The sequence below is a fragment of the Kluyvera sp. 1366 genome (assembly GCF_054823405.1).
In genome coordinates this window covers 225,679-339,095 of sequence record NZ_JBTRDW010000007.1, presented here as the reverse complement: position 1 = coordinate 339,095, position 113,417 = coordinate 225,679, and the positions used below count along the sequence as shown (strand labels likewise).

98 protein-coding genes, 1 tRNA gene and 2 pseudogenes (1 of these 101 running past the window's edge) are annotated in these 113,417 nt (G+C 55.4%); 39 read left to right on the top strand and 62 right to left on the bottom strand.

The window, feature by feature from the left end; genetic code table 11:
* Positions 1-126: 126 nt before the first annotated feature.
* Positions 127-2,277: an ornithine decarboxylase gene (locus ACVLVH_RS17900; RefSeq protein ID WP_498949937.1), complete on the bottom strand. Its 2,151-nt coding sequence runs from the start codon at positions 2,275-2,277 to the stop codon at positions 127-129.
* A 303-nt stretch (positions 2,278-2,580) separates the two neighbouring features.
* Between ACVLVH_RS17900 and acuI the strand changes: the two genes are divergently transcribed.
* A complete protein-coding gene (gene acuI, locus ACVLVH_RS17895) occupies positions 2,581-3,564 on the top strand; it encodes an acrylyl-CoA reductase (NADPH) (protein WP_312464995.1) in 984 nt (327 codons plus the stop codon).
* A gap of 72 nt (positions 3,565-3,636) precedes the next feature.
* On the opposite strand, the gene ACVLVH_RS17890 is transcribed toward acuI, so the two are convergent.
* The 5 genes from ACVLVH_RS17890 to ACVLVH_RS17870 form a co-directional block, all read right to left on the bottom strand.
* Positions 3,637-4,416 carry a heme ABC transporter ATP-binding protein gene (locus ACVLVH_RS17890; RefSeq protein WP_498949936.1) on the bottom strand — a complete coding sequence of 260 codons (780 nt, stop codon included), beginning with the start codon at positions 4,414-4,416 and terminating at the stop codon, positions 3,637-3,639.
* The gene (locus tag ACVLVH_RS17885) at positions 4,409-5,410 is read right to left on the bottom strand and encodes a FecCD family ABC transporter permease (RefSeq protein ID WP_498949935.1); all 1,002 of its coding nucleotides are present in this window, start codon (positions 5,408-5,410) and stop codon (positions 4,409-4,411) included. Before ACVLVH_RS17885 ends, ACVLVH_RS17890 begins: the two co-directional genes overlap by 8 nt.
* Before the next feature lie 95 nt (positions 5,411-5,505).
* Positions 5,506-6,348: a heme/hemin ABC transporter substrate-binding protein gene (locus ACVLVH_RS17880; protein ID WP_137386433.1), complete on the bottom strand. Its 843-nt coding sequence runs from the start codon at positions 6,346-6,348 to the stop codon at positions 5,506-5,508.
* A complete protein-coding gene (locus ACVLVH_RS17875; protein ID WP_498949934.1) occupies positions 6,345-7,367 on the bottom strand; it encodes a hemin-degrading factor in 1,023 nt (340 codons plus the stop codon). Before ACVLVH_RS17875 ends, ACVLVH_RS17880 begins: the two co-directional genes overlap by 4 nt.
* A 48-nt stretch (positions 7,368-7,415) precedes the next feature.
* Positions 7,416-9,749 (bottom strand): TonB-dependent receptor domain-containing protein, encoded by a 2,334-nt coding sequence (locus tag ACVLVH_RS17870; RefSeq protein WP_498949933.1) that lies wholly within the window; start codon positions 9,747-9,749, stop codon positions 7,416-7,418.
* A 220-nt stretch (positions 9,750-9,969) separates the two neighbouring features.
* Here ACVLVH_RS17870 and ACVLVH_RS17865 point away from each other — a divergent pair, with 220 nt between their 5' ends.
* Positions 9,970-10,257: an Rdx family protein gene (locus tag ACVLVH_RS17865; RefSeq protein ID WP_192412075.1), complete on the top strand. Its 288-nt coding sequence runs from the start codon at positions 9,970-9,972 to the stop codon at positions 10,255-10,257.
* A gap of 69 nt (positions 10,258-10,326) precedes the next feature.
* On the opposite strand, the gene ACVLVH_RS17860 is transcribed toward ACVLVH_RS17865, so the two are convergent.
* From ACVLVH_RS17860 to ACVLVH_RS17850, 3 genes are all read right to left on the bottom strand, one after another.
* On the bottom strand, positions 10,327-10,866 hold the full coding sequence (locus ACVLVH_RS17860; protein WP_192412076.1) for a PadR family transcriptional regulator: 540 nt from the start codon (positions 10,864-10,866) through the stop codon (positions 10,327-10,329).
* 89 nt (positions 10,867-10,955) lie between these two features.
* Positions 10,956-11,738 carry a siderophore-interacting protein gene (locus ACVLVH_RS17855; protein WP_192412077.1) on the bottom strand — a complete coding sequence of 261 codons (783 nt, stop codon included), beginning with the start codon at positions 11,736-11,738 and terminating at the stop codon, positions 10,956-10,958.
* Positions 11,739-12,012: 274 nt separating this feature from the next.
* Positions 12,013-12,156: a hypothetical protein gene (locus ACVLVH_RS17850; RefSeq protein WP_162129952.1), complete on the bottom strand. Its 144-nt coding sequence runs from the start codon at positions 12,154-12,156 to the stop codon at positions 12,013-12,015.
* Between ACVLVH_RS17850 and ACVLVH_RS17845 the strand changes: the two genes are divergently transcribed.
* Positions 12,157-12,213: an SEC-C metal-binding domain-containing protein gene (locus ACVLVH_RS17845; protein ID WP_137386906.1), complete on the top strand. Its 57-nt coding sequence runs from the start codon at positions 12,157-12,159 to the stop codon at positions 12,211-12,213.
* 195 nt (positions 12,214-12,408) lie between these two features.
* Here the strand turns inward: ACVLVH_RS17845 and ACVLVH_RS17840 are convergent, their stop codons facing one another.
* From ACVLVH_RS17840 to ACVLVH_RS17825, 4 genes are all read right to left on the bottom strand, one after another.
* Positions 12,409-13,275, bottom strand: coding sequence for a helix-turn-helix domain-containing protein (locus tag ACVLVH_RS17840; protein ID WP_192412078.1), 867 nt, complete (start codon positions 13,273-13,275; stop codon positions 12,409-12,411).
* Positions 13,276-13,497: 222 nt separating this feature from the next.
* Positions 13,498-13,665, bottom strand: a complete 168-nt coding sequence (locus tag ACVLVH_RS17835) for a DUF2474 domain-containing protein (protein WP_101761885.1) — start codon at positions 13,663-13,665, stop codon at positions 13,498-13,500.
* Between the two features lies 1 nt (position 13,666).
* Entirely contained in the window at positions 13,667-14,671 is a 1,005-nt protein-coding gene (gene cydB / locus ACVLVH_RS17830) for a cytochrome d ubiquinol oxidase subunit II (RefSeq protein WP_064738586.1), read from the bottom strand.
* A 1-nt stretch (position 14,672) separates the two neighbouring features.
* Complete coding sequence (locus tag ACVLVH_RS17825) at positions 14,673-16,094, bottom strand: cytochrome ubiquinol oxidase subunit I (RefSeq protein WP_101761884.1); 1,422 nt, start codon at positions 16,092-16,094, stop codon at positions 14,673-14,675.
* Positions 16,095-16,659: 565 nt separating this feature from the next.
* Here ACVLVH_RS17825 and yghX point away from each other — a divergent pair.
* Complete coding sequence (gene yghX, locus ACVLVH_RS17820) at positions 16,660-17,550, top strand: YghX family hydrolase (protein WP_137386438.1); 891 nt, start codon at positions 16,660-16,662, stop codon at positions 17,548-17,550.
* A 33-nt stretch (positions 17,551-17,583) separates the two neighbouring features.
* Here the strand turns inward: yghX and ACVLVH_RS17815 are convergent, their stop codons facing one another.
* Positions 17,584-17,946, bottom strand: coding sequence for a winged helix-turn-helix transcriptional regulator (locus ACVLVH_RS17815; RefSeq protein WP_192412079.1), 363 nt, complete (start codon positions 17,944-17,946; stop codon positions 17,584-17,586).
* A gap of 97 nt (positions 17,947-18,043) precedes the next feature.
* Here ACVLVH_RS17815 and ACVLVH_RS17810 point away from each other — a divergent pair, with 97 nt between their 5' ends.
* Together ACVLVH_RS17810 and treF are read left to right on the top strand one after the other, a co-directional pair.
* Positions 18,044-18,898, top strand: a complete 855-nt coding sequence (locus ACVLVH_RS17810; RefSeq protein WP_192412080.1) for an SDR family oxidoreductase — start codon at positions 18,044-18,046, stop codon at positions 18,896-18,898.
* A gap of 413 nt (positions 18,899-19,311) precedes the next feature.
* Positions 19,312-20,970 carry an alpha,alpha-trehalase TreF gene (gene treF / locus ACVLVH_RS17805; RefSeq protein WP_052026007.1) on the top strand — a complete coding sequence of 553 codons (1,659 nt, stop codon included), beginning with the start codon at positions 19,312-19,314 and terminating at the stop codon, positions 20,968-20,970.
* 174 nt (positions 20,971-21,144) lie between these two features.
* Here treF and ACVLVH_RS17800 read toward each other — a convergent pair whose 3' ends face one another.
* Positions 21,145-22,092: a sensor domain-containing diguanylate cyclase gene (locus ACVLVH_RS17800; protein WP_192236376.1), complete on the bottom strand. Its 948-nt coding sequence runs from the start codon at positions 22,090-22,092 to the stop codon at positions 21,145-21,147.
* A gap of 350 nt (positions 22,093-22,442) precedes the next feature.
* On the opposite strand from ACVLVH_RS17800, the gene ACVLVH_RS17795 reads away from it, so the two are divergent.
* The 4 genes from ACVLVH_RS17795 (at position 22,443) to ACVLVH_RS17780 (ending at position 28,163) form a co-directional block, all read left to right on the top strand.
* Positions 22,443-25,667 (top strand): transporter substrate-binding domain-containing protein, encoded by a 3,225-nt coding sequence (locus ACVLVH_RS17795; RefSeq protein WP_225614413.1) that lies wholly within the window; start codon positions 22,443-22,445, stop codon positions 25,665-25,667.
* Positions 25,664-26,368, top strand: a complete 705-nt coding sequence (locus ACVLVH_RS17790) for a response regulator (protein ID WP_137386443.1) — start codon at positions 25,664-25,666, stop codon at positions 26,366-26,368. The genes ACVLVH_RS17795 and ACVLVH_RS17790 overlap by 4 nt, the downstream gene beginning before the upstream one ends.
* Before the next feature lie 118 nt (positions 26,369-26,486).
* Entirely contained in the window at positions 26,487-27,551 is a 1,065-nt protein-coding gene (uxuA, locus tag ACVLVH_RS17785) for a mannonate dehydratase (RefSeq protein WP_192412082.1), read from the top strand.
* Between the two features lie 198 nt (positions 27,552-27,749).
* Positions 27,750-28,163 carry an ester cyclase gene (locus tag ACVLVH_RS17780; RefSeq protein WP_137386445.1) on the top strand — a complete coding sequence of 138 codons (414 nt, stop codon included), beginning with the start codon at positions 27,750-27,752 and terminating at the stop codon, positions 28,161-28,163.
* On the opposite strand, the gene ACVLVH_RS17775 is transcribed toward ACVLVH_RS17780, so the two are convergent.
* The 11 genes from ACVLVH_RS17775 to ACVLVH_RS17725 all read right to left on the bottom strand — a co-directional run bounded on the left by ACVLVH_RS17775 (position 28,146) and on the right by ACVLVH_RS17725 (position 37,651).
* The gene (locus ACVLVH_RS17775) at positions 28,146-28,568 is read right to left on the bottom strand and encodes a MarR family winged helix-turn-helix transcriptional regulator (RefSeq protein ID WP_192412083.1); all 423 of its coding nucleotides are present in this window, start codon (positions 28,566-28,568) and stop codon (positions 28,146-28,148) included. The two genes, ACVLVH_RS17780 and ACVLVH_RS17775, sit on opposite strands and share 18 nt — an antisense overlap.
* Before the next feature lie 191 nt (positions 28,569-28,759).
* Positions 28,760-30,022, bottom strand: coding sequence for a beta-ketoacyl-ACP synthase II (gene fabF, locus ACVLVH_RS17770; RefSeq protein WP_192412084.1), 1,263 nt, complete (start codon positions 30,020-30,022; stop codon positions 28,760-28,762).
* Positions 30,023-30,064: 42 nt separating this feature from the next.
* Entirely contained in the window at positions 30,065-30,610 is a 546-nt protein-coding gene (locus ACVLVH_RS17765) for a winged helix-turn-helix transcriptional regulator (RefSeq protein WP_101761873.1), read from the bottom strand.
* A gap of 172 nt (positions 30,611-30,782) precedes the next feature.
* The gene (locus ACVLVH_RS17760; protein WP_192412085.1) at positions 30,783-31,475 is read right to left on the bottom strand and encodes an amino acid ABC transporter permease; all 693 of its coding nucleotides are present in this window, start codon (positions 31,473-31,475) and stop codon (positions 30,783-30,785) included.
* Positions 31,476-31,490: 15 nt separating this feature from the next.
* The gene (locus tag ACVLVH_RS17755; RefSeq protein WP_154155525.1) at positions 31,491-32,177 is read right to left on the bottom strand and encodes an amino acid ABC transporter permease; all 687 of its coding nucleotides are present in this window, start codon (positions 32,175-32,177) and stop codon (positions 31,491-31,493) included.
* Positions 32,178-32,259: 82 nt separating this feature from the next.
* A complete protein-coding gene (locus tag ACVLVH_RS17750; RefSeq protein ID WP_101761871.1) occupies positions 32,260-33,075 on the bottom strand; it encodes a transporter substrate-binding domain-containing protein in 816 nt (271 codons plus the stop codon).
* A 20-nt stretch (positions 33,076-33,095) separates the two neighbouring features.
* Positions 33,096-33,833, bottom strand: a complete 738-nt coding sequence (locus tag ACVLVH_RS17745) for an amino acid ABC transporter ATP-binding protein (protein ID WP_101761870.1) — start codon at positions 33,831-33,833, stop codon at positions 33,096-33,098.
* A 10-nt stretch (positions 33,834-33,843) separates the two neighbouring features.
* Positions 33,844-34,410, bottom strand: coding sequence for a peroxidase-related enzyme (locus ACVLVH_RS17740; protein WP_192412086.1), 567 nt, complete (start codon positions 34,408-34,410; stop codon positions 33,844-33,846).
* Entirely contained in the window at positions 34,407-34,889 is a 483-nt protein-coding gene (locus ACVLVH_RS17735; protein ID WP_192412087.1) for a CMD domain-containing protein, read from the bottom strand. Before ACVLVH_RS17735 ends, ACVLVH_RS17740 begins: the two co-directional genes overlap by 4 nt.
* Positions 34,886-36,340 carry an NAD(P)-binding domain-containing protein gene (locus ACVLVH_RS17730; RefSeq protein ID WP_192412088.1) on the bottom strand — a complete coding sequence of 485 codons (1,455 nt, stop codon included), beginning with the start codon at positions 36,338-36,340 and terminating at the stop codon, positions 34,886-34,888. Before ACVLVH_RS17730 ends, ACVLVH_RS17735 begins: the two co-directional genes overlap by 4 nt.
* 351 nt (positions 36,341-36,691) lie before the next feature.
* Complete coding sequence (locus tag ACVLVH_RS17725; protein ID WP_192236355.1) at positions 36,692-37,651, bottom strand: LysR family transcriptional regulator; 960 nt, start codon at positions 37,649-37,651, stop codon at positions 36,692-36,694.
* Between the two features lie 361 nt (positions 37,652-38,012).
* On the opposite strand from ACVLVH_RS17725, the gene ACVLVH_RS17720 reads away from it, so the two are divergent.
* Entirely contained in the window at positions 38,013-39,821 is a 1,809-nt protein-coding gene (locus ACVLVH_RS17720) for an ATP-dependent nuclease (protein ID WP_498949931.1), read from the top strand.
* The gene (locus ACVLVH_RS17715) at positions 39,814-40,860 is read left to right on the top strand and encodes a DNA cytosine methyltransferase (protein ID WP_192412090.1); all 1,047 of its coding nucleotides are present in this window, start codon (positions 39,814-39,816) and stop codon (positions 40,858-40,860) included. Before ACVLVH_RS17720 ends, ACVLVH_RS17715 begins: the two co-directional genes overlap by 8 nt.
* A 176-nt stretch (positions 40,861-41,036) precedes the next feature.
* Here the strand turns inward: ACVLVH_RS17715 and ACVLVH_RS17710 are convergent, their stop codons facing one another.
* Positions 41,037-41,945, bottom strand: coding sequence for a LysR family transcriptional regulator (locus tag ACVLVH_RS17710; protein ID WP_192412091.1), 909 nt, complete (start codon positions 41,943-41,945; stop codon positions 41,037-41,039).
* Positions 41,946-42,075: 130 nt separating this feature from the next.
* Here ACVLVH_RS17710 and ACVLVH_RS17705 point away from each other — a divergent pair, with 130 nt between their 5' ends.
* From ACVLVH_RS17705 to ACVLVH_RS17675, 7 genes are all read left to right on the top strand, one after another.
* Positions 42,076-43,386, top strand: coding sequence for an MFS transporter (locus ACVLVH_RS17705; RefSeq protein ID WP_101761864.1), 1,311 nt, complete (start codon positions 42,076-42,078; stop codon positions 43,384-43,386).
* A gap of 18 nt (positions 43,387-43,404) precedes the next feature.
* Positions 43,405-44,493, top strand: coding sequence for a tartrate dehydrogenase (locus ACVLVH_RS17700; protein ID WP_192412092.1), 1,089 nt, complete (start codon positions 43,405-43,407; stop codon positions 44,491-44,493).
* 161 nt (positions 44,494-44,654) lie between these two features.
* Complete coding sequence (locus ACVLVH_RS17695) at positions 44,655-46,061, top strand: MFS transporter (protein ID WP_192412093.1); 1,407 nt, start codon at positions 44,655-44,657, stop codon at positions 46,059-46,061.
* A 415-nt stretch (positions 46,062-46,476) separates the two neighbouring features.
* Positions 46,477-46,659, top strand: a complete 183-nt coding sequence (locus ACVLVH_RS17690) for a con-10 family general stress protein (protein ID WP_110867269.1) — start codon at positions 46,477-46,479, stop codon at positions 46,657-46,659.
* A 58-nt stretch (positions 46,660-46,717) separates the two neighbouring features.
* Positions 46,718-47,230, top strand: a complete 513-nt coding sequence (locus ACVLVH_RS17685; RefSeq protein ID WP_137386456.1) for a ferritin-like domain-containing protein — start codon at positions 46,718-46,720, stop codon at positions 47,228-47,230.
* Between the two features lie 129 nt (positions 47,231-47,359).
* The gene (locus tag ACVLVH_RS17680; protein ID WP_192236345.1) at positions 47,360-47,977 is read left to right on the top strand and encodes a glutathione S-transferase family protein; all 618 of its coding nucleotides are present in this window, start codon (positions 47,360-47,362) and stop codon (positions 47,975-47,977) included.
* 10 nt (positions 47,978-47,987) lie between these two features.
* Positions 47,988-50,030, top strand: coding sequence for a 2Fe-2S iron-sulfur cluster-binding protein (locus ACVLVH_RS17675; RefSeq protein ID WP_192412094.1), 2,043 nt, complete (start codon positions 47,988-47,990; stop codon positions 50,028-50,030).
* Positions 50,031-50,036: 6 nt separating this feature from the next.
* Here ACVLVH_RS17675 and ACVLVH_RS17670 read toward each other — a convergent pair whose 3' ends face one another.
* Positions 50,037-50,495, bottom strand: a complete 459-nt coding sequence (locus tag ACVLVH_RS17670; RefSeq protein ID WP_192412095.1) for a GNAT family N-acetyltransferase — start codon at positions 50,493-50,495, stop codon at positions 50,037-50,039.
* A gap of 360 nt (positions 50,496-50,855) precedes the next feature.
* On the opposite strand from ACVLVH_RS17670, the pseudogene ACVLVH_RS17665 reads away from it, so the two are divergent.
* From ACVLVH_RS17665 to ACVLVH_RS17655, 3 genes and pseudogenes are all read left to right on the top strand, one after another.
* A pseudogene (locus ACVLVH_RS17665) lies at positions 50,856-51,375 on the top strand (DUF2778 domain-containing protein).
* Positions 51,353-51,616, top strand: a complete 264-nt coding sequence (locus ACVLVH_RS17660) for a hypothetical protein (RefSeq protein WP_192412096.1) — start codon at positions 51,353-51,355, stop codon at positions 51,614-51,616. The pseudogene ACVLVH_RS17665 and the gene ACVLVH_RS17660 overlap by 23 nt, the downstream one beginning before the upstream one ends.
* Position 51,617: 1 nt before the next feature.
* Complete coding sequence (locus ACVLVH_RS17655; protein WP_192412097.1) at positions 51,618-52,109, top strand: Hcp family type VI secretion system effector; 492 nt, start codon at positions 51,618-51,620, stop codon at positions 52,107-52,109.
* Positions 52,110-52,240: 131 nt separating this feature from the next.
* Here the strand turns inward: ACVLVH_RS17655 and ACVLVH_RS17650 are convergent.
* Positions 52,241-52,316, bottom strand: a tRNA-Phe gene (locus ACVLVH_RS17650).
* Positions 52,317-52,509: 193 nt separating this feature from the next.
* On the opposite strand from ACVLVH_RS17650, the gene ACVLVH_RS17645 reads away from it, so the two are divergent.
* Positions 52,510-53,832, top strand: coding sequence for a methyl-accepting chemotaxis protein (locus ACVLVH_RS17645; RefSeq protein WP_110867273.1), 1,323 nt, complete (start codon positions 52,510-52,512; stop codon positions 53,830-53,832).
* A gap of 74 nt (positions 53,833-53,906) precedes the next feature.
* Here ACVLVH_RS17645 and mrdA read toward each other — a convergent pair whose 3' ends face one another.
* From mrdA to ACVLVH_RS17590, 11 genes are all read right to left on the bottom strand, one after another.
* Positions 53,907-55,781, bottom strand: a complete 1,875-nt coding sequence (gene mrdA / locus ACVLVH_RS17640; protein WP_192412098.1) for a penicillin-binding protein 2 — start codon at positions 55,779-55,781, stop codon at positions 53,907-53,909.
* A gap of 206 nt (positions 55,782-55,987) precedes the next feature.
* Positions 55,988-56,701, bottom strand: a complete 714-nt coding sequence (gene deoD / locus ACVLVH_RS17635; protein WP_008103284.1) for a purine-nucleoside phosphorylase — start codon at positions 56,699-56,701, stop codon at positions 55,988-55,990.
* Between the two features lie 33 nt (positions 56,702-56,734).
* Positions 56,735-57,958, bottom strand: coding sequence for a phosphopentomutase (gene deoB, locus ACVLVH_RS17630; protein ID WP_101761829.1), 1,224 nt, complete (start codon positions 57,956-57,958; stop codon positions 56,735-56,737).
* Between the two features lie 94 nt (positions 57,959-58,052).
* A complete protein-coding gene (gene deoA / locus ACVLVH_RS17625; protein ID WP_192412099.1) occupies positions 58,053-59,375 on the bottom strand; it encodes a thymidine phosphorylase in 1,323 nt (440 codons plus the stop codon).
* A gap of 64 nt (positions 59,376-59,439) precedes the next feature.
* A complete protein-coding gene (gene deoC, locus ACVLVH_RS17620; protein WP_192412100.1) occupies positions 59,440-60,219 on the bottom strand; it encodes a deoxyribose-phosphate aldolase in 780 nt (259 codons plus the stop codon).
* 291 nt (positions 60,220-60,510) lie between these two features.
* Positions 60,511-61,290: a TatD family hydrolase gene (locus ACVLVH_RS17615; RefSeq protein ID WP_192412101.1), complete on the bottom strand. Its 780-nt coding sequence runs from the start codon at positions 61,288-61,290 to the stop codon at positions 60,511-60,513.
* Entirely contained in the window at positions 61,287-62,339 is a 1,053-nt protein-coding gene (locus ACVLVH_RS17610; RefSeq protein WP_110867276.1) for a patatin-like phospholipase family protein, read from the bottom strand. The genes ACVLVH_RS17615 and ACVLVH_RS17610 overlap by 4 nt, the downstream gene beginning before the upstream one ends.
* Before the next feature lie 179 nt (positions 62,340-62,518).
* Positions 62,519-62,680, bottom strand: a complete 162-nt coding sequence (locus ACVLVH_RS17605) for a DUF1328 domain-containing protein (protein ID WP_007893192.1) — start codon at positions 62,678-62,680, stop codon at positions 62,519-62,521.
* Between the two features lie 93 nt (positions 62,681-62,773).
* Positions 62,774-63,388 (bottom strand): molecular chaperone OsmY, encoded by a 615-nt coding sequence (osmY, locus tag ACVLVH_RS17600; protein ID WP_101761824.1) that lies wholly within the window; start codon positions 63,386-63,388, stop codon positions 62,774-62,776.
* Positions 63,389-63,649: 261 nt separating this feature from the next.
* Complete coding sequence (gene prfC, locus ACVLVH_RS17595) at positions 63,650-65,239, bottom strand: peptide chain release factor 3 (protein ID WP_192412102.1); 1,590 nt, start codon at positions 65,237-65,239, stop codon at positions 63,650-63,652.
* A 238-nt stretch (positions 65,240-65,477) separates the two neighbouring features.
* Positions 65,478-66,581 carry an amidohydrolase gene (locus ACVLVH_RS17590; RefSeq protein ID WP_192412103.1) on the bottom strand — a complete coding sequence of 368 codons (1,104 nt, stop codon included), beginning with the start codon at positions 66,579-66,581 and terminating at the stop codon, positions 65,478-65,480.
* A 238-nt stretch (positions 66,582-66,819) separates the two neighbouring features.
* On the opposite strand from ACVLVH_RS17590, the gene ftnA reads away from it, so the two are divergent.
* Positions 66,820-67,326: a non-heme ferritin gene (ftnA, locus tag ACVLVH_RS17585; RefSeq protein WP_101761821.1), complete on the top strand. Its 507-nt coding sequence runs from the start codon at positions 66,820-66,822 to the stop codon at positions 67,324-67,326.
* Between the two features lie 61 nt (positions 67,327-67,387).
* Here ftnA and ACVLVH_RS17580 read toward each other — a convergent pair whose 3' ends face one another.
* The 5 genes from ACVLVH_RS17580 to olsF form a co-directional block, all read right to left on the bottom strand.
* Entirely contained in the window at positions 67,388-70,231 is a 2,844-nt protein-coding gene (locus ACVLVH_RS17580; RefSeq protein ID WP_192412104.1) for a bifunctional diguanylate cyclase/phosphodiesterase, read from the bottom strand.
* A 200-nt stretch (positions 70,232-70,431) separates the two neighbouring features.
* On the bottom strand, positions 70,432-72,168 hold the full coding sequence (locus ACVLVH_RS17575) for an ABC transporter permease (RefSeq protein WP_192412105.1): 1,737 nt from the start codon (positions 72,166-72,168) through the stop codon (positions 70,432-70,434).
* Between the two features lie 2 nt (positions 72,169-72,170).
* Positions 72,171-73,160, bottom strand: a complete 990-nt coding sequence (locus tag ACVLVH_RS17570; RefSeq protein ID WP_192412106.1) for an ABC transporter substrate-binding protein — start codon at positions 73,158-73,160, stop codon at positions 72,171-72,173.
* 25 nt (positions 73,161-73,185) lie between these two features.
* Positions 73,186-74,253, bottom strand: coding sequence for an ABC transporter ATP-binding protein (locus ACVLVH_RS17565; RefSeq protein ID WP_192412107.1), 1,068 nt, complete (start codon positions 74,251-74,253; stop codon positions 73,186-73,188).
* Positions 74,254-74,819: 566 nt separating this feature from the next.
* The gene (gene olsF / locus ACVLVH_RS17560; protein ID WP_101761816.1) at positions 74,820-76,520 is read right to left on the bottom strand and encodes a bifunctional ornithine lipid synthase OlsF; all 1,701 of its coding nucleotides are present in this window, start codon (positions 76,518-76,520) and stop codon (positions 74,820-74,822) included.
* Between the two features lie 275 nt (positions 76,521-76,795).
* On the opposite strand from olsF, the gene ACVLVH_RS17555 reads away from it, so the two are divergent.
* On the top strand, positions 76,796-77,416 hold the full coding sequence (locus ACVLVH_RS17555) for a response regulator (RefSeq protein ID WP_101761815.1): 621 nt from the start codon (positions 76,796-76,798) through the stop codon (positions 77,414-77,416).
* A 35-nt stretch (positions 77,417-77,451) separates the two neighbouring features.
* On the opposite strand, the gene ACVLVH_RS17550 is transcribed toward ACVLVH_RS17555, so the two are convergent.
* The 6 genes from ACVLVH_RS17550 to ACVLVH_RS17525 form a co-directional block, all read right to left on the bottom strand.
* On the bottom strand, positions 77,452-78,156 hold the full coding sequence (locus ACVLVH_RS17550; protein WP_101761814.1) for a proteasome-type protease: 705 nt from the start codon (positions 78,154-78,156) through the stop codon (positions 77,452-77,454).
* Between the two features lie 17 nt (positions 78,157-78,173).
* Complete coding sequence (locus ACVLVH_RS17545) at positions 78,174-78,974, bottom strand: transglutaminase family protein (RefSeq protein ID WP_101761813.1); 801 nt, start codon at positions 78,972-78,974, stop codon at positions 78,174-78,176.
* Positions 78,971-79,900, bottom strand: coding sequence for an alpha-E domain-containing protein (locus tag ACVLVH_RS17540; RefSeq protein ID WP_101761812.1), 930 nt, complete (start codon positions 79,898-79,900; stop codon positions 78,971-78,973). Before ACVLVH_RS17540 ends, ACVLVH_RS17545 begins: the two co-directional genes overlap by 4 nt.
* A complete protein-coding gene (locus ACVLVH_RS17535; protein WP_498949916.1) occupies positions 79,894-81,333 on the bottom strand; it encodes a circularly permuted type 2 ATP-grasp protein in 1,440 nt (479 codons plus the stop codon). Before ACVLVH_RS17535 ends, ACVLVH_RS17540 begins: the two co-directional genes overlap by 7 nt.
* Positions 81,334-81,443: 110 nt before the next feature.
* On the bottom strand, positions 81,444-82,058 hold the full coding sequence (locus tag ACVLVH_RS17530) for a cupin domain-containing protein (RefSeq protein ID WP_498949915.1): 615 nt from the start codon (positions 82,056-82,058) through the stop codon (positions 81,444-81,446).
* 279 nt (positions 82,059-82,337) lie between these two features.
* Entirely contained in the window at positions 82,338-83,252 is a 915-nt protein-coding gene (locus tag ACVLVH_RS17525) for a flagellar motor protein MotB (RefSeq protein WP_192412110.1), read from the bottom strand.
* On the opposite strand from ACVLVH_RS17525, the pseudogene ACVLVH_RS17520 reads away from it, so the two are divergent.
* Positions 83,224-84,939: pseudogene (locus ACVLVH_RS17520) on the top strand (flagellar biosynthesis protein FlhA); the annotation flags it as partial. The gene ACVLVH_RS17525 and the pseudogene ACVLVH_RS17520 overlap by 29 nt on opposite strands.
* Before the next feature lie 229 nt (positions 84,940-85,168).
* Here the strand turns inward: ACVLVH_RS17520 and ACVLVH_RS17515 are convergent.
* Positions 85,169-85,606 carry an endonuclease domain-containing protein gene (locus ACVLVH_RS17515; protein ID WP_498949913.1) on the bottom strand — a complete coding sequence of 146 codons (438 nt, stop codon included), beginning with the start codon at positions 85,604-85,606 and terminating at the stop codon, positions 85,169-85,171.
* 71 nt (positions 85,607-85,677) lie between these two features.
* On the opposite strand from ACVLVH_RS17515, the gene ACVLVH_RS17510 reads away from it, so the two are divergent.
* On the top strand, positions 85,678-86,160 hold the full coding sequence (locus ACVLVH_RS17510) for a YlaC family protein (protein WP_176971763.1): 483 nt from the start codon (positions 85,678-85,680) through the stop codon (positions 86,158-86,160).
* On the opposite strand, the gene ACVLVH_RS17505 is transcribed toward ACVLVH_RS17510, so the two are convergent.
* The 3 genes from ACVLVH_RS17505 to ACVLVH_RS17495 form a co-directional block, all read right to left on the bottom strand.
* Positions 86,157-87,569 carry an aminotransferase-like domain-containing protein gene (locus tag ACVLVH_RS17505; RefSeq protein WP_280172076.1) on the bottom strand — a complete coding sequence of 471 codons (1,413 nt, stop codon included), beginning with the start codon at positions 87,567-87,569 and terminating at the stop codon, positions 86,157-86,159. The genes ACVLVH_RS17510 and ACVLVH_RS17505 overlap by 4 nt on opposite strands.
* Positions 87,570-87,723: 154 nt before the next feature.
* A complete protein-coding gene (locus tag ACVLVH_RS17500; RefSeq protein WP_192412112.1) occupies positions 87,724-89,814 on the bottom strand; it encodes a putative bifunctional diguanylate cyclase/phosphodiesterase in 2,091 nt (696 codons plus the stop codon).
* Positions 89,815-89,972: 158 nt separating this feature from the next.
* Positions 89,973-92,075 (bottom strand): putative bifunctional diguanylate cyclase/phosphodiesterase, encoded by a 2,103-nt coding sequence (locus tag ACVLVH_RS17495; protein WP_312464165.1) that lies wholly within the window; start codon positions 92,073-92,075, stop codon positions 89,973-89,975.
* A 548-nt stretch (positions 92,076-92,623) separates the two neighbouring features.
* On the opposite strand from ACVLVH_RS17495, the gene ACVLVH_RS17490 reads away from it, so the two are divergent.
* Genes ACVLVH_RS17490 through ACVLVH_RS17470 form a run of 5 tightly spaced genes read left to right on the top strand, consistent with a single transcriptional unit; the run spans position 92,624 to position 97,846 of the window.
* A complete protein-coding gene (locus ACVLVH_RS17490) occupies positions 92,624-93,193 on the top strand; it encodes a spore coat protein U domain-containing protein (RefSeq protein WP_498949909.1) in 570 nt (189 codons plus the stop codon).
* A gap of 23 nt (positions 93,194-93,216) precedes the next feature.
* Positions 93,217-93,726 carry a Csu type fimbrial protein gene (locus ACVLVH_RS17485; protein ID WP_192412114.1) on the top strand — a complete coding sequence of 170 codons (510 nt, stop codon included), beginning with the start codon at positions 93,217-93,219 and terminating at the stop codon, positions 93,724-93,726.
* Between the two features lie 24 nt (positions 93,727-93,750).
* Positions 93,751-94,449: a fimbrial biogenesis chaperone gene (locus tag ACVLVH_RS17480; protein ID WP_498949940.1), complete on the top strand. Its 699-nt coding sequence runs from the start codon at positions 93,751-93,753 to the stop codon at positions 94,447-94,449.
* Positions 94,449-96,884: a fimbria/pilus outer membrane usher protein gene (locus ACVLVH_RS17475; protein WP_498949907.1), complete on the top strand. Its 2,436-nt coding sequence runs from the start codon at positions 94,449-94,451 to the stop codon at positions 96,882-96,884. The genes ACVLVH_RS17480 and ACVLVH_RS17475 overlap by 1 nt, the downstream gene beginning before the upstream one ends.
* Positions 96,881-97,846, top strand: a complete 966-nt coding sequence (locus tag ACVLVH_RS17470; RefSeq protein ID WP_312464163.1) for a Csu type fimbrial protein — start codon at positions 96,881-96,883, stop codon at positions 97,844-97,846. The genes ACVLVH_RS17475 and ACVLVH_RS17470 overlap by 4 nt, the downstream gene beginning before the upstream one ends.
* Before the next feature lie 81 nt (positions 97,847-97,927).
* Here the strand turns inward: ACVLVH_RS17470 and ACVLVH_RS17465 are convergent, their stop codons facing one another.
* From ACVLVH_RS17465 to exbB, 3 genes are all read right to left on the bottom strand, one after another.
* Positions 97,928-99,274, bottom strand: a complete 1,347-nt coding sequence (locus ACVLVH_RS17465) for an MFS transporter (protein WP_110867293.1) — start codon at positions 99,272-99,274, stop codon at positions 97,928-97,930.
* A 181-nt stretch (positions 99,275-99,455) separates the two neighbouring features.
* The gene (gene exbD, locus ACVLVH_RS17460) at positions 99,456-99,878 is read right to left on the bottom strand and encodes a TonB system transport protein ExbD (RefSeq protein ID WP_008103349.1); all 423 of its coding nucleotides are present in this window, start codon (positions 99,876-99,878) and stop codon (positions 99,456-99,458) included.
* A gap of 5 nt (positions 99,879-99,883) precedes the next feature.
* The gene (exbB, locus tag ACVLVH_RS17455; protein ID WP_192236537.1) at positions 99,884-100,612 is read right to left on the bottom strand and encodes a tol-pal system-associated acyl-CoA thioesterase; all 729 of its coding nucleotides are present in this window, start codon (positions 100,610-100,612) and stop codon (positions 99,884-99,886) included.
* Positions 100,613-100,872: 260 nt separating this feature from the next.
* Here exbB and metC point away from each other — a divergent pair, with 260 nt between their 5' ends.
* Positions 100,873-102,063: a cystathionine beta-lyase gene (metC, locus tag ACVLVH_RS17450; protein WP_498949904.1), complete on the top strand. Its 1,191-nt coding sequence runs from the start codon at positions 100,873-100,875 to the stop codon at positions 102,061-102,063.
* A gap of 98 nt (positions 102,064-102,161) precedes the next feature.
* Positions 102,162-102,824 (top strand): DedA family protein, encoded by a 663-nt coding sequence (locus ACVLVH_RS17445; RefSeq protein WP_101761796.1) that lies wholly within the window; start codon positions 102,162-102,164, stop codon positions 102,822-102,824.
* Here ACVLVH_RS17445 and ACVLVH_RS17440 read toward each other — a convergent pair whose 3' ends face one another.
* On the bottom strand, positions 102,825-103,736 hold the full coding sequence (locus ACVLVH_RS17440) for an AraC family transcriptional regulator (RefSeq protein ID WP_137386539.1): 912 nt from the start codon (positions 103,734-103,736) through the stop codon (positions 102,825-102,827). It abuts the gene before it with no gap.
* A gap of 205 nt (positions 103,737-103,941) precedes the next feature.
* On the opposite strand from ACVLVH_RS17440, the gene dkgA reads away from it, so the two are divergent.
* The gene (gene dkgA, locus ACVLVH_RS17435; RefSeq protein ID WP_498949901.1) at positions 103,942-104,769 is read left to right on the top strand and encodes a 2,5-didehydrogluconate reductase DkgA; all 828 of its coding nucleotides are present in this window, start codon (positions 103,942-103,944) and stop codon (positions 104,767-104,769) included.
* Between the two features lie 173 nt (positions 104,770-104,942).
* Here the strand turns inward: dkgA and ftsP are convergent, their stop codons facing one another.
* The 3 genes from ftsP to parC form a co-directional block, all read right to left on the bottom strand.
* Positions 104,943-106,370 (bottom strand): cell division protein FtsP, encoded by a 1,428-nt coding sequence (gene ftsP / locus ACVLVH_RS17430; RefSeq protein WP_101763013.1) that lies wholly within the window; start codon positions 106,368-106,370, stop codon positions 104,943-104,945.
* 119 nt (positions 106,371-106,489) lie between these two features.
* Entirely contained in the window at positions 106,490-107,227 is a 738-nt protein-coding gene (locus ACVLVH_RS17425) for a 1-acylglycerol-3-phosphate O-acyltransferase (protein ID WP_101763012.1), read from the bottom strand.
* Positions 107,228-107,268: 41 nt separating this feature from the next.
* A complete protein-coding gene (parC, locus tag ACVLVH_RS17420; RefSeq protein ID WP_137386541.1) occupies positions 107,269-109,539 on the bottom strand; it encodes a DNA topoisomerase IV subunit A in 2,271 nt (756 codons plus the stop codon).
* Positions 109,540-109,946: 407 nt separating this feature from the next.
* Here parC and ACVLVH_RS17415 point away from each other — a divergent pair, with 407 nt between their 5' ends.
* The 4 genes in view from ACVLVH_RS17415 to ACVLVH_RS17400 are tightly spaced (at most 24 nt apart) and all read left to right on the top strand, a layout consistent with a single transcriptional unit that may run on beyond the window.
* Entirely contained in the window at positions 109,947-111,509 is a 1,563-nt protein-coding gene (locus ACVLVH_RS17415) for a BglG family transcription antiterminator (RefSeq protein ID WP_101763010.1), read from the top strand.
* A gap of 17 nt (positions 111,510-111,526) precedes the next feature.
* Complete coding sequence (locus ACVLVH_RS17410) at positions 111,527-111,997, top strand: PTS sugar transporter subunit IIA (RefSeq protein WP_061720482.1); 471 nt, start codon at positions 111,527-111,529, stop codon at positions 111,995-111,997.
* 24 nt (positions 111,998-112,021) lie between these two features.
* Complete coding sequence (locus tag ACVLVH_RS17405; RefSeq protein WP_101763009.1) at positions 112,022-112,336, top strand: PTS fructose transporter subunit IIB; 315 nt, start codon at positions 112,022-112,024, stop codon at positions 112,334-112,336.
* A gap of 11 nt (positions 112,337-112,347) precedes the next feature.
* A protein-coding gene (locus tag ACVLVH_RS17400; RefSeq protein WP_101763008.1) for a PTS fructose transporter subunit IIC crosses the window boundary here: on the top strand, positions 112,348-113,417 show its 5' portion. It continues 22 nt past the right edge of the window; 1,070 of the gene's 1,092 nt are visible here — the first part of the coding sequence; it begins with the start codon at positions 112,348-112,350; its stop codon lies beyond the right edge, outside the window.

Here is a 113,417-nt window from a genome sequence, read left to right as displayed (position 1 = left end):
ACCTGAAGAAAAAGTCGATCACCATGGGTAAAGGATGTTAAAAAGTGTTCACCATGTCCCCGAACACCTGTCTACCATGTCCCCGGACTGTACAGCGGGTGAGGGTTAGGGTGAGGGCAAGTGCAATCAGCTCACCATCATATTCGCCACCAGATGCTTACGCCCGTGCTCATCTTCTTCGGTGTAAACCCCTTGCAGCTCTGGCGAGAAGCCCGGCAGCAGATTGATGCCCTCTTCCAGCGCGAGGAAATAGCGCTGTACCGCGCCGCCCCACACTTCGCCTGGCACCACGCACAACACGCCGGGCGGATATGGCAACGCGCCTTCGGCCGCTATGCGCCCTTCAGCATCGGCAATCTTTACCAGCTCCACTTCGCCACGAATATAAGCCTGATGTGCATCCTGCGGATTCACTTGCACCGGCGGGAAGCAGGCTGAACGGAACATCGCTTTCTGCAGATCCTTAACGTCAAAACTGACGTAGAGATCGTGCATCTCCTGACACAAGCGGCGCAGCGTGTAGCCTTTGTAACGCTCAATATTCTTGCGATACACGCTCGGCAGCACTTCCGCCAGCAGCGTATCCTCGCGCACGTGCTGCTCAAACTGCACCAGCATCGCCACCAGATGCGCCATCTTCTCAGGCGTTTCTGCTGGCGTCAGCAGGAACAGAATCGAGTTGAGGTCGCACTTCTCCGGCACGATGCCGTTCTCGCGCAGATAGTTGGCCAGAATGGTCGCTGGAATGCCGAAGCTGGTGTACTCACCGCTGGCGGCATCAATCCCCGTGGTGGTGAGCAGCAGCTTGCAGGGATCCACCAGATACTGCTCCTGCGCATAGCCTTCAAAACCGTGCCACTTTGCGCCCGGCTCAAGGCTGAAGTATGCCGGATCGATGGCGATGGCTTCCGTTTCCGCAGCTTGCCACAGCTTGCCGTGCACTTTCTCCGGCAGGAACGGCTGAATCATTTCGCAACGTTCAAGAATCGCTTTACGCGCATCAATGCCGATGGTGACGCACTCGTGCCACATGCTGCGTCCGGCCTCGCCTTTATGCATGCGGGCGTTGATATCCAGCGCGGCAAACAGCGGATAGAACGGGCTGGTTGAGGCGTGCAGCATAAACGCATTGTTGAGGCGTTTGTGCGGACAGAAACGCTGCTGCCCACGGATGTGATTGTCTTTCTTATGGATTTGCGACGTCTGTGAGAAACCGGCCAGCTGCTTGTGTACCGACTGCGTGACAAAAATGCCCGGATCGTTCTCGTTCAACTCCAGCGTCAGCGGCGAACAGCCGGCCATCAGCGGAATAAACTGCTCGTAGCCAACCCACGCCGAATCAAACAGGATGTAATCGCACAGATGTCCGATGCGATCGACCACCTGACGCGCGTTGTACACCGTGCCGTCGTAAGTGCCGAGCTGAATAATCGCCAGGCGGAATGGACGTTGATCGTTGGCACGATCGGGCGCCACTTTGGCAATTTGATCACGCAGATAAGCATCGTCAAAACAGTGCGCATCAATGCCGCCGATAAAGCCAAACGGATTACGCGCCGCTTCCAGATACACCGGCGTGGCGCCCGCCTGAATCAGTGCGCCATGATGGTTGGATTTGTGATTGTTGCGGTCAAACAGCACCAGATCGCCGCGCGTCAGCAGCGCATTGGTGACCACTTTATTGGCGCTGGAGGTGCCGTTAAGCACGAAGTAGGTTTTGTCGGCGTTAAACACTTTCGCCGCGAACTTCTGCGCATCTTTGGCTGAGCCTTCGTGGATCAGCAGATCGCCGAGCTTGACGTCGGCGTTGCACATATCCGAACGGAAGACGTTCTCGCCGTAGAACTCATAGAACTGACGTCCCGCCGGATGTTTGCGGAAGAAGGCACCACCCTGATGTCCCGGGCAGGCAAACGTGCTGTTCTGCATATCGACGTAGCGCGTGAGCGTGTCGAAAAATGGCGGCAGCAACTCGGCTTCATACGCCTGCGCGGCGTCCTCCAGCGCGTCCCACTCTTCTGGCGCGCCGTTGATTTCGCCAGTGACGCCCGGCAGCTTCAGCACTTCTTCATCGAACGCATTGGCGACAAACACCGGCAGATTAAAGCCGACCTTGCGCAATAGCGTCAGCACGCCACTGCGCGTGTCCGACAAGGTGATCACGACCGCAGCGACATCGGTAAAGTCGGTATTGTCCAGCGTCACCACGTCGCGCGCAGTGTTAAGACTAAGGGTTGGCGCTACAGCAACGCTGGCAGCAATTTTCAATGGGTTCATAACACAAATCCCTGAGAGAGGATGAGTGGGTGCCGATGGCACAGCAATGAGGAGGTTTCCTCGGCGAAGTCAATCTGGGAGTTGAACACTAACTGGGGCGCAATCATGTCATCTTTTTTTTGCCGGAACAACCGCTGCGCTGGCCCCTCACCCCAGCCCTCTCCCACAAGCGGGCGAGGGCGCCGTCCGAGCGAGAGTTAAGGTATGCTGGATCAGTTCCCTGCCCCACCTGTGGGAGAGGGTTAGGGTGAGGGCAAAAAAGGAGTACTATACCCCCACTTTCCTCAACCAGCCGGAGGCTGCATGTTCAAGGCATTGGTCATTGAAAATGATGAACAGGGATATCGCACATCCCTGAAAGATCTGTCAGAAAAACAACTGCCCGATCAGGATGTCACCCTCGAAGTAAGCTACTCCACGCTCAACTACAAAGACGCGCTCGCCATCTGCAACAAAGGCCCGATTGTGCGGCAATTCCCGATGGTGCCGGGCATCGACTTTGTTGGTCGGGTGATCAGCAGCCGCCATGCCGAATGGCAGCAGGACGATGTGGCGCTGCTCACCGGCTGGGGCGTAGGCGAAAAGCATTGGGGCGGACTGGCGCAGAAAGCCAGCGTCTCGGGCGACTGGCTGGTAAAAGTGCCGGCCGCACTCAGCCCGCTACAAACCATGGCAATTGGCACCGCGGGCTTCACCGCCATGTTGTGCGTGCTGGCGCTGGAAAAACAGGGCATCACGCCGCAGCACGGCCCGGTTTTAGTCACTGGCGCGAGTGGCGGCGTTGGCAGCTTTGCCGTTAGCCTATTGGCACGTCTCGGCTATGAGGTTATTGCTTCCAGCGGTCGCGCCAGCGACAGCGATTACCTGATTAACACGCTGGGCGCGACGTCGATTATTGATCGCGCAGAGCTGAGCGAGCCGGGCAAACCGCTGGCGAAAGAGCGCTGGGCGGCGGCGATTGATAGCGTCGGCAGCCACACGCTGGCCAATGTGTTAGCGGGCATCAAGCGCGATGGCGTGGTGGCGGCGTGCGGCATGGCGCAAGGTTTGGATTTGCCGACCAGCGTCGCGCCGTTCATCCTGCGCGGCGTGGTGCTGGCGGGCGTGGATAGCGTGATGTGTGCAAAACCGCTGCGGCAGCAGGCGTGGCAGCGCCTGGCGGAACTGGTGGATGGCGACCTGTTGCAGCAGTTAACCAAAGTGATTCCGCTGAGCGAAGCGCGCGAAGGTGCCGAGCAGCTGCTGGCCGGTAAAGTACGCGGCAGACTGATCGTCGATTGCAGATAATCGCACATCACGTAGCGGCGCAATTTATGGCGCGTCTTTTCACAGAGCGCGATAAATCGCGCCGCTACGGTTTCAGGCTCGCAGTTGAATCCGCGGCCTGCCCTTCTCATCCTGCATCACCACATCCAACTCCGCCTGATACCAGCGCGTCAGCGTGTGTTCGGTCATCACCTCATTGGGTGCGCCTTCCGCCACCAGCTTGCCCTGATGCAGCAACAGCACGCGATCCGACCACAGCGACGCGAGGTTAAGATCGTGCAGCACGGTGCAAACGCTGAAGCGTCCGTTGCGCGTCAGGCGATGCAGCAAACGCAAACTGTGCTGCTGCCAGAACAGATCCAGCGCGGAAGTGGGTTCGTCGAGAAACAGCCAGCCGCGCGGGCCATCATCGTGCCACAGCTGAGCCAGCACGCGCGCCAGCTGCACGCGCTGCTGTTCACCACCGGAAAGCGATCGATAATCGCGCTGTGCCAGCTCAAGGCTGCCGGTAATGTGCATCACCTCGTCAATCACCGCCCTGGATTGAGCGCGCGGCCAGGGCGCGCGGCCCATCGCCACCACATCGGCGGCGGGCAGCGGAAAACTCACGCTATTTTGCTGACGCATCACCGCGCGGCGCTGCGCCAGCGGTTCGCGCGGCCAACTGTTTAGCGGACGATCGCCGAGCCAGCACTCGCCCGCTTGCGGCGTGAGAAAGCCGGTCAGCAAGCGCAGCAGCGTGGATTTCCCCGCGCCGTTGGGGCCGATCAGCGCGATCATTTCGCCAGGCTGCAAAGTCAGGGAAACGTCGTCGATCAACGCGCGTGAGCCGTGGCTAAATCGCAACCCGCGCGCCTGCATGCAGTCACTCATTCATCCCCCTTTGCTCACGCAGAATCAGCCAGAGAAACCACGGGCCGCCCAGTAGGCTGGTTAACAGGCCAACCGGCATTTCCGCTGGCACCACCACGGTGCGCGCCAGCGTATCGGCCAGCAGCAGCAAAATCGCGCCCGCCAGCGCCGAACCGGGCAGCATCCAGCGATGATCGCTGCCGTGACAGAAACGCATCAGGTGCGGCACCACTAAACCGACAAAGCCGATAATGCCACTCACCGCCACGGCGGTGCCAACCAGCAACGCGCTCAGCACCAGCAGCTGACGCTGCGTACGCTTAACGTCGATGCCCATGTAATGTGCATCCTCTTCGCCGAGTTGCAGCAAATTGAGACGACGCGCGCGCAGCTGAATCGCTATCAGCGCCGGCAGAATCAGCACCGCGCACACCGCCAGGCTCGGCCACTGCGCCGCGCTCAAACTGCCCATGCCCCACAACGCCAACTGGCGCAACTGCTGATCGTTACTCAGCCACGACAGCACGCCGACCGCCGCACCGCATAAGGCGTTGATGGCGATCCCGACCAGCAGCAAGCGCGACAAATTGCCCAGCGCCATACGGCTAAAGCTGAAGATCAGCAGCGTCACCACCAAACTACCCATAAAGGCGGCGAGTGTTGGCAGCCACAGCGCCAGCAGCGGCGGCAAGCCGAGCGGGATAACGATCGATATCGCCACCGCTAAACCCGCTCCGCTGCTAATGCCTAGCAAACCGGGATCGGCCAGCGGATTGCGAAACAATCCCTGCATCACCGCGCCGGATACCGCCAGCGCCATGCCGAGCAGCACCGCCAGCAGCACGCGCGGCAGGCGGATGTTGATCCAGATTTGCCACGCCATATCGCTGAGCGGCGCACGCAACAAAGTGCGCATTGAAAGCGGCATCGCGCCGAAGTTGGCCGCCATCAGCATTAATATCAGCGTGCTGATGGCCATCAAACCGAGCCAGCGCATCACGGATGTATTCGCCATATTTTTCCCCTAAATAATTCAAGGTGCAGGAAGGCAGCAAGTGTTCGAATCCCCAGGAGCTTACACAAGTAAGTGACTGGGGTGAGAACACGCAGCTAACGCGCCTGCGGCTTGAAGTATGACGGGGAAGCCGCTTCGGCTGCGTGGCGCAGTTTGATAATCGCGCCCGGCGTATCAAGGCCAAAGCTCAGCAGCGCCATCTCATCCACCACCAGCAACGCGCGATGCTGACCGGCTGGCGTCAGTGCCAAACCTGGCAGCGACCACACTTTCTCTTCGCCGCCCAGCGTACGCAGGCCATCTTCACCCACCACGATCAAATCCGGTGCCGCCGCAATCACACCTTCCTGCGACAGCTGCTGATAGTGCGGCACCGCCGCCATCGCATTGATCAGACCCGCGCTGCGAATCGCGCCGTCCGCGCCAGTTTGTGCGCCCGCCGCCTGAGTGCGCATACCGCCGTGCGCCATGATAAACAGCACTTTGATCGGCAACGGTTTTTGTGGGATCTGCGCGCGCTGCTTGTTGACCTTCTCGATCAGCGCGTTGGCTTCCTCTTCACGATGCAGCGCCTTGCCGATGGTAGCGATTTTTTCCGCGATGGCGTCGAGGCTGTTTTTGCCGGTGACATCCACCACTTTTACGCCAGCTTGCGCCACTTGCTGCAGCACCAGCGACGGTTTTGCCAGCTCGCTGCTTAGCACCAGCGTCGGTTTCAGCGCCAGAATCCCTTCGGCATTCAACTGCCGCATATAACCGACATTCGGCAGCTTGTTGGCCTGCGCCGGATGCTGACTGGTGCTGTCACGCGCTACCAGATCCTGCTGCGCATCCAAGGCATAGATAATTTGCGTGACGTCACCGCCAATCGAGATCACCCGCTCGGCCGCAACAGCGGGCAGCGCCAGCGCAGTCAGCAGCAACAGAAGTTTTCTCATGCTGATGCCTCCAGCGACATCACCTGCTCGCGCCAGCGCGCCTGCTCCGGCGTGCCTTCGCTGCGCTGACCATACAGCTGCGCGATCTGCGTGCCGTCGGCGGCAAACAGTTCCAGGCTGGTGACGAAGCCATCGCCGCTCGGTTTGCGCGTCACCCAGCTTTCGCTGATGTGATCCGCCATCAAATGCAGCGTGAAGGTGGGATTGAAGATGTTGATCCAGTTATCCATCGGCATCAGCTTCTGCACTGCGCCGGTGAAGATCTGCGTGCAGCCACGGTTGCCGATAAAAATCATGATTTCATTGCCATCCTGCTGCGCCAGATCCAGCAGCTGCGCCAGCGAGTCATTACTCACCTGACGCGCCAGATCGTCCGCCACCGCGCGGAACGCCTGCGGGCGCGAGATGTTGTGGCGCTTCAGCAGACCAAAGAACTGATGCACATCGGTGATGGCGCGCCATTCGGCTTCCACTTTGCTGGCATCAACCGTACTGCTGTATTGCGGCGCACTGGCGGGCTGCGGATCTAGCGCCGCTGCGTTCTCCAGCACAAACGCCGCAATCAGCGCATCCCACGCGGCGAAATCGGTGTTGTCGGTGGTGTAGATTTTCAGCACCGCATCAGCGTGGCGATCAAAAATCTGGATGCTTTGACGTTCACCGTGGGCGCTCTGCTCACGCAGGAAGAACGCGCTGTGCCACTGATGCGGGAACAGACGCTGATCGAGCGCGCGCGGGTTGAGAATCAGTCCGGCGTGTTCGCCGAGGTGCAGGTTTTCATATTTGCCCACCTGCTCGTGAACCGCATATGCATTGCGGGTGATGCTTTTGGTTTCACCTACCGCCGCCAGTGCTGCCAGCAGCGCAGGGAAATCGGCTTTTAACGCCTTTGCATCCTGGCCGACACGCGCTTCACACAGCTGCGCTTCGCCAATGCCCATCAGCGCGGCGAGATCGCGCGCGTACTTTTTCGGATGCTCGCCTTTCAGCGCCAGATAGTGATCGTAACGTGAGTTCATTGCCTTGCTCCATGAAAATGCCCTGCGCTGCCGCAGGGCGAAAAGGGATTAGAAATCGACGTTCACACCCAACTGGAAGGTGCGGCCTGGCATCACCGCCAGGTTGATGTCGTTGCGTTCCTGGGCGTTGCTGCTGGTCAGCGTGCGGCTGCTGGTGTAATCCCAGTATTTGCGATCGGTAATGTTGTAGATACCGCCGCTCAGCTTGACGTTTTTCGTCGCCTGCCAGTAAGCCGTTGCATCCACCATGCCGTAACCCGGCACGCGCATATATTCCGTGGTGGAATCAGTGATCGCCGTGCCGGTGTTGGTGTAGCTTTCGCGGTTGGTCGCCGTGGCCTGCTTGCCTTTCACGAAGGTGGCGGTCAGCGCTGCGCCGTAGCCGCGCGCTTTGTCATCCCACGCCAGGCCAACAATCGCTTTCAATGGCGCGACGCTATCGAGATCGATGTACTTGTCACCGGCGTAGCTGGACTTGGATTTACCTTCGTTATAGCCCAGCGCAAAGGTGCTGCTCAGGCCATCGACCTGCGGGAACCAGGTGCCGTAATTCACTTTGGTGGATATCTCAGCACCATAAATGTAGGCCTTATCGCGGTTTTCAGCCTGATAGCTGGTGTAGATGTTGCTCGGAACGTTGACGAACATCTCCGGATTGGTGGCGCGGCGATAGCGGGTGTAGGCGATGAAGTTTTTGTACTGGTTATAGAACACCGAGGTGTTGACCGTTACACCTTCTGTCGCCTGGCCTTTCAGGCCCCACTCAAAGTTGTTGCTGGTTTCGGTTTTCAGATCGGTGTTACCAATCAGCGCATATTGCGCGCTACCCGCATAGCTGGAACCCAGGTTCCATGAGCCATACAGCTGGCTGGTGGTGGGGAACTGCACGCCGTGTTTGTATTGCAGATAGGTGGTCAGCGCTGGCGTTAAATCGTACTGGAAAGTCAGCGATGGCAGCACCTGCGTATCGGAGTTAGTTTTGCCATACAGCGCATCAACCTGCTCTTCGGTCAGCACCGTGCTGCCGGTAGTGAGATCGCCGAGATTTTTCGGCTTGGTGCTTTGATACATTACGCGCACGCCGGGAGTGACCGCGAAGTTGTGGCTATCAAGATCGAAATTGATCTTATCTTGCAGGTATCCTGCCACCGCGAAAGTGCGGCTGTCAGACTGCGGTTGGGTGATGGCGCTAAAGGCGCTCGGCGCTGGCTCCTGGCGGAACGGACGCTCGCTGTTGTCGAGGCGCGCATTGACACCGGCACTCAGCTCGTGGCGGCCCAGCGTTTTGGTGCCGCGCGTGTCGAAGCCATAGCTATCGACGTTGAAATCGGAATAGACAAAGCCGTACTGGCTGGCGCTGGTCGGCAGATAGGTATTGTCGTGCGCCTGAGTTTGCTGCCAGTAAAGGCGCGTGGTCAGCGTATCGATAAAGTCGTTGTACGGCGTCCACTCATCCGCCAGATTGATGCCCCAGCGGCGCGTATCGCTCTGCTGCTGCGCGGTGCCCCAAACGGTGTTGCCGCTGGTGTCCCAGGTATCGTAATGGCTGTGGTTGGTTTTGTGGTAGTAATCAAAGGTAGCGCTCAGCTTGTGCTGATCGTTCGGCTGCCAGATACCGGACGTCATAAAGGCGTCAGAGTGCCAGTTGGCCGGATAAGCCTGTTTCGCGTCGCTGTTGTTGCGGGTTTCCTGGCCATCGCGACGGCTGTAAACAAACAGGCCGCGCAGCTCATCATCGCCAGCAGCGGCGGTGATGCCGTTGTGCCAGCTGCGATTCGATGAGTCGTAATCGCTCTGGTAACCGAAATAACTATTTTTGTCGCTGCTAAGGTAATCGTCAGCGGTTTTATTGTGGAACGAGACGTTACCGCCAATCGAGGTATTCGGCTGATCCACCGCCGTGGCGCCCTTCTCAATATCAACGCTGCCGAACAGGTAGGGATCGATGTAATCGCGGCCAATACCAAAGGTGTTGTTGCCGGTGCGGCTGACGTAAGGGCGGCCGGTGGCATCCGGAATCGGAATGCCGTCGATATCCATGCCGACGCGATTACTCTCCAGACCACGAATGTTGTAACCGGTGTAACCCGCGCGGTCGAAACCGCTTTTACCGGCAGAGGATCCGCCGCTGGATCCGGTGGCGCTGATCAGCGGCTCATAACGCATGATCGAACCGAAATCGTTCGCACCGCGTTTTTGCAGCTCTTGTGCTGTGATGGTGGTTTTATTGCCGGCCTGCTGTTTTGGCGCGGTGACGGTGAGAACCGGTTCATTGCTGGTGCTATCGCTGGCGGCAAAGCTGCAAGCGGCATGAATAGCTGAAGATAAGATGGCAACTTTGGAAAGACGTTGCTGGGCTGTTCCCTGAAAGAGTGAAGACATGCGCGAAATACCTGGTTAATTGTTAGTATTCGCTCACTTGCTTGCTGCCGGAAAGTACGGACCTTGGTTAAAAGACCGTAAAAATTATGGACTTATTTTTTGTAATAAATGATGTCGAAAGGAATGTAATGCAAGTGGTAATCATTATCAACTAGCAGTAAGCTAAGATGTATCTTGGACCGCACATTTTGTTAACTTCATTATCTAAATGAGACACGTTATGTCACAGAAACCAGCGATTACCATTCATTACTGCACACAATGTAACTGGCTGCTGCGTTCCGCCTGGATGGCGCAGGAGTTGCTGCATACCTTTGCCGAGGATTTAAGCGCGGTAACGCTACAGCCGGGAACCGGCGGCGTGTTTGAGATTACCATTGATGGTCAGGTGATTTGGGAGCGTAAGCAGGAAGGCGGATTCCCGGATGCGGCAGCGCTGAAGCAGCGCGTGCGCGACGTCTGCTGGCCGGATCGCGCGTTGGGGCATGTGGATAAGAAGAAGAGTTGATTTGGGGTTCGTGCATTATCGGAATAAACGGATGTACGCGCACCTAAGGTCGTCATTCATGGCGACCTGCTAACTTTTAGCGATTTTTTCCGCCGCTTCCTTCAGCGCGCTGATCACTATCTCCAGCGCCTCATCCGAAATATCTTCCTGCGCCAGACGATGATTCAAGGTGTATTTGATCAGATGAATCGCCTGTTCAACCTGCGGAATGCTGCGGTTATTCACCAGAATCGCCAGCGAGGTTAATCGCTCGATAATCGCATTCACGTTGTCACGATTCTCCGCCAGCAGCGCCTCGCCGCCTTCATTCAGCGCATAGGCTTTACGCGATGCCTGCGCATCGACCACGCGAATCGCATCCATCTCTTCGAGCAGCGTCAGGTTGGGATAGATAATGCCGGGGCTGGGTGAATATTCCCCTTTGGAGAGCTCTTCAACCGATTTGATCAACTCATAACCGTGCGCAGAGCTCATGGCGAGAAAGTGCAGCATTAACAGGCGGATATCGCTGGCATCCAGCATCCGCTCCCGACGCTTCTTGCGTGCGCCTGCACAGACGGTGCGCTGTGCGTGATCGGACTGCCATGGAAAATCCCGCTGCTGTTTCATTGCCTTCCTGAGCGCTAATTAAGGGAGGTTGATAGTAGTCTGCCGCCTGGCAAAATTCAACACAGGCGGCAGCGCGCGCGGCGTTGGCGTTATTTTTGATGCCAATAGGCTACGGCGCGCACGAAATCGGTATGTGCACCGCGTCCCTGGGTGAAGTAATCGCTCAGCAGTTTCACCGCTTCGCCCTCGCCCGTCAGCCAGATGAAGTATTCAGTGGCAGGCAGCGCAATCCTATCCAGCTGCGCCTTAATCGGTGTTAGGTTATCGGCCTGCATGGTGCCGCTGCCCAACCAACTCACCTGCACATTTGGCAGATCACCGAGATAATCGCGGCCGGTGGCTTCATCGGCATAGGCCAGCAGGTGAATTTCCTGCGCCTGGATTTCGCTGTAACGACGTTTAAAGGCGGGCAGACCGGTCTCATCACAGACGTAAATCTGGCAGGCGTAATCCGCCGGGATCACCAACGAACCGCGCGGACCGCCCATCGCGATTTGATCGCCCACTTTGGCTTGGTTTGCCCAGCTGCTGGCAACGCCGCCATCGTGGATGTAGAAATCGATGGTCAGAGAATCGACGCCGTTAAATTCCAGCGGCGTGTAATCACGCGCGGCAGGACGCACACCATTCGGCCAAACGATGCCTTCGTCGGTGATCTGCGGCAGCGCCAGCTCTGCACCAGCATGTTCCGGGAAGAACACTTTGATGTGATCGTCAAACGATGGCGAGTTGAAGCCGGCCAGATCGCTGCCGTTGAAAACAATGCGCCAGAATTCACCGGCAATCAGCGTCTTGCTGACCACGCTGATGTGGCGGAAACGCAGTTCATTGCGCACACGACGTGGCACGCGTTCGGAAGGGTGAGTTTGCAAGTGGTGTCTCCCTAAAAGATAGTGAAAGTCATTCTCATCTGATGGGGAGAGAATAGTTATGATATATCTTCGACGCAATGCCGAAAAATGCTATTGGAAAATTGGCACGTTAAAACAGCGCGATAAATCGCGCCGCTACGATGAAGAGCAGTTAGGGATAAGGTGCAAATGACAAGCAGAAAGTGTAGCGGCGCAATGTATTGCGCAATACATAAATGCGTTTGACTGCCGAGACCGCGCTTAGATTGCAGCGGTCACGGATTTTAAAAGCGGATTACGCCTGGTGATTGCCGCAGGTCACGAAACTGCCATCATCCTGGCTATGTTTCGGCAGCACATTGTCGCCCAGAATTTCATGCTGCGCACAATGCGGCTGATGCGGATGCAGTCCGCCCGGCGGTGAAAAAGGCTCAGCCATTTGTGCACTTGCCAGCGAAGAAAACGCTACAAGCGCTGTCATGAGGAACAACGGTAGAAGTCGCATAATTTTTTTGTCTGTTCACTATAGCGGCCCGGAATGGACCAGAAATGCAGGTGATTATCCAGCCTGATGTGTGGCGGCTGGTGATTTACGCGGCCAATCAGGTTTCGATGAAGAATTTTACGCTTATTACGCCAGTGAGTTTATAAAATCGTGCGGTTTGTCACGGTTTACCGCACGAATTATGCATTACTTATCCGTCACCGGAATATAGAAGGTGCCTTGCAGCAGATCGGGCGTGCTGTATTTCAAATCCAGCTTAAGCAAATCTTTGCCCGCACGGCGTGCCACGCCCAGCGCTGGCAAATGGTTGTAGTAAATCTCCGCGGTGAATGCGTTGATCTCTTCCGGCGCGCCGTGCCAGTCAATCTCCGCACACAAACCCCTCTCGCCGGTCCAGTTCTGCACGTTACGCGGCAGCACGTCGGCGTATTGACTCTCCAGCGCCTGGAACAGGCTGATGTGTTGCTGGTCGGCAGAATGCACGCCCGGACTGAACTGAAAGCCCAGCCAGCCGCGGTTCACATGCTGACCGGCAAAAGCGATGAAATCGCGCGTATGCTGCGCCACCACATGATTTTGATGATCGATGTATTCCCCGAAGCGGCATTCCCACTCAATCACTTCGCCACACAGCTGAATCTCCGGCTTCTGCGCCAGACGCGCATTGACCCACTCACGCTGCGTGGAGATGCGGCTGTGGAAATCCTTCATCAGCATTTCCGGAATGCGACGATAAGCACCCGGCGTCATTGAGAAGTGACTTTTGAACACACGGGTAAAATTCTGCTGATTATCAAAACCAAAGCGCACCGCAATATCGATCAGCGGCATGCTGGTCAGACGCAGCGCCATCGCCGCCATGGTCAGACGACGTTTGCGCGTGTAGGACGCCAGCGTTTGTCCGGTCATCTCTTTGAACATGCGCTGCATGTGCCATTTGGAGTAACCGGATTTCAGGGTAATCAGATCGATGTTGAGCTCGTCGGTCAGGTTCGCTTCTATCCAGTCCACCAGATCGTTGATGTACTGTTTTTTTACATTCAGGCTGAGCATGATTTTGATAGTCGAATGAGGTGGTTAACGTCATGAATTTGCGTTATTCGTCACATAAATATAACAAAAACATATTACCAACGTAAGGAAGAGTAAAGGTAGCGCAGCGGGAAAAGCATTAATTGCTTAGGTTACTAACGTTTTTATCGCGCACGAAAAGAAAAAGGTCGTCACGAATGACGACCTTGCGGTGATATCAACTGCTTGAAGCGGTGCGCGGGCTCAGTGCGAACGCATGCCTGCTGCCGTCATCATCATACGAAACAGTGATGCCACCACACCGAGTGCCAGCACGCTTGCGCCGTAAATGACTACCAGCCACATCACCTGCTTCCACCACGGAATCTTCGTTTCAGAGTGAGTTTTCATGTTGCTGACCTCGGTTTTCATATCAATGGTATCCTTCGTCGGCTTTGATTTTTCCGCGGAACACGTAGTAACTCCAGAAGGTGTAACCCAAAATTACCGGAATAATCAGCAGGCCGCCCACCAGCATAAACGCCTGGCTGCTCGCCGGAGACGCCGCCTGCCAGATGGTGATTGACGGTGGAATGATGTTCGGCCAGATGCTGATACCGAGGCCCGAGAAGCCAAGGAAAATCAGCGCCAATGTCAGGATGAACGGCGAGTAATGCGCTTCACGTTTGATGGCGCGCACAATCCCCCACGAACACAGCACCACCAGTACCGGAACCGGCAGGAACCAGAACAGGTTCGGACGCGAGAACCAGCGCTGCGCGATATCCGCGTGCGTCAGCGGCGTCCAGATACTGATAATGCCCACCACCAGCAGCAACGTCAGCGTCAGCGGCGTCGCCAGCGCAGACATTTTACGGTGCAGATCGTGTTCGGTTTTCATGATCAGCCAGGTACAACCCAGCAGTGCATAGGCGATGACCAGACCGACGCCGCAGAACAGCGGGAACGGCGCTAACCAGCTCATCGCTGAACCCGCATATTCACGGCCCACCACCGGGAAACCATTCAGGATAGCGCCCACGGCGACGCCCTGACTGAAGGTGGCCAGCAGTGAACCGGCAATGAATGACTTATCCCAGAACGCACGGTGTTCTAGCGTGGCTTTAAAGCGGAACTCAAACGCGACGCCACGGAAGATCAGGCCAATCAGCATCGCCGTCAAAGGAATCGACAATGCATCCAGCAGCACCGAGTAGGCCAGCGGGAACGCGCCATACAGCGCCGCGCCGCCCAACACCAGCCAGGTTTCGTTGCCATCCCAAACCGGGGCAACGGTATTAACCATCATGTCGCGTTCGATGGGATCTTTATTGAACGGTAACAGCAGGCCAATGCCGAGATCGAAACCATCCATCACGATGTACATCAAGGTGCCAAACACGATGATGGCAAACCAGATAATTGAAAAGTCGATCATCTTAGTGCTCCCCACTCTTTTCGCTATGGGTTTTGGCCGCCGACAACGGACGCGCTGGCGTGTGATGCTGACCCGGACCACCGTGATCAACCTCTTTACCTTCGCCGGTCACCGGACCCTCTTTGATCAGACGCATCATGTAGAGGTAACCGACACCAAACACCGACGAGTAGACCAGAATGAACGCCAGCAGGCTGATGCTCATGTGCATATCGCCATGTGCCGAGACCGCATCAATGGTGCGCTGCACGCCATATACCACCCACGGCTGACGCCCAATCTCGGTGGTAAACCAACCGGCCAGAATGGCGATCAAACCCGATGGACCCATCAGCAGCGTGAACCACAGGAACGGACGCGAGTGATACAAACGGCCTTTGAAACGCAGCCACAAAGACACCACGCCGAGCGTAATCATCAGCAGGCCCAGCGCCACCATCACGCGGAATGACCAGAAGATGATGGTGGAGTTTGGACGGTCCTCTTTCGGGAAGCTCTTCAGCGCAGGAATTTGCTTCTCCAGGCTGTGCGTCAGAATCAGGCTGCCGAGGTACGGGATTTCCAGCGCGTACTTGGTGCGCTCCTGCTCCATATCCGGCACACCGAACAGAATCAGCGGCGTGGCTTCACCCGGCTTGTTTTCCCAGTGTCCTTCAATTGCCGCGATTTTCGCAGGCTGATGCTCAAGGGTGTTCAGGCCGTGCGCATCACCGATCATCGCCTGAATCGGTGCCACGATCAGCGCCATCCACAGCGCCATCGAGAACATCTTACGAATCGCTGGATTGTCGTTACCGCGCAGTAAATGCCATGCTCCCGACGCGCCGACAAAGAAGGCGCTGGCCAGGAAGGCACCGACCGACATGTGGAACAAGCGATAAGGGAACGAGGGGTTGAAGATGATTTTCAGCCAATCTTCCGGTACCACGATGCCGTTCTGGATGATGTAGCCCTGCGGCGTATGCATCCAGCTGTTTGACGCCAGAATCCAGAAGGTGGAGAAGATGGTGCCGAGCGCGACCATGCAGGTTGCAAAGAAGTGCAAGCCTGGACCGACGCGGTTCCAGCCAAACAGCATCACGCCAAGGAAGCCCGCTTCAAGGAAAAAGGCGGTTAACACTTCGTAGGTGAGCAGCGGGCCGGTGATACTGCCAGCAAACTGTGAGAAACCGCTCCAGTTAGTACCGAACTGGTACGCCATCACCAATCCGGATACCACGCCCATGCCGAAGTTAACGGCAAACGCTTTTGACCAGAAATGGTAGAGATCGCGATAGGTCTCGTTACGGGTTTTCAGCCACATCCCTTCAAGCACCGCCAGGAAACTGGCGAGACCGATGGTGATGGCTGGAAAGATAATATGGAAGGAAACAGTAAATGCGAACTGAATCCTGGCCAGATGAAAGGCGTCTAATCCAAACATTGCTTACCTCATTGCCACAAATTACACCGAATTTTTACTTATAATTAACAAGCAGAGCGCAGCGGTTATTTCGCCGTGCTTAAAGAAATGTCGCGCCAATGTAAAAGGAAGTGGTGCGAACAAAAAGATACAGGGGAAGTCGGTAAAACTATAACAGTGTTTTTTGATTTCGATCATTGTTTTCAGCAGAAACTAATACTTTAAAAATCACGACGTTAAGGTTAATCACCCTCATTCATTGTGACAATATTGTTATTGTTTTCCGCCTATTCCCGCTGTGCTTATCAGGTAAGCACTTCATTTATTTATTTTTTAGTGCGAAGAAAAATGGCGTTATTTACGGTAAATACGTTGAGCATGTAAATATTTCCGGACAGCGCAGGATGATCAGGATTGTTAATTAAAAGCTAATATTTTTAGAACAAAAAGATATATTTCTGCTGTTTATTAAACAGGTGATGTAAACGCAGTGACGTTAACCTACTGCGGCATGATATTTGCCAGCGGCGACAAGCTGTGCTTTTTTAGAGCAGTAATCAACCAGTTAAACAGCGAAGGAGAGGTTATGGCCCGTCTTACTGCACAGGATTTCCCTCAGGAACTGCTCGAGCTTTACGATTACTACGCGCACGGCAAAATCAGCAAACGCGAATTTATCGCGATGGCGGCGAAATTCACCATCGCCGGCATGACCGGCGCCACGCTGCTCAGCGCCATGAGCCCCAATTATGCGCTGGCGCAGCAGGTGGAATTTACCGATCCGGCGATCAAACCGGAATACATTCACTATCCGTCACCGCAAGGTCACGGCGAGGTGCGCGGCTATCTGGTGCGACCGGCCAATGCATCCGGCAAAGTGCCTGCGGTGGTAGTGGTGCACGAGAATCGTGGCCTCAATCCCTATATCGAAGACGTGGCGCGACGGGTAGCGAAAGCCGGTTACATCGCGCTGGCGCCAGATGGTTTGAGCTCGCTGGGCGGTTATCCGGGCAACGATGACGAAGGCAAAGTGATGCAGGCCAAAGTCGACCCCACCAAGTTGATGAATGACTTCTTCGCCGCGATTGATTTCCTGATGCACCACGAAGAGGGCACCGGCAAAGTGGGTATCACCGGCTTCTGCTACGGCGGCGGCGTAGCCAATGCGGCGGCAGTCGCGTTCCCTGATTTGGCCTGCGCGGTACCGTTCTACGGCCGTCAGCCTAAAGCGGAAGATGTGCCGCGCATCAAAGCGCCGCTGTTGCTGCACTACGCCGCGCTGGATAAAGGCATCAACGAAGGTTGGCCAGCCTATGAAGAGGCGTTGAAAGCCAATCACAAAATCTATGAAGGCTATGTTTATCCCGGTGTGAATCATGGCTTCCACAATGATTCGACGCCGCGTTATGACAAAGCCGCCGCCGAATTAGCGTGGAGCCGCACGCTGGGTTGGTTTGAGAAGTATTTACGCGCTTGAGCGTGCGGCGGTCGCCATAAATGGCGGCCCTTCTCAACGCGCCTTCAAAATCCGATGCACATTGCTCTCCAGCCAATCCGCCAGTCCGGTCACCTGCCCTTCTACTTCGCGGCCTAACGACGTCAAACGATACTCAACGTGCGGTGGCACCACGTCATAGGCAATGCGTTCAACAAAACCATCCTCTTCCATATAGCGCAGCGTCTGCGCCAGCATACGTTCGCTGACGCCGCCAATCTTGCGGCGCAGCTCGCTAAAACGCAGAGTTTCTTCGCGCAGCGCCAGCAAAATCAGTACGCTCCAGCGGCTGGTAATGCGCTTCAACACGTCGCGTGACGGGCAATTCACGTTAAGCAACTCACCGCGCGTAAACTTTTCACTCAACTTTTCAGACATTTAACTCAGTTTCTCCAAACTAACCAATCTGTAAGTACTTACTAAAAGTAAGTTTATCGCTTAGGCTGTTTTCATACCAGTTCAACAGGAGAACAACATGATTGCGATTACAGGTGCCACAGGCCAACTGGGCCGTCTGGTGATTAACGCGTTATTGAAAAAAGTGCCGACTAGCGAAATCATTGCGGCGGTGCGTTCGCCCGAGAAAGCAGCCGATCTGCAGGCGCTGGGCGTAACACTGCGTGCGGCGGATTACAGCCAACCGGAAACGCTGCAAAGCGCCTTCGCCGGTGTCGATAAGCTGCTGCTGATCTCTTCCAGTGAAGTCGGCCAGCGTGAAGTGCAGCACAAGGCGGTGATCGATGCGGCAAAAGCCGCTGGCGTTGGCTTTATCGCCTACACCAGCTTACTGCATGCCGATACCTCGCCGTTGGGATTAGGCGTTGAGCATCGTGCGACTGAAGCTCAGTTGAAAGCCTCGGGCATTCCTTTCGCGCTGCTGCGTAACGGCTGGTACACCGAAAACTATGCCGCGAGTATTGCACCCGCGCTGGCGCATCATGCCTTTATTGGTGCGGTCGGCGAAGGTCGCATCGCTTCCGCGGCGCGCGCTGACTATGCGGCGGCAGCGGCCGAAGTGATCAGCCGTGACGATCAGGCGGGCAAGGTGTATGAACTGGCTGGCGACGACAGCTACACGCTGGCGCAGTTCAGCGCCGAGATTGCTAAACAGTCTGGCGAGCAAGTGGATTACATCAATCTGCCACAAGCCGAATTTGCCGCCGCGCTGAAAGGTGCCGGTTTGCCAGAGGGCTTGTCAGAGATGCTGGCAGATTCAGATGCCGGCGCCGAAAAAGGCGGTTTGTTTGACGAGAGCCATACGCTAAGCAAACTGATTGGCCGCCCCACCACGCCGTATGCGGACGTGATAAAGGCGGCGTTGCAGAAGTAAGGTGCGGTCTGATGCCCTCACTCCGACCCTCTCCCAGGGGGAGAGGGAGTCGCTGCCACATTTTAGCTCTATCGGTTCCCTCTCCCGCCTGCGGGAGAGGGTTAGGGTGAGGGAAATACAGCTCAATCTCCGCTGCGTTTGCCATAAATTGATCAAGCCATTCCACGCTTTTTTGCGCAAATTTTAGCGATTTTCTTAAATACAGATATTTCTGTGCAGCTATTTAAACATCCATCCTAAAAGCCGCTTTCATTTCCTGAAATATAGTCCGTTGTAATCACTGAAAAATCATAAAAACACCGGATCCATCGACATGATTTATTACGTTCATAGATAAATCGCATTGTTGTTTCGCCCGTTCAGAGCTCTATAATTTGTTCTTTACGCATTCAAGAATTTACCAGGAGGCTGCTATTAATACTAACCAACAGCAATATAACGCTTTCGAGGATCGACGCGCTGATGCTGAACTGGAGTATCAATATAATCCTCACGAGTTCGTTCGCGAAGGTATGCAGGATTCGGAGCCGGAACCCGAGCTGATTGAAGGTTTGCCCGCGCCGGATGCGCTGACGCCTGCCGATCGCTACATGGAACTGTTTGAGCAGGTACAGACATCGCACATATTTGCTGACAGTAAAACGTTTCCGGACTGCGCACCAAAATTCGATCCGCTGGATATTTTAATCCGTTTTCGTCGCCGTAAACGCGCAGCGGATTTTGATCTGGAAGCATTCGTGCACGAACATTTTTATTCACCTCAGGTGAATGAGAGTTTTTATGTTTCCAATCCAGATAAAACCTTAACCGAACATATTGACGATCTGTGGCCGGTGTTAACCAAAATGCCACAGCAACATTTAGCGCACTCATCGCTGCTGCCGTTGCCGAAACCTTATGTGGTGCCCGGCGGCCGATTTGGAGAAACCTATTACTGGGACTCCTACTTCAGCATGCTCGGCCTCGCCGATGCCGGCCGCGACGATCTGCTGCGTCATATGGCGGATAACTTCGCCTGGCTGATTGATAACTACGGTCACGTGCCGAACGGCAACCGTACTTACTACCTCAGCCGTTCGCAGCCGCCGGTGTTTGCGCTGATGGTGGAACTGTTTGAAGAAGATGGCATTCGCGGCGCGAAACGCTATCTCGATCAGCTGATGAAAGAGTACCAGTTCTGGATGGACGGCGCGGGTGAGCTGATGCCGCATCAGGCCTATCGCCACGTGGTGCGCATGCCAGATGGTTCGCTGCTCAACCGTTACTGGGACGATCGCGACACGCCGCGCGATGAGTCGTGGCTGGAAGATATTGAAACCGCGAAGAAATCAGGTCGTCCGGCCAACGAGGTTTATCGCGATCTGCGTGCCGGTGCCGCATCGGGCTGGGATTACTCTTCACGCTGGCTGCGCGATCCGCAGCGTCTGGCGAGTATCCGCACCACGCAATTTATTCCGATCGATCTCAACGCGTTCCTCTACAAGCTGGAGCTGATGATTTCGACGCTGTCACATGCCAAAGGTGAAGAGCTCACGGCGCTGGCGTGGCAAAAAAAAGCCGATGCGCGTAAGCAGGCGATTCATCGCTATCTATGGGATAACACCGCCGGGGTGTACCGCGATTACGACTGGCGTCGCGAACGCTTTGGCGCCTTCACCGCTGCTGCGGTGGTGCCGCTGTTCCTCGGCCTCGCCTCGCCCGAGCAGGCGCACCTGCAGGCCGTTGCGCTGCGTCATCTGTTACTGACGCAAGGCGGCTTGTTAACCTCAATGGTGGAGAGCGGCGAACAATGGGATAAACCCAATGCCTGGGCGCCGTTGCAGTGGATGGCGGTGGTCGGTTTGAATCACTACGGTGAAGAGACGCTGGCGACAGAAATTGCCGTTAACTGGCTGAATACGGTAAATAATTTCTATTCACTGCATCATAAGCTGGTGGAGAAGTATGACATCAGCGGCGATCGCGCCCGTCCGGGTGGCGGCGGCGAATATCCGCTGCAGGACGGCTTCGGCTGGACTAATGGCGTCACCCGCAGATTGATGACCATGTATGGGCATTTGCTGGCGGATTGAGATTGGTGCGGCTTGATGCCCTCACCCTGACCCTCTCCCACAGGGAGAGGGAAACGCTGCCATATGTAAGCTCGATCGGCCCAGGGAGAGGGAAACGCTGCCACTTATCCACACGTATTCGCTCGATCGGTCCCCTCTCCCGCCTGCGGGAGAGGGTTAGGGTGAGGGTAAAAGCTACCCCGCCAACCCAAAACCCTGCTTACCATTTTTCTTAATCTGATACATCGCCTCATCGGCCCGCGTCAGCGCTTCATCGAAGCTGTCGCGTTCCTGCACCTGCGCAATGCCAATCGACGCACCAATCTGCGCATGTCCATTATCAATATCAAACGGCGTCAGCGCGGCATCCAGCACCGCCTGCATCATAATGCGCACTTTCGGATAGTCGATCAGGAACGGCATCAGCAGCACAAACTCGTCGCCGCCGAGTCGGCCAATCACCACGTTTGGCGGCACCACGTCAATGATGCGCTGGCTCAGTTGAATCAACACCTCATCACCACTGCGATGTCCCAAGGTATCGTTGACGTGTTTGAAGTTATCGAGATCGATAAACGCCACGCACAGTGGGCCGAGCGCTTTCATCCTGCTGAACTGCGTATTTAGCGCATGGCGATTAGTCAGTCCGGTTAGCGGATCGTGATGCGCCAGCGATGAGAGCTGCGCTTCGTACTGCTTCTCTTTGGTCATATCAATGTGCGTACCGGTGACTTTGAGCGGATTGCCCGCTGCGTCCCATTCTGTAACGCGTCCGCGATCCAGCACCCATTTAATGTTGTCGTTTTTGCCCAGCATGCGGTGCAGCGCTTCGTAATAAGGCGCGCGCCCTTCAATGTGATCGTAAAAGGCTTTGAGCACTTCGTCGGCGTCATCCGGATGCAGGCGTTCGCGCCACACATCGAACTGCGCTTTGGTCTCTTTCGGCTGAAAACCCAGCATCGCACCCCAGCGACGATTAAAAATCACCAGCTTGCCGCTGGGAATATCCAGCTGCCACAAACATAAACCGGTTCCATCCAGCGCTGCACTCAGCTTATTACGCGCGTCATGCGCTATACGCTTTAACCGCGCATTATGCTTTTTCAGGTTCTGAATCTGCTGACGCAGCGCTTCTTCTGACATGGTTGGCTGAAGGAGAGGAAATAAGCGCTATTTTGCCTGCCGGGAAGTTTCTGTAAATAAAACAAATGAAAAGCCGATTAGCAGCGGCAAATTGGAGAAACTTCAGGAGTTACGTCGAAAGTTTCCTGTCAAAACAGCTGACTTAACTTACTTAAGTACCAGTCTGTAGTAAGCCCCGCCTACATACGTAAGAAATTTCTTAAAAAGCATTTAATAACCGTTGAGTTTCGTGCCGCTGTGAAGGGTCACTGGCGCATTAAAGCGCAGCCAGAGGGCCGCACCGCCGCACGGCAGTGCCTAAAGCAGCAAAGAAAACTGAGAATCAATTCGTGGGCAAACGCATTTTTAGCATGATTTTTTTGTTGGGCTTTTGCCTGTCGGCCTGGAGCGCCACCACGTTAAAATTCACGCCGCGTTACGGTCTGGTTTCCCCTGAAGTGACGCTGAATGCAGAGGGACAACAGTGGCTAAAACGTCATCCGGTGCTGCGCGTCGGCGTTTGGAGCCATACGTTACCGCCCTATTCGGTTGAATTCGAAGAGGACACCTTTGAAGGACTGTCCGCCGATTATCTGGCCATCATCGCGAAAACACTGAATCGCGCGGTCGAAGTTAAGCGCTATAACACCCGTCTCGATCTGGTTAACGCGCTCAATAACAAGCAAGTCGATTTAATTCCTTACTACCCGCAGGCTGCTAATCATGAAACCAAACTGGCACTGAGTATTCCCTATTCGCTGGCGCAAAGCGTGTTGATTAGCCGCCGCCAGGCAAAATTTGATCGTCAGCTGAATGACAGCCGCTATCGCCTGATGTACTACGGTGACGACGAACTGAAAGCGCTGCTGCATAAACGCTATCCCGAAGCCACATTAGCGCCCGCCTCACCGCCGCTCTGGGCCTATACCGATACCGCTTTCAAAGAGGACATGGTGTTCTGGAGCAACTCCGCCACGCAGCGTTATTTGTCGCAGCGCGGCTTGCAGAACATCATTGAAGGCCATAGCACGCCTTACATGAACGATGTGGATGCACGCTTTGCCGCCCGCGCGGACAATGCTGAGCTGATCGACGCCATTAATGAAATTCTTAAAAATATCCCGCTACGTAATGCCGTACAAATTGCCGAAGCCTGGGGGCTTGATTACCGGTCGGTGGTGAAGAATCATCCTTTGGACCTTAGCGAAGCCGAAGCAAAATGGCTGGCGGAGCACCGCGACATCACGGTGAATTACGACCCTACACATCTGCCTTTCACCTTTCTGGACAGCAAACAGCGTGTCGCCGGACTCAGCGTCGATTTGTTAAATCTCATCTCGCAACGCACCGGTATTCGTTTTCATTACAACCCAATGCGGGGCTTGAGCAATATGCGCGATGCGCTGGTTAATCAACGCGATTCCCTGATTGTGGTGAGTGACGGCGCGTCAAAGCAGAGCCCGCAGATTCAATACACGCGATCTTATGTCTATTCGCCTTGGGTGGTGATGACCCGCAGCGACAGTAACTGGCACAGTTTCGATGAGATGACAGGGAAACGCATCGGCATCTACGAGCGTTCTTATTATCGCTTTGATCTGCGTCGCCGCTGGCCAACCATCGATTTTAGTGAAAATGCGGTTTCGCTCGACTCCCTCGGGCAGCTGCAGGACAAAGAGGTTGACGGCTTTATCGTGCCCTACGAATCGGCGCAATATTTGCTGAATAACCACTTCAACGATCGCTTCAAAGTGGCGTTTGTCGCACCGTTGCCGATGTTTCGCATGGCGATGGCCACCAATTTGGCGGATGAGCATCTGAATTCAATCCTGAATAAAGCGCTGTCAGATATTCCGCAGCCAACCATGCAGTCACTGATGGAGCGCTGGATCAAGTACACGCCGCCCGCCACCAGCACGTCCTGGCAGAGCTATCGCAGTTACGTGCTGCGTATTGCTGCGGTGGCCGGCATTTGCCTGCTGTTTTTCCTGTGGCGCAACCATCTGCTGAAATCGTCGCTGGCGAGGCAGCGCCAGCACGAGCGCGAAATCAGCAACCAACTGCACACGATCGAAACCTTGTTAGAGGACGTGCGTAAAGCGAAGCGTGCGGCACTGCGCTCCAGCGAGGCGAAAAGTACTTTCCTTTCACATATGAGCCATGAAATCCGCACGCCGTTGGCGGCACTGATTGGCCTGTTGGAGATTGAACATTTAGGTCAGAGCGACGAAGCGCAGCGGCAAAAGAATATCGATTTGGCGTGGGAATCTTCCCGTTCACTGCTCTCGCTGGTCGGCGATATTCTCGACCTGGCGAAAATCGAATCCGGTCATTTCAGCATTCGCCACATGCCGATGTCACTGAGCGATGTGGTTTACGACACTGAAGCGCTATTCCGTCAGGTGGCGCTAAATAAAGGGCTGGCGCTCAATGTCATGCTGGATATCGATCAGGACAGCGTGCTGTTTGATCCCGTGGCGTTGAAGCAGATCCTGGCGAACCTGGTCAGCAATGCCATTAAGTTTACCGCGCGGGGTGAAGTTGAAGTGGCGCTTTACCAGGCAGATATCACTAAACCCGAATACGTACTGGAAGTCTGCGACAGTGGGGTTGGTCTCACACCAGAACAGCAAAAGGCGATTTTCGAGCCCTTTGTTCAGGTGGATCAGGGCACTAATCGCGTCAGTGGCACCGGACTGGGTCTCAATATCTGTCGCCGTCTGGCGGTGATGCTGGGAACCGAGCTGCATGTAGAGAGCGAGCCCGATGAGGGCAGCGTGTTTATGCTGCGCTTCATCGCCCAGCCCGCCACGCTGACTGAAGCAGAAGCTGAGCCAGTTGATGACGTTGTGCACGCATCCTTAAGAATGCTGGTTGTGGATGACAACGCCACCAATCGCCTGCTGCTGGCACAACAGTTGCGTTACGCCGGGCATCATGTGTTGGTGGCAGAAGACGGTGAAACGGCGCTGGCACTGTGGCGCGAACATGACGTTGATCGTGTGATCACCGATTGCAATATGCCAGGCATGGATGGCTTTGAATTTACCCGCCAGTTACGTATTGAGGAGAAGCTAATGAATCGCCGCGCAGTCCCGATTTATGGCCTGACGGCGATGGCAGAAGAGCGTGTTGCACAACTCGCGACGCAGGCTGGCATGGATGGTTGCCTGTTTAAACCGCTGGAGCGCACCCAGCTGCTGCGAGTGGTCACTGGCAGCGCTGCCAGCAGTGTGCGCAATGAAACCCTGCTTACCCTGGAAAACCTCGCAGCCAATGATCCGCAAGCCTGGCGCGATCTGGTCACCACCGCTCAGCAGCAAAATGCGCGCGATCTTGCACAACTGGAGCAAGCTGCCATGGCGGAGGACTTCCCTGGTGCACACCACGCTGCACATCAATTACTTGGCAGCGCCAAATTACTGCGCGCTGAAAGCCTACAACAGAGTTGCCTCGCCGCCGAGCAGGCAGCCGAACAACGAGAGAGTGCGTTCCTGCAGCAGCTGATTCCCGCAGTCGCTACAGCAGTGGCCGAACTGGAAGCGATCTTCCTCCACGCACTAAAAAATAATCCTGATAATGAGGTGAAACCATGAAACAAGATGCAATCTGGCAGGTTGCCGTATTAGACGATCATCCCCTGATCGGCAAAGCAATTCAGTATCGTCTGGCGCAGGAAGCGCTGCTGGAGCTGGCTGGCGCCTTTTCGCAACGCCAGCAGCTGATGGCATTTTTGCAGCGTCATTCAGTGGACGTGCTGGTGCTGGACTACATGCTTGGCGAAGACGAACTCGACGGCCTGCAGATGGTGAAACAGCTGCGCGCGCGTTATCCCGATTTGAAAATCCTGATCTCCTCGGCAGTAGAAAAACCGGCAATAGTGCAACTGCTGTTAAAAGCGGGTGTGCATGGCTTTGTGGGTAAAAGTGAAGATCAGGAAGTGCTGATTACCGCCCTGCATCAGGTATGCCGTAACAAGCGTTTTCTCACCGCCGATATGCTGCTGGAGATGGATAAGTTTCAGGAAAGCGATCGGGAAATGCATGACTATTTATTGCCGCGTCAAACTGGCGAAGATATCACGCTGCTGCTGCGCAATCTCAGCCCACGTGAGATCGAGGTGATCCGTTGCTATCTGGATGGATTAAGTATTACGCAAATCGCCGGAAAATATGCGCGCAGCCGTAAAACCATCAGCGGGCAAAAACAGACTGCACTGCGTAAATTGGGTCTGCGATCTGATTTGGAATTATTTAAATACAAAGAGCATTTCGGTGAAATTGTGCTGCATCACTGATGCATAAATTGTGTTCTGTGACGCGGATCAAGGCTTATTGGCCGCGCTGCGCTGTCATGATGTTTACTAGAATGGTAGTTTATCAGTTATCACAGACACGATAACGGTGGATGACATTATGCAGCTGACAATGCGTTGGTTTGGTCCGAAAGAAGATAAAGTTTCGCTGGAATATATTCGTCAGGTGCCGGGCGTGCGCGGCGTCGTGGGCGCGCTGTATGACGTGCCGGTAGGTGAAACCTGGCCGAAAGAGAAAATTAACGCGCTGGTTGAGCAGGTGCATGCCGCCGGGCTGACCGTGGAAGTGATCGAAAGCGTCAACATCCACGACGACATCAAAATTGGTCTGCCAAGCCGCGATCGCTACATCGAAAATTATCAGCAGAGCATCCGTAACCTGGCCGAAGCGGGTGTGAAAGTGATTTGCTACAACTTCATGCCGGTGTTTGACTGGATGAAGACCGACATGAACTACGTGCTGCCAGACGGCTCGCTCACCATGGCGTTCGAGAAGAAAGGCATTGATAAGAGCCTCGACGAAGTGGTGCAGGAAGTGCTGGGCAACGCCAATGGTTTCGCCCTGCCGGGCTGGGAACCGGAGCGTCTGGCAAAAGTGCAGGATCTGTTTGCCCAATACAAAGATGTTGATGACGCTAAGCTGCGTGAAAACCTCGCTTACTTTCTGAAAGCGGTGATCCCGGTATGTGAAGAAGTGGGCGTGAAGATGGCGATCCACCCGGACGATCCACCGTATTCGATTTTTGGCCTGCCGCGCGTGGTGAAGAACCGCGACGATCTCGACTGGATCTGTAACGTTGTCGATTCCGAGGCCAACGGCATCACGCTATGTACCGGATCGATTGCCGAAGATCCGAGTAATGATGTGTACGCCATTCTGGCGGAGTTCTCGCGCCGCAAACGTATTCCGTTCGCCCATGTGCGTAACATCAAGATTATTCGGGATAAAGATTTCTACGAATGCGCGCACCCAACCGAATACGGTTCGCTGGATATGTATAAAGTGCTGCAATCGATGTATGACAACGGCTTCGATGGCTACATCCGTTCAGATCACGGCCGCTTTATCTGGGGTGAAACCGGCCGTCCGGGCTACGGTTTGTACGACCGCGCGCTGGGCACCACCTATCTGCTGGGATTGTGGGAAGCGCTGGGTAAGCGCTGAGTTGGGTGCGCTTTGTCCCTCACCCTAGCCCTCTCCCGCAAGCGGGAGAGGAACTTTTTGCTCCCTCTCCCCGTGGGAGAGGGCCGGGGTGAGGGCATCAGCGCGCACCATAATCACCGCACAACCTGACAAACTCGCCTTCCCCACTTGCCGTTAAATATATACAGTCAAACTGTACATATTCAGCGGGGAATCACCATGTCAGAACATAACAAAGCCGTTGTGCGTCGATTCAATCAGCAGGTGATTGCCGAAGGCGATCGCCAGGCTTTCGATCAACTCGTCGGCGAAAACTTCATTAACCGCTCAGCGCCAGCCGGCGCGCCCAGCGATCGCGAAAGTCTTTGGCACACCTTCGATCAGATCCTGCGCCCCGCTTTCTCCCATCTTCAGGTGCACGTTGAAGATCAAATCGCCGAGCGCGATTGGGTCACCACGCGCAAAACAATAACCGGCGTTCACAGCGGATCGCTGATGGGCATCGCGCCCACCGGTTTACCCGTAACGATCGCGGTGATCGATATGGTGCGAATTGAAGAGGGAAAATACGCGGAACATTGGGGCATGAACACGCTGGCGGCGGTGATAACGCAGTTAAAGCAGTTTGCGTAACGCAGCCAGCCCTTTTTGCAGATCGTCGCGATCCTGCTGGTCGAGTGTTTCATTGATGCGCGCCGCAAGCCAGTCGGCACGCTGTTGACGTGCGGCCGCCAACGCAGCGCGCGCCTGATCGCTCAGCACAATCACCTGCGCCCGCGCGTCCTGCGCGCTTTTTTGTCGCAGCACCAAATCTTGCGCCTCGAGTTCGTTAATCACTAATCGCATGCTTTGATGCTTCACGCCGCGCAGCCGCGCGAGATCGGCGATAGAAAGCGCGTCATGGCTGTCGAGCAGATCTAAGGTTTCATATTGCGAGGTGCGCACGGTCGCGGTGCTGACGCGGACGTTACGTACCAAATGGCTGACTATCTTACGGAGCTCTTCCGCCAGCTGCTGGGTTTCATTTTCAGTGCTCAAAGGGGCGATTCCTGCGCGCTATCGTCGGTCCATTATAGGAAACCTATTGCCTAATGCCTCAGTTAAGCACCCTATCAAATCACCGCACATTTCGTAGCGGCGCGATTTATCGCGCAATGAATTGCGCCGCTACAATGTGTGCTCTCAGTGATTAAGGGTTTTCATGTCTTGACTGACGAGCATTAGGAAACCTATTGCCAGGCTTTAAACAACAAACTGGCATTCACGCCGCCAAAGCCAAAACCGTTGGAAAGCGCATAGGTCATTGCCGTCGGCTGTGGCTTGAGTGCCACCAGATTCAGCCCAACAGCCGCTTCATCCGGATGCTGCAGATTGAGCGTCGGCGGAGCAACCTGATCGCGCAGCGCCAGAATCGAGAAGATCGCTTCCACGCCACCCGCCGCACCGAGCAGATGTCCGGTGGCCGATTTGGTGGAAGTGATTGCCACCTTGCTGCCAGCAAACAGCGAGCTAATTGCTGCCAATTCGCCCTTGTCGCCGACCGGCGTCGACGTGGCATGCGCATTGATATGCTGCACCTCGCTCGCCGTAATGCCCGCCTGCGCCAGCGCGGTTTCCATTGCCCGGCGTGCCCCTTCACCATTTTCCGGACCGGCGGTGAGATGGTAAGCATCTGCGCTGGTGCCGTAACCCACCAGCTCCGCCAGCGGTGCCGCGCCGCGCGCCTGCGCATGTTCCAGCGATTCAATCACCAGCAATCCCGCGCCCTCGCCCATCACAAAACCGTCGCGGTCGCGATCAAACGGACGCGAAGCCTGCTCTGGACGATCGTTAAAGCCGCCCGACATCGCTTTCGCTGCGGCAAATCCGGCCAGGCTCACGCGATGGATCGCCGCTTCGGTGCCGCCGCACAGCGCAATATCCGCTTCGCCGCTGCGAATCAAGCGCGCCGCATCACCAATCGCCTGCGCACCCGCCGCGCACGCGGTTACCGGCGCGCCAATTGGCCCACGAAAACCGTGTGCAATCGAAACGTGTCCGGCGGCCAGATTGGCGAGAAACGAAGGAATGGTAAACGGCGACAAGCGACGCGGCCCACGCTCGGCGGTGGTTTCAACCGCGTTGGCGATTTCGTTAAAGCCGCCGATGCCGGTGGCGATCACCGTGGCGGTGCGCTGCTGTTGCGCACTGTCCTGCGGGAACCAGCTGGCCTGCGTCAGCGCTTCATGCGCCGCCACCAGCGCGAACTCAATAAAGCGATCCATTTTCTTGCGATCTTTGGCGGCGATAATGCCGTCGGGATTAAAACCGTGCTGGCGATCCTGCTCCAGCGTCGGCACCTGTCCCGCCACTTTGCAGGCGATGTCCTGCACCATCTCTGGCGGCAAGGCGCTGATGCCCGATTTTCCCGCCAGCAGCGACTGCCAAACCGCTACCGTGCCGCAGCCCAGCGGCGATACCAGCCCCATGCCGGTAATGACAATTCGTTTCATTTTTCATTCCTTAATCTGCGGATGCTTACTTGCGCGTTAGCGTTATGACTGCGGCTGGTGCAGCGGCGGCGGCGCAAATTTCTGGGTGTTATCTCCAGCGCGTTTTTTCTGCAGATAATCATGGCGATAGTGCATCATCGGCTCCGCTGCCGGACCGGGCACCATCTGATAGTTATCCAGCGTCAGCGGCTGGCCGTTTTCGCTATCGACCAGCTGCATCTTCACCGGACGCTGCGTAGCGCTTTCCACCAGCTGCATCTGGCGACCTTCCGGCGAGAAATGCGTGCTGCCCCACTCGGTGAGCGCCAGAATTACGCCGCGAAAATCGCGACCGACGGCCGTCAGGTGATATTCGAAGCGCGCCGGGCTGGTGCTGTAACACACCTTCTCCAGCAAGCCATCGTCCACCAGCTCTTTCAGCCGCCGCGACAATATGTTGGGCGCTACACCGCTGCTTTTCTGGAACTCATCGAAGCGCGTAAAACCGGCCAGCGCATCGCGCATAATCAGTATGCTCCAGCCATCGCCAATGCGCCCAAGGCTGCGCGCGATGGGACAAGGCATGTTGTGGAGCGTTTGGTTTTTCAAGGTTGGCTATCCCACATCGGTTTGATGGCGGATACTGTTGCAGAGTGACTTTCATTTTGCAAGTAACTTGCAGAATGAAAGTGATTTGGCGGTGGCTTCTTTGCACAACAAAGTGCGCCGCTACGGTTGGGCGCACTTGATCGTAGCGGCGCGATTTATCGCGCGGATTGGGTCAGGTCCGTACCCGCAATCTCGCCTCAATCTTATCGGCGATCTTGGTCACCACATAGGCAATCACCATGTAAAACACCACCGCCACCAGGAAGGCTTCGAGGTAGTAGAAATTCAGCGCCGCGGTCAGTTGCGCCTGGGCGAAGATATCCACCACTTCGATGGCAAACGCCAGCGACAGCGCTTTCATGATCACCATAAAGGCGTTGGCCAGATCGGGAATCGCCGCCACGATAATCTGCGGGAACATCACGCGGCGGAACAGCTGGCCGCCGCTGTAACCGAGCGACAGCGCCGCATCCGATTGTCCGCTATCAAAGGAGTTGAGCGCGCCCTTCCACACTTCCGCCTGAAACGCCGCGACGCAGGCGCTCAGGGCGACGATGATGATCACCCAGTTCGGCAGCGAGTGCGCATTCACTTTCACGCCAATCAGCGTGGCGACGAAATCCAGCGCCGGCGGCAAACCGTAATAGGCGAGGAAAATCACCACCACCATCGGCACGCCTTTGAAGGCGATCTTGTAAGCGATCACCAACTGGCGCAGCACAGGAATGCGGCGATGTTCAATAAAGGCAAACAGCCCGCCGAGCAGCGTTGAACAGATAAACACCGTCACCGCCATCAGCAGCGTCACCGGCACCGCATCGAGAATGCTCCAGAAGTCCGGCAGTAAAACCTCAAGATCAAACATGGTTTCTCTCCCTTATCAGACGCTGGTGAATTTGACGCGTGCAGCAGTTTTCGAGCTGTACTTCGCGTGACGTTGTTCGAAGAAACGGATAATCAACCAGGCCACGCCGCACAGCAGCGAATAGAGCACCGCCAGCACCAGATAAGTGCCGAACTGATATTGGTTGTAGTCGCGTTCCATGATCAGATGCGCAGTCGCCATTACATCCGCCGCACCGATGTACATCACCAGCGCCACGTTATGAATCAGATAGATAATCGCATTGCCGTAACCCGGCAGCGCATAGTGCACCGCTTGCGGACCGACAATACGCAGCATTTTCTGGCGGAAGCTGTAGCCCATGCTGTCGGCGGCGTCATGCTGGCCGCTCTCCACGGCGAGAAACGCCGGGCGCATCACTTCCGACAGATAACCGCCGTGATACAGGCTCAGGCCAATCATCGCCGCGATGTTGGCAGTGACAAAATCGCTGAAGCCAAACTGCTCGGCCACCAGCGGCAAGCCATAAAACGCGACAAACAGCTGCAGCACCACCGGCACGCTGCGCGCGTATGAGACGTATAAATCCACAAACTGGCTGATAACCGGGATGCGGCGCACGCGGAACACGGTGGCGATCAGCGCCAGGAAGAACCCGACGATCATCGCGACAAACATTATGCCAAGCGTCAACGGCAGCGCCGAGAGCAGCTCGGGAATCATCGAAGTCAGATTCACGGTGAAACACTCCTGCTAACAATGAAGCAACGCCCGGCTCAGCACCGGGTGCAGCTTTAGTGAATCCTTACTTCATGTACTTCGTGACGTCTTCGCCAAACCACTTCTGCGCCAGCTTATCCAGCGTGCCGTCCGCTTTCAGCTGTTGCAGCGTTTTGTTGATGTCATCGTTCAGCGCCTGGTTCTCGGCTGAACGGTGAATCAGCACGTAAGTGTTGTTGATGGCAACCGGCTCGCTGGCTTTGATCGCCAGTTTCTGGTTGTCGATCACCGTTTGCTCGCCGAGGTTCGAAGGCAGGATCAGCGCATCATATTTGCCACGCTGCACCTCTTTCAGACGATCCGGATAAGGCACGCCAGCGCTCGAAGCTTTGATCTCAACTTTGTCGTTCGGGTTGTCCTGCTGCCACTGCGTCACGAATTTGTACACGCCGCCGCCGGCGGTAACCGGCACAATCTTCTTGCCGACCAGATCTTTCATGCTGTTGATGGTGCTATCGCTGCGGCTGTAGATTTTCATCAGGCTGGCACCGATCGGTGCATCCGGAATCAGGAACTGTTTGCTGCGCGTTGGCGCTTTGTAATAACCGCCGGTCGCCATGTCATATTTGCCGGTGGCGAGGCCGGTTTCCTGGGCGATATCCGCCGCACCTTCCATCACAAATTTGTACTGCGGCAGTTTAGCGTTGATGGCTTTCAGCACGTCCGGCTCGTAGCCCTGCGGCTCGTGACCAATCGCGCCCCACGACAGCGGTTTAGACTCCGCCGCAGTGGCGATTTTGATAGTGCGCACCGCGTCGGCGAAGCTGTTACCGCTGATGAGTGCCAGCGCGATGATGCCAGGCGCGGCCAGGCGACGTAAAGTGGTTTTGATTGCAGGCATGTCGTTGATTCCTTTAATTATTAGAATACGCGTTCTGAATTGAGGAACTGAGCAAGTCGCGGCAGGGTTGGATTATCAAACATCTCAGTCGGGCTGCCCTGCGCGGCCACCACGCCCTGATCCATAAAGACGATGCGGTTCGAGATACTTTTGGCGAACTGCATTTCGTGTGTCACCAGCAGCGAGGTAATGCCGGAGGACGCCACATCTTTAATCACTTTCAGCACCTCGCCCACCAGCTCCGGATCGAGCGATGAGGTCGGTTCATCAAACAACATCACATCAGGACGCACCGCCAGCGCGCGCGCGATGCCGGTACGCTGCAGCTGACCGCCGGAAAGCTGCGACGGATAGTGATCGAGTTTGGCGCCCAATCCCACTCGCTCCAGCTCCTGCACGGCGATATCGCGCGCTTGCTGTTTGCTTTTGCGTTGAATGACGATCAGCGGATCCATCACGTTTTCCAGCACCGTCATGTTTTTGAACACGTTGAACTGCTGGAACACCATCGCGGTGCGCAGGCGGATCGCCTGGATCGCCGCTTTATCCGGTGACTGATAATCCATGCGGATCTGATCGAGCTGAATGGTGCCCGACGCCGGTTTCGCCAGATAGTTAATGCAGCGCAGCAGCGTGGTTTTGCCGGTGCCGCTTGGCCCGATGATCGACACCACATCGCCGCGTTTCACCGACAGATCGACACCTTTCAGAATCGGCGTGCTGCCGTAAGAGAGCGTAATATCGTTGAGTTCTAACATGCAGCAGCCCTTATTTGTGCAGGTCAGCATGGCCAAGCACATGCATCAGACGGTTGGCCCAGCCAAAAATGGCGATGGCGTGGATCAGATCGATAATCTCCTGATCGTTCATGCCGACTGCGCGCAGTGTCGCCATATCTTCGACGCTGGCTTCTGACGGCGTCACCGACAGGCGGCGGGCAAAACGGTAGATCGCCGCATCACGCTCGCCGAGCACATCCGCACGATTAAAATAGATGGCGCTCACCACCGCATCACTTTCGGCCAGCTGCGCATGGCGACGCGCGTGCACCACCGCGCAATATTTGCAGCCATTGACGATCGACGCGCCCAGCGCGCCGAGTTCACGATCCGCGCGATCCAGCCCGCCATCGACATACATGATGGCGTTGAACAGCACGGTACGCGCCACGTAGCTGTCGGGATCGTGTGCTAACGTGCGCACATATTCGGAGATCTTCTTATTGGATGGCGTCACTTTCATCGCATCGAGCTGCGCGGGCGTGGCCTCTTCTACCTCGACCGGCGCGATATACGGATGCCAGTGCAGCGGCTTGAGATTAACCGATGGAATCATGCAGACCTCAACAAGCGTAATCCGGCCGCGACGCGCGTCTGGAAGTTAATAAAAGCGATCAGCTCGGAGAGCGCCACAATCTGCGGATTGCTCAATCCGGCTTGCTCCAGCAGGCGAATGTGCTGCTCGGTGGCGTGCATTGGCTGCTGGGTAATGAGATCGGCGTGGCGCGCGATGGTCGCCAGCGGTTCTGGCAGATCGGCGGCGCCTGCCGCCAGCGCCAGCAGCGCCTCTGACGGCTGCAACGCCGCCAGCTGCGTCTGATAATCCTGTTGCAGCGCGGCATCGTTATTCAGCTGCGCCATGCGCTGCGCCAGCGCTAAACGCACATCCGGCGCTAAGCCCTGATCGTCGTTGGGTGCCAGCACCGAGATGCGGCACTGCTCCGCGCCGTCAACAAATTCCGGGCGCAGGCGGCGCGTGCCGTACAGCGCATCTTCAGCGTTTAAACCGACTGCGTGATCAATTGCGTCACTCACTGCGCGTTCTCCTGGTTGAGTAAGGGCGTAGAATCCACCCATTCATCGCCCTGCAATTCAGGGGTGTCAAAAGCCTGTAAGTTGGCGTAATGCTGCTCGACGTCTTCGGCAAACAGCGAAGCGGTAATGCCGCGCACCAGACGATCGGCACCGGCGCTCACCGCCGGGATATCGCCGGAGACTTTGCCGTGCGTCAGCATCGCGGCATCGTTGAAGCAGTGAATGTGCGCCAACAGCGGGCATGCGCCTGGTGTCAGTTCGCGGAATTCAAAGGCGGGGCCGAGATCCGGCGCTTCCAGCAGATTGGCTCGCGGCGCGCCCATTTCGGGCTGATAACGTCCGTCGCGCCAGCTGCGGATATGTGGCGCGAGCGCGGCAAACTCCGGGCGGTCGTGGAAATCGTTACTAAAGCCGGTAGCCGCAATGAGGTAGTCGTAGCGCAGCGCGCCTTGCGTGGTTTCGATCAGCAGCCCATCGGCCTCTTGCTTAACCGCTTTGATGCCGCAATTAAGCAAGAAGCGAGCATTGGCATGACGCGATACGCGCAGCGTCGAGGAGCGCGGCGGCGGCGTTTGCGTGGTGGCGGTGTAATCGACAAACTTCCACTTCCACGCGTCCGGCAGCTGATGCATGCCGTGCACCACGCCCTGACTGCCGATGCCGGTCATTTTGTTGATGCGCGGCATCTGCTTACGACGAATCAGCAGATCCACCGCGCCCGCGCCGTTTTCCAGCGCGGTGGCGGCGTTATCCATTGACGATGCACCTGCGCCAATCACCGCGATGCGTTTGCCCTGCAGGGCAGCGAAATCAATGTCGTCGGCGGAGTGCGCCCAGAACTGGCGGCTAATACCTTGCAGGAAATCCGGCACGGCGAAGCCGCCAAGACCAGAACGTCCGGTGGCCAGCACCAAGCGGCGAGTGTATATGCGGCCGGTTTCGGCACCGCTTACATCGAGCGCAATCAGATCGCCAGCAAAGCCAATGTGGGTGACGCGCACATTGTTGCGCACCGGCAGATTCAGCACCTTGCGATACCAAATCAGATAATCCATCCACTGCGCTTTGGGAATTTTATCCAGCGCTTGCCAGGCTTCTTTGCCCCACTGCGCGGTGAACCACGCGCGGAACGTCAGTTGCGCCATGCCGAGCGCCGGGCCTTGTAGAGATTTCGGTGAACGCAGCGTTTCCATGCGCGCAAAGGTCACCCACGGACCTTCCAGCCCAGCGGGTGCGGCGTCATACGCCACCACATTGCTGATGCCGCTGAACTGCAATTTCGCCACCGCCGCCAGCCCGCACATGCCCGCGCCGATCACCACCACGTCACGCACGGGTGCGCCATCCTGCGTGCGCTCGGGCACCCAGGATTTAGCGGGCAGTTCAAGATATTCCAGATCCTGCTGAAGCTGAGCTTCCAGCGCGGCAAGGCCATCGGCGGCATAAGTCATACATGTTTTCCCAGAAATAAGCGGCGGCCAGGGTGCGGACGAAACCACCAAATCGCGTAAGTGATTGTGCATTTCCATTATCCTGATAACACATAGTTAATGGTCATTAATCACTAAATCACATAGTAAGAGCTAAGGTTTCGCATAATCCTCTTGCCCTAAAACAGAGTCAATAATCGCGCTCAGCTTTTGACCAATGGATTTCTTATATCTTATGCCGGAAATGTTATAAGGCTTTTAAAAGAAGATTTTCATACGCAAGCTGATGACTGAAATCACGTACATTCCGTAGCGGCGCGATTTATCGCGCAAAACATTGCGCCGCTACAAAATACGATTGGGGTGAGATATTTAATCCTGATTAATCAACCGCATAATACGCGGATGCTCGCTGGCGGGCAGACGCTCAAAACCCGGCAGCAAATCGGCGGCCGCGCTGGCTAACGCCTCAACCAGCGCCTGCGCGGCAGCTGAAATCTGTCTTCCCTGCGGCGTGATCACGCCAAAGTAGTAGGGAATATCCTCCTCAATTGGACGAATCGCCACACCGGCCAGCGGCATGCCCCAACCGGTGACCGGTTCGAGAATCGCCACGCCCAGCCCGGCGCGCACGCAGCCAAGAATATTGGCGGAGGAGTTGGTTTCGATGGTTTCGTGCAGCGGCGTTTTGACCATTTTCAGCGCCTTTTCGTAGCGCCCGCGCAGCCGCTGCGGGCTCCACGGCGCAATCAAACGGCGTCCCGCCAGGCTGCTCAACGATAGCTGAGATTGCGCTGCCAGCTCGTCATGCTCTGGCAGCGCCACCACGCACTGCGACTGCCCAATCCAGTGCAACTCCACCGCGTGATGCTCCAGCGGCAGACTGCATAAACCGAGATCGGCTTCGGCGGTGATCACCGCATGCGCCGTCTGCACGGCGGATTCGCTGATGATCTGCACTTTGTTCTGCAGATTCAGCGCGGCCAGCGCCTGCGGCAGCAAACCCGCCGCCAATGCCGGCGTGGCGGCGATGCTCAGCGGACGATGCTGCTGATGGGCGATCTCCTGCGCGCGCAGGCGAATCTGCTGCAGCGAGAGCAGCGCTTTCTGCACGTATTGATGCAGCTGCAGCGCCTCTTCCGAAGGATGAATGCGCGGCCCGTTGCGGATAAACAGCGGATAACCCAGCGATTGTTCCAGCTCCTGAATCAAACGCGACACCGCCGGCTGCGAGCGATTGAGCGCCTTCGCCGCCGCCGTGACGCTACCGGCAGAGATCACCGCCGAAAAGGCTTCCAGCTGCCGCAAATCCAGGTCGTTTAAAATGGTCATCGCGCAATTTTTCCCTAACTCATTGATCGTTCCCGACATTGGCGCGGGAAAGTTTTCATCATAGAGAGAGTGGTGGGAATTAGCTACTGGAAGTAAAGTATATACAATCACTTAAAGCATTAAACATTTCACTTAATTATGAAATCTAAAGCATCAACCTAATTACAACCATCCTTAAGAGATAAAATTTAAAATTACGATTTAAAAATTTTTATTAAATCACACCTTAACAAACCCACTCTAGACACTACAAACATCTTATATTTACCATCTAAAAAATTAGACAAAACGTTCTTAAAGTAGTAAATTTTGTTACAACTCAAAACAATCCATTATTTTATTTTTGCATTAGGATATGCTGATGAACCAAAAAATCAAAAAACAACCTCCGGTTTCGAATTTAATTGAAAACATTCAAAAAATGATGAATGGAAAAGCATTTAAAAATTATATTCATCACGCAAGATTCCCTAACTTTAAAGGATTAGAAGAAAACGCAAAAATTACGTTTGACTTTCCTTTAACTGCATTAGTTGGCGCAAATGGAAGCGGTAAAAGCTCAATTCTTCATGCTTTGTACGGTATGCCTGAAAGATATAGTACATCACGTTTTTGGTTTTCAACTGATATAGATCCTATCATCGATATTAATAAAAACCCTGCTCGCTATATATATGGTCATTGGCATCAAAAATACAATAATATTGTTGAGACTAGAAAAGCTCGAATGAAACGTGTTAACAGAAATTATGAATACTGGGAACCAACGAAGATCAGCATTCGTGATAATATGAAAAAAATGCCTAAAGAGCCTTACGAAAGAAAAGATGCTGATCGCTGGAATCCAGTGCAACGTGAAGTTCTTTACATGAATATGAAAATGGTTATTGGCGCATTTGACAGGACAATGAATTTCGATGACAAAATTAATTATTCAATTCATAAAGGGCCAACTGGCCAAAGTGAGAAACATGAAGAAATGCTTAAGGGCGCAAAGCGACTTAGTCGAGTTGCCAGCAACAACATTCAGGAATGGAAGTTAGGCGGAGGCAGGGATAGAGTATTCTGCAATAGATTATTAAATGATAATGAACTGGAGATAGTTTCAAGGATCTTAGGTAGAAAGTATATTTCAGCCCGTTATATTGAACATTCTTTATATCCTAGCCAAAATGGAAGTGACCTTAGCGTTATCTTTGACCGAGGAATAAAGTATTCAGAAGCATATGCTGGAAGTGGTGAGCTTTCCATTGTGAAAATTGTTACTGAATTGTTAGCTTCTAATGAAAATACTTTAGTATTACTCGATGAACCAGAAACTTCTTTACATCCTGGAGCCCAAAGGGAACTCCTTTCGTTTTTACTGGAAATGATCATCATAAAAAAATTACAAATAATAATTTCCACACATTCAAGTGATATGATTTCTGAATTACCTAACAATGCTATTAAAGTTTTAGAAGGTAATGGAATGGGTAAAACAAGGATTATGAATAGCTGCTCATCTCTAATTGCATTAAATAGACTTGGAAGCTTAAATAATGATAAAACTACAATCTATGTTGAAGACTTGATGGCAAAAGCTGTTATCGAAAGAGCAACCAGACAGTTAGACCCCGGTGAAAAGTTGAGTATTGAAATAATTGTTGCGCCTGGTGGCGCCGATACTATTTTAAAATATATTATCCCAACACTAATAATAAAAGAATCCAAAAGTTTCGTATACCTTGACGGCGACCAAAAACTACTTGAAACTTTTCATGATCCAAGCACCATTCCACCATCTGAATACTTTACGCTGGATGAAAAAATCAAAGAAACAGTCAAATGCAAACCACAACTTTTATTAAATGGAGGAAATGACAAAGCTGGTAATAAAGTTGCTGAAACAGATATGAAATTAAAATACTTGTCATGGATTTATAATAATCTCAGTTACCTACCAAGATTATGTCCGGATGCTATCGTTTTAAATTCTATAGATGAAAGCGCGACTTATAATTCATCAGAAGAATATAAAAATGCATTAAAACAAATCTACAACGATCCGGATATTTCGTCACTTGAGATAATTACTCTATCAAAACACTACTTAAATAAAATGGATGACAATTCGGCTGATTTGGTTATAATTGCATCTAAAGTTAAGGAGTGGATTCAGCGTGGATAAATCAAAAGCCAAGACTATCAATAAAAAACATACTGCTATTGACCTTTTCAGTGGGTGTGGTGGTTTATCTCAAGGTTTAGTTCAAGCTGGCTTTAAGGTTTTGGCAGCTATTGAGTTAGATAAAAAAGCTGCAACAACATACACATTGAATCATCCCAAAACTAAAATGTTCAATATGGATATAATCTCTTTACCACCTGAAGAAGCACTTGATAAATTAAACATTTCCCCTGGGGAATTAGATCTTTTAGCTGGATGCCCGCCATGCCAAGGCTTTTCACGTCTAAGAACAAAAAATAAAGGATTTGCATCAGAAGATACCAGAAATGATCTTATATTTTATTTTCTTGAATATATTAAAGTCATGAAGCCTAAAAACATCATGCTTGAAAATGTCCCAACACTGATTAAAGACCATAGATTTCATGAGTTTTGCCTTTCATTAGACACATTGGGCTACTCTTATAAATTTGACGTACTCGATGCAAAAGATTATTCAGTCCCTCAAAGAAGGAAAAGATTAATCTTATTAGCTTCTATAAGTTGCATTCCTAATTTAGCAGCTAAGTCATCAAAATTTAAAACTGTAAGAGATGCGATTGGAAAAAAAGAAATTCCTGAGAATGATAACATACATAGTTTAACTGATAAACGTTCTCAAAAAGTAATGGAGATAATTAAAAACATCCCCAAAAATGGAGGTAGCAGAACTTCATTACCTCCACACCTACAACTTGAATGTCATAGAAAATCAAATGGATTCTATGATGTTTATGGTCGAATGCAATGGGATGATCCATCACCTACAATTACTAGCGGATGCAATAATCCATCGAAGGGACGTTTTATTCACCCTGAAAAGGATAGGGCAATATCATTAAGAGAAGCCGCGCTTTTACAGGGGTTTCCGATTAGTTACAAGTTCATCCCTGAACATGGTAAAGGTTCAATTTCATTGATGATTGGTAATGCTTTGCCTCCACCTTTTATAAAAGCACACGCATTAAGCATTATTAGACAAATCGAAGGCTCAAATTAACTCATAAATCTAAAGATAAAATCATTATCTTTAGATTTAACTTTAACTTTCAAGTTGTCGAAAAAAATTGTTCGAGAATTGTTTAAGCGACTCTTTCAAAAGCATGCTTCAATTTAAGCTGCTTAATAAGACCTTATGTTTCTCTTAAATTACATTTGAGTTTAAAAATATTTTTATCACAAATTCTCCGTCAACTCGCCATGATGCTCACGCAACAAACGCAGCATATCCAGTAGAAAACTATCTTCGTTGCCCTTCTGCCAGGCAATGCTCAATGGCAATCCTTTAATCTGCTCCGGCAGATCCAGCGCAATATAGCTAACGCTGTCGCTGTTCATGGTGCGATACGAGGCGGGCACCACCGCCAATCCCAGCCCCGCAGCAACCAGGCTCAGGATGGTTTGTTTCTCTTCGGCAAACTGCGCGATGTGCGGCGTGAATCCCGCCAGTTTAAACAGGCTCATGGTGAGATCGTGACTGTGCGGGCGTGTGCGCCGGTCTGGAATGATCATCGCTTCGTGTTGAAAATCAGCCACCGCCACCCGTTCACGAGCCGCCAGCGCATGCTGAATCGGCACCGCCAGCACGCAGCTTTCGCGCGTGATAAAGCGCACCGCTAATGACGCATCAATACTTTGCGGCTCGCGAATAAAAATCATATCCAGCCAACCCGACTTTAATTTCGGAATTAAATTAATGGTTTTGTCTTCAATAATATGAATATCGCTGTGCGGATGCAGCGGAACAAATAAATTAAGTAACGCCGGAACTAACCCACGCGCGGCACTATCAATCGCACCAATACGTAATGTGCGGCGTTCATCTTTTAATCCCACTTTAAAACGTTTCGCCAGCGCATCAAATTGATCGATTAATTTGCTGGCGTCGTCAAAAAAGAGCGCGCCTTCGGCAGTTAATGAAACATTACGCGTCGATCGATTTAACAGACGCACGCCGAGGTCCTCTTCCAGTAAACGAATGAAGCGAGAAAGTGACGCAGGCATCATTTCCATCTTTTGTGCGGCGCGGCCAAAATGCAGTTCTTTACCGACCGCAATAAAGCAACGCAATTGATTTATATCCACATTCCCCTCACCCGCTGATTATGCAAATAGTTTATATAATCCACATCTGATGATAAGCCAAAGCAAAACTGCATACTGAACTCGATTACAAAAAAATAACACCACCCTACACAATCTGGAGCACTTTAATATGAACTCTCACCTCGAAAAAAGGGTGATGCGTAAAGTGACGTTACGCATTGTGCCCTTCATCATGCTGCTCTACTTCATCGCTTTTCTCGATCGCGTCAATATTGGTTTTGCTGCATTAACTATGAATCAGGATTTAGGTTTCTCGCCCACGGTATTTGGCTTTGGCGCTGGAATCTTTTTCCTCGGTTATTTTCTGTTTGAAGTACCGTCGAATTTAATTCTGCATAAAGTCGGCGCCCGCATCTGGATTGCGCGCGTCATGATCACATGGGGATTGGTTTCCGGCTGCATGGCATTTGTGCAGGGCACCACCAGCTTCTACCTGCTGCGCTTTCTGCTTGGCGTGGCAGAAGCCGGTTTCTTCCCCGGCATCATCCTCTATCTCAGCTACTGGTTCCCGGCGGCAAAACGTGCGCAGGTCACCGCCATCTTTATGGCTGCGGCCCCACTTTCCACTGCGTTAGGTTCGCCCATTTCCGCCGCATTACTGGAGATGCATGGCCTGCTTGGCTACGCCGGTTGGCAATGGATGTTTGTGCTGGAAGCGATACCGGCACTGATATTCGGCATCGTGGTGCTGTTTTACCTCACCGATCGCCCGGCGAAAGCCAAGTGGCTCACCGATGAAGAACGGGCGTGGCTGGAAAAGACCATGCAGGCCGAAGAACAGGCGCGCGCGGCCAATCAAAGCCACAGCAGCGCCTGGCGCGGACTGGCCGATAAGCGTGTGTTAGCGCTGGCGCTGGTCTATTTCGGCACATCCGCAGGCTTGTACACGTTGGGCATTTGGTCACCGCAAATCATCCGCAGCTTCGGCGCGTCCTCAATAGAAATTGGTTTCCTCAACGCCTTCCCGGCGGTACTGGGCGTGATCGGCATGATTCTGTGGGCGCGCCATTCGGACCGCACCAAAGAGCGCAGCTGGCATGTTATCGGTGCCTGTTTGCTGGCGGCTGCCGGACTGATTTATGCCGGGAACGTCAGCACGCTGTTTACGGTGATTATCGCCCTGACGCTGGTCACCGTCGGCATCAGCGCCTCCAAACCGCCGCTGTGGAGCATGCCGACGCTGTTCCTGAGCGGTCCCGCGGCGGCCGCGGGCATCGCCACCATCAACTCTATCGGCAACCTTGGCGGTTTTGTCGGCCCGATGATGATTGGCGTGATCCGTCAGCAAACGGGCAGCTATACGTGGGGACTCTATTTTGTTGCCGGGCTGCTGGTGCTATCGGCGATTGTAGTTCTGATTCTCTCTGCCCGCGGCAAAACACCGCATCCCGCAGAGCTTGCTCATCCTCATACACATTGACCTAACTGGAGAAACATCATGCGTAACTACTCAATTGCCGCGATTCCTGCGGATGGTATTGGCCCGGAAGTGATCTCTGCTGGCGTTGCCGTGCTGCACGCCTTGACGCGCCGCGATCCGCAGCTGACGTTTACGGTGCAAACCTTTGACTGGGGCTCGGATTACTACAAGCAACACGGCGTAATGATGCCGGAAGATGGCCTGCAAACGCTGAAGACGTTTGATGCGATTTACTTTGGTGCGGTCGGCGCGCCCGACGTGCCGGATCACATCACGCTGTGGGGTTTGCGTTTGCCAATTTGTCAGGGCTTTGACCAGTACGCCAACGTGCGTCCGACCAAAATTCTGCCGGGCGTCACCTCGCCGCTGCGCAATCGCGGCCCCGGCGATCTCGACTGGGTGATTGTGCGGGAAAACTCAGAAGGCGAATATTCCGGTAATGGTGGGCGCGCGCATCGTGGTTTGCCGGAAGAAGTCGGCACCGAAGTGGCGATCTTCACCCGCGTTGGCGTGACGCGCATAATGCGTTATGCCTTCAAACTGGCGCAGTCACGCCCACGCAAGCTGCTGACGGTGGTGACCAAATCCAACGCCCAGCGTCACGGCATGGTGATGTGGGATGAGATTGCCGCCGAAGTGGCGCAGGAGTTCCCGGATGTGCAGTGGGACAAAATGCTGGTGGATGCGATGACGCATCGCATGACGCTGCATCCGCAGAGCCTCGATACCATTGTCGCCACCAATCTGCACGCCGATATTTTGTCGGATCTGGCCGGAGCGCTGGCGGGCAGTTTGGGCGTGGCGCCCACCGCCAATATCGATCCTGAACGTCGCTTCCCGTCGATGTTCGAACCGATTCACGGCTCGGCGTTTGATATCACCGGCAAAGGCATCGCCAACCCGATCGCCACGTTCTGGACGGCGGTGCAGATGCTGGAGCATCTCGGCGAGCGGGATGCTGCGGCGCTGATTATGCAAGGTATTGAATATGTCTGCGCTCAGGGCATTTTGACACCGGATGTCGGCGGCACGGCGAATACCGCTGAGGTAACGCGTGCGGTGGTGGAGTTTATTGAGGCAAAAGCTACTGTGGCAGAAGCCATCTGATTTTATCCAGTGCGCATCCTGTCATCGCACATTGCTTAGCGGCGCGATTTATCGCGCAATGAATTGCGCCGCTACGACTCATGCATTCTGTGATTTTGATTTGCACCTGCTGCGCTTTTCATTAAAAGTCTTTGCATCCTTCTGTTTTCGCAGGACCTCGCATGATCGACTCAGGCAGAGAAGCCCGACCGAATTCCCATCGCACCCTGCTGTTAGCGTTGTTGGTTGCCGTGACCTTCTTTATGGAAAACCTCGATGCCACGGTGATCACCACCGCGATTCCGCAGATGGCGCGCGACTTCGCCTCCAGCCCGGTAGCGCTGAACATTGGCGTCAGCGCGTATTTACTGGCGGTGGCGGTGTTCATTCCGATGAGCGGCTGGCTGGCGGAGCGCTTTGGCGCGCGCACGATATTCGCCAGCGCCATCCTGATTTTCACCCTCGCCTCGATCCTTTGCGGCTTGAGCGACACGCTGCCGACGTTCACGCTGAGTCGCATTCTGCAAGGGATTGGCGGCGCGATGATGGTGCCGGTCGGTCGCATGGTAGTGCTGCGCGTCACGGAGAAAAAGGACATGGTGAAGACCATCGCCTTTATTACCTGGCCGGGTTTGATTGCGCCGGTGCTTGGCCCGCCGCTGGGCGGATTGATTGTTACTTACGGGCATTGGCCGTGGATTTTCTGGCTCAATATTCCGCTCGGCATCCTCGCCATTATCGCCACCGCTTATCTGGTGCCGCAGTTTAAAAGCGAACAGCGGCGGCCGTTTGATGTGCGCGGCTTTGTGCTTACCGCCACCGCCTGCACCTCATTAATTATCGCGCTGGAAGCGCTGGGACAGATGCATCTCAGTTTTGGCATTCCGTTGCTGCTGCTGGGCATGCTGTGCAGCTGGCTGGCGTATCGCCACAGCTTCCGCGATGCGCAGCCGCTGCTGCCGTTTAGCGCGATGAAAATTGCCACCTTCCGTAATGCGGTGATTGGCGGCTCGTTGTTCCGCGCCTCGATCAACGCGGTGCCCTATTTGCTGCCGTTGCTGTTTCAGCTTGGCTTTGGCTGGAGCGCGGCGCAGGCCGGTGCGATGGTGCTGTGGGTATTTGCCGGAAACCTGGCGATGAAGCCAGCGACAACCTGGTTGATGAAGCGCTGGGGCTTTCGTCGCGTGCTGATGTTCAATGGCATGATCAGCCTTGCAGCGATGCTCGGCTGCTTGCTGCTCAATCCGTCGCTGGGCTACTTCGCGATTGCCGCGATTCTGTTTGTTGGCGGGCTGTCGCGCTCGCTGCAGTTCAGCTGCTACAACAGCCTGGGCTTCGCCGATGTGCCGCAAAACAAGATGAGCGATGCCTCGGTGGTGTTCAGCATCTTCTTCCAGTTCAGCATGAGCGCGGGTATTGCGCTGGCGGCGCTGTTCCTGCGCGCATCCATGTTGTGGCAGGAGCATAGCGAAATTGCGCAAAGCGATATTCATATCGCCTTCGCCGGTGTGGCGCTGTTGGTGCTGCTGTCGCTGTTTGACGTAATGCGACTGGAGAAAAACGCCGGTGCGCAGGTGCTGGTAAAATAATCCCAACGCACTATTTATGGTTAAAAAGCAGAAATAGTGCGCTTCGCTTAAAATAATCCCTTTTTTATTAGCATTTATATTTATTAAACCCCTTTTAAGATTATGGCTAATGATCTGGTCGCCACTCTCTGTTTGAGAAATAAATAAAAGCATCAGGAATGTTAATTTATTTCATCACGTTGGAAGAGAAAAAAGTTATAAGCGCAGCGGTCAATTATTTTCTCTCACCCATTAATCGCGAAGCTTTAATTATCTTTTTTGCCAAATCAAATTATTTTAAGTATGTAAAATAACTTAACGATTTCAACCATCTTAGGATAATTCCTAATTGCAATTGGTTGTACGTTTGGCTTTTAGGGCTAACCTTAAGTAGCAAATGAAATATGCGTTATCCCCTTTATCTGAGGTATTCATTATGACAACACCACGTGGCGGTTCTGGCAATTTTGCCATGGACCCGGAAAGAGCCCGCGAAGCGGGTAAAAAAGGCGGCCAATTAAGCGGCGGCAATTTTCGTAATAATCCAGAGCGTGCGATTGAAGCGGGACGAAAAGGCGGTAAAAAAAGCCGTCGAGTCGTCGATAAATCTCCCGCATAACGGCCGGTAATTCGGCAACAGCCGCAATCTCCTTTTATTTATTTGTCAGGAAAATATTATGAGCCACAACAGCGAAGAGCACTTTCTCGATTGGGTAAAAGATGCCCATGCCATGGAAAAACAGGCTGAAAGCATGCTGGAAAAAATGGCCTCGCGCCTTGAACACTATCCCGACCTTAAACTGCGTATCGAACAGCATATTGTTGAGACCCGTGAACATCAGACGCTGGTGCAGAGCGTGATCGATCGCTACTCCACTTCTCAATCGGTATTGAAAGATCTCGCCGGCAAAATCTCCGCTTTCGGTCAGTCGATTGGCGGCGTGATGGTGGAAGATGAAGTGGTGAAAGGCGCGATCAGCGGCCACGTGTTTGAGCACCTTGAGATTGCCAGCTACACCTCACTGATTGCGGCGGCGCAGCATCTCAACGATCACGAAAGTGCCGATATCTTCTCGCGCATCCGCGAGCAGGAAATCGCCATGGCCGACTGGACCTTGACGCATTTGCCGGACGTGACCGAACAGTATTTGATTCGCTCCGCTACGCCAGGCGTGGAAGCTAAGAAGTAGCTCCGGCACGATTCTTCCATTTTTCGCAACAATGACTTCGCTAACCCGGCTATTCTGCCGCTAAATTGTCTGTGCGAACCTTATGGCAAGGCTCGGGATTATCCCGAGCAACACCTAAGGAACCGCAACATGAAACTCTATCACTTCCCGCTTTCTGGTCATGCTCACCGCGCACGTCTGTTCCTGTCGCTGCTGGATTTACCGCATGAAGTCATCGATGTTGATCTCAAATCTGGCGAAAACAAAACGCCGGAATTCCTCGCCATGAATCCGTTTGGTCAGGTGCCGGTGCTGGAAGATGACGGCGTGTTTATTGCCGATTCCAACGCCATTCTGGTCTATCTGGCGAAGAAAAGCGGTCGCAGCGAATGGTTGCCGGAAGATGCGCAGGGCGCGGCGGCGGTACAGCGCTGGCTCACCGTGGCAGCCGGTGATATCGCCTTTGGTCCAGCCGCGGCGCGTTTGATTACCGTGTTTGGCCGCCCGTTCAATCCTGAAGAGGTGATTGCCCGCGCGCATCTGGTGCTGTCACGCATTGAGCAGCATCTTGAAGGCCGTGAATGGCTGGTTGGCGATCGCCCGACTATTGCCGACGTTGCGCAGTACAGCTATATCGTGGGTGCGCCAGAAGGCAATGTCGATCTCTCCGGCTATCCGGCGGTGAACGCGCTGTTGCGTCGCATCGAAGCGCTGCCGGGCTTTGTGCCCTTCCCTCAAACTGCGGCTGGCCTGCGCAGCATCGCCTGAGTCCACCATCATGAGCAAGAAACTACCGGTTTGGCATCAGGGTGAAATTGCGCTTCAGCAACAGGCGGGTGTGGCGGAGCGCATGGCGGACGTCGGCCAGCGCGTGATCCGCGATCACATGCCCGATCAACACCGCGACTTCTACGCGCAGCTGCCGTTTATTGTGGCGGGCAGCGTGGATGCGCACGGCGATGCGTGGGCCACGCTGCTGGAAGGCCAACCCGGTTTTATCTTCTCGCCGAATGCCACCACGCTGGATATCGAGGCGCGTCCGCATCAAGGCGATCCCGCGGCGGCGGGCATGCAGGATGGCGCGCCGATTGGGCTGCTGGGCATCGAACTGCATACGCGGCGACGTAACCGCATGAACGGCGTGCTGCAGGCGATTGGCGCTGGTTTTCGCGTGCAGGTGGAACAGAGTTTTGGCAACTGCCCGCGCTATATCCAGCTGCGTGACTTTCACTTTGCACATCCTCCCGCCGAACCTTATCGCGGTGAGGTGGAAACCCTGAGCGCGCTGGATGATGCCGCGCGCGCCAGCATCGGCGCGGCGGATACCTTTTACGTCGCCAGCTATGCCGAACGCCAGGTTGATGCCTCGCATCGCGGTGGTAAACCGGGTTTCGTGCGCGTCAGTGAAGATGGCCTGCTGACCATTCCCGACTTCAACGGCAATCTGTTTTTCTCCACGCTGGGCAACATTCACCAGAATGGCAAAGCGGGATTGCTGTTTGTTGATTACGCCAGCGGCGACACGCTGCAACTGAGCGGCGATGCCGAAGTGATTCTCGACTCGCCCGAGATCGCCGCCTTTCAGGGTGCCGAGCGGCTGTGGACGTTTCGTGCGCGCCGTATCGTGCGTCGTCGTGCCGCCCTCGCCTTACGCTGGTTAACGCCGCCGGATGGCGTCGCACCCAGTTCGCTGATGACCGGCGACTGGCAAGCCGCCGCCGAACGCCTGCGTGCAGCAGATCTGGCTTCGCGCTGGCGTCCGTTCAAGGTGATTAAGGTGGTGGATGAGAGCGCCACGATCCGCTCGTTTCATTTAGTGCCGGATGATGGCGCGGGTCTGTTGCCGCATCTGGCCGGTCAACATCTGCCGATTCGCCTGCAGTTGCCCGGTACGGATAAGCCGCTGATGCGCGCCTACACGCTTTCGGTCGCGCCATCGGAGAATTTTTACCGCATCAGCGTCAAGCGCGATGGCGCGGTTTCGCGTTACCTGCACGATCATCTCCACACCGGAGATACGCTGGAAGCGCGTGCGCCGGCGGGTGATTTTACTCTCGACGCCAGCGAACCGCGTCCGGCGGTGCTGCTTGCCGCTGGCGTGGGCATCACGCCGATGCTGGCGATGCTGCGACATCTGATATACGAAGGAGTGCGCAAACAGCGCCTGCGCCCTACGTTTCTGTTCCAGTCGGCGCGCAGCAAAGCCGAGCGCCCTTTTGTGCGCGAACTCGACCAGTTGCTGGCGGCGGCGCACGGCGCGGTGAAACTGGTGCGCGTGCTAAGCCAGACGGCGGATGCAGAACCGGATGTTGATTACGATTTTGCCGGCCGCATCGATATGGCGCTGCTCTCGCGGGTGCTGCCGTTTAACGATTACGACTTCTATCTGTGCGGTCCGCCGCAATTTACCCAGGCGCTGTACGACGGGCTGCGCGCCTTGAATATCGCCGACGATCGCATTCACGCCGAAGCCTTTGGGCCATCGTCGCTGCAGCGCACCAACGATATTGTTAAAGAAGCAAAACCGCTGTTGCCGATAGCAACCCAATCGGTGCCGGTGAAGTTCATGGATTCACTGAAAGAGGCGCGTTGGACGCCGGATACCGGTTCGCTGCTTGAGCTGGCTGAAGCGCGTGGCCTGAGCCCAGCGTACAGCTGTCGCGCCGGACATTGCGGCAGCTGTAAAACCAAACTGCTGCAAGGCGCGGTGACTTACCCAACGCCACCGAGCGCGCAAGTGGCGGATGATGAAGTGCTGATCTGCTGCGCGCGGCCGGCGCAGCAGGAGGATGAGGTGCAGGCGATTCAGCTGGCGCTGTGAGATTTATCACGCTTTGTTTTTGTAGATCTCAGGCCGGGTAATCGTCCACGCGTAATTCGGCTGGTTAACCGGTTGATAGCCAAACTTTTCATACAGCCACGGCGCCGTGCTGGTGAACAGCGTAATTCTGCGCAGCCGCGCAAAAACCGGATGCGCATGAATGCACGCCATCAACCAGCGTGCCAGGCCGTTTCCCTGATACGCGTCGAGCACGTAAACATCGCACAGATAAGCGAAGGTGGCGTAATCCGTGATTAACCGCGCAAAGCCAATCTGTTCGCCCTGATGGTAAAGACCAAAGTTAAGACTGTTTTGTATCGAAGCATTGACCGTCTCTTCATCAATGCCTGCTGCCCATGTCGAAGTGGTGAGATAACGGTGTATGGCGGCGAGGTCCAGTTTATTTTCGTCCGTGCTGATCAAATAACCCTCTTTGTTCCACTCTTCTACGACGAACTCACTCATCTCTGCGGCCTACGTTAATTTTGTTGGGGTGTGAAAGAATTTATGAAGGATTGTTGTGGGCGACAAGCGATTCTTTATTTGGACATAGCTGCTGTGGTAAGGCTGATTTCTGGAGTTAACCTTTTTACAGGCTTATCAATAATTCAATTGGCAGTGCTGATTTTATCAAACAAATTTTAGAGATAAATACTTATATCCAACTGTTTTATATTAAATAAAAAAAATAAAAACTACGCCATTCAAAAAAAACATTAGTTCAAAACGTTAGATCAACCCATAAGAATCCCTAACAATTTTTGGCACTATATTCCATTCATTGTTACTATCACCCACGGTTATTACATGGTTAATGAGGGAACGATGGCATTGAATGGAACACTTATTCTGAACGGCGCGGATTACGCACCATTAAACATCTATGGCGTCGGCGTTTTCATGGCGTTTTCTGGTAACGGCGCTTATCGAAATCGAGGTGGATGCGGCGCAGTTTCGGGTGACGGCCCATTGCCACCCGGGAAATACTGGGTTGTCGACCGCGGCGCGGGTGGTTTCTTTGGTAAGCGAAAGGCGGAATTACAGGACGCCTGGAACAAGTACACGAAAGGCGTGGCTTTTGGCCGAAGTGAATGGTTTGCACTCTATCGGGAGGATGCAGCCATTGACGACGAAACCTGGTATGAGGGCGTGCGCCGCGAATTATTCCGGCTTCATCCAGGAACCGTGTCAGAAGGTTGCATCACCATCCCCCCACAACTCCGATTATGCGCGTATCCGCCAGGCGTTTATGAACACATTAATGGTGCCCGTGCCAGGCAAGCCTTCGCTGATGGCCCGAGGATTAATTGAGGTTGTTGCCAATGGCTCAAACACTTGCCCGTAGGGCCGCAAAATGCGTTTTCTTCATACTAATAACGCTGGCTGTGGGCAGATCGCTCGGTGGCGCTGAAACCTACATCTCACTGAATTTCGCACGAAAGGTTGCCGTGTTTATCAGCGGCGAATCCAACATTGAAACTCTCTACGACGCCTATTTCTACATTGATGTTGTCATCGTGGTGTCCATCACCACGGCTGTTTACTTAATAACCATGAAGTTGATCAAAAAAATACGGAGCAAGTAAAATGCCAATCCCTCCGTATATGTGGCTTAAAGATGATGGTGGCGCAGATATTCGAGGATCTGTCGATGTTCACGACCGTGAAGGCAGCATTGAAATTATCGGCATGACCCACGGCATCAACCTGCCAGTGGACGGATCTAACGGTAGGATCACCGGTACGCGCCAGCATTCATCAATGATGATTGAGAAAGAAGTGGATAGCTCCACGCCTTATCTGTACAAGGCAGCAGCCACCGGGCAGACGCTAAAAAGCGCTGAACTTCGCTTCTATAACATTAGCGATGCTGGCCAGGAGGTTTGCTATTACATAGTGCTGATGGAATACGTGAAAGTCACCGGCGTTAACTGCGGCGTGGCAAATGTGAAGCTTGCAGGCAATGACAAACTAAACCATACGGAAAGCGTCAGTTTGCAGTATGAAAAAATCACGTGGCGAATTGTGGATGGCAACATCCAGTACACCGATGCTTGGAACGAGCGTCCAACCGCTTAGAACAACCTTTCCTGCTTTTGAGATACTGAGACTCAAGCACCGCATCGAGCCGTAATCGTCGCAAGGTTGTATGAAGAGTGATGAAACCCAGAAAAGCAAAAACCCAGCCATAAGCTGGGTTTTCAGAATGTTGGTGCCCGGACGCGGAATCGAACCACGGACACGGGGATTTTCAATCCCCTGCTCTACCGACTGAGCTATCCGGGCAACGGGGCGCATTAAACCCTACTCGCGCGGCACCGTCAAACGCTTTTCGGCAAAAATCAGCTGACTGATGCCTTTTACAGCAACCTTCAGACCAACCGGTAAAAATTCATTCGCCTATCGCTGGTATAGGTGAATTTTTAGTCGCTTGTGCCGATAACCTTGCTGACAACCGATACCAATAATAAGGTCCACCATGTTCAGCACTATTACATCAGGAATACTGTCACGCCTTGCGTGGCAAAAACGCGGTCACAGCAAGGCAACGCTCAGTTCATTACAAGATGCCATCGCCATGGTCGAATTCACCCCAGAAGGTAAGATCCTTACCGCCAATGAGCTGTTTCTCGAGCGCATGGGTTACACGCTCAAAGAGATTGTTGGTCAGCATCACAGCATGTTCTGCACCGCCGATATGCTCAACTCACCGCAATACCGCGACTTCTGGCGACGCCTAAATCGCGGCGAAGGCTTCAGCGATAAATTCCTGCGCGTGGCAAAACACAGCCGTCCTATCTGGCTGGAGGCGAATTACGTGCCGGTGCAGGATCGCAGCGGCCGCGTGATTAAAATCGTCAAGCTGGCGAGCGATATCACCGCGCGCATCATGGATGCGCAAGAGCAGCGCGCCATGACCACTGCGATTGAGCGTTCGATGGCGGTGATTGCCTTCAATCTCAAGGGCGAAGTGTTGATGACCAACGACAACTTCCTGAAAACCATGGGCTATAACGCGTCAGAAGTGATCGGCGTGCATCACAGCCAGTTCTGCCCGCCGGAGATGCGCAACAGCGACGAATATCGCCGCTTCTGGCACAAGCTGAATCAGGGCGAATTTATCTCCGGCCAGTTCCAGCGCGTGAATAAGCGCGGCCAAACGGTGTGGCTGCGCGCCACTTACAACCCGGTGTTTAACGAAACCGGCGAGCTGTACAAAGTGGTGAAGTTCGCTACCGATGTCACCGCGCAGGTGGAGAAGAATCAGCAAGAGCGCGACGCGGCGCAGCAGGCGTATCAAACCGCGCTGCAAACCAGCGAAAGCACGCGCCTTGGCGCCACGGTGATTGAGAACAGCGTGCAGACCATGAATGATTTGGCGGGCGAGCTGCACGGCATTTCTGGTGATATCAACGATCTGAGTCAGTCGTCGGATCGCATTGGCGCCATTGTTGAGAGTATTCGCCGGATTGCCGATCAAACCAACCTGCTGGCGCTGAACGCCGCGGTGGAAGCGGCGCGTGCCGGTCAGCATGGTCGCAGCTTTGCCGTGGTGGCCAATGAAGTGCGCACGCTGGCTGCCAACATCAACCGCGCCACCACCGAAATTGAGAACATGGTGCAGCAGAACCATACGCTGGCGGAGAAAGCGCTGAAAGGTATCGCCTCCAACCTGAAACGCGCCGATCAGGGCGTGGGGTTGGCGAAAGAAGCTGGCGGCATGATGGCGGATATTCGTGACAGTTCCAGCGAAGTGGTGCGCGCGATTGGGCATGTTACCGCGACATTGCGAGAGGAGTGATGCGTTGCAGGTCGCAATGCACCGCGACCCCACAAACCAGGCGGCATGACAATAACCTGCCAAGGCCGCATGGTTTAGTGCGCCGCCGTCGCCACCGGCGGCGGTGTGGCTTCCGGCATAAAAATGTGGTCGAGAATATTGCGCATCAGCGGCGCCGCCGTGACGCCTTCGTTGCCGCCGTTTTCCAGTATCAACGCCACCGCCACTTTGGGATCGTTAAACGGCGCAAACGCGGTGTAGAAGATGTGGTCGCGCAGGCGCATCGGCGTCATTTTGGCGTTATACACCTGATTCTGTTTCAGACTGAATACCTGCGAGGTGCCGGATTTCGCCGCAATGCCGTACGGCGCGGTGTGAAAGTATTTGTAGCCGGTGCCGTTCGGCGCATTCGCCATACCGAACATGGCGTGGCGCACCAGCGACCAATACGGCGATTTAGCATCGCCAATCTGCGGCTGCGGTAGTTTTGCCTGGTAGAGCTGCACCTCCTTGCCGCGTTGTGATTTCTCCAGCAGATGGGGATTGATCACACGCCCGTTGTTGATAAGCGCCACCATCGCTTTCACCATCTGAATCGGCGTCGCCACCCAATAACCTTGCCCAATGCCCACTGAAACGGTATCGCCCTGATACCACACGTGTTTGTGCACCTTCTGCTTCCATTCGCGGCTCGGCAGCAATCCAGCGTACTCTTCGTTAAGATCGATGCCGGTCGATTTGCCGTAGCCAAACTGGCTCAGCATGGTGTGGATGCGATCAATGCCCATCATAAACGCCACCTGATAGAAGAAGCTGTCCGCCGACTCTTCGATGGCTTTAGTGACGTCCAGCATGCCGTGACCGGTTTTTTTCCAGTCGCGATATTTACGATCGGTGCCCGGCAGCGTCCAGGTCGGCGCGCCAAATAGGGTAAAGCTCGGCGTGATGACTTTGGTCAGCAGCGCCGACATCGCCATATAAGGCTTCACGGTGGACGCCGGTGGATACAAGCCTTGCGTAACGCGGTTGATCAGCGGCAGGTCTTTATCCTGCAGCAGGGCTTTATAGGCTTTGTAGCTGATGCCTTTGACGAACGGATTGGGATCGTAGCTCGGCGCGGAAACCATCGCTAACACGCTGCCGTCGTGCGGATCTTCAATCAGCGCCGCCGCACGTTGCCCGGCTAGCTGGCTCTCGACGTACTGCTGCAGATGCAGATCGAGCGTCAGCGTGATGTTCTGACCGGCCACCGGCGGCACCTCTTTTAGCACGCGCACGATGCGGCCGTGGTTATCCACTTCCACTTCCTGATAGCCGGTTTTGCCGTGCAGCAGCGATTCATAATAGCCTTCAATGCCCTGCTTACCGATGTTGTGGTCAGCCGCGTAGTTCTCGCCAACGCCTTCTGCGTTCAGGCGTTTGTAGTCGTTATCGTTGATTTTCGAAACATAGCCAAGTACGTGCGCCAGGTCGGCACCGTAAGGATATTCACGGTCCTGATAGGTATCGACGGTGACGCCGCTAAAGCGGAATTGATTGACGGCGAAGCGCGCGACTTCTTCGTCAGTCAGTTCCGCTTTCAGTTCAACCGGCTTGTAGCGGCTGTTCTGTTTGAGTTCATGCTCGAAGGTTTCAATCTCTTCCGGCGTAAGATCGACAATCGGCGTCAGCTCTTTCAGCGTTTCCTGCATATTGTCGATTTTGTACGGTGTGATGTGAATGTCATACCAGCTGACGTTGCGCACCAGCGGAATGCCGTTGCGATCGAAGATCAATCCACGCGTGGGCGCGATGGGGATCATTTTGATGTCGTTTTCGTTGGAACGCGTCTGGTAATAGCTGTGCTGATCGACCTGCAGGCGATACAGGTTGATGCCTAAAATGGTAAAGCAGATGACAACCAGGGCAAAAGCGACAATCGCACGGCGGGCAAACAGCTTTTCTTCTGCTTCGAAATTACGGAAATTCATCAGGTGGGCTTAATCTCTTTGTTATCACGCTAATGATAAGCAGAGATTGTTTCAGAGCCAGCACGAAGATGCACAAGCCTGGGTAAAAGTGTGTCAGATGTTTACGGGATGGTGCCCTCACCCCGGGGAGAGGGAGACGCTGCCATATGTGAGCTCGATCAATCCCCTCTCCCGCGTGCGGGAGAGGGTTAGGGTGAGGGAAAAAATCAATCGCCCAGCAGCACTGACTCCAGCGCGATCTTAATCATATCGTTGAAGGTGGTCTGACGCTCAGCCGCCGTGGTCTGCTCGTGGGTGCGGATGTGGTCCGACACGGTACAGATGGTCAGCGCTTTCGCACCAAACTCTGCTGCCACGCCGTAAATACCCGCCGCTTCCATCTCCACACCCAGAATGCCGTACTTCTCCATCACGTCGAACATCTGCGGATCTGGCGTATAGAACAGATCGGCGGAGAAGATGTTACCCACGCGCGCATCAACGCCCAGCGCTTTCGCGGCATCAACGGCGTTACGCACCATGTCGAAGTCAGCAATCGCCGCGAAGTCGTGATCCTTGAAGCGCATGCGGTTCACTTTGGAATCGGTGCAGGCACCCATACCAATCACCACGTCACGCAGTTTCACGTCTGCGCGCACTGCGCCGCAAGAACCAACACGGATAATCTTCTTCACGCCGAAATCGGTGATCAGCTCTTTGGTGTAGATCGAGCAGGATGGAATGCCCATGCCGTGACCCATCACCGAAATCTTGCGGCCTTTATAAGTCCCGGTGTAACCCAGCATGCCGCGCACGTTGTTCACTTCCACCACATCTTCGAGGAAGGTTTCCGCAATGTGCTTTGCGCGCAGCGGATCGCCTGGCATCAGCACGACGTCCGCGAAATCACCCATTTCTGCATTAATATGAGGCGTTGCCATGGTTATTTTCCTTATTAAATTTGGGGCGCTGTTTTACAGCATGCTCTTGCCGTAGTCCATGCTGGACAGGCCAAAATATTTTGCGATGGTCTGGCCGATATCCGCGAAGGTATCGCGGTATCCCAGCGATCCTGGCTTCACATTCGGGCCGTAGATCAGAATCGGAATGTGCTCACGCGTGTGCTCGGTGCCTTTCCAGCTTGGATCGCAGCCGTGATCGGCGGTGAGGATCAGAATGTCGCCCTCTTTCACCAATTCCATCAGCTCTGGCAAACGACGATCGAACAACTCCAGTCCGCCCGCATAACCGGCGATATCGCGACGATGTCCCCACGTTGAGTCAAAATCAACGAAGTTAGTGAACACAATCGAAGTATCTGGCGCTTTCTTCATCTGCTCGATGGTAGCGTTGAACAGCGCGTCTAAGCCGGTGGCTTTGACTTTCTGCGTGATGCCCTGCTCGGCGTAGATATCGGCAATTTTACCCACCGAAATCACTTCACCGCCCTTCTCATCAACCAGTTTTTTCAGCATGGTCGCTGAAGGCGGCTCCACCGCCAGATCATGACGGTTGCCGGTACGCTCGAAGTTACCCGCTTTGTCGCCCACGAACGGACGCGCAATCACGCGACCGATGTTGTAGCCACCATTGGTCAGCTCCTCACGGGCGATTTCACACAGTTCGTACAGACGGTCAAGGCCAAAGGTCTCTTCATGGCAGGCAATCTGGAAAACCGAATCCGCCGAGGTGTAGAAAATCGGCTTGCCGGTTTTCATGTGCTCTTCGCCGAGCTGGTCGAGGATCACCGTGCCCGATGAGTGACAATTACCGAGATATCCCGGTAGATCGGCACGTTTCACCAGAGTATCCAGCAGCGCCTGCGGGAAGCTGTTCTCTTTATCGCTGAAGTAGCCCCAATCAAACAGCACCGGCACGCCAGCGATTTCCCAGTGGCCCGACGGCGTATCTTTACCGGACGACAATTCGCTGGCGTAAGCATACGCACCGATGATTTCCGCGTTGGGATCGAGGCCTGGCGGGAAACGACCGGTAGAGAGCTCAGCCGCTTTGCCGAGGCCCAGTTTGGTCAGGTTAGGTAAGTGCAGCGGGCCTTCGCGACCTTCATTGGCGCGGCCTTCGAAACAGGCTTCGGCGATATGGCCGAGCGTGTCCGATCCTTCATCACCGAATTTATCGGCGTCTTTGCTGGAGCCGATCCCGAAGGAGTCGAGAACCATAATAAAAGCACGTTTCATGCAAGTCTCCTGCGCAATGCGCGATGACAAGTCAAAAAAAAGCGATCAGATCAGTATACCCGAACGGCCGCTGCCTGGCACGAAGAAGCGCCAGTTATTCGCTAATGCGACGATAAACTACCGGCGTGATCGCTGGCGCAGTGTCGCTCAGCGTGATGGCTGCTTTAACGGCGGCGGCGGCCTGCTGCCACTGCGCTTCCGACGCGGCGTGGATAATTGCCAGCGGACGCTGTGGGTCAACTTGCGTGCCGAGCGTGGTCACGTCGCTCAAGCCCACGCTGTAATCAATGCTGTCGCTGGCGCGCTGGCGGCCCCCGCCGAGCGCAACCACCGCCATGCCGAGCGCACGCGTATCCATCGCGCTGACGATACCCGCGCCATCGGCGTATACCGCTTTGCTCAGGGTTGGCGCTGGCAGATAGCTGTCCATGCGCTCGATGAAATCCACCGGACCTTTTTGCGCCGCCACCATGCGGGCAAACACTTCAGCGGCTTTGCCGTTATCCAGCACCTGCTGCAGCTTTTGGCGCGCATCGGCGTCATTCTCAGCCAGTTTGCCGGAGACCAGCATTTCCGCGCACAGCGCCATCGTCACTTCCAGCAGGCGCGGATTGCGCGCCTCGCCGGTCAGGAACTGCACCGCTTCACGCACTTCCAGCGCATTACCGGCGGTGGAAGCCAGCACCTGATTCATGTCGGTGAGCAGCGCGGTGGTTTTACAACCTGCGCCATTGGCGACGCCAACAATCGCCTGCGCCAGATTTTCTGAGGCTTCGAAGGTCGGCATAAAGGCGCCGGAGCCCACTTTCACGTCCATCACCAGCGCATCCAATCCTTCCGCCAGTTTTTTGGCGAGGATCGATGCGGTGATCAGCGGAATGGAGTCCACGGTGGCGGTGATATCGCGCGTGGCGTAGAAACGTTTGTCGGCCGGCGCCAGCGAGTTGGTCTGGCCAATGATCGCGATGCCGACGTCTTTAATGATCTGGCGGAAACGATCGTCGCTCGGGAAGATATCAAAGCCCGGAATCGCTTCAAGTTTATCCAGCGTACCGCCAGTGTGGCCAAGGCCGCGCCCGGAGATCATCGGCACATAACCGCCGCACGCCGCTACCATTGGGCCGAGCATCAGCGAAGTGACATCGCCAACGCCGCCGGTGGAGTGTTTATCAACAATCGGGCCGTTGAGATTCAGCGATTTCCAGTTCAGCACCGTGCCGGAGTCGCGCATCGCCATAGTCAGCGCCACGCGCTCGTCGAGCGTCATATCATGGAAATAGATGGTCATCGCCAATGCGGCAATTTGACCTTCCGAAACGCTGTTGTCGCGCACGCCGTTGATGAAGAAGCGAATCTCAGCTTCACTCAGCGCCTGGCCGTCGCGTTTTTTACGAATAATTTCTTGTGGCAGGAACACAATGGCCTCCCGGAATAAAAAAGAGGTCACCATAAATGGCGACCCTACAAAGAATGATGTGAACTTAATAACCGGCTTTGCTGGTCGCGGTTTCGTGGCCCAGCGTATTCAGCAGGCTTGCCAGCAGGCTGGAGGCACCGAAGCGGAAATGACGCGCATCCGCCCAGCCTTCACCCAGAATGTCGTCCGCCAGTTGCAGATAGAGCGCCGCGTCTTCCGCAGTGCGCACGCCGCCCGCCGGTTTGAAACCAACCTGCTGCTTCACGCCTTTGTCGCGGATCACTTGCATCATGATCGCCGCCACTTCTGGCGTCGCGTTGACCGGCACTTTACCGGTGGAGGTTTTGATGAAATCGGCACCCGCATCGATAGCGATTTCCGAAGCGGCACGAATCAGCGCTTCGTCTTTCAGCTCGCCGCTTTCGATGATCACTTTCAGCAGCACGTTCGCCGCCGCGCAGGCTTCTTTACAGGCTTTCACCAGCTCGAAACCGATATCACGGTTACCGGCTATCAGCGCACGATACGGGAACACCACATCCACTTCGTCAGCGCCGTAGGCGATGGCCGCGCGAGTTTCGGCCAGCGCGATCTCAACGTCATCGTTGCCGTGCGGGAAGTTGGTGACGGTGGCGATGCGGATTTCCGGCGTGCCCTGCTCGCGCAGCGCTTTACGCGCTGCCGGGATGAAACGCGGATAGATGCAGATGGCAGCGGTGTTACCGGCTGGGGATTTCGCCTGACGGCACAGCGCGATCACCTTCTCGTCGGTGTCGTCTTCGTTCAGGGTGGTTAAATCCATCAGTTGCAATGCGCGCTGTGCTGCTGCTTTCAGGTCGGTCATGATGCTCTCCAAAATTCAGATCGGCGGGCACAACCCACCGGGGAATGTGATAATTCTAACAACTACCGTGACAATGAATTGCGCTTCACGTCACACGAAAAAGAAAACCTGTCATTTAAATACAATCATTTAGTGATGATTATCACAAATAATTGCTAACCAAGCGGGAATGCGCCGTGATGGCCATTGTTATTATTATCACAAAAATGGACGCAAAAGTGTACTCTCAGCTTTATCAATGTAGCTAATCAGGCGTAAGGCAGCGTAAATGCAGAATCTGTCGGGTGAGAATCAGGCAGGCAAGGCGAACAGCTGCTGGCTGTTATGCCACAGCGCATCGGCGATCGCTTCAGGGGATTCGCTGCGTAACTGACACAGCACGTCAAACACGTTGCGCGCCCGCTCCGGACGATTGGGCTGGCCCTGAAAACCGTGCAGCGGCATATCGGGCGCGTCGGTTTCCAGTAATAACGCCTTGAGCGGCAGGTTGGCGATGGTGTTGCGGGTTTTACTGGCGCGTTCATAGGTGATGGTGCCGCCAACGCCAATGGCATAGCCAAGCTGAATAAAGCGCTCCGCCTGCTGCTGGCTGCCCGCAAAACCGTGAACCACGCCGCGACGCGGCAGATCGTGACGACGTAAATGCAGCGCTAATTGATCGTGGGTGCGGCGCGAGTGCAGAATCACTGGCAGATCATACTGCTTCGCCAGCTTGAGCTGCTTATCGAGCAGCCGCGTCTGTTTGGCAAATTGCGCATCGTCCATATAGAGATCGAGGCCGATCTCGCCGATCGCCACACGCTTGCTATCCGGCTTTTTCAGCCAGCGCGCTAATTCATCAAGGTGCGCATCTTCCTGATGCTCAGCAATATTGATTGGATGCAGGCCCAGCGCGGCATACAGCGCCGGATGCTGCTGAGCCAGTTGCGTCACAAGCGCGAAACGGCTGGCATCCACGCTCGGTACAATGATGCGTTCCACCCCGGCCTGCGCAGCGCGTGCAATGCTGGCGTGCGCATCATCAACGAACGGCGGAAAATCGAAGTGGCAATGCGTGTCGATAAACTTCATGCCAGCGAACCTTTATCAAAATCGGCATCGTTTTCCGCCAGCGCGGGCGTAATCAGTGGGCGATTGTCGGGCGCATTCGCCACCGCTGCCGGCGGCGTAACCGTGGTTGAACGCACCAGCGGCTCAGCATCACTCAACCATTGACCAAGCGTGGCGAGGAAATAGCGCCCGCTGCGTCGGCCTAAATGGTAATCCTGATTCAGCGATGACAAGCGGCTGCCAAGCGCCATGCTCGCCAGCGGTTTCGGCGGACAGATTTCGATGATGCGCAGATTATCCGGCGGCTGCTCGATGAACTGCTGAATCTCGCGATAGCTCTCTTCATGCTGATGCAGGATGTTGATCATCGGCTGCAATGCGCTGTCGGACAAAAAGCGCTCCATGCGTTTAAACCACTTCGGCGTGTAGGACACCTGCGACGGCACGGTGCGGATCACCACAATGGTATCCGCGCCACGGCGCGCAGCTTCTCGTACCGGAATGGCATCACTGATGCCGCCGTCAAGATAGCTCACGCCATCCATCTGCACGCCGCTGCGGTAAAAACCGGGGATCGCGCTGGACGCTTTTAGGATGTCGTGCCAGTTGGTGCTGATCGGGTTGAAGTACTCGGCGCGGTAATCATCGCTGCGGCAGGCGCACATATAGAATTCGCTGCCTTTGGCAAACAGCCCTTCGGCGGTGTTGAGCGCCAGCGGGAATTCCTGTTTGGTGATATCGATCAGCCAATCGAGATCGATAAGGTGCCCGCCGCGCACGAATCGTAGCGGATCAAAGAACAGTTTGCTGGTGGTGTAACGGGAGATCACGCGTCGCGCGTAGCCAGGCTGGCCACAGACAAATGCCGACAGGTTTTGCGCCCCGGCCGAGGTGCCGAGTAACAGTTGAAAAGGATTGAAGCCTGCGCGTTGAAATTCGTCCAGCACGCCTGCGGTAAAGATGCCGCGCTGACCGCCGCCTTCGCACACCAAGGCAATTTTATTTGATTTGAAAGGAGTTAAAGCCAGCGGTTCGAATGAACCTAATGTCAACGGTATACGTGTGCCCAATGGATGTCCCTCAGTGTTGCTTGCTCTGAGGGAGTCGCCGAAGCAGCATCCCGGAGAACCAGTCATTGTCGTTCCCTGACCAATTGCTTCTGCAATCGTTGCGGATTCGTAGTATGCCGCACAAGACCGGTCTCCGCTTTAGGTGACTCGCGGGTTAGCGTCTATTGAGACGCAAGTAGTCAGGGTCGTTTGCGCCCGGTAAACAGGCTCACGAGGAACAGAATAATACCGACAATGAAGACAATTTTAGCTGCCCATGCTGCCGTACCCGCCAGACCGCCGAAACCTAATGCCGCAGCAATCAGAGCGATGACCAGAAAGATAATACCCCAACGAAACATAAGCCTCTCCTTTACCATTGTGAAAATCGAACTGCTTATTTACACCTTTGTTTTTATTACGAAACGGCACCTGCTGGTGCCGAGTCGCTCGCGTTAAGATTTCACCTTCAGGTCATTCTTCACGCTTTTCACGCCTTCAATGGCTTTGGCGATCTTCTCAGCACGATCGGACTGTGCCTGATTCGCCACTTCCCCTGATAACTGCACCACGCCGTCGGTGGTTTCCACCTTAACGTTGCGTGATGGCACGATATCATCTGCTAAAAGCTTAGCTTTAATTTCGCTGGTGGTTGCGGTATCGCCCGCATAACCTTTCAGAGAAGCATTTTTGCTGTCTTTAACGTGTAGTTTGTCGCTGACGGATTTAACACCTTCGACTTTCTGCACCAGCGCGACGGCTTTTTCAGCCTGATCCTGAGAAGCCACGAAGCCGCTCAGTGTCACCACGCCATCGTGCGTTTTGACGGAGATATCCGTGCTTTTAATTGCGTCATCATCCACCAGCGCCGCTTTGGCTTTAGCCGTGATGCCGCTGTCATCCATATAACCATCGACTTTTTTCATAGAGCTATCGATCTTCGCACCCGCGCTGTCGGAGGTTTGCTGTGCTTTCTGCGACAGTGATTCATCTGCAAATGCCGCACCGCTCAGCAGAGCAGAACCAGCCAGGGCAGCAATCAGGGTTTTAGCAATCTTAGTCTTATTCATCGATATCATCCTTCTATCAGTTAACTCATCCGTTATCGCGGATGCGCCAGCAACGAACGGCGTTGCTGAGTTACTGGACGTAATGAAACCCGAAAGGTCTCTTTTCTCGTCCGACAGGATAATAGTAGTAGGGATTACAGCTTTTGCTGGCTCTTGTGGTTGATATATCGCCAAAAAGAGAAAAAAACAGCGGAATTAGGAGGAGTCTGTAACAAACAAAACAGGGCCAGTGAAAATCACAGGCCCTGCTGGTAGCGGCGATTAGTGCTCGCGCGTTTTGCGGAATCTCACGTCAGGATAGCGTTCCTGAGTGATGTTGAGGTTCACCATGGTTGGCGCGATATACGTGAGGTTATCACCGCCATCAAGCGCCAGGTTCACTTCGTTTTTGCGCTGGAAATCGTCGAATTTCTTCGCATCATCACACTCAACCCAGCGAGCGGTTGAGACATTGATGGCTTCGTAGATCGCTTCAACGTTATATTCGCTTTTCAGGCGCGCCACCACCACTTCGAACTGCAGCACACCGACCGCGCCCACGATCAAATCGTTGTTGTGCACCGGACGGAACACCTGCACCGCGCCCTCTTCCGACAGCTGAACCAGCCCTTTCAGCAGCTGTTTCTGCTTCAGCGGATCGCGCAGACGGATACGGCGGAACAGCTCTGGCGCGAAGTTCGGAATGCCGGTGAACTTCATGTTTTCACCCTGCGTAAAGGTGTCGCCAATCTGAATGGTGCCGTGGTTGTGCAGACCAATGATGTCGCCCGGATAGGCTTCTTCTACGTGCGAACGGTCGCCAGCCATAAAGGTCAGTGCATCGGAAATCACCACATCTTTACCGGTACGCACCTGACGCAGCTTCATGCCTTTTTCGTACTTGCCGGATACCACACGCATAAAGGCGACGCGGTCGCGGTGCTTCGGGTCCATGTTTGCCTGGATCTTAAACACGAAGCCGCTAAATTTCTCTTCCTTTGCTTCCACCAAACGCGCGTCGGTGTTGCGCGGCATTGGACGCGGCGCCCAGCTAACCAGGCCATCCAGCATATGATCAACGCCGAAGTTACCCAGCGCGGTGCCGAAGAACACCGGCGTGATTTTGCCACTCAGGAACAGCTCCTGATCGAACTCGTGCGAAGCGCCCTGCACCAGCTCCAGCTCATCGCGCAGCTGCTGTGCCAGATCTTCGCCTACTGCGGCATCCAGTTCTGGATTCGCCAGCCCCTTAACAATGCGCACTTCCTGAATGGTGTGGCCCTTACCGGTTTGATACAGGTAAGTTTCGTCGTTGTAGAGGTGATAAACCCCTTTGAACAACTTGCCGCAGCCAATCGGCCAGGTAATAGGTGCGCAGGCGATTTTCAGCTCACTCTCCACTTCATCCAGCAGCTCCATGGGATCGCGGATGTCACGGTCGAGTTTGTTCATAAAGGTGATGATTGGCGTATCGCGCAGGCGCGTGACTTCCATCAGCTTGCGGGTGCGATCTTCAACACCTTTCGCGGCGTCGATCACCATCAAACAGCAGTCAACCGCCGTCAGCGTACGGTAAGTATCTTCAGAGAAGTCTTCGTGTCCTGGCGTATCCAGCAGGTTCACGAGGCTGTCGCGATACGGGAACTGCATCACCGAGGTGGTAATGGATATACCACGTTGTTTCTCCATCTCCATCCAGTCCGATTTCGCATGCTGGTTGGAGCCGCGGCCTTTGACGGTACCGGCGGTTTGAATCGCCTGTCCGAACAGCAGCACTTTTTCGGTGATTGTGGTTTTACCGGCGTCCGGATGCGAGATGATCGCAAAGGTACGGCGGCGCGCCACTTCTTCTAAAAAGGAGGCATTAGACATTGAGTGAATTCTTCTTCAAGGGCAACACGCGGACAGCGCGCTGCGAATAAATCGTTTCGAGGTCATTCCGCAGGATAACGCGGCCAATGGCGACGCAGTGGCGTCGGTTCACAGCAAGAGGTGTGCGATCTACATTGGCGGCAGTCCTGAATCCCGTCAGCATTGAGGCGGCATAGCATACAATATTTCGCAGAAAGGGGGAATCGGTGCCCTAATAGCCCTCACCCTGACCCTCTAATCACCCCAACACCCGCACCACTGCCGCCTTGAAGATCTTCACGCCAATCTCCAGCGAGCTCAGCTCAAAGCGCATCTCAGGATGATGTAAACCCGGCACCAGATTGGTTCCCAATCCCCAGAAACCGGCTTTAACCTGCGGGTTTTTCACCGGGTAATAGAAGAAATCTTCGCTGCCCGGCGTGGTTTTGGTATCCAGCAAACCGGCTTCGCCCAGCACGTCGATAATCGCCGCGCGAATCACCGCCGTGGCTTCCTCATGAATTTCTGCCGCCGGCATCTCTTTTAGCACCACCACGTCCGCTGTAGCACCCAGCGCCGCCACGCTGTGCTGAATCGCCAGCGTGACTTTCTCTTTCAGCACCGCCATTGGCGCGTTTTCCTGCGAACGCAGATCCCACACCACGCGCGCCTCATCCGGCACCGAGTTGGTCACGCCCGCATCGCACAGAAAGCGTGTAGCTTTCACGCTCCAGGTCAAACCCGGCGGCAGATGGATGGCGTTGACGGCCTGTACCGCTTGCACCGCCGCATCCAGCGCGTTGACGCCCAAATGCGGACGCGCCGCATGCGCCGGTGCACCTTTGATGGTGGCTTCCAGCGTGCTGCAGGCGGAGTAAATCACCGCTGGCGTCGCCTGTCCCACATGACACTCTTCCAGCGGACGCACATGGAAGCCGAGAATCATCTCCACATCCTCCAGCGCGCCGCCCTCAATCATCGCCAGCGCACCCGCACCGAGCTCTTCCGCCGGCTGGAACAGCAGCCTGAGCCGCCCTTTCTTGATCGCGCCCTCTTTCATCAGCTCTTGCGCTGCCGTCAGCACCACCGACGAATGGCCATCGTGGCCGCAGGTGTGACGCGCACAGGCTACGCCATCAATGATGTGGCCGAGCGCATCCATATCCGCACGCAGCGCCAGCACCGGACCGGGCACGCCGCTGTCGATTTCCGCCACCATGCCGGTGGTGTTATTGATGCCGCGCGTCACCTTAATTCCGGCGCTCTCCAGCTGATCGGCAATATAAGCAGAGGTCTTGAATTCCTGAAAACCCAGTTCGGGAATTTCATGCAGAAAATGGTAATGCTCTAAGACGTTCGACACCGCTAAGCTCCTGACAAGTAAAGGCAAGCCTCAGCATCGCCCGATGCGCAGCTATAATCAATCCAGCGTGAATGAAAATTAGTCAAAAATGAGAACTCCTCGCATTCAACATGTGGAATAATTCCATTTACAATCAATAAGATAAATTCAACCTTTTTGCGAAAAACCCTTCACAAAAAAGTATAGATTGATGCATAATTCGCCGTACTTCACCTGACAAATTAAAAAGGACTCAGCCATGTTAACTGCTGAAATGACCTCGCGTTTAAACGACCAACTGAACCTCGAATTCTTCTCTGCCAACCTCTATCTGCAGATGAGTGCCTGGTGCAGCGATAAAGGCTATGAAGGTGCCGCTTCATTCCTGAAAATGCATTCTCGCGAAGAGATGCAGCACATGCAGAAGCTGTTCGATTACGTCAGCGATGCCGGCGCTTTGCCGGTGCTGGGCAGCATTGCGGCGCCAGCGATTAGCTGGACTTCACTGAACGACGTGCTGGAAGAAGCGCTGAAGCATGAGCAGCTGATTACCAAAAAAATCAACGAGCTGGTGCACACCGCCTTAACCACCCAGGATTACTCAACCTTCAACTTCCTGCAGTGGTACGTTGCCGAGCAGCATGAAGAAGAGAAGCTGTTCAAAACCGTGCTGGATAAACTGGCGATGGTCGGCAACAAAGGCGAAGGCCTGTTCCTGGTGGACAAAGATCTCGGCCACATGTCCGTCGACGGCCACGGCGCATAATAATAAAGATTACACACAGCAAAAATTGAGAACGCCCGACATGTCGGGCGTTTTTTTATGCCTATTCCAACTCTTTCAACCGCAACTCCGACGGCTGCGGACGGCCAAAGAAATAGCCCTGGAATAGCGTACACCCCTCTTCGCGCAGCTTCGCAAACTGCTCGCCGTTCTCCACGCCTTCAGCGGTAATTTGAATATCGAGGCTGCGGCTCATGCCGGTAATGGCGCGGATAATCGCCAGCGCCTCGCGGCTGTCGCCCATATCGTTGATAAACGACTTATCGATTTTGATTTTGTCGAACGGGAATGAACGCAGATAACTGAGCGATGAGTAGCCGGTGCCGAAATCATCCAGCGCAATCTGCACGCCAAGCGTTTTCAAACTCTGCAAGGTGCGGATATTACCGAGCGTGTCGTCCAGCAGCACTGATTCGGTGATCTCCACTTCCAGCCGATGCGGCGCCAGCCCGGATTCCCGCAGCGCACCTTCCACCACCGACACCAGCGAGCTGTTTTTAAACTGCAGCGGCGACAGGTTCACCGACACCGATTGTTCGGTGTTCCAGCTCTGCGCTTCGCGGCAGGCTTCATACAGCGCATAGGCGCCGAGCATGTGAATCAAACCGGTCTCTTCAGCGATCGGGATGAAATCGTTCGGCATGATCAGCCCTTTGATCGGGTGATGCCAGCGCATCAGCGCTTCATAGCCGATGATGCCCTGCTCGTTGGTAATCGGCTGATAGTAAAGCTTAAGCTGACGACCAGAAATCGCATCACGCAGATCGTTCTCAATCACGCGACGGCTGCGCGCCTGATTGTCCATCTCAATGGTGAAGTGTTCGAAGCGATTGCGGCCATTACGTTTGGCTTCGTACAGCGCCATATCGGCGCAGCGCAGCATATGCTCCGGCGTGTTGGTGGCCTGCGAGGTGAGCGCGATGCCAACGCTCAAGCCCACCGACAGATTATGCCCTTCAACGTTGATCGGCGGACGAATCGCCTCGATCAGCCGCTGCGCCACCACCGCCGCTTCATCGGCAGCACGAACATTGGGTAACACAATGGCAAACTCATCGCCGCCAATGCGCGCCAGCGTATCGTGATCGCGCAGCGCGCTGCGCAGGCGTTTTGCGACCACGCGCAGCAGGTCATCACCAATCTGGTGGCCGAGTGCATCGTTGACGTTTTTGAAGTTATCAAGATCGAGACACAGCGTGGCGCTGACCTGGTGGTTCTGACTGTCGACGCGCAGCGCTTCACTCAGCTTCTGGCGGAACAGCACGCGGTTCGGCAGGCTGGTGAGATTGTCGTGATGTGCCATGTGACGAATGCGCGCATCGGCTTCACGCTGGTCGGTCACATCCTCAACAATCAGCATCACGTAGTTCTGACGCATATCTTTGCCGCTAATGGTGGTGGCGCGCGTATGCAGAATGCGCTCGCCGCCCGCCGTCAGCAGCAGCTGTTCGCGCGAGTGAATGCCTTCGCTGCGCAGCGCCACATCCGCCAGGCTGTTGAAGTAATCCCCCAGCTCCGCCGACATACATTCGTGCGGGCGCTTATGCATGATCAGCGCTTTATTAATGCCAAACAGCTGCTCGGCTTTGTCATTCACCATCAGGATTTCACGGCTGATGGCGTCTTCAACAATCACGCACGAGGGAATATTGCTGATGATGGTGTCGAGAAAACCCGACAGCTCCGACATTTTCGCGCTCTGCGACTGGGCCAGATCCCGTGCGCGCAGCAGCTGCTGCTCGTTCTCACGCCGTTCGGTGATATCGCGGGTAATTTTGGCGAAACCGATCAGTTTGCCGCTTTCATCATGAATCGCTTCGATAACAACGTGGGCCCAAAATGCCGAGCCATCTTTGCGGTAGCGCCAGCCTTCATCTTCAAAACGCCCGGTTTTCAACGCAATGCCGAGGTTAGCTTCGGGCGCATTGGCATGACGTTCCGCTGAACTGTAAAACACCGAGAAGTGCTGACCGACAATCTCGTCAGCCAGATAACCTTTAGCGCGCTGTGCACCGTTGTTCCAGTTCACCACGCGGCCCTGCACATCCAGCATATAGATGGCGTAATCGCGCACGCCTTCCACCAGCAGACGGAAGTTCTTCTCCTGCTCGTGTTGTTTACGCAGCAGCGCCTGTTGTTCGGTGCAGTCGCGGGTGATTTTGGCGTAGCCAATCAGCTTGCCGGCATCATCACGAATCGCGTCAATGATGACATGTGCCCAAAATGCGCTGCCATCTTTGCGGTACCGGTAGCCTTCGTCTTCGAAACGACCGGTTTTGAAGGCGGTGGTGAGATTTTTTTCCGGGATATGGTTTTTACGATCCTGGGCGCTGTAGAAGCGTGAGAAGTGCTGTCCAACAATCTCTTCGGCAACGTAGCCTTTCGCGCGCTGTGCGCCTACGTTCCAGTTTTCCACGTTGCCGTCCAAGTCGAGCATATAGATGGCGTAATCACTGACGCCTTCCACCAGCATGCGAAAGCGCTGTTCCTGCTCGCGCTGTTTACGCTGCTGCTCTTGCTGCTCGGTACAGTCGCGGGTGATTTTGGCAAAACCCAGCAGCTCACCAAACTCATCGCGGATGGCGTCGATCACCACATGCGCCCAAAACGCGCTGCCATCTTTACGGTAACGCCAGCCTTCGGTTTCAAAGCGCCCGGTTGCTGTTGCGGTCGCCAGTCCGCGCTGCGGCGCGCCGTTTTTACGATCGTCTTCGCTGTAGAACAGCGCAAAATTCTTCCCTACGATTTCATCGGGCGTGTAACCTTTGGCGCGCTGCGCGCCGCTATTCCAGTTCGCCACCGTGCCATCGGGTTTGAGCATGTAAATGGCGTAATCCACCACGCTCTGTACCAAAAGTCGGTACATGACGTCAGAGTTATTATTCATTGTTATTCGCCTATTGCTGGGCTGGTATCGTCGAAACTTAAGAAAATTCTTAATTATCAAGCAGACTTAAGCGCAAATACGCAGCGCTGACAAGCGCTATTCATCCGCAGACAAATGTTGGTAGGTAAGTTATCGGCAGTGGCGAGAAAATGTTCAGTAGGATACTTCACAAATCATCATACGTTGACGGCAGGCTGGCGTTACGCTTGCCACGGTAAAATGCCGTGCGGCAAGCGTCGCGTCAGGCGTGTGGCAACCGCCATTAATAAGCAAACCACCACAATCATCAGGCAGCCCACCGCCGCCGCCAGCGACGCGGATCCGCCTTCATCAAGGAATACGATGGTCGGTCCGATGGTTTGCGTTTGCGAGGTGACCAGCAGCACCGAAACCTGGATTTCATTCAGCGCGGTGAGAAACACCAGCACGCTGCCCGCCAGCGCCGACGGTGCCGCCAGTGGCAATAAGATGTCGCGCATGCGGCGCAGAAAACCGGCGCCGCACAAACGTGCCGCTTCATCTAATGCCGGTTCCAACTGGGCGAATCCGGCCAGCGTTGGGCGCAGCACCAGCGCGAGGAAGTTCGCCAGATAGGCGGCAAGGATGATCCACACCGTGCCATACAGCGAGACATTAACGATCGGCAGCGGACGCAGGAAAAACAGCATCGCCGCCACGCCGGTGACAATGCCCGGCAGCGCGTAGGTCAGTTCACTCGCCAGCCACAATCCGCGCACTAATTGAGTTCGCCGCCAGCTGAGGAAATAGGCGAGAAACAGCGCGCAAACCGTTAAAATCAGCGCCGCCAGCGTGGTCAATCCGAGGCTGGTGAGAAACGCCTGTCGCACCGCCGGATAACCCCACAACGCGGCGCGGAAGTTCTCCAGCGTCAGCGTTTGCCAGCTCAGCGCCTGGCCAAAACCGCTGGTGAGCGCGGTGATCAACAGCGCGCTGAGCGGCAACAGCAAGGTCAGCGCCATCCACAGCCAGGCGACGCCCTCAACCGCCATACGCCCGCGCCCCAACGATTGCTGCCACAGGCGCGGCGCACCGTTGATGCGCACATCATGGCGTCCGCCCAACCAGGCGCTGGCCGCCATGCCCGCCAGCGTAATTACCGCAATCAATAACGCATACACCGCGGTGTTTGGCAGCGCGCTCGCACCAATGCCGTTCAACTGCTGATACACCAGCGTGATCAGCGTTGGCACGCGCGCCGGAATCCCCAGCATCGCCTGAATACCGAAGTTGCCCGCCGCCGCAACGAAGGTCAGCGCGGCACCGGCAAAAATCGCCGGGCGCGCCAGCGGCAGCACAATGGTGAACAGGATGCGCGCGCGTGACGCACCGCTGGCCTGCGCCGCTTCCACCAAATCGGCGGGCAAGCGGCGCAAACCGGCGCGCACGGTGAGGAACACCAACGGCGCATTGTGCGTGCCGAGCAGCAGCACAATGCCGGTTAAGGAGTAGAGCGGCTGCTCGCCGGGCGCAAACCACGGCAACTCCAGCGTGGCGAACAGCAGCGCCAGCGGACTGCCCGGAGCCAGCGCCTGCAGCCAGGCCAGCGCCGTCACCTGCGGCGGAATCATCAGCGGCAGGATAAACGCAAACACCCACGCGGTTTTGGCGCGCAGATCGCTAAGCGCCACCAGCCACGCAGCGGCGGTGCCGAGCACCACGGAAATCAGAGTAGAACTGAGCGCGATGAGCAACGTATTGCCGCTGGCGATCAACACGCGATCGCTCGCCAGCAGGCGCGTTAAGCGTGCGATATCCGGCACGCCGCTGGGCGCAATGGCGGTCCACACCAGCCGCATCAGCGGCGCCACCGACAGCAAACCAATCAGCAACACCAGCAGCGCCAGAATCAGCCGTTCGCTGTTAACGCGCGGCGCTTTGCGCGTCACATTGCGCCATTCGTTGCTCAACACGCTCATGCTTAGCCACCAAACAGCGCGCTGAACCGATCGCGCACTGCCGCATCTTCTTTGATCGCTTTCGCCACGTCCGGCGACAGCAGCTTGATTTTATTGATCGGCGTGAAACCTACCGGTGCTGAGACGCGATCATCCACCGGACGGTTGCCCTGCTCGACCACCAGCTTCTGGCCTGGCTCGGAAAGCATAAAGTTAACGAAGGCTTTGGCGGCCGGCAGGTTGTGCGCGGTTTTCATGATGGCAACCGGTTCGGTGACATATGACACGCCCTCTTTGGGATAGACCAGATCCACCGGTGAACCCTTTTTCTTCGCCAGAATCACGTCGGCGTCGGTGATGATGCCGTATTTATCCAGCCCGCTGGCGACCGCCTTAAGCGCCGGACCGTTGCCGCCCTGCGGCGCGATGCCGATGGCCGCCAACTTTTGGTAGAAGCTCCAGCCAATCGACGGCGTGTTGATATCGGTGTGCAGCTTGTAGAGCGCCGCGCCGGAGTAAAGCGGGCTTGGTACCGCAATCTGCCCTTTGTTGGCTTCCACCGCCAGCGCGTTCCAGCTATCAATCGGCTGCGCATGCTGGGTGTTGTAGGCAATTACCGTGGCGATGATTTTGGTGCCGAAGAAGGTTTTGTCTTTGTCGTAAAACGATGGATTGATGTGGCTAAGCGGCGCATCGCTGTAGCTGTAGAGATGGTTTTCGTTTTTCAGCGCGCCGAGGTTGATGGCGTCGGCAATCAGCAGCACATCCGGCTTGGCTTCGCCGCTCATCATTTCGGTGCGCAGCACGTTCATTAACTGCGTGGTGCCGTTGCGCGTCCACTCGACCTGCACATTGGGATAGACGGCTTTAAACGCATCCATGGTTTGCTGGGCAATTTCGGGTGCCTGCGAGGTATAAACCACCAATTTCCCTGCTGGCGCCTCGTCGGCAAAGCTGGCGGCAGAGATCACGAATCCACTGGCTAACATCAACACGTTTAACGTCGTACGCATAGCATTTCCCTGAAGGTTTAGAAGATTAAGAAGGAAGAATCCAGCCGTCACGCAGCGCCACACCCACGGTGGCGTCGACAACGGGTAAAGGCTGATCGGCCAGCAGCAGCGTGATGCTGCATTCGGGCGCGGCCAGCGGCGTCACGTTGAGCTGATAGTGGCCGCCGCGATAGATCACCCGCTGCACGCGCGCGGCAAACTGTGGTTCGCCCGGCGCGGCTAAGTGGAAATCGACTGCGTGAAAACTGGCTTGCGCCTGCGGCTGCGGACGCTGATGCGGCGCGCAGCGTAACGACACGCGCATACCGCACAGCGTGGCATAAGCGCGGCCCTCGCCGAGCGGTTCGATATCGCTGATCGGCAGCACTTTGCCGTCGTCAATAAAGCGCGCGACCATGGCGTTCGCCGGTTCGCGCCACAGCGTTTGCGGCGTGGCGAACTGCATCACACGGCCGGCATCCATCACCACGATGCGATCGGCCAGCGCCATCGCTTCATGCTGATCGTGGGTAATGTAGAGCAAGGTGGCGTGACTGTGATGATGGAAGCGGCGGAACTCCTCTTCCATGGTGGCGCGCAGGTGGACATCGAGGTTGGCGAGCGGCTCATCGAGCAGAACTAAGGTCGGTTGCGCCACTAAACAGCGCGCCAGCGCCACGCGCTGACGCTGACCGCCGGAGAGATCGGCGGGACGACGGGCGGCGAACGCTTCCAATCCCACCAGCTCCAGCGCCTGCTGCGTGCGGCGCTCGCGCTCGGCACGCGCGACGCCGTTCACTTTCAGACTGTAGGAAACATTTTCCGCCACCGTCATATGCGGCCATAGTGCATAGCTCTGGAACACCACGCCAAGCTGACGATCTTCCGGCGGCAGATGCACGCCCGGCGCAGCGAAGCAGCGTTCGCCCACGTGGATCTCTCCGGCATCGGCGGTTTCAAAACCGGCCAGCAGGCGCAGCAAGGTGGTTTTGCCACAGCCCGACGGGCCCAATACGGCGATAAATTCTCCCTGCGCAATCTGCAGTGAGATGTCTTGCAATACCGGCTGCGCCGCAAAGGATTTGCGCAGCCCGCGCAGTGTGATTGATGCCATGTTTCTGGCCTTTCGCTAACCGTCCGGCTAAGACCCTACGACACTGTGATGACGATTCCATGACATTGAAGCTGGTCGCCCTAAATGGCGTAATGCTTGTCTGATAAGCAGCGCGCTGACATCGCAGGGGTACCGCCCGCTAAGCATCCAGCAGTCTCAGAATGCCTGGCTTGGTTTTTCGAGAGTCTGCATTTATGCGCATCTGGTTGCCATGAATGGCAATCCCAGCGGATGGATAGCGATTTTGAGTTAAGGATACGCACCACTGCTGCAGCGCGGGTGTTGGGGCGACATCCTAACCCGCTGAACGAATGAGAGATTCCAGGGCGAGCCGCAGGGATGCGGCGAGAGGCGGCGCTGAGCAGGAGCGAATCGCCGCCGGTCCGTCAGGAATCGTAAATGAGTGAAGGCACCGCGAAGCGGCGGGTTGGGCTGGCGCAAGGCCCGGGAGTGCAGAGGGCGCGGCCAGGCGTCCTCTGCTCGGTCGCCGCACCGAAGTGCTGCAACTGCCCAGGTTCAAGGCGAACGAAAGCCGCTCCGTGCTTAACTAAGCGGCATGACGCGATTCACAGATGCATGCCGATATAGCGCTCATAACGTGCGGGCTTCACCCGCGTGAGATCCACCAGCACTAAGCCATCAATACAGTTATTGAAATCGGGATCGCTGCCGAAATCGATAAACTGCACGCCGCCCGGCTCGCACACCTCGGAATATTGCTTGTAGAGCGTGGGAATGGCGGTGCCGAGATTCGCCAGCAGATGTTTCAACCGGCGTAAATCTTCGCTGTAGTTATCGCCGGTGAACTGCGCCAGCACTTCCGGTAACGAGGCAGGATAAGGGCGGCGTGAAGTCGCCAGCGGCAGTTCGGTAGGGAAATAGAGACGATAGAACGCCACCAGCAGATCGCGCGCCGCCAGCGGCATGCCGCCCGAGATCGAGACCGGACCAAATAAGTAGCGGGTTTCGGGATATTTAGCGATGTAGGCACCAATGCCCATCCACAGATAATCGAGGCCGCGTTTGCCCCAATAGGCGGGCTGAATAAAACTGCGGCCCAGCTCCAGCCCCTGATTGATGATCGGCAACATGCGCTCGTCGTAGTGGAACAGGCTGTCGCTGTAGATGCCTTCCAGCCCACGACGCTCCAGCTGCTCGGCGCCCGGAATAAAGCGATAGGCGCCGACGATCTCCAGCGCATCGTCGTCCCACAGAATCAGGTGATAGTAATCGTCATCGTATTTATCGAGGTCGCGACGACGCCCGCTGCCCTCACCCACCGCGCGGAATGCCACTTCCCGTAAGCGCCCGAGCTCACGCAGCAGCGGCACCCAGCTGGCACCGTTGCGTCGCCACAGGTAGATCTGCTTGCCATCCGGCAGCGTGCCGAGTCGCTCGCTCTCCATCAACGCTTTTTTCAGTTCGGCGCGATCTTCCGGCCGCGCAATCGCCGCTTCGGTCTGAAACAAGCCGCGTCGTCCCTGACCAATGCGATACAGATGTTTGCGCAGCCGCTTCGCCAGCTCTTTGCCCGGCGTGTGGCCATCATGCCAGTTGGCAAACGGGATCTGTTCGCCGATGTGTAACTTAATGCGCGAACCGCGCTGACGAAACATTTCGCGTACCAGCATCAGTAACGCGAGCGGCGAGGCAATTTTTGCGGCGGCGTAAAATGCCAGGCTGTTGCGCCCCACCACGTGCACTGGCACGATGGGCGCGCGAGCGCGGGCCGCGAGGCGTAAGAAGCTGTGATGCCAGTGACGATCGCGCACGCCTCGGCTGGAAAGGCGCGACACTTCACCCGCTGGGAAGATAATCAGCACGCCCTGATTATCGAGATGCTGCTGCATGCGCGTTAGCTGTTCGCGGCTGGTACGGTTGCCCATGTTATCCACCGGCAACATCATGTTGTTGATCGGCTCCAGCATCATCAACATGCGGTTGGCGACAATTTTCACATCGCGTCGCACCTGCGAAACCGCCGCCAGCAATGCTAAACCATCCAGCGCACCGAGCGGATGGTTGGCAACAATCACCACCGGGCCACGCGTGGGAATCTGCTCCAAATCGCGCTCGCTCAGTTCACAGCGCACATCAAGATGCTCCAGTACCTGCTCCACCATATCCACGCCTTTCAGATGACGATAGCGGGCGGCAAACGCCTGGAATTCATGTTCGCGAACGGCCCATTTCAGGGCGCTTTTCTGCCAGTTTGCCGGTTGATGACCTGGCCAGTAGGTATCGAGAAGCTGATCAACGGAAAACATCATTCACCTTTTACACGCAGCGGTTTATCGCTTCGACGTTAAAACGGCTTGTTTTCAGATTTATGACTGCGGCGTCGTGAAAGCCTAAAAAGCAGCCACTTGCATTGTTCTTGCGCATAAAAAACAAAAACTGACCTTAAAACCCCAAATTCAAGACATGACTTAAAGCTTATTGTTAAGCAGCGTGAATTAATCTGGTCACACCAGTTAAATAGTTTGTTAAAGGGTGTTTTAACTTTGCGTTTATTTTTTATTTTTTCCTCTGGGCTACACATATGATTCATTCGGTATTTATTGTTGATGACCATCCGTTAATCTGTACGGGCATTCAGGCATTACTGCAGTCATATCACTACGCCATCGCTGGCACTGCTAATAAAAGCGATCTGTTAATTACCGAGCTGCATAGGACACGTCCGGACGTTTTGCTGCTCGATCTCACCATGCCTGGGCGCGCTGGCATTCCGTTGATTACGGACATTAAGCGCGCGTTGCCAGACCTCAAAATCATTGTTTATACCGCGTCAGAAAGCCTTTTTTATCAACGATGTTGCTTGCAATTAGGCGTGGAAGGCTATGTGTGTAAACGCGGCAATTTAGACACTCTCCTTACCGCAATAAAAGAGGTGGAATGTGGTAAGCGTTTTTATCCGGTAACGGAGGAAGCGGCCGAGGTAAACGAGTTAATTGAGAGTGAAAAATTGATGAGCCTGACGCGCCGGGAACTGATGGTGTTGGTGAAACTGGCGTCGGGAATGACAAATAAAGAGATCGCCTCACAATTGCAACTCAGTAGTAAAACCGTGAGTACCTATAAAATAAAAATCCTGCGTAAATTAGGTTTAAAAGGGATTAGTGGCATTAATATGACAGCAAAATTGAATGAGTTAGTGTGAAAAACCTGGTCGCCATGAATGGCGACCCCACTCAATTAGAGTTTTAACGGTGGCAGCTGCGAAAACACGCTCAACAATCCTTTGCTCCACAGCTGACGAATTTGTGAAAAATAGGGATGCTGTTCGGTAATGTGATATTGCTCGCTATCGCTGAAACTGTCGGTGCGATAGACCATCACATCCAGCGGTAATCCCACCGAAATATTACTCGCTAACGTGGAATCCATTGAAATCAACGCACACTGCATCGCCTGACTGAGCGGCGTTTCATAGCGCAGCACGCGGTCAATAATCGGTTTGCCGTACTTGCTCTCACCAATCTGGAAATAAGGCGTATCAACGCTGGCTTCGATGAAGTTGCCCTGCGGATAGATCTGGAACAGACGCGGCTCCTCGCCACGAATTTGTCCCCCCAGCAGCAGCGTGCCGCCAAACTCCTCGCCATCGCGCTTGATCACCTCGCGCAGCGTTTCACCCACCATCAGCGCAATGTCATACAGCGATCGTCCATTCAGCAAATTAGGTTGATCGTTATCGCCGTTATGCCGTCGCAGCAGGCTCAGCACGCTCTGCGTGGTAGCCAGATTGCCAGCGCTTTGCAGCACCAGCGTGCGTTCATCATCGACCTGAAACACATGCAGTTTACGGAATGAGGAAATATGATCGACGCCCGCATTGGTCCGCGAATCAGAGACAAAAATCATCCCTGACGATAAACGCATTGCCACACAATAAGTCATAGTTACGCCTGTTCTGATTACTGCTGCGCATGCACCTGAAGCACCGCAGCCACCGCCAGCATATCTTCACCGCCGCCGCCCAGCCGCATACCGCGCACCGGACAGGCATCGAGATAATCCACACCAACCGCCAGACGTAAATGCTGGCGCGTGCTGCGAGTATTATTGGTGATATCAAAGCTGTGCCAACTGCCATCCAGCCAGGCTTCAACCCAGGCGTGAGTGGCGACGTGCTCAACGTTTTCAGTATAGAGATAGCCGCTTACATAGCGCGCCGGAATTCCCAGAGTGCGACAGCAGGCGAGAAACACGTGGCTGTGATCCTGGCAAACGCCGCTGCCTGCGGCAAATACTTTCGCGGCGGTATCAGTTACCTGGGTGCTGCCGGGACGATACGGCATCTTCAGCAGCAATTCATCCATCAACTTTTCCAGGCTGGCGAGCGGCTTTTCCGGCCGCCAGTAGCGCTGGGCAAACTCGCGGATCTCGGGATTGGGCAGCGTCAGCGGCGTGGCGCGCAGAAACACCAGCGGCGACAACGCGCACTCCGGATCGGGTGCCCACTCGCCGGCATCAAGGATCTCCACCACACCGCGCGCGGCGATATCGAGTTGCTGATGCGGCGTATCCAGCGTTAGCACATGCATCACGTTGCCGTAAGCATCCTGCGTGCAGGTGGCTGCGCAGGGCAGCTCCAAATCCCACGAAATAATTTGCTGATGCACCGAATTTTGCGGCGTCAAACGCAGATACTGGGTGCTGAGTGTCACCTGCTGCTCGTAGGCGTAACGGGTTTTGTGCTCGATGTTCAGTCTCATTTCGCCTCCAGATAGGTGTGATTGATGCTGTCTGCCAGCGCGTTCAGGCGCGTCAGGAATGCATTGAGCCAGTGCGTTAACCCTTCCTGGGTCAGGCTTTCCCAGGTACTAAACCTGATTTCCGCCAGCAGCACGGTGATCAGATAACGCGGACGATCTTCGCCGCTGCTACCGATCTGCTCGAGCTGGGTAGCGATCTCATCAATACAGGAGTGCAGCGATCGCGGACTTTCACTGCGCAGGATCAGCATCTCATTCACCAGATCCGGTAACAGCTGCTGCTTAAAGATGGCGTTGTAGGCTTCACGCGCCGACACCGCGCGCAGCAAGGTGTCGAGGCGATAATATTCGCGTACCGAATCGGACTGTTGTTCCAGCAGTTGCTGATTGACGCTCAGCAAACGCGCGGTGCCGTCGCTGCGCTCCATCAGTGTGCCGATGCGGATAAAACTCATGGCATCACCGCGCAGCAAGGTGCCGAACATCGCGCCACGAAACAGGTGCGAGCGCTCTTTTACCCAATCGAAAAAGCTATCGGCGTTGGCGCTGGTAATACCGCGCCGCCGCGTATTGCGCATCTCAATCCACGTCGAGTTGATGCTCTCCCACACTTCCGACGACAAACTGCCGCGCACCGCATGCGCATTGTTCCACGCCTCCTGCCAGCAGCTGAAAATGCTGCACGGATTGCGATCGTCGAGGGCGAAAAAGTTGAACAGCTGCGGCATGGTGAAGCGGCCGTTGAGGGTTTCAAACAGTTCACGCGTGCCGGTGAGATTAAGCGGCAGCAGCAGATCGTCGCCCTGGTCACCGCGCACCGGCATTAACGACAAACGGTTGGTCACATCCAACACGCGAGCAAGTTGTTCTGCGCGCTCAAGATAGCGCGCCATCCAATAAAGGCCACTGGCCGTGCGGCTTAGCATGATGCGTCATCCTCCAGAACCCACGTGTCCTTGGTGCCACCGCCCTGCGACGAGTTCACCACCAGCGAACCTTCGTTCAGCGCCACGCGGGTTAAGCCGCCGGGCACCAGACGAATATCCACGCCGCACAGCGCAAACGGGCGCAGATCAATGTGGCGCGGCGCGAGGCCGTTATCGATAAAGGTTGGACACGTGGAGAGCGATAGCGTGTCCTGCGCGATGTAGTTTTCCGGGCGCGCTTTGAGGCGATCGCGGAAATCACTCAGCTCCTGCTGGCTCGCCACCGGGCCAATCAACATGCCGTAACCGCCTGCGCCGTGCACCTCTTTCACCACCATTTTCGCCAGGTTGGCCAGCACGTAGGTAAGATCCTGCGGTTTGCGGCATTGCCAGGTGGGTACGTTATTGAGGATCGGATCCTCATCAAGATAGAAACGGATCATGTCCGGTACGTAGGGATAGATCGATTTGTCATCGGCGACGCCGGTGCCGATCGCGTTCGCCAGCACCACGTTGCCGGATCGATACACCGACAACAAGCCCGGCACGCCGAGCATCGAATCCGGGCGGAACGCCAGTGGATCGAGGAAGGCATCATCAACGCGACGATAGATCACATCGACTTTGCACGGCCCGGCGGTGGTACGCATCATCACCGCGCCATCTTTGACGAACAGATCGGCGCTCTCCACCAGCTCAACGCCCATCTGCTGCGCGAGGAAGCTGTGCTCGAAGTAGGCGCTGTTAAAGCGGCCCGGCGTCAGCACCACCACCACCGGATCGTTGACCGGCGAGCTTTCCCGCAGGGTTTGCAGCAGATGCGAAGGATAACGCTCTACCGGCGCGATGTGCTGCCCGGCGAACAGTTCCGGATAGAGGCGCATCATCATCTTGCGGTTCTCCAGCATATAGGAGACGCCAGACGGCGTGCGCAGATTGTCCTCGAGAACGTAATATTCGCCGTCGTTATTGCGCACCATGTCTACCCCAACAATGTGCGCGTAGATGTGGCGATGCAGATCGACGCCTTGCATACAGGGCTGATATTGATCGTTCACCAGCACCTGTTCAGCGGGCACGATGCCGGCTTTGAGGATCAGTTGCTGATGGTAGATGTCGTGCAGGAAGGCGTTGAGGGCTTGTACCCGCTGGCGAATGCCGCGATCGAGCATTGCCCACTCGCTGGCAGGAATGATGCGCGGCACGCTGTCGAAAGGAATTAAACGTTCCGCGCCGCCGTCATCACCGTAGACGTTGAAGGTGATGCCGACGCGATGAAACAGCAGTTCCGCTTCTTCACGTTTGCGCGCCACGGCCTCTTTGTCCGCCTGTTGTAACCATTCCCAGTATTGCTGGTAGTGAGCGCGGTGTTGGCCATCGCTCAGCCACATCTCATCATAGAATTGTGATGCTATCTGGTAGCTTTCTTTCATGATTTACCCGGCGCTTGTCAGAGGACCTCACTCTCTCCTGCACAAACTGTGCCAGAGGCTTGCCCCGGCAGGCACACGCGCCGCGTCAACGGAAATGGCTGTTTTGCACTTTACTGGTGCATTAGCTGCTGCGCGATTGGCAGCCAGATCTCCGTCATCGCGCCTTCGCCACCGGTAAAAGGATCGCGGGATGGCAGCGGCACCTGCTGGATCTTCTCCTTCGACGTACGTAAACGCGACGGCTCATCACGCACGGTTTCCGGGGACATGCCTTCAGGATAGGCGCCAACGGTGAAAAAATCCTCTGAGGCAAATACCTGTTTGTGGCCGACACCCGCCGGGATCAGTACCGCATCGCCTTCACGCAGCGTCACCATGCGACCGCTGTCGCCGCCGAACAGCACTTCCGCCCAGCCAGCCGCAACACCCAGCACTTCATGGGTGTTCGGATGGTAATGCGTATAAGGGAAGATCGGCGCACGCCATGCGGCGGGCCAGCCGTTGCGGGTAAAGGTTTTTTCAAACCAGGCGGCGCTGTCTTCCGTAGGGTTTTCATCGTCATACGGCATAATGCCGGGCCAGATGATCAGCGGCAGCGGGCTGTTGGGCACGCCACCCGACGGCAGCGACAACATCAGATGTTGCGGATTGCTGGAGGATCCAGCGGAAAAGGTGCCGGCGGCGAAAGACATCAGTAACAGCAGGCTGGAGTGGTTGGCAGTCATACTCTTTCTCCGGTTAATCACAATGCTTAATTGTGGCTTACCAAAGTGGCATTGCAATGTGCGCCCACCAACAAAATTCACAAAAAAGAATGATTTAGCTAACTAAAGCCAAATTTATTAGCAACATAATTAACATCTCGTGCGGGTGAATGAGGGTCGCCATAACTGGCGCGCATTTATGCGCACCTGGCCGCAAAGCGGCATGAATTTAATGCAAAAAAAACCGGTGGATTTCGCCACCGGCCGAATCAAAAAAAGCGATTCAAAGGCACTGACAGGTTATCGCAGGCGCTCAGCGATAGGTTTCACAACGTTCTCCCCTTCGCGGCCATAAAACTGGAACAGGGTTTCTGCAGCGGCATCGGTTAACACCAGAATTTCGATGCGGCGATTACGCGCACTCATGGGATCGTCAAGATCGCGCGGCATGCGTGACGCCATGGCATTAACCTGCAATACGCGCGCACTCTCCAGCCCGCCACGCTCCAGCGCGCGGCGTGCCGCCAGCGCACGATCGCCAGACAGATTCCAGTTGTTGTAGGCGGCGTTGCCGCTGTACTGCGCGGCATCGGTGTGGCCGCTTATCATGATTTTGTTGTCGATGCGGTTAAACACCGGGCCGAGCTCGGTAAGCAGTTTCTGGAAGAATGGCGTTAGTACCGCGCTACCGCGTGGGAACATCATGCGATCCTGATCGTCCTGAATCAGAATGCGCAGCCCTTGTGGCAAGGTTTCCAGCATCAGGTAATTTTGCGCGTTATAGCTGTTGATCATCCGTTGCAGCTGGTTGTGTAACAACACCAACTCCGCATCCGAGCGTGACAGCACGCTGTCTAAATCTTCCTGTGGCTTGCTGCCGGCGTTCAAACTGATGTCAGCCTTACCTGGGCTGACAGTCGCTGTTTGCGTCGGCGGGGAAATTGCCATGGTTTCGCCGATAATCGCCGATCCGCCGGAGTTCTCAACGTCAAAAGGATTGAAATTGGTGCCATCAAAAACCGACGTGCCGTTCAATTGCGCGACGATCTCTTTACGCTCCTCTTCACTCACCGCGCCCATGATCCACAGCACCATAAACAGCGCCATCATCGCCAACGTGAAGTCCGCAAAGGCCACTTTCCACGCGCCGCCATGATGCGCATGGTGTGCCTTTTTGCCGCCGCGTTTGATGATCAACTTTGTGGTGGTCACCAAAGGTGCCGAACGTATATCTGAAGTCTCGGCGCGCTTTACGCTTGATGCGTTGCCAGGCAAACAGATGGCGATCGATGCCGATCTCAATGCCGGGTTAATCAATCAGGAACAGGCGCGCACGCGTCGCCAGGATGTGGCAAACGAAGCCGACTTCTACGGTGCAATGGATGGCGCGTCCAAATTCGTACGCGGCGACGCCATCGCCGGCATCATGATCCTGCTGATTAACGTGGTTGGCGGAATCTTGATTGGCGTGTTCAAGTACGGTTTACCGGCAGGACAAGCGTTCGAACAATATGTCCTGCTGACCATCGGTGATGGCTTAGTCGGACAAATTCCTTCACTGCTGCTCTCAACGGCGGCGGCGATTATCGTGACGCGCATCAGCGATGGTGCGGACATGGGCGATGACATCAAGTCTCAGCTGCTGGCTAAGCCAGGTACGCTGTATACCGCTGCGGCCGTGATGTTTGTGCTGGCGGTGGTGCCGGGCATGCCGCATCTGGTGTTCCTGGTATTTACCGGCCTGCTGCTGTTCGCTGCGTGGCGTCAAAGCCAGAAAATTAAAGCGCCGACGCAAGATCATCACGCTATGGAAGCGATCAGCCAGGCGCTGACGCAGCCGGACGATCAGCCCGCCATCGGTTGGGACACTATCCCGATGGTTGAGCCGATCGGGCTGAATCTCGGCTACAAGCTGGTGACGCTGGTGGATAAAGGCAAAGGTGCGCCGCTGACGCTGCGTATGCGTGGCGTACGGCAAGTGGTGTCGGAAACCAGCGGCGTGCTGCTGCCGGAGATTGCGCTGCGCGAGGATTTCCACCTCAAGCCGGCGCAGTACGCGATCAAGATCAATGGCGTGCGCACCGCCGTCGGCGAAGTGCATGCCGATCGTCTGATGGCGATCCCGACGCCGGAACAGTACGGCGAAATCGATGGCGTATTGGATACCGATCCGGCCTACGGCATGGCGGTGACGTGGATTCTGCCCGAGCAGAAAGCCAAAGCGCTGAACCTGGGTTATCAAGTGGTGGATTGCGCCAGCGTGGTGGCCACCCATGTGAATAAAGTGGTGCGCGAGAATCTGCCGGAGCTGTTTAACTACGATGACATTACCCAGCTGCATCAGCGTCTGGCGAATGTGGCGCCTAAGCTGTCGGAAGATGTGAATGCGGCGGTGAACTACAGCTTGCAGCTGAAAGTGTATCGTCTGCTGCTGAACGATCAGGTGTCGCTGAAAGACATCACCACCATCGCGACGACGTTGCTGGAGAGCGCGGCGATCACCAAAGATCCGATCCTGCTGACTTCCGATGTACGCTATGCCCTGCGTCGCGCCATGGTGGCGGCGATTGCGCCGGACAACAAACCGCTGTCGGCTTATACGCTGGAAAACAGCCTGGAGAATCTGCTGCTGGCGGCGCTGAATCAGGCACAGCAAGCCGGTAAAGTGGCGCTGGATAGCTTCCCGGTTGATCCGAATATTCTGACGCAGCTGCAGAGCACGCTGCCGGTGATGGTGGAGCAGTTGAAAGCGCAGAACCTGACACAGGTGCTGCTGGTAACGCCGCAACTGCGCCCACTGATTGCGCGCTACGCCCGTCTGTTTGCCAATGGATTGAATGTGTTGTCGTACAACGAAGTGCCCGATGATGCAAATTTGCAGATTGTGGGTCAGGTGAGTTAGATCGTGCTGGCTGTCACAGATTGTGCTGGCTGTCCCCAGATTGTGCTGGCTGTCCCCCATCCCGGCCTTCCCCAGCCAGCGGGGGAAGGAGACGCTGCCACATGCCAGTAATGAAACTGCATGTGGCAGCATCTTCCTCCCCCATTAATGGGGGAGGACCGAGGAGGGGGACAGCAAGCACCAACCGAGGAGGGGGACAGCGAGCACGAGCGAATTCAAACACCCAGCACTATCCCATTAACGCCGCCATAATCACCGCAAAAACCGCGTCCGGCTGCAGCATCACCTCATGATTCCAAAATCTCAGCACCCGCCAGCCATGTCTATTTAACCGTTGCGTACGTTCATCGGCATATCTGATAGTTTCACCATGTTGCGATCCATCGAGTTCAATCGCTAGCCGCTTCTCCAGGCAGGCGAAATCCAAAATATACAGGCCGAAAGGGTACTGTCGGCGAAATCGCATACCGCCACATTGTCTGGCACGCAGCACAGACCATAGCTTTCGCTCTGCTGGCGTCATGTTATTTCTCAGTTCCTTCGCGCGCAGCACATGATGTCGCATGTTATTCATCCTGAAAAAGCGCATCTTGTTTCCGCAATGGCTCAATCTCAACGCATGCAGTGCAATCTTGAGCAACACATCGCAACTGTTATAAAAAAACACAGCGAATCTGTCTCTAATTCGCTTCACTGTTATGTGCTTTACTGGCAGGCAGTGATAATTAGAGGTGAACAATGGACGCGATCAAACAAATCCTGCTCGACGAAATCGCCACGCTGAACCGCGAAGGACAGCGTGATAATTTGCCGCGCTTTAGCTTTTCCTTCCTCAAAACCCATCCGGGGCTCTGGGCCATCATGTATCTGTGCTACGCGCTGTGCGTGGCGCTGATCTTTTCAACCGACATGCTCGGCTGGCCAGCGTTCTGGTTTGCCACGGTGTTTGTGGTGGTGATGAGCGTGCTGATGCTGATGGATATCAACCCGAAATATCGCTTCGAAGATATCGATACGCTGGATTTGCGCGTGTGCTACAACGGCGAATGGTATTACGTGCAGCCGGTTTCGCAGCAGGCGCTGGACAAAATTCTCGATAATCCGCACACGCCGGATCGCGTGCGCAGCGGCATTGATCGCCTGATGAAGCAGAAAGGTGAAGTGGATTTCTATGACGTCTACTATCTCACCTGGGGCCACCAGCAGGCGGCCCAGGTTTAAGCGTTTAGCTCGGCAATCAGTTTTCCCAACGTCTCTACCGCCGCTTCGGCGCGTTCATCCCACGGCCAGGCGGTGTTGAAGCGGAAACAGTGGCTAAAGCCCTCGCGGCTGGAAAACAGCTGGCCGGGCGCGATGCTGATGCCCTGCTGCAAGGCCAAATGATACAGCTCAGTGGTATTGATCTGCGCCGGCAGCGCAACCCAGAGAAAATAACCGCCCGGCGTATCGCTGATGCTGGCCTCAGCAGGTAATACCCGGCGCAGCGCCTGTTGCGCCAGCTGCTTACGTTTAGCCAGCGTCTGCCTTAGCTTCTTTAAATGCGTATCGTAGCTGCGCGTGCTGAGGAAATCGGCCAGTGCCAGCTGCATCGGCGCGCTGGTCGACAGCGTGCTCATCAACTGAATACGCTGCACGCGCTGCGCATGACGTCCGGCCGCGACCCAACCGACACGAAATCCCGCCACCAGATTCTTCGAGAAACTGCCGCAGTGCAGCACGTTGCCATCAAGATCAAAAGCTTTAGCCGGCAGCGGTTTGTCATGGCCTTCATACAGATCGCCGTACACATCGTCCTCAATCATCGCCACGTTGTAGCGCGCCAGCAGTTCCACCAACTGCTGCTTGCGCTCAGCGCTCAGGGTAAAGCCGAGCGGATTTTGCCGGTTGGTCATCAGCCAGCAGGCTTTCACCGGCCAGCGCTGCAAGGCCTGCTCCAGCTCCTGCAAATCCATACCGTGTTCGACATCGCTGGCGATGGCAATCGCGTTCAGCTTGAGGCGTTCAATCGCCTGGAGCGCACCATAAAACGACGGGTTTTCGAGGATCACCCAATCACCGGGTTCGGTGACGGCTTGCAGGCTGAGGTTGAGCGCCTCCATTGCGCCATTGGTGATGACGATGTCATCCGGCGACAGCGTGATGCCCTGCTGTGCGTAGCGCTGGGCGAGAATTTTGCGCAGCGCTTCATTGCCTGGCGGCAGGTTGTTGAGCGCATCGGTGGGCTTTAAGTTGTGTGAGACTTTTACCAGCGAGCGCATCAGCTGGCGCTGCGGGAAGAGTTCGGGATCGGGAAAGGCTGAGCCAAACGGCATGATGGCGGGATTGCGCGTGGCTTGCAGCACGTCGAACACGAAGCTGTTGGTATCCGCCTGATCGGTTTTGCCGATCTCTTGCGTGGGCAGTCGCGGACGGCTTTCGGCGGCGCGCGGCGCCACGTAATAGCCGGATTGCGGCTTTGAGACGATCCAGCCCTGACTCTCCAGCACTTCATAGGCGTGCATCACCGTCATCAGGCTCAACCCGCTCTGCTCCGCCTGCTGGCGTAGCGACGGCAGTTTTTCGCCCGGCGGCCAGATGCGCGCCTCGATTTGCGTGCGAAGCTGCTCGACCAACTGCTGATATTTCGCCACCCGAACTCCGATGTAGAGGATTTGGCGGCTAGTTTCCCTCACCCTAACCCTCTCCCGCAAGCGGGAGAGGGAATGATTAGAGCGTGCAAAGTGCTCGATCGGCTCCTTCTCCCGCTGGCGGGAGAAGGTTGGGATGAGGGAAAGCGTTTCCCGGTTAAGGCACCTGCTCCAGCGCTAACTCTTCTTGATAAAAATTCGGCAACTCGCCAATGCGTTCCGGCGGCACCGGTTTACCCAGTAAATAGCCCTGCAAGGTATCGCAGCCTAAACCAGTGAGGAACGCCTGTTGATCCTGGGTTTCTACCCCTTCGGCGACCACTTTCAGATGCAACGACTGCGCCAGCGCGACAATGGCGGAGACGATGGTGGCATCTTCCGAATGCGCCTGCAGTTCATTAACAAAAGCGCGATCGATTTTCAGCTCGCTGGCCGGTAACCGCTTGAGATACAACAAGCTGGAGTAACCGGTGCCGAAATCATCAATCGAGGCTTTTACGCCCATATTGGTGAGTTCGGTGAGGATACGCACGCTCTCTTCCGGATCGCGCATCGCCGTGGTTTCGGTCACTTCCAGCGTCAAAAGTTCAGCCGGAATCTGGTGCTGCGTCAGCGCCTCGGTAACGGTTTCCACCAGATTGCTTTGCTCAAATTGTACAGCCGACAAATTGACCGCCACCGACCAGTGCGGATGGCCCTGCAGATGCCAGGCACGCAGCTGGCGACAGGCTTCGTTGATCACCCAGTTGCCGATGTTAATGATCATGCCGGTCTTTTCCGCCATAGGCAGGAAGGCGTCCGGCGCCAGCAGACCGCGTGAAGGATGCTGCCAGCGCAGCAGCGCTTCAAAGCCAAGGATCGGGCCGCTCGGCGCGCAATATTTGGGCTGATAGAACAGGCGTAACTCTTCGTTATCCAGCGCTTGCCATAGATCGTTGTTCAGCTGCAATTGCGACTGCGCCAGCGTGTTCATTGACGGCTGGAAGAAGGTGTAACCGTTGCGGCCGTTGTTCTTGGTGTGATACATGGCGGCATCGGCGTTGAACATCAGCTCGCGATCATCTTTGCCGTCACCGGGGTAAACCGCAATTCCAATACTCAGCGACACCACCAGCTCATAGCGCGAGATATCGAATGGGCGATCCACCGCTTTCACCAGCGTATCAGCAACCGCTGCGGCATCATTGGGTTCATCAATTTCCAGCAGCAGCACAAACTCGTCGCCGCCCATGCGCGCCAGCGTGTAGTGCCCTTTCATCTGTTCGGTCATGCGCTCGGTCACGCCAATCAGCAGGTTGTCGCCCACGTGATGGCCAAAAGCGTCATTTACCGCTTTGAAGCCATCCAGATCCATAAACATCAGCGCAAACTGCGTTTTCTCACGGTTGGCTTTATTGAGGGCTTGCTCCAGACGATCTTCCAACAAAATACGGTTGGGCAGACGCGTCAGGTTATCGTGTAGCGCCAGCTGTGCCAGCTCACGGTTGGCTTCCGCCAGCGAGTGGGCGAGGATCGAGGTGCGCGCTTGCAGACGTGCATCGAGCATTGAGACCAGCAAAGTAATGCCGAGGATCGCTAGCGTCACCACCGTCACCACCACCGCCAGCCAGTTGCTGTTTACGCCCATGTGCGTCGCATGGCTGTGCATCGGGAAATTGGCCGCCGCCATGCCGGTGTAGTGCATGCCGGCAATCGCACAGCCCATCACCACCGAGGCGCCTAACCGAAGCGCGGTGACGCGGCCATGGCCTTCGCGCAGGTTAAACGCCAGCCAGAGCGCGGCGCCTGAGGCCACCAGCGCAATCGCCACCGATGCCGCCACCCAACCCCAATTCCAGGTGATGCCGGGCGTAAACATCAGCGCCGCCATGCCGGTGTAGTGCATGGCGACCACGCCGGAACCCAGCACCACAGCGCCTCCACACAGTCGCAGCCACGGCAAAGTGGGCGTTGAGCACACCAGCCACAGCGCAAAAACCGAGGCTAATACCGCCACCACCATGGAGGTGACGGTCAGCGTGGGATCATAGCTCATGACCATATCGAGGCTCATCGACAGCATGCCAATGAAGTGCATCGCCCAGATGCCCACGCCCATAGCGAATCCACCGCCGAATAACCAAACCAGCGCCACCTTGCCAGTTGAGGAAGCCACGCGCCCTGCCATATCAAGCGCAGTAAACGAGGCCAGCATCGCTACCAGAATCGAGACGATGACGGTAAACGAATCGTACGAAGTCACTAACATAGTGATTTCCCAAGTAAAAGCCGGTGTAAGTCAGCTGTGGTGTTGTTGTTAAAAAAGTGCGGTCTATTGGTTTTATTGTAGGAATTATCGGCAGCGTAACTGCCGATATGAGTTTTTGAACGATGAAACCTTCCGATGGGGAAGAAACTAAAAATTGTTTATTGCGCGCCCGCCAGCGGCACCACGTTATCGCTAAAGGCCAGCGGCACCGCAAGCGCAGCGGTAAATTCACCGATGCGATCGGCTGGCGTGGGCTTGCCGAGCAGATAACCTTGCAGCGTGTCGAAGCCTAACCCGGTGAGCAAACGCTGTTGCTCCTCGGTTTCGACCCCTTCCGCCACCATGCGCAGGTTAAGCGTTTGTGCCAGCGTCAACATCGCAGTGACTACCGTGGCGTCTTCGCTGCCGGCGCGCAAACTGTTGATAAAGGCGCGGTCGATTTTCAACTCGCTGGCTTCGAGGTGTTTTAAGTGCAGCAAGTTGGCGTAGCCGATGCCGAAGTTATCAATCGCCACTTTCACCCCAAGACGATGCAGTTCGGCAATGCGCTGCTGGCTGAACTGCGGATCGCGCATCGCGATGTTCTCGGTAATTTCCAGCATCAACGCCCCGTCAGGGATTTGATGGCGCTGCAATGCCTGGCGCACGCTCTCAATCAAATCACGCTGCTGGAACTGCAGAGCCGAGAGATTGACCGATACCGTCCAGTCGCCGTTACCTTCATCGTGCCACTGCTTCAGCTGGCGGCAGGCTTCATTGATCACCCAGTTACCCAGCGCGACAATTTGCCCGGTTTTCTCGGCGCGCGCCAGAAACATATCGGGCATCAGCAGGCCGCGACGCGGATGCTGCCAGCGCAGCAGCGCCTCGAAGCCCATCAATACGGTGCCGCCCGCGCGGAATTTTGGCTGATAGAACAGGCGCATCTCCTGATACTCCAGCGCGTTCCACAGATCGTTAGCCAGCGCCAACTGATGCTGCGCCACCGCGCTCATCGCCGGTTCAAACAGGCACCAGCCGTTACGCCCGCTGTGTTTGGTGTGATACATGGCGGAGTCGGCGTTGAACATCAGCTCCTGCTGGCTGCGACCATGCAGCGGGAAGATAACGATACCGACGCTGAGCGAGACGCGCAGCGAATAGCGATCGAGTTCGAAAGGCGCATCAATGATTTGAACCAAACGCTGCGCCAGTTTGGTGGCCTGATGCAGATGAAATTGCGGGCACAGTATAACGAATTCATCGCCGCCCAGACGCGCCAAAAGAATCTCCTCACTCAGTTCATCGCGCAAACGATCGGCTACCGCGATCAGCAAGCGGTCGCCAACGTGATGGCCCCATGTGTCGTTAATGGCTTTGAAACCATCAAGATCCATGAACATCAGCGCGAAGTCTTCATCCTGCAGTGTCGCCTGCTTGATCGCCGTGGTGAGTTGCTGCTCCAGCATCACGCGATTTGGCAGCGCGGTGAGGTTGTCATGCATCGCCAGCTGGCGCAGCTCGCTGTTGGCGCGCTTGAGTTTGGCAGCGAGACGCGCGGCACGCAGTTGCGCATCCAGCATCGAGATCAGCAACATCAGCCCCAGAATGCTCAGCGTGATAATCGTGACCCACACCGCCATTCCCTCTTCGCTGGCGCCGTGATGTTGCATGCTCACCGGCGTAACGAATTCTGCTGCTGCCATGCCGGTGTAATGCATGCCGGCAATCGCAATGCCCATCACCAGTGCTGCACAGGCGCGCAGCAGCAGCAGGCTTTCGCCCTGGCGCAGATGAAACGCCAGCCATAACGCCGCACCTGATGCTGCGTAGGCAATCAGCACCGAAAGCGTCACCAGCGGCAGATTCCAGTAAATCGGGGTGGCAATCATCAACGCGTTCATGCCGAGGTAGTGCATGACAATGATGCCGCTTCCCATGATTAAGGTGCCGCGAATTAAGCGGCGTCGGGTGAGATGACTGCCCTGCACGCCCTGCGCAAAGGCGAAGATGGCGCTGATAATCGCCACCAGCAATGAGATGGCGGTCAGCTCTACGTTGTAGCGCATGGTCATCGGCATCATCATCGCCAGCATGCCAATAAAGTGCATTGCCCACACGCCGATGCCCATCGCGGTGCCCCCGCCGATCAACCACAGTGTTGCCAGATAACCGCGTGAAACGGCCACGCGCCCGGCGGTATCTAAGGCGGTGAACGCGGCAATGAAGGCCACGATCAGTGAAACGGTAACCAGAACGCTATCCCAGGTAACCAGCAGCATGTGCGCTCCTAAACTCCACCCGCTGCGGAGCGGGTGCGGTGTCGTCAAATTAGAACAAGGATGATAAAGCGCCGATCAAAGGCAATTAATGACCGCCTGCGGCGAAACTCAACAAAAAATAGATCCAGACATATCTGGAGTCGTCGTGCGGATTTTTTTTATTTTCATCGTCAGTCGTTAAGCGAAAAATTAATAATATCTGATTAATGCACGAACATAACATTGAACCGAAGCGCGCGGTAGAGGGTGAAATCATCGTCTATTTAGTTTTTTTAACCGCTCGCTACCCCTTGTGATTACTGAGTTATCGGCGAAAAGCGTGAATTGATTAGGGAAAAATTGAACCATCTGCATACAAGGGTCAATTTGCTGATCTATAGTAAAGAAAACTGATATAAATCATTAATCCGCCATCCAGGAATTTTCTTAGGCGGCAGGCGCTTATGCTGTCGAGCCCATTGCGGCTCTTGTTTGATTTCGGATGTATTTCCATAAATGTATGACCAGGTGAAAAAGCACTGACCTTGGATAATCAGTAAGGAATGATTATGAAACTCAAGCTTTTTCTTGTGGCGACTAGCCTAAGCGCCGCACTGGCACCTCATGCTGTTTTTGCCGCCACCACAACGGGAACCATCAATGCGACGTTGACGCTGACCACCGGTTGTTTGGTGAACGGTCAATCGGCCACGACGGGAGTGAACTTCGGTACCCTGAACTTTGGTAGCAGCGCAGCCACTTTTGATACGCTCAATGCCACCCTGGTTGGCGCAGCAGGTAACGGCATCTTTGTTCGCTGCACCACCGGACAAACTTTCAACGTGCAGGTCACCAGCAGCAACGCTGCACCGGCGACCGTTTACGGCACGGTGAGTGGCCAGCCACGCTACCTGATCCTCGGCTCCAACAATACGCAAGGCATTGCCTATACGCTGTATAGCGACGCCGCATTCACTACCGCCATCGCCAACAACACCAATATCGCTGCCAGTGGTACCACCGATCCCACACTCGGGACCAACTACGCCATTTATGGTCAGGTTGTGGGCGGCGGGTTTAACCCCTTGATTCCGGCAGGGACCTACACCGACACCATCAACGTGGCGGTGAATTACTGAGGGAAAGGATAATCAGGGAGGCCGTGGTGCAGCGGTGGGTGCACAGTGCAGGCGGCCTTGCCCTGCTGATAGGGAGCGTCTCCGCCTGGGGGTTGCCGACCGCAACGTTTCAGGTTTCAGCATCAGTAGTGGCAGGCTGTGTTGTCTCCGGAACCAATACCGGGGTATTTGGCACGCTTAATTTTGGTACCCAATCTGGCGTGGCCGCGAGCAGCGTCAGCGCCAGCTATGTGCAAAGCACCACCATCACGCTCGCCTGCACGCCAGGCACCGCCGTGAGTATGAGCATCAACGGCGGCAGTCATTACACCTCCACGCGCAATCTCAAACACACCAGTAACACCAATACCGTGGCGTACAGCCTGTATACCAATGCGGCACACACCACGGCTATTCCGGTGAATAGCCCGATGGCGCTGAGCTACAGCAATGCCAACAACATCACGTTGCCGATTTACGGCTTATTAACGCTGCCTGGCCCCACGCGCGCCGGGACCTATACCGACACTTTAACCGTCACGCTGAGTTGGTGATGGCGTCACTTAAAAGGAGGAATGATGATTAACCTGCGCGCCCTGATCCTGTTGTTATTTGTGGCCCTAACGCCTGCGGTGCATGCCGCCAATTCGCTGATGGTGTGGCCGATCGATCCGGCGATTGATCCGGAAGATAAAGCCAGCGAGCTGTGGCTGGAGAATCGTGGCAATGCCACCACCCTGATGCAGGTGCGCATCTTCAGCTGGCAGCAGGTTAACGGCCAGGAGCAGTATCAAACCCAGCAGCAAGTGGTGGCGAGCCCGCCGATGGTGCGCCTCGAGCCAGGACAGAAGCAGCTGGTGCGTTTAATTAAGCAAACGCCACCTGAAGCCGGACTTGAAGTGGCCTTTCGCGTGGTGCTGGATGAGATCCCTACGCCGCGTACGCCAGGCGAAAATCAGGCCGGACTCACTTTCCAGATGCGCTATTCGGTGCCGCTGTTCATCTACGGCAGCGGCGTGACGCGCGACACGGCAAAACCGCAGCTGAGCTGGCAGGAAGTGAACAGCGGCGGCAAACGCTGGCTGGAGCTGACTAATCGCGGTAATGGCCACGCGCGCTTAAGTAACGTCACCATTGGCGGACGCAAAATGGGCAACGGCTTGTTTGGCTATGTGCTGGCCAACAGCAGCCATCGCTGGCCGTTAACCCGCAGCGTGAGCGGTGAGCTGTCGGCCGAAATGAATAAAGGTCACTGGAGCAGCGCGGCCGCGCGTTGATGAAGTTTACGCCGCATCCCTGCGCGCTGGCCGTCGCCAGCGTGCTTTGTATCAGTCCGATGAGTAGCAGCGCGGAGACCTTCTCCGAACTGCCACCGCCGCCTGCGCTGGAGAATAACGCCAGCGGTCAGCAATACATGCTGGAACTGGTGGTGAATCAGGGCGAACGTGGCGACATCGTGCCGGTTGAACGTAAGAATGGTGATTTCTGGTTGCGACGCGGCGATTTGCAACGCGCCGGTATTCCGGCCGAGAAACTGCAAGGCCAGCAGATCGATGTCAATCAACTCAGCGGAGCGAAAGTGGAGTATGACGAACGACGCCAGCGCCTGTTATTGACGGTGCCACCCGCCTGGCTGCCGGGTCAAACCATTGGCCAGTTACAGCATGCACCGCGCTTTCCCGGTCGCGCCAGCAATGGCGCGCTGCTCAACTATGACTTTTACGCCACCCGTACCGATAACGCCGGTTCGCGCCTCTCCAGCTGGAACGAACTGCGCTTGTTTGGCCCGGCTGGCCAGTTTTCTACCAACGGCGTTTACGTGCAGCAACTGGAAGGTGGCGTTGCCGGTCAGCAGGAAGGCTATATCCGCTACGATACGTGGTTCAGTAATGAAAACGAGAACGCAGCGATCAGTTGGCGCGCCGGGGATTTGGTTACTGATGCGCTGAGCTGGAGCAACAGCGTGCGGCTGGGTGGCGTGCAGATTGGCCGCGACTTCAGCGTACGGCCGGATCTGGTGACCTATCCGCTGCCCGCCTTTTCCGGCCAGGCGGCGGTGCCCTCTTCGGTCGATCTGTTTATCAACGGCTATCGCAGCACACAGGCCGACGTGCAACCGGGCCCGTGGTCGCTCACCAATGTCCCTTTCGTTAACGGCGCTGGCGATGCAGTGATCACCACCACCGATGCGGTGGGCCGACAAGTCACCACCACGCTGCCGTTTTACGTCTCCAGCAGCTTGCTGAAAACCGGGTTATCCGATTATTCATTCTCCGCCGGTGCCATTCGCGAAAACTACGGCATCAACAATTTTGATTACGGTGCGGCGGCGGCCAGCGGCTCCTATCGCTACGGGCTGAACGACTGGCTGACGCTGGAGAGCCATGCGGAAGGCAGCGACAGCGTGGCGATGGGCGGCGCGGGTGGATTGCTGAAACTGGGCAGTTTTGGCGTGGTGAATGGCGCGCTGGCGCAGAGCCAGATGGACGGTAATCCCGGCACGCAATACAGCTGGGGCTATCAGTACAACAATAGTTGGTTCAGCCTGGGAACCCAGCACATCATTCGCAGCGTCGATTTCGGGAATCTCGCGTTGGTCGGCAGCCGTGGTGACAGCGCGAACACCAGTTACTCGCTGGCACGACGCAGCGCGCAATACACCGCCAGCGTGTCGCTAAGTGACTACGGCAGCCTTGGCCTGGCTTATTTTGATATCTCCGGCGGCAACGGTGACCGCACCCGTTTATTAAATCTGTCGTGGAGTAAAAATCTGTGGGGCAACAGCAGCCTGTATATCTCCGCCAGCCGCGATCAGGATCAGGGTAACTGGAGCGGCGCCATTTCGCTGATCATCCCGTTCGGCGAACAGAGCAGCGCCTCGGTAAGTACGGAACGCGATCAGGAGGGCAATAACAGCCAGCGTCTGTATGTGTCGCGCGCGATGCCAACCGACGGTGGCTTCTCCTGGGATGCGGCCTGGGCTAATCAGGCCAGCGACAGCGGCGATTATCGTCAGGCCAGTCTGCGTTATCGCAATAACAAAATTGATACCTCAGCCGGTTTCTACGGCGATAACGACAACACCACGCAATGGGCCGATTTTACCGGCTCGGTGGTATTGATGGATAACCGCGTGTTCGCTGCCAACGACATTAACGATGCCTTCGTGGTAGTGAAAACCGATTATCCGGATGTCACGGTGCGTTATGAGAACCAGACCATGGGCCGCACCGATAAACAAGGCTATCTGCTGGTGCCATCGATCAGCAGCTATTACGGCGCCAAATACGACATCGATACGCTGGACCTGCCCGCCGATCGCACCGCGCCGAAGGTTGAACAACGCTTTGCGGTGAAGCGCAAAAGTGGCTACCTGCTCAATTTCCCGGTGGAGCGTCTGCGCGCCGCCAGCGTGGTACTGCATGACAGTTATCATCAGCCGCTGCCGATTTCCAGCCAGGTGTTACGTCCGAATCAGGCCACCGAATATGTCGGCTGGGACGGCATTGTGTGGATGGAAGATCTCGGTGCTAATAACCCGATTCATGTGGTGACGCCGGATGGACGCAGCTGCGATACGCAACTGGCTATCGCCGACGGCCAGCCAAAAGCGCTGGAAACTTACGGACCGCTTACCTGCCCGCTGCCACCGCCGCCGCAAGGCTCAGCGGTGAGCAGCGCGGATAATTCACCGTCAGGGATTTCACCATGAGAAAGCTTCTGCTCCTGCTGGCGCTGTTTTTAATGCCGGGCACCAGCTATGCGTTGTGTAGCTTATCGGCCCCCGCCGCCACGTTCGGATCGGTTACCACGTTTTCCGTCGCTTCAACGGTGAATAACACCTCAAGCACCACTAACGTCAACTGCGGTTCGGGTACGCTTTCGCTGCTGGGCTCCGATAACATTACCTACGCTTTTACCACCGCCTCAAACCTCAGCGGCACGCGCGCCGTGTTGAAAACCGCCAGCGGCGGCACCGATAACATTCCGATTCAGCTGTGTATCGACAGCGCCTGCGCCACCGAATTACAGCAGGGCGGCAGCTATCGCTGGAGTTCCGCCTCGCTGCTGGCGTTGGGAAACACCCTTAACTTCAATATTCCGCTCTACTTCCGCACCGTACCCGGCCAGGTGATCGCCGCCGGCACCTATACCACCACCATTACCATTACCGTGAGTTATACGGTGTGCGCCGGGTTAAACGTGGGAGGATTGTGTGTGGGAACGGTACAGAGCAGCACGGGTACGGCGATGCCGATTACCGTGAATCTGGTGGTGACCAACGATTGCACCACCATCACTGCGCCCAACGTCAGTTTTGGCAGCGCGCCTTTGGTGGGCAGTTTCTCAACGGTGCAGCAGACGATTAACGTGGTGTGTTCGAAGGGCAGCACTTATACCGTGGGCTTGAGCAACGGCAGTTACTACAGCGGCACTACGCGGCAGATGGCGAGTGGAACTAACCGGCTGGCATATGACATCTACAAAGGCACCACTACCACATCGCGCTGGGGACCGACCGGCACCGATCGCTGGAGCAGCAGCACCTCGACTTCGTTGAATGCGGATACTGTGACGCGCAACTTTACCTATACGGCGCAGATTTTGACCACGCAGAATACGCCCGCGGCGGGGAATTATACCGATAGCGTGGTGGTGGATGTGTCGTTTTAGCGGGGTGCGCGCTGTCCCTCATCCCAGCCTTCTCCCGCAGGCGGGAGAAGGGGCTGATCAAGAGGTTTGTGAGTTAAGTTTTTACCTAAACATTCCCTCTCCCGCTTGCGGGAGAGGGTTAGGGTGAGGGGAACGATGTTGCGCTTGATACTGCTTCACCATGCGGCCAATCAGCAGCGTACCGACCAATCCGCACACCGCCGCAAAAGAGAGCCACACGCCCGGCATCGCTTTATCGCCGGTGGCATGAATCAGATAGCTCGACACCGCTGGCGTAAAGCCGCCAAACAGCGCGGTTGCCAGGCTGTAGGCCAGTGAGAAACCCGAAGCGCGCACTTCTGCCGGCATGATCTCAGCCAGATACACCACCATCGCGCCGTTATAACTGGCATACAGGAACGACAGCCACAGCTCGGCCTCAACCAGATGGGAGAAGGTCGGCGCTCCCACCAGCCAATGCAGCACCGGCCAGGTAGTTAAAATCATCAAGAGGGTGCAGACAATCAGCAGCGGACGACGACCGATGCGATCCGACAGCGAACCCATCACCGGCAGCCAAAACAGGTTGGAGATGCCGACAAACAGCGTCACCAGGAAGCTCTGTTTGTCACTCATCATCAGCACGGTTTTGCCGAACGTCGGGGTAAAGGCGGTAATCATGTAGAACATCACGGTGGTGGTCACCACCATCAACATGCCTGCCAGCACCAGCGCCCAGTTCTGCCCGACCGAACGCATAATCTGACGCATTGAAGGATGATGTTTACGCTGGCTGAAAGCTTCGGTCTCTTCCAGCATGCGGCGGATATAGAACAGGAACGGCACGATCATACATCCCACCACAAACGGAATACGCCAGCCCCATTCGGTGACGGCGTCTTTCGCCAGCAGATGGTTCAGGCCCAAACCGAGCAGCGCGGCGAAGATCACCGCAACCTGCTGGCTGCCCGATTGCCAACTGACATAGAAGCCTTTGCGCCCTTTCGGCGCCACTTCCGCCAGATACACCGAGACGCCGCCCAGCTCAACGCCCGCCGAGAAGCCCTGCAATAAACGACCGAGCAGAATCAGGATCGGTGCGGCGGCACCGAGCGTGGCGTATCCGGGCACCAGCGCGATGGTTAAGGTCCCAATCGCCATCAAGCCGAGCGTTAACAGCAAGCCTTTACGACGGCCATGATGGTCGATGTAAGCACCAAGAATAATCGCGCCGAGCGGGCGCATCAGGAAGCCTGCGCCGAAGGTCATCAGCGTCAGCATGAGAGAGGCAAAGGGATCATCGCCGGGGAAAAAGGTTTTGGCGATTGCCGTGGCGTAATAGCCAAACACCATGAAATCGTACATCTCAAGAAAGTTACCGCTGGTAACGCTAAAGATGGTTTTGGCACCGCTTTGCGGCGACTTTTGTAAAGAGTGACTCGCGCTCATATTGTCCTTCCTGGTTTTTCTTCCGTTGTAGCGTGCCGGGCCAGGAATAAACGTGATCTTCTTCACCATTGCAGTTTACAAAAATACGACCAATAGTAACAATAAATTAACAAATTGCGTGCAGGCATTAAAAAAGGCCGCTACGGGAGCGACCTTTACGGCAAGGCTAAGTGGAGTGACGTTACTTCTTCACCGTTTCCATGCCCATCAAACCAATCTTCAGATAACCGGCTTCACGCAGCTGATCCATCACTTCCATTAGGGTGGCGTAATCCACCGATTTATCCGCCTGGAAGAAGATGGTGGTGTCTTTCTTGCCTTCGGTTTGTGCCGTCAGCGCATTCACCAGCGTCTCTTTGGTGACCGCATCGTTTCCGATGAAGATCTGCTTATCTTCCTTGATGGAGAGATAAACCGGTTTTTCCGGACGCGGCTGCGGCGCGCTGGTCGATGCTGGCAGGTTAACGCGCACATCGACGGTAGCTAATGGCGCGGCGACCATAAAGATGATCAGCAGAACTAACATGACGTCGATAAACGGCGTCACGTTGATTTCGTGCATTTCGCCATCGCCGACCGAGTCATCGTTTAAACGCATCGCCATAATACTTATCCTACGCGCAATTTCTGTGCCGCCGCTGGACGGTTGGCTTCTTTCGCGGTATCCACGTTGCCGAGATCCAGATCGCGGCTCTGCAGCAACATCACCTGCGCGGCGACATCGCCCAGCGACGCTTTGTAGCTGGCAATCATACGCGCGAAGACGTTGTAGATAACCACGGCGGGAATTGCCGCCACCAGACCAATCGCGGTAGCCAGCAGCGCTTCGGCGATGCCCGGCGCGACGACTGCGAGGTTAGTGGTTTGCGTTTTCGCGATGCCGATGAAGCTGTTCATGATGCCCCAAACGGTACCGAACAGACCGATAAACGGCGCAACGGAACCGATGGTGGCGAGGAATCCATTACCGCGACCGGCATGACGGCTAAATGCAGCCACGCGGCGTTCGAGACGGAAGCTGGTGCGCTCTTTGATGCCATCCAGATCTTCAGTACCAGCGGAGAGCTCCAGCTCATTCTGCGCGTCGTTAAGCAGCACAGCGCTGTGGCTGTTACTTTTGAAGTTTTCAGCAGCACGGTAAGCATCGTTTAATGAGCGGGCTTCGCCCAGCGCTTGCTGCTCGCGTTTCAGGCGACGTTTTGCCCCGCTCAGCTCAGCAAACTTACCGAAGAAAATTGCCCAGGTGACAACCGAAGCCAGTAACAGGCCAATCATCACAATCTTTACCACGATATCGGCATGCTGATACATGCCCCAAACGGAAAGATCCGTTTGCATCAAATCACTGGCTACCACGCTGCATCTCCAACTTCTGTTGCACAGTTCACGATTGAAGCGCGGATCATAGCAAAAAACACCACCGAAGTGATAGTGGTTCTCATTACTATTTACAAAGCAAAGATGCCCGCGATTTCCACAAGTTAGCGGATGTTATGCGCAATACTGGCCTCACTCTGATAATCCGCAATCAGGCTCAACCCGCTACACTGATTCGTGGTAACGTGAATGTTTTGTGGGAAATGTCAGGAAAGGCAGTGATGGCAACGAAAAAAATAGACACCACGCTTGTCAGCGCGGGACGCAGTAAACGTTACACGCAAGGCTCAGTTAACAGCGTAATTCAACGCGCTTCATCCCTGGTTTTTGACACGGTCGCCGACAAGAAACGTGCTACCGCTGGCCGCGCGTCAGGCGAGCTGTTTTATGGTCGTCGCGGCACCCTCACCCATTTCTCGCTGCAAGACGCCATGACCGAGCTGGAAGGCGGCGCAGGTTGCGCGCTCTATCCGTGCGGTGCGGCGGCGGTCTCTAATGCCATTTTGTCCTTTGTCGAAGCCAGCGACCATATTTTGGTGAGCGGCGCGGTCTACGAACCGACGCAGGATTTCTGCTCGAAAATTCTCAGTAAGCTGAACGTCACCACCACCTATTTCGATCACTGCATCGGCAGCGAAATTGGCGAACTGGTGCAGCCGAATACGCGCGTGGTGTTCCTGGAATCACCGGCGTCGATCACCATGGAAGTGCAGGATATTCCCGCGATTGTTGCCGCCGTGCGCGCCAAAGCGCCGGAGGCGATCATCATGATCGATAACACCTGGGCGGCGGGCGTGTTGTTTAACGCGCTGGAGCATGGCATCGATATTTCGATTCAGGCCGGCACCAAATACATCATTGGTCACAGCGACGCGATGATTGGCACGGCGGTAGCAAATGAGCGTTGCTGGCCGCAGCTGCGCGAGAACTCCTATCTGATGGGCCAGATGGTCGATGCTGATACCGCTTATATGGCGAGCCGCGGCATTCGTACGTTGGGCACACGTCTGCGTCAGCACGAAGAGAGCGGATTGCAGGTGGCGGAATGGCTGGCCACGCAGCCGGAAGTGGCGCGCGTTAATCATCCGGCGCTGGCGCAGTGTAAAGGCCACGCATTCTGGCAGCGCGATTTCAGCGGCAGCAGCGGTTTGTTCTCGTTCATCCTGCATGAAAAACTGAGCCGTGAGCAGCTGGCAAATTACCTCGATCACTTCCACCATTTCAGCATGGCGTATTCGTGGGGCGGCTATGAATCCCTGATTCTGGCGAACCAGCCTGAAGAGCTGGCGGCGATTCGTCCGGCGGGCGGCGTGGATTTTGACGGCACTTTAGTGCGTCTGCATATCGGCCTCGAACATGTCGATGACTTGCTGGCTGACCTTAAAGCCGGTTTTGCACGTTTAAGAAGTTAAACAGAAGATAAACCACGCTGTGGCGGCGATGAGAGATCAACGTATGCGATGCCACAGAAGGTTAAAATTAGACTCCTTGTGACTCGATGGAATAGCTGATGGGTGTTTTACATGAGATTGTCCAGGCGCTTTGGCATCAGGATTTTGCCGCGCTCGGCAATCCGGATGTGGTTTGGATTGTCTACGGCGTGATGTTTTTAACGCTGTTTCTGGAAAACGGTTTGCTGCCCGCGTCATTCCTGCCGGGCGATAGCCTGCTGTTACTGGCGGGCGCGATGGTCGCCAAAGGTGTGATGGATTTCGTGCCGACCATTGTGATTCTGACCACGGCGGCCAGCCTTGGCTGCTGGCTCAGCTATCTGCAAGGACGCTGGCTCGGCAACACCAAACTGGTGAAAAGCTGGTTGCTGCATCTGCCCGCGCAATATCATCAGCGCGCGTGGAATATGTTTAACCGCCACGGTTTGATGGCGCTGCTGGTTGGCCGCTTCCTGGCCTTTGTGCGCACCTTACTGCCGACCATGGCCGGGATTTCCGGCTTAAACAATGGCCGCTTCCAGCTGTTTAACTGGCTGAGCGGCTTGTTGTGGGTTGGGATTGTGGTGACGCTGGGCTACGGCATCAGCCATGTGCCCTTTATCAAGCGCCATGAAGATCAGGTGATGGCGATCCTGATGATTCTGCCGATCGCGCTGCTGTTTATCGGCCTGGCCGGCAGCATTGTGGTGATTTGGAAAAAACGCCGCCAGAAACTCTCCTGATTACGACGCGGCGTCAAACGGTAAAGTTTGACGCACGCGGCTCGCCTCTTCTCCCGGCGTCACGCCGAAATAGCGCTTAAACTCACGCGAAAACTGCGATGGGCTTTCATAACCGACGCGCACCGCCGCCGCGCTGGCTTTCATGCCATCCTGCAGCATCATCAGGCGCGCCTGATGCAGGCGATAGCGCTTAAGGTATTGCAGCGGCGAGGTTTGCGTTACCGCTTTGAAGTTATGATGAAACGCCGAAACGCTCATGTTCACTTCAGCGGCCAGCATGTCGACGCTCAAACTCTCCGCGAAGTGGTTTTCGATGCGACGCAGCGCGCGCGCAATCTGGCTGAACTGCGTCTGCCGATTGACCAGCGACAGCAGCGCGCCGCCAATCGGTCCGGTTAGCACGTAATAGATGATCTCGCGAACCAGCTGCGGCCCCAGCACGCGGGCGTCGCGCGGGTTATTCATCACATCCAGCAAGCGTTCGGCCGCACACAGCATCTCTTCGCTCATGAACGCCGAATGGATGCCGGAGGTTTGTGCCTGCGGCTGGAACTGCTCGTCATCGCCGATATCCATCAGCAAATCCTGCAGGCTGGCGACATCCACGCTCAAACACATGCCGGCCAGCGGCTCCGCCAGCGTGGCTTCGGTTTCGCACTCCACTGGCAGCGGTACGGTGAGCATCAGATATTTGGTGGCGTCGTAGTGGAAAACGGTGCTGCCGAGATAGCCGGTTTTACGCCCCTGAAACAGAATCACGATGCCGGGTTGATACATCATCGGCGTTCGCGGCAAGGTTTCGCAGGCATAGATCAATTTGACATTTTCTACCGCGCACAGCGGCTTATGCAGGTCATTCATCAGCGCAACCACGCGCTGCGCTAGCTGGCGGCAAAGGGCGTCGTTTGGCATGCATCTCTCTCAGGCAGCAAAAAAGTCAGTTTGCCGTAAGGCTGTACAAAGCTCCACTATTCTGGAGAATCAGGCAAGATTCTTGCAGAAATCTATCAGGCAAAAGTGCCGCCCGCTTGCCACAATGATCCTGAGGTGAGGTTTGTTGACTAGACTTAAGCACATCTTTTCTACGGTAAGTCCCTGCAACAGATAAGGAGCAATTATGGCAGATCAACCCATTATTAAATTGCGCGACGGCAACATGATGCCGCAGCTTGGCCTCGGCGTGTGGCAAGCGAGCATTGAGGATGCGCGCAACGCCATCCTGGAAGCCCTGAAAGTCGGCTATCGCTCCATCGATACCGCCGCTATCTACAAAAATGAGGAAGCGGTTGGGCAAGCGCTGCAAGAGACCGACGTGGCGCGCGATGACATTTTTATCACCACCAAGCTGTGGAACGACGACCAGACCAACTGGCAACAGGCAATGGAAACCAGCCTGAAGAAGTTGCAGTTAGAGCAGGTGGATTTGTATCTCATGCACTGGCCGTGCCCGGAAAAAGATCACTACGTTGAAGCCTGGAAAGGCTTGATTGAGCTGCAGCAACAGGGCTTAACCAAAAGCATCGGCGTATGTAACTTCCACGAGGCGCATCTGAAGCGTTTGATCGATGAAACCGGCGTGTCGCCGGTGGTGAACCAGATCGAGCTGCATCCGATGCTGCAACAGCGCACGCTGCATGCGTGGAATGCGCTGCACCAGATTCAAACCGAATCCTGGAGCCCGCTGGCGCAAGGCGGTAAAGGCGTGTTTGATCAGGAGATTATCCGCGAGCTGGCGAAAAAATATAGCAAGACGCCGGCACAAATCGTGATTCGCTGGCATCTGGATAGCGGCCTGGTGGTGATTCCGAAGTCGATTACCCCGGAACGCATTCGTGAGAATTTCCAGGTGTTTGATTTTAGGTTGGATAAAACTGAAGTGAGTGAGATCAGTAGGCTGGATAGCGGTAACCGTTTGGGTCCGGATCCGGAGGCGTTTAACGGGTAGGATGGCGCGCGTTTCCCCTCACCCTAACCCTCTCCCGCAGGCGGGAGAGGGAACCGTAAGGTGCCTTTTGCTCGATCTGCTCCTTCGCCCGCTTGCGGGAGAGGGAACCGTAAGGTGCGTTTTGCTCGATCTGCTCCCTCGCCCGCTTGCGGGAGAGGGCTGGAGTGAGGGCATTAAGACGCTGAATTCACCAATAACTGCCCCGCCGTCCCGCGATCCGCCATCTCTAACGTCTGGCTGTAATAGACAAACGGGAAGTGATCCGACGAACTCTGCGGGAAGCTCACCAGCAGCTCCACGCTGCCATCCACCCAAACGGTATCTTTCCAGCCGCGATCTTCGCCCATCGGCTGCGCGCCATTGACGTTCTTAATCAGGAACATCACGCCCTGAATATGCAGCGATTGCGGGCGATCGGCGTGGATAATCCAGCGCTCGAAGGTGCCCTGCTGCACGGTGGTATCGATGCGGTTCATGTCCCACAACACGCCGTTAATGCCCGGCTCGCTGTCACCAATGCGGAATTCGCGCGTGCGCACCGCCACACCATCAAGAATCTGATCCGCCAGCAAACGCATCGGCAGATTGTCAGTCACCAGCGGCAATAAACCGGTTGGGCGTAAGCTCAGCACCAGCGTATTGGTCAGAATCGATGACGGCTCAAACAATCCGCGCAGGCGATCCATCAAACCCGCCGCCGTTCCGGCCATGATCGAAACTTCATCGCCCTGCGACATATCCACCAGCACTTCACGACGTTCGCCGGGAGCCAGCGTCAGCAGCTGCACCGCCACCGGCGCAGGCAGGAAGCCCTGATCGCTGGCGATCACCGTAAAGGGACGATTATCGGAGAAGGTGAGATCGAAGCGGCGCGCGTTCGAGCCGTTCAGCAAACGCAAACGCACCCAGCCGCGTGAGACTTCGACATAGGGATTTTGCACGCCGTTCACCAGCAGCACGTCGCCCATAAAACCGCCGCTGGAGGGCGGGTTATAAACCGGCGTGGCGAAGTTATCGAGGCGCTTGTCCTGAATAATCAGCGGGAAATCATCGACGCCATAATGCTTCGGTAGCGGCAGCGATTTACTGACGTCATCTTCCACCAGCCACATGCCGGCGAGTCCGTTGTAGACGTGCGGCGCCATGCGATTTGGCGTATTGGCGTGATACCACAATGTGCCCGCGCCCTGACGAATCGGCAGCACCGGCGCCCAATCAGCTCCGGCCGACATCATGCGCGGCGCACCGCCCATTAACGCGCCCGGCACCTGCAAACCGCTGACGGTCATCGATACCGGTTCGTTGAGGCGGTTACTGTAAATCAGCTTCACATCGTCGCCGCTATACACGCGCACCGTTGGGCCGAGATACATGCCGTTAAAGCCCCACACCGGCACTTTGTTGCTATTGCCGCTGAACGACCAATGGCTGCGCTGCAAGGTGAGAAACAACGGCTGACCGCGACGTGATTCAATCAGCGGTGGAATAGGAAGTGGCGTATCGCCCAATGGCGCGGCGGCGCGGGCGGCGAAAGGCATAGCACCGGAAGCCAGTGCGACACCGGCAGAAAGCTGAATAAACTGACGTCTGCTGCAAGACATAAAACTTCAGACCTTTTGAGCGTGGCGTGAGGACGCCGTGTCCATGTTGTTCTAATTAATGATGAGTTGCTGTGTGGCTTGAGAACGGGGCAGATGATCACCTGCCCCATTTTGGCTGCTCAGAGTTTACCGTTTTTTTCGCGTTCGGCGACTTCGGCGTTCAATTCTTCCAGTTTAGTCGACATTAATTCACGGCAGTGCGTGGCGAGCTTACGCACCGAGGTGGTGGCAAACTGCGAGGTATCGACCGGCGGCAACATCTCCACAATTACCAAACCGTTGTTCCAGCGGTTCAGCTTGATCTTGTCGTGGGTGTTGGAAACCACAATCGGGATGATTGGCACACCGGCTGCTACCGCTGCATGAAACGCACCGGTTTTGAACGGCAGCAAACCACGACCGCGGCTGCGCGTCCCTTCCGGGAACATCCAGAACGAAATGCGCTTTTTGTTGAACTGTTCCACCAACTCACCGATGGTGCCGTGCGCTTTGGAGCGGTTATCACGGTCAATCAGCAGGTTACCGGTCAGCCAGTAGAGCTGGCCAAAGAACGGAATCCACAGCAGGCTTTTCTTGCCCACGGTCACCGTGGTCGGCTGCACGATTTTGGCCGCCGTGATCATGTCGTAGTTGTTCTGGTGGTTAGCGATATAGATCGCGTTACCGTAATGCGCGGCTTCCGCCGGTTTACGCAGTTCCACTTTGAGACCAAACACCGTCGACAGACGACCGAGCAGATGGCCGAAGGTTGCGACGTGACGCGGATTACGCGGTGAAAACAGACACCAGATACAGCCAACAATACTGACCAGAATCGAATAAACAATAACAATAATTGCTCGTAAAATTAGTAACATAGATTCCTCAAATGGGGCATTCCATCGCCTGAATTACAGCGTTACTCTTCACTCGCGTCGGCTTTCGGACGCGCTGGTGCATTCACTTCTACGCTATCGATGCGTTGCAGGCCACGCGCCACGCTGCCGCGACGACCGCGCTCGGCACGCACTTTCTGCAGATCTTCATCACGCATGATCAGCTTACGTTTACCGACATATACGGTGATTGACGCGCCCGGCGGCAGAATCAGCAACCATTGTAGTTTGTCGGTGCCCGCCGCGGCTTCCGCTGCAGGAATCGAAATGATCTTGTTGCCTTTGCCTTTCGACATCTGCGGCAGATCGCCAACCGGGAACATCAACATGCGTCCGGCCTGGGTAATTGCCAGCAGCATATCATCGCCCGAATGTACCGCCATTGGCGTCATCACTTTGGCGTTTTCCGGCAGCGTCAGCAGCGCTTTACCGGCACGGTTGCGCGACACCAGATCGGCAAAGGTACAGATGAAACCGTAACCGGCGTCAGAGGCCATCAACAGCTTCTGATCGTCGGGCTCCATCAGCACCTGCTCAATCACCGCGCCCGGCGGTGGCGTCAGTTTGCCGGTGAGCGGCTCGCCCTGTCCGCGCGCGGACGGCAATGAGGTCGGATCCAGCGTGTAGCTGCGTCCGGTGGAGTCGATAAAGGCCACCGGCTGATTGCTCTTGCCGCGTGCGGCGGCCAGATAGCTGTCGCCCGCTTTGTAGCTTAAGCCCGCCGGATCGATATCGTGACCTTTGGCGCTGCGCACCCAGCCCATCTGCGACAGCACGATGGTCACCGGCTCAGCGCTCACCAGCTCGGTTTCGCTCAGCGCTTTGGCTTCTTCGCGCTCGTGCAGCGGCGAACGGCGATCGTCGCCGTAGGTTTGGCTATCGGCCAGCAGCTCTTTCTTCAGCAAATTGCTCATCTTACGCTCGGACGCCAGAATCGCCTGCAGCTGATCGCGCTCTTTTTCCAAATCCGCCTGCTCGCCGCGAATCTTCATCTCTTCCAGTTTGGCGAGATGGCGCAGTTTCAGTTCGAGAATCGCTTCGGCCTGGGTTTCGCTGATGTCAAAACGCGACATCAGCACCGGCTTCGGCTCATCCTCGGTACGGATGATGTGGATCACTTCATCAATATTGAGGAACGCCACCAGCATACCTTCAAGAATATGCAGGCGACGCAGCACGCGATCTAAACGATAGTTGAGGCGGCGCGTCACGGTATCGCGGCGATACACCAGCCATTCAGAGAGGATTTCCAGCAGGTTTTTCACCGCCGGACGGTTATCCAGTCCGATCATATTCAGGTTAACGCGGTAGCTTTTTTCCAGATCGGTGGTGGCAAACAGGTGATTCATCACTTGCTCGAGATCCACGCGATTGGAGCGCGGCACAATCACTAAACGCGTCGGGTTTTCGTGGTTGGACTCATCACGCAGATCTTCCACCATCGGCAGCTTTTTATTGCGCATCTGGTTAGCGATCTGCTCCAGCACGCGTGCGCCCGACACCTGATGCGGCAACGCGGTGATCACCACATCACCATCTTCTTTTTTCCACACCGCACGCTGACGAATCGAACCGCGACCGCTCTGATAAATCTTACGGATTTCGCTGCGTGGCGTGATGATCTCCGCTTCGGTCGGGTAATCCGGACCTTGCACAATATCCAGCAGCTCATTCAGCGTGGTTTTCGGGTTGTCGATCAGCTTGACCGCTGCTTCCGCTACTTCGCGCAGGTTATGCGGCGGAATGTCGGTCGCCATCCCCACGGCGATGCCGGTGGTGCCGTTGAGCAGAATGTTGGGCAGACGCGCCGGCAACATCTTCGGCTCCTGCAGGGTGCCGTCGAAGTTCGGGATGTAATCGGACGTGCCCTGACCGAGTTCACCCAGCAGGATTTCAGCGTATTTAGACAGGCGCGATTCGGTGTAACGCATCGCGGCGAAGGATTTTGGATCATCCGGCGCACCCCAGTTTCCCTGGCCATCCACCAGCGGATAGCGGTAGGAGAACGGCTGCGCCATCAACACCATCGCTTCATAACAGGCGCTGTCGCCGTGCGGATGGTATTTACCCAGCACGTCACCAACGGTACGCGCCGATTTTTTGAATTTAGCATTGGAATTGAGACCCAATTCCGACATGGCATACACAATACGGCGCTGCACTGGCTTGAGGCCATCGCCGATGTACGGCAGCGCGCGGTCCATGATCACGTACATGGAGTAGTTCAGGTACGCGTTTTCGGTAAACGTGTGCAGGGCAAGACGCTCTGCACCATCCTGCGTCAATTCGCTCATTCAGCTCGCATCCTCACTTCGTGGCCCGCAACGGCGGGACATCCGGCGGTCATTTGGCGAGGATATTACCTTATTCGTGCGGTTTAGTCACAGAGAAGCCCGTTCAGCAAACAGAATCGTCTTGCATTAAATAGCGTGATATTGGTTGGAAAATTAAAACGGAATGGGAGCCATGTCACAGTGAATATCGGCAATGATCTGTGAGCAACTTCGCAATTAATATCGCGAGGCAATTAGCGTATTAATGGTGTCCGCAAGCCAGGACAACATTTAGTATTGTTGCTTAGTGATTACTCTCCTAAATTCATACTCCACAAGCCCCACATTTTTGCGCGTCTGATTTCTGGCATGGAATAAATATAACCACCAATTAGCCATAAACGTTTTGCCAAAATAAGGGTGAACGAATGCAAATACTGACTTCGCGACAACACCGATTAGTAAAATTGCTGCTGCATCATGCCGCACCGCAGCCGACAAAAGAATTAGCTTTACAGCTTGGCGTGTCGGAGAAAACCATCCAGCGCGATTTGCAATGGCTGGAGAGTTGGCTTCGCGACTGGTCGCTGCAGCTGGAAAAAATGCCGGGACGCGGCATACGTCTGCGGGTAGACGATCTGCAGCAGCGTCTGCAACTGGAGCAGCAGCTTAACGGCGACGAAAGCAGTTCGGATGCGCTGAGCCACAACAGCCGACGGGTGAAAATTGCCTCGCAGCTGCTGAGCGATGCGCCACGCGCAACTTCAATCAGTAAATTGTCGGAACGCTACTTTATTAGTCATGCGTCAATCGTGAATGACCTGAAGGTGATCGAAGAGTGGCTGCAGCCGCTGGGTTTGGTGCTGCAGCGCGGCCCCGGCGGCACCCACATCGAAGGCAATGAGCAGACGCTGCGCCAGGCGATGGTGTCGCTAATTAATGATGTGATGCAGCAAAACGTCGCCGGCACGCCGCTGCTACCACGCCTCGATCCCGGCAGCCAGCAAGCGCTGGTGCACTATTTTGGCGACGAGGATGTGGCTTTTGTGCAGGCGCTGCTGCAGCAAATGGAGCAGCAACTGAGTTATCCGTTGGGCGACGCGTGGTACCTCAATCTCTGCACCCATATTCTGATCATGATGCATCGCATGGCGCAAGGTAACGCGCTGGCGCTGGAAACCCTGACCAGCGCGCAGGATCTTGACCAGCGCATTCTGAAGATTGCCCAAAATATGGTGGTGCAGATTGAACAGCGCATGTGCTGCGCATTGCCCGCCGATGAAGTGGGTTTTATTTATCAATATATTGTCTCGTCCGGCATTGTGGTGGAAGAACGTGGAGATAATGCCCCGCTGCATAATCAATTTTCCACCGCTGAATCAGTGAAAATAACCTGTGAATTAATCGATCGCTTCGCGTCATTTATTCAGCAGGACTTAGCGCAGGACCGATTATTATTTGAAGGGTTATTAGTTCATATAAAGCCATTATTAAATCGACTCAAATATCATATTCACATTCGTAATCCGCTGCTGGAGGATATTCAGCAGGAGATGAAGGAAATATTTTCATTAACGCAACAGGCGATGCAATTAACCGCGCGCAGCCAGGGACTTTCATCGGTGGCGGATGACGAAATAGGTTATCTGTGCGTGCATTTCCAGGCCGCGCTGGAGCGACAAATCGCCCACAAACGCATTCTGGTGGTGTGCTCCAGCGGCGTGGGAACCTCGCATCTTTTGAAGAGTCGCATTCTGCGCGCCTTCCCGGACTGGGAGATTGTCGGCGTGGTTTCCGCCAGTAATCACGCGGAGTTTTGCCAGCGAGAAACGGTGGATTTGGTAATTACCACTATTCACCTCAATGCCGGAGCGGTTCCGGCGGTGTATGTCAGTGCCTTTTTTAACGATGACGATATTCGGCGGGTGACTGACGCCATGATTGGCAGCCAGCTGCCCGACGGCGCCTCCTGCGCTTTGGCTGAACATTAATTGAATGAGGATTGATCATGGATATTTCGCGCATTCTGACGCCGCGCCGCGTTAACCTGGCGCTGACCGCCACCACCAAAGAGCAAGCGATTCATGAGCTCACCGATTTGCTCTACCACGACGGCGCCATCAGCGACCGCGCCGCCTTTATTGAAGACGTCTGGCTGCGGGAAGCTGAAGGTTCCACCGGCTTCGAAAATCATATCGCCATCCCGCACGGTAAATCCGCCGCGGTGAAACAAACCACGCTCGCCATCGGCCGCACCCAACACGACATACCGTGGGAAACGCTCGATGGCAGCCAGGTGCGCTGCATCATCCTGTTCGCGGTGCGACTGGAAGATCAGAACACCACCCATATTCGCCTGTTGTCGCAGGTGGCCAGTGCGCTGGCCGATGATGAGGTGATAGCCCAACTGCTGGTGGAAAACGATGCCAGCAATATCATCCGGCTGTTTAGTCAGTACGCCGAAACCGACCTCTGTTAACACCCTAACTCTCTGAGGTGACACATGAATATCGTCTGTGTAGCGGCCTGCACGGCAGGCATCGCGCATACCTATATTGCGCGCGAAAAACTGATTAAAGGGGCCCACGCGCTGGGCCACACCATCCACGTTGAAACTCAGGGCACCATCGGCACCGAAACGGCGCTGACGCAGCAAGATATCGCCGCTGCGGACGTGGTGATCCTCGCCGTTGACGTGAAGATCAAAGGCGAGGAGCGCTTTCAGGGCAAACCCATTGTGCGAGTGAAAACCGAAGTAGTGATCAAATCACCGGTGAAATTCCTCGAAAAAGTGGCGGATTCACTGGCGCGCGCCTGAGGAGATCCATCATGAGTGACAACAAACGTCAGTACGGCCAGGAGATCAAAGGGCATTTGCTTACCGGGATCTCGTGGATGATCCCGCTGATCGTCGCCGCCGGGATCTGCATCGCGCTCGGCCAGGTGATCGGCGGGCCGGATGTCGGCAAACAGACCGGCACTCTCGCGTGGATGTTGAATCAGATCGGCGGTTGGGGCATGGGGCTAATTGTGCCGCTGATCAGCGCGGCGATTGCTTACTCGATTGCCGATCGTCCCGGCTTCGCGCCTGGCCTGATCGTCGGTTTTATCTGCGGGCAGATCGGTACCGGCTTTATCGGCGGCATCTTCGGTGGCTTCCTGGTCGGTTACACCGTGCTGCTGCTGCGCCGCACCATTAAGTTGCCGAAATCGATGCAGGGCTTGATGCCGATTATGGTGCTGCCGGTGCTGAGCACCATTATCGCTGGGCTGCTGATGATGACCTTCATCGGCCAGCCGATTGTCTGGCTGCAGAAGGCGCTGATTGCCCTGCTGGAGTCGATGCAAGGCGGTTCGAAATTTGTGATGGGCGCGATCCTTGGCGCGATGGCCACCTTCGACTTCGGCGGTCCGGTGAATAAAACCATGTCGCTGTTCGCCGACGGCATGCTGGTTGACGGCATTTACGGACCGGAAGCGGTGAAGTTTGTTGGCTCAATGATTCCGCCGTTCGGCATCACGCTCTCTTATCTGCTGAGCCGCAACAAATATACCAAAGCGGAAAAAGAAGCGCTAAAAGCCGCCTTCCCGATGGGCATCTGCATGATTACCGAAGGCGTGATTCCAATTGCAGCGCGCGACCTGTTCCGCGTGGTCGGCAGCTGCGTGGTGGCCTCCGCCATCGCCGGTGGGCTGATTATGGTGTGGGGCGTCGGCGCACCGGTGCCGCACGGCGGCATGTTTGTGGTGCCGCTGTTCACTAAACCCTGGCTGTTCTGTTTGGCACTCGGCATCGGCACCACGGTGTGCGGCGTGATGCTGTCGGTATTGAAAAAGCCGGTGACGCAGGCGGATGAAGAGTTCGATGACGTGGAAGCCCCCGGCGTCCGCGATGAAGA

Bases quoted from the DNA above. Each gene is read 5' to 3' on its own strand.
- ACVLVH_RS17465 (WP_110867293.1), bottom strand. From the start codon at position 99,274: ATGAGCGCGAGTCACTCTTTACAAAAGTCGCCGCAAAGCGGTGCCAAA.
- ACVLVH_RS17780 (WP_137386445.1), top strand. From the start codon at position 27,750: ATGTCAGAACATAACAAAGCCGTTGTGCGTCGATTCAATCAGCAGGTG.
- ACVLVH_RS17900 (WP_498949937.1), bottom strand. From the start codon at position 2,277: ATGAACCCATTGAAAATTGCTGCCAGCGTTGCTGTAGCGCCAACCCTT.
- ACVLVH_RS17670 (WP_192412095.1), bottom strand. From the start codon at position 50,495: ATGAGTGAGTTCGTCGTAGAAGAGTGGAACAAAGAGGGTTATTTGATC.
- ACVLVH_RS17840 (WP_192412078.1), bottom strand. From the start codon at position 13,275: ATGCTCAGCCTGAATGTAAAAAAACAGTACATCAACGATCTGGTGGAC.
- exbD (WP_008103349.1), bottom strand. From the start codon at position 99,878: ATGGCGATGCGTTTAAACGATGACTCGGTCGGCGATGGCGAAATGCAC.
- ACVLVH_RS17580 (WP_192412104.1), bottom strand. From the start codon at position 70,231: ATGAATAATAACTCTGACGTCATGTACCGACTTTTGGTACAGAGCGTG.
- ftnA (WP_101761821.1), top strand. From the start codon at position 66,820: ATGTTAACTGCTGAAATGACCTCGCGTTTAAACGACCAACTGAACCTC.
- ACVLVH_RS17540 (WP_101761812.1), bottom strand. From the start codon at position 79,900: ATGCTAAGCCGCACGGCCAGTGGCCTTTATTGGATGGCGCGCTATCTT.
- ACVLVH_RS17850 (WP_162129952.1), bottom strand. From the start codon at position 12,156: ATGGCTGAGCCTTTTTCACCGCCGGGCGGACTGCATCCGCATCAGCCG.
- ACVLVH_RS17790 (WP_137386443.1), top strand. From the start codon at position 25,664: ATGAAACAAGATGCAATCTGGCAGGTTGCCGTATTAGACGATCATCCC.
- ACVLVH_RS17795 (WP_225614413.1), top strand. From the start codon at position 22,443: ATGATTTTTTTGTTGGGCTTTTGCCTGTCGGCCTGGAGCGCCACCACG.
- ACVLVH_RS17870 (WP_498949933.1), bottom strand. From the start codon at position 9,749: ATGTCTTCACTCTTTCAGGGAACAGCCCAGCAACGTCTTTCCAAAGTT.
- ACVLVH_RS17605 (WP_007893192.1), bottom strand. From the start codon at position 62,680: ATGTTTCGTTGGGGTATTATCTTTCTGGTCATCGCTCTGATTGCTGCG.
- ACVLVH_RS17885 (WP_498949935.1), bottom strand. From the start codon at position 5,410: ATGGCGAATACATCCGTGATGCGCTGGCTCGGTTTGATGGCCATCAGC.
- ACVLVH_RS17415 (WP_101763010.1), top strand. From the start codon at position 109,947: ATGCAAATACTGACTTCGCGACAACACCGATTAGTAAAATTGCTGCTG.
- ACVLVH_RS17545 (WP_101761813.1), bottom strand. From the start codon at position 78,974: ATGAGACTGAACATCGAGCACAAAACCCGTTACGCCTACGAGCAGCAG.
- ACVLVH_RS17745 (WP_101761870.1), bottom strand. From the start codon at position 33,833: ATGTTAGAACTCAACGATATTACGCTCTCTTACGGCAGCACGCCGATT.
- ACVLVH_RS17425 (WP_101763012.1), bottom strand. From the start codon at position 107,227: ATGTTACTAATTTTACGAGCAATTATTGTTATTGTTTATTCGATTCTG.
- ACVLVH_RS17500 (WP_192412112.1), bottom strand. From the start codon at position 89,814: ATGTTAGTGACTTCGTACGATTCGTTTACCGTCATCGTCTCGATTCTG.
- acuI (WP_312464995.1), top strand. From the start codon at position 2,581: ATGTTCAAGGCATTGGTCATTGAAAATGATGAACAGGGATATCGCACA.
- ACVLVH_RS17880 (WP_137386433.1), bottom strand. From the start codon at position 6,348: ATGAGAAAACTTCTGTTGCTGCTGACTGCGCTGGCGCTGCCCGCTGTT.
- osmY (WP_101761824.1), bottom strand. From the start codon at position 63,388: ATGAATAAGACTAAGATTGCTAAAACCCTGATTGCTGCCCTGGCTGGT.
- ACVLVH_RS17700 (WP_192412092.1), top strand. From the start codon at position 43,405: ATGCGTAACTACTCAATTGCCGCGATTCCTGCGGATGGTATTGGCCCG.
- ACVLVH_RS17815 (WP_192412079.1), bottom strand. From the start codon at position 17,946: ATGTCTGAAAAGTTGAGTGAAAAGTTTACGCGCGGTGAGTTGCTTAAC.
- deoD (WP_008103284.1), bottom strand. From the start codon at position 56,701: ATGGCAACGCCTCATATTAATGCAGAAATGGGTGATTTCGCGGACGTC.
- ACVLVH_RS17555 (WP_101761815.1), top strand. From the start codon at position 76,796: ATGATTCATTCGGTATTTATTGTTGATGACCATCCGTTAATCTGTACG.
- prfC (WP_192412102.1), bottom strand. From the start codon at position 65,239: ATGTCTAATGCCTCCTTTTTAGAAGAAGTGGCGCGCCGCCGTACCTTT.
- mrdA (WP_192412098.1), bottom strand. From the start codon at position 55,781: ATGAATTTCCGTAATTTCGAAGCAGAAGAAAAGCTGTTTGCCCGCCGT.
- ACVLVH_RS17645 (WP_110867273.1), top strand. From the start codon at position 52,510: ATGTTCAGCACTATTACATCAGGAATACTGTCACGCCTTGCGTGGCAA.
- ACVLVH_RS17690 (WP_110867269.1), top strand. From the start codon at position 46,477: ATGACAACACCACGTGGCGGTTCTGGCAATTTTGCCATGGACCCGGAA.
- ACVLVH_RS17470 (WP_312464163.1), top strand. From the start codon at position 96,881: ATGAGAAAGCTTCTGCTCCTGCTGGCGCTGTTTTTAATGCCGGGCACC.
- ACVLVH_RS17490 (WP_498949909.1), top strand. From the start codon at position 92,624: ATGAAACTCAAGCTTTTTCTTGTGGCGACTAGCCTAAGCGCCGCACTG.
- ACVLVH_RS17475 (WP_498949907.1), top strand. From the start codon at position 94,449: ATGAAGTTTACGCCGCATCCCTGCGCGCTGGCCGTCGCCAGCGTGCTT.
- ACVLVH_RS17445 (WP_101761796.1), top strand. From the start codon at position 102,162: ATGGGTGTTTTACATGAGATTGTCCAGGCGCTTTGGCATCAGGATTTT.
- ACVLVH_RS17750 (WP_101761871.1), bottom strand. From the start codon at position 33,075: ATGCCTGCAATCAAAACCACTTTACGTCGCCTGGCCGCGCCTGGCATC.
- ACVLVH_RS17865 (WP_192412075.1), top strand. From the start codon at position 9,970: ATGTCACAGAAACCAGCGATTACCATTCATTACTGCACACAATGTAAC.
- ACVLVH_RS17800 (WP_192236376.1), bottom strand. From the start codon at position 22,092: ATGTCAGAAGAAGCGCTGCGTCAGCAGATTCAGAACCTGAAAAAGCAT.
- ACVLVH_RS17760 (WP_192412085.1), bottom strand. From the start codon at position 31,475: ATGTTTGATCTTGAGGTTTTACTGCCGGACTTCTGGAGCATTCTCGAT.
- ACVLVH_RS17725 (WP_192236355.1), bottom strand. From the start codon at position 37,651: ATGACCATTTTAAACGACCTGGATTTGCGGCAGCTGGAAGCCTTTTCG.
- ACVLVH_RS17535 (WP_498949916.1), bottom strand. From the start codon at position 81,333: ATGAAAGAAAGCTACCAGATAGCATCACAATTCTATGATGAGATGTGG.
- ACVLVH_RS17720 (WP_498949931.1), top strand. From the start codon at position 38,013: ATGAACCAAAAAATCAAAAAACAACCTCCGGTTTCGAATTTAATTGAA.
- ACVLVH_RS17740 (WP_192412086.1), bottom strand. From the start codon at position 34,410: ATGATTCCATCGGTTAATCTCAAGCCGCTGCACTGGCATCCGTATATC.
- cydB (WP_064738586.1), bottom strand. From the start codon at position 14,671: ATGATCGACTTTTCAATTATCTGGTTTGCCATCATCGTGTTTGGCACC.
- ACVLVH_RS17575 (WP_192412105.1), bottom strand. From the start codon at position 72,168: ATGAGCGTGTTGAGCAACGAATGGCGCAATGTGACGCGCAAAGCGCCG.
- ACVLVH_RS17825 (WP_101761884.1), bottom strand. From the start codon at position 16,094: ATGTTTGGATTAGACGCCTTTCATCTGGCCAGGATTCAGTTCGCATTT.
- ACVLVH_RS17550 (WP_101761814.1), bottom strand. From the start codon at position 78,156: ATGACTTATTGTGTGGCAATGCGTTTATCGTCAGGGATGATTTTTGTC.
- ACVLVH_RS17615 (WP_192412101.1), bottom strand. From the start codon at position 61,290: ATGAAGTTTATCGACACGCATTGCCACTTCGATTTTCCGCCGTTCGTT.
- metC (WP_498949904.1), top strand. From the start codon at position 100,873: ATGGCAACGAAAAAAATAGACACCACGCTTGTCAGCGCGGGACGCAGT.
- ACVLVH_RS17510 (WP_176971763.1), top strand. From the start codon at position 85,678: ATGGACGCGATCAAACAAATCCTGCTCGACGAAATCGCCACGCTGAAC.
- ftsP (WP_101763013.1), bottom strand. From the start codon at position 106,370: ATGTCTTGCAGCAGACGTCAGTTTATTCAGCTTTCTGCCGGTGTCGCA.
- fabF (WP_192412084.1), bottom strand. From the start codon at position 30,022: ATGAAACGAATTGTCATTACCGGCATGGGGCTGGTATCGCCGCTGGGC.
- ACVLVH_RS17570 (WP_192412106.1), bottom strand. From the start codon at position 73,160: ATGCGTACGACGTTAAACGTGTTGATGTTAGCCAGTGGATTCGTGATC.
- dkgA (WP_498949901.1), top strand. From the start codon at position 103,942: ATGGCAGATCAACCCATTATTAAATTGCGCGACGGCAACATGATGCCG.
- ACVLVH_RS17685 (WP_137386456.1), top strand. From the start codon at position 46,718: ATGAGCCACAACAGCGAAGAGCACTTTCTCGATTGGGTAAAAGATGCC.
- ACVLVH_RS17730 (WP_192412088.1), bottom strand. From the start codon at position 36,340: ATGACTTATGCCGCCGATGGCCTTGCCGCGCTGGAAGCTCAGCTTCAG.
- uxuA (WP_192412082.1), top strand. From the start codon at position 26,487: ATGCAGCTGACAATGCGTTGGTTTGGTCCGAAAGAAGATAAAGTTTCG.
- ACVLVH_RS17530 (WP_498949915.1), bottom strand. From the start codon at position 82,058: ATGACTGCCAACCACTCCAGCCTGCTGTTACTGATGTCTTTCGCCGCC.
- ACVLVH_RS17440 (WP_137386539.1), bottom strand. From the start codon at position 103,736: ATGCCAAACGACGCCCTTTGCCGCCAGCTAGCGCAGCGCGTGGTTGCG.
- ACVLVH_RS17405 (WP_101763009.1), top strand. From the start codon at position 112,022: ATGAATATCGTCTGTGTAGCGGCCTGCACGGCAGGCATCGCGCATACC.
- ACVLVH_RS17835 (WP_101761885.1), bottom strand. From the start codon at position 13,665: ATGAAAACCGAGGTCAGCAACATGAAAACTCACTCTGAAACGAAGATT.
- ACVLVH_RS17695 (WP_192412093.1), top strand. From the start codon at position 44,655: ATGATCGACTCAGGCAGAGAAGCCCGACCGAATTCCCATCGCACCCTG.
- ACVLVH_RS17660 (WP_192412096.1), top strand. From the start codon at position 51,353: ATGGCTCAAACACTTGCCCGTAGGGCCGCAAAATGCGTTTTCTTCATA.
- deoC (WP_192412100.1), bottom strand. From the start codon at position 60,219: ATGACCGACCTGAAAGCAGCAGCACAGCGCGCATTGCAACTGATGGAT.
- ACVLVH_RS17755 (WP_154155525.1), bottom strand. From the start codon at position 32,177: ATGATTCCCGAGCTGCTCTCGGCGCTGCCGTTGACGCTTGGCATAATG.
- ACVLVH_RS17480 (WP_498949940.1), top strand. From the start codon at position 93,751: ATGATTAACCTGCGCGCCCTGATCCTGTTGTTATTTGTGGCCCTAACG.
- ACVLVH_RS17495 (WP_312464165.1), bottom strand. From the start codon at position 92,075: ATGCTGCTGGTTACCTGGGATAGCGTTCTGGTTACCGTTTCACTGATC.
- ACVLVH_RS17860 (WP_192412076.1), bottom strand. From the start codon at position 10,866: ATGAAACAGCAGCGGGATTTTCCATGGCAGTCCGATCACGCACAGCGC.
- ACVLVH_RS17810 (WP_192412080.1), top strand. From the start codon at position 18,044: ATGATTGCGATTACAGGTGCCACAGGCCAACTGGGCCGTCTGGTGATT.
- exbB (WP_192236537.1), bottom strand. From the start codon at position 100,612: ATGCAAACGGATCTTTCCGTTTGGGGCATGTATCAGCATGCCGATATC.
- ACVLVH_RS17705 (WP_101761864.1), top strand. From the start codon at position 42,076: ATGAACTCTCACCTCGAAAAAAGGGTGATGCGTAAAGTGACGTTACGC.
- deoB (WP_101761829.1), bottom strand. From the start codon at position 57,958: ATGAAACGTGCTTTTATTATGGTTCTCGACTCCTTCGGGATCGGCTCC.
- olsF (WP_101761816.1), bottom strand. From the start codon at position 76,520: ATGTTTTCCGTTGATCAGCTTCTCGATACCTACTGGCCAGGTCATCAA.
- ACVLVH_RS17680 (WP_192236345.1), top strand. From the start codon at position 47,360: ATGAAACTCTATCACTTCCCGCTTTCTGGTCATGCTCACCGCGCACGT.
- ACVLVH_RS17890 (WP_498949936.1), bottom strand. From the start codon at position 4,416: ATGAGTGACTGCATGCAGGCGCGCGGGTTGCGATTTAGCCACGGCTCA.
- ACVLVH_RS17875 (WP_498949934.1), bottom strand. From the start codon at position 7,367: ATGAACTCACGTTACGATCACTATCTGGCGCTGAAAGGCGAGCATCCG.
- yghX (WP_137386438.1), top strand. From the start codon at position 16,660: ATGGCCCGTCTTACTGCACAGGATTTCCCTCAGGAACTGCTCGAGCTT.
- ACVLVH_RS17565 (WP_192412107.1), bottom strand. From the start codon at position 74,253: ATGGCATCAATCACACTGCGCGGGCTGCGCAAATCCTTTGCGGCGCAG.
- parC (WP_137386541.1), bottom strand. From the start codon at position 109,539: ATGAGCGAATTGACGCAGGATGGTGCAGAGCGTCTTGCCCTGCACACG.
- ACVLVH_RS17655 (WP_192412097.1), top strand. From the start codon at position 51,618: ATGCCAATCCCTCCGTATATGTGGCTTAAAGATGATGGTGGCGCAGAT.
- ACVLVH_RS17675 (WP_192412094.1), top strand. From the start codon at position 47,988: ATGAGCAAGAAACTACCGGTTTGGCATCAGGGTGAAATTGCGCTTCAG.
- ACVLVH_RS17410 (WP_061720482.1), top strand. From the start codon at position 111,527: ATGGATATTTCGCGCATTCTGACGCCGCGCCGCGTTAACCTGGCGCTG.